Below are 115343 nucleotides of genomic sequence, written 5' to 3'. Positions count from 1 at the left end.
TCGCCAGTTAGCCGCCGCCGACAGCGGACGGCTAATCTCCCCACCTGTGGGGGAGATGTCCGGCAGGGCAGAGGGGGGCGCCTCGTGATTCCATCAAAACAGAAAATGCTCTAATTCGCATCAATTGGCATCGCAGACCGAAAGCTCTATCGCCTCCCCCGCCTCGCCTCCAAACTCCATGCAATCGCCATCAGCGCATAGTCGCCAGCCGGAGCCTGTCGCTCCCGAAGCCGCCAGGGAGACGCTTTGTCGTGGCGGAATGGCGGGCGTGTAGACCCACCAGCCATCTTTCAGAACCGCCCCCTCCGGCGGATCGATGCCGGCGCCTGAGCCTTTGACGCGCGCCTCCACGACCTCGAGCCCGGATGCAGCGACGCGCCAGTCTTCCTCCCAGCGCGTCTTTTCGATCGAATGCGTCCAGCTCAGCGTGAACGCCGTTGCCGCCAGAACGGTCATCTTTCCGGCGGCAAGAATGCACAGGCTCATGTCGTGACCGGTTCGCCACCCTTCTTACCGCCGCGCACCCGCCACCAATGGAAGGCCACCACTGCGATGCCGAGCGCAAAACCGATTTCGTCGGTTAGCGGCAGATACAGGATCAGGCAGACACCGGCGACGAAGGCCAGGAGGCGTTCGATTATGGTTGCTCGCCCGAACAGGAAGCCGACCACGGCAACACCCCACAAGGCAATGCCGGAACAGGCCTTGATGAAGACATAGGCGACTTCGACCGGGTAGCCCCATGCTTCGGCCATCGGGCCGGCATCCTGCAGCATCAGCGCCGGCGTGTAGACCGCCATGAAGGGCACGATGAAGCCCGCCGTGGCCAGCTTGGTCGCCTGTATCGAAATCTTGAGGCCCGACGTTTTCGCCATCGGTGCCGCCGCGAAGCAGGCGAGCGCCACCGGCGGCGTCAGATCCGCCATGATGCCGAAGTAGAAAACGAACATGTGGCTGACGATCAGCGGCACGCCGAGTTCCAGAAGTGCAGGCCCGGCAAGCGACGAGGTGATGATGTAGTTCGGGATCGTCGGGATGCCCATGCCCAGGATGAGGCAGGTTATCATCGTCAGCACCAGCGACAGGAAGAGATTGTTCTCGCCGATTGCGATGATGAAGCCGATGAAGGTCGACGCGATGCCGGTCAGCGTCAGAGTGCCGATGACGAGGCCGACGATCGCGCAGGCTATGCCGACGGGCAGCGCGTTCTTTGCGCCTTCCGCCAGCGAGTCGCGGCAGATCAGCAGCGTTTCGCGCCCGCCCTTGAAGAGAAAACACGCAACGACCAGCGAGCCAATAACCAGAGCCAGAATGTTGACGCCGAAGCGCATGAAGGCCGCAGCAGCAAGCCCAAGCGCCACCCAGAACACCATCCGGAATGCAAACGGGCCGATGAGTGCTGCAAGCGGCGTGCCGAGGATGAGCACGACCACCAGGGCCAGACCCATCGTGCCCGCGAAAATCGGCGTATAACCAGCAAACAGCAGATAAACCAGCGCACCAAGCGGCAGCATCAGCGGCCAATGCAGTTTCACCGCCAGCCACGGATTCGGCAGCGAGGCCTTGTCCATACCCTTCAAACCGGCTTTTCCGGCTTCCAGATGAACCATCCAGAAGCAGACGCCGAAATAAAGAACTGCGGGAATGAGCGCGGCCTTCACGACCGACGAATAGGGAACGTTGAGTGTTTCGGCCATGATGAAAGCCACGGCCCCCATGACCGGCGGCATGATCTGCCCGCCCATTGAGGACGTCGCCTCCACCCCGCCCGCGAATGCGGATCGGAAGCCGAAACGCTTCATCAACGGGATGGTGAACTGCCCGCTCGCCACGACATTGGCGACGCCTGAGCCGGAGATCGTTCCCATCAAGGCCGACGACAATACGCAGACCTGCGCCGGGCCGCCACGCCATGAGCCGACGAGGCCCAGCGCAAAATCGTTGAACAGCGCCAGCATACCGGCGCGTTCGAGGAAGGCTGCAAACACCACGAAAATGAAAATGTAAGCCGCCGAAACATAGATCGGCGTGCCGTAGATGCCTTCGGTGCCGAAGGCGAAATGCTCGATGATCTGCGCGAAATCATAACCGCGATGGATGAAGGGCGCGGGCAGGTAATTGCCGAAAAAACAATAGGCCAAAAACAGGCCCGCAATGATGGTGAGCGGCAGGCCCATAAGCCGGCGCGCGCCTTCGAACACCAGCACGATGAGAGCCGTGCCGACAACCAAATCTAGCGTCGTCAGGAAGCCGCTGCGATGGATGAGCGGTACATACTCGACCCAATTGTAGATGCCGGTCAGGAAACCAAGAATGCCGAGCGCCCAGAACCATGCTTTTCCGGCAGGGGTTTTCGCCACGAGATTGCCGAGCAGCGCAAAACCGAGAAGCAGCAGGAAGCCGACATGCATGGCGCGCACGACCTGGCTCGGCAAGGTGCCATAAGCGGCGGTCCAGAGCTGAAACAGCGAGAAGGTGAAGGCGATGCCGAAGGCAATGCGCCCGGTCAGCCCTTCTCCGAATCCTGCCGGAAGCCCTTCGATGGGTTCTTCCGCGGACTGCGTGATGATCGTCTGTGTCGGCTGAATGTCGCTCATGCGTCTTTCCCGAAAAGAAATGCGAAAACCTCAGCCGTTCGGCCTTTTAGATGCACATAAATCCGCTTGAAGACTGCTTGAGAATTCGCCCTGCCGAGTCATATGGCGTGGTTTTTGAGAACCGGAGCGGAGCGTACATTTAGGTACGTGAGCACCGGAAGCGCAGAAAACCACGTCAGATGGCCGGCAGGGTAGAATTTGCAAGTAGTCTTACTTCAGCAGGCCTTTTTCCTTGTAATAGCGCTCGGCGCCCGGATGGAGCGGCACCGGCATGCCATCAAGCGCCTTGGCCGGATCGATGGCCTTGGCGGCAGCATGCGAGGCAACCATCTGCGGAAGGTTCTCGAACAGCAGCTTGGTCATCTGGTAGGCCGTCTCTTCCGACACGCCTTCATGCGTGATCAGGAAATTCCCGACCGCTGCGGTTTCCACGTCCTCGTCCTGACCGTCATAGGTTCCGGCGGGAATGACGACCGGCAGATACGGCGTGCCGATCTTCTCGACGTCCGCTGAAGGCACAGCCACGACATTGATCGGCAGCGAGGTAGCAAGGTCGCGGATCGAGGCGACACCGAGGCCAGCCGATTGAAGCGTCGCATCAAGCTGGCGGTTCTTGATAAGCTCGACCGATTCCGCGAAAGGCAGATATTCGGTCTTGCCCATATCGCTGTAGCTCATGCCGGCCGCTTCGAGAATTGCGCGCGCATTGAGTTCAGTGCCGGATGCAGGCGCGCCGACCGACAGGCTCTTGCCCTTCAGATCGGCCAGCGTCTTGATGCCGGATTCGCGCGAAGCGACGATCTGGATGTAATTCGGATAGATCGCGGCAATGCCGCGCAATTTGTCGAGTTTTCCTGGAAAGCCCGCTTCCTTGTCGCCTTCCCAGGCGAGTTTTACGGAATCGCCAAGCGAAAACCCGATTTCGCCCTTGCCTTGCTGCAGCAAATTGAGGTTTTCGACCGAAGCCTTGGTCGCCTGCACCTGCGTACGTGCGCCCTCGATACCCTTGGCGTAGATTTCCGACATGGCAACGCCGAGCGGGTAGTAGACGCCGCTGGTACCGCCGGTCAGAACATTGATGAATTCCTGCGCCTTGGCAGGAACGGAACCAAGACCGAGCGAAATGACAACCGCTCCGGCGGCAAGCAACCGGGTTTTCAGATTGAGCATGCAGTTTTCCTCCCTGCAATCCGTGCGTCGCACCACTCCCGATGGCGCGCTCACGGCATTGTTAGACAGGGAAAACCAAATGCCAACCTGAAAAGCGACGGGCTGCTACTTTGGAACTATAGGTAACAGGGCGCGGAATTCTCAGAAACCGCGCCCGGTTTGTCCTTATGCTCCAAGACCATCGAAAAGAATCGTCGAGAGATAGCGCTCGGCGAAGGAAGGAATGATGATGACGATGTTCTTTCCGGCATTCTCCGGGCGAGAACCGACGACGATCGCGGCCTGCAAAGCGGCGCCTGAAGAAATGCCGACCGGCACGCCTTCGAGGCGGGCAACGAGGCGCGCATTGGCGATTGCATCGTCGTTCGAAACGGTGACGATCTCGTCGTAAATCGTGGTGTCGAGGATTGCCGGTGCGAAGCCAGCGCCAATGCCCTGAATCTTGTGCGGGCCGGGCTGGCCGCCGGAAAGAACGGGCGACGCTTCCGGCTCGACGGCAACCACCTGAACGCCCGGCTTGCGCTTCTTCAGCACCTGCCCAACGCCGGTGATCGTGCCGCCCGTGCCAATGCCGGAAATCAGAATATCGATGCTGCCCTGCGTGTCGTTCCAGATTTCTTCCGCCGTCGTCTGGCGATGGATTTCGGGGTTGGCCGGGTTTTCGAATTGCTGCGGAATGACCGCATCGGGGATCGTTTCAGCCAATTCGGTCGCCTTGGCAATTGCGCCCTTCATGCCCTTCGCGCCCTCGGTCAGCACGAGTTCGGCGCCCAGAAGCGCCAGCATCTTGCGGCGCTCGATCGACATGGTTTCCGGCATAGTCAGGATAAGCTTGTAACCCTTGGCGGCGGCGGCGAATGCCAGCGCGATACCGGTATTGCCCGATGTCGGCTCGATCAGCGTCGTCTTTCCGGCTGTGATCTTGCCAGACACTTCCAGCGCCTCGATCATCGCAACGCCGATGCGGTCCTTGACGCTGGCAATCGGATTGAAGAATTCGAGCTTGGCCAGAAGATTGGCGACGACGCCCTTTTCCTTGGCGAATTTGTCCAGCCGAACCAGCGGCGTATCGCCGATCGTATCGGTGATGGAATCGAAGATGCGTCCGCGACCGGGCGTGTGGGCCGGTAAAGAGTTGCTCATTGTTTTCTCCAATCTCTCGCCCGAATGCGGCGGCGTTTCCAAAACCCGAAAGGGATCGCCGGACGACCCGGCGCAAAGTTTGCCTAAAGTAGGATTCTTTTTCGGGAAAACCGAGTGGATGAACTTCCGCGTTTCTGCGATTTGAGAAATCAGATTCTCATTTTTGGATATTTTGGAGAATTATTCCGCTTCGAGCCCTATTGGCGGGCAGCAATTGCCGCCGCAGCACCCGCCATGAAAACGGCTGCCGTCTTGTTGAGCGCGCCAAGCGCACGCGGCGAATGAAGAAACCAGCGCGCTTTTGCAGCCAGCGCCAGATAAGGCACAAGCACGATCAACAGAACAATCGCCGTCAGCGCGGCAAGAATTCCATAGTCGCCAATCGTGATCGTGCGCAGATCGACCAGCGTCGGCGTCAGCGCCAGATAAAAGATCATCGTTTTCGGATTGCCGAGCGTCAGCAGATAGCCGGAGAAGAAGCTTGCGGCGAAACCCTTCCTGCCCTTCTGCGCAGCGATGGATTCGGCAGTTATGCCACTCGTCCAGAGCTTCCAGGCGAGATAGCCCAAATAGGCGACGCCCAGCCATTTGATGACGAGGAAGACCATGCCGAAAGTCTGTGCAACCAAGGCCAGTCCAAGCACGACCGCCGTCAGATAGGTCAGGTCGCCGAAGATCAGCCCGAGCGACATTGCCAGTGAAGAGCGAAATCCCGAACCCAGTGCGCGCGCGACAAGGGCGGTGACGCCCGGTCCGGGTATGGCGGCGGCCACCGCGAGAGCAGCGCAATAGGCAAGGAAACCGGCGAACGTCATGATCGTACTTTCAAGGCTGGAATTGCGCGACGTCTCGCATAAATCCTGTGCCTTGGAAATAGATCAATGAGGGGCGACGATTATGGCACCGCCGCCCGATGAAATTGCTACCGGCGCGCGGATGCAGGCGGCTCCACGACCTTTCTGTAGAGATGCCATGTGGCATGGCCGAGGATCGGCATGACGACCGCCAGCCCGGCGAACAACGGTATAGAGCCTATAGCCAGTGCCACTGCCACGATCAGCCCCCAGGCAAGCATCGGCACCGGATTGGCCAGAACAGCGCGCGCGGATGTCCGCATTGCGCTGAGCGCGCCGACATCGCGGTCGACCAGAAGCGGAAAGGCGATGACGGTTGTCGTCAGCACGATGAAGGCGAACAGCAAGCCGATGGCGTTGCCGAATATGACCAGCATCCAGCCATGGCTCGTCGTCAGAACCTCCCTTATGAAATCAGCCAAGGATGCGTGCATGACAGAAGGAAACAACCGGTCGTAAAGCGACTGGGCAACGAGGAGCCAGGTTATGAACACCGCAAACAGGAAAACGCCGACGGCAATTATCGATGGAAGCGCTGGCGAATGGCGCACTTCCAGCGCGCGCTTCCAGGAGGTGTCCAGTCCGGCCTCGCGTCTGCGGCTTATTTCATAAAGGCCGAGGGCCGCCACCGGGCCGAGCAATGCAAAGCCCGACATCAAGGGAAAGAGCAGCGGAAACGCATTCGCGCCGGACGTCCATGAAGCGAGGAACACGCCGACGATTGGATAGATGATGCCCAGAAACAGGATGTGGGACGGCTTTGCTTTGAAATCGTCTATGCCTCGCCGCAACGCATCGAACACGTCCGAAACGCCGATCTTTCGCACTTCGGGGTCTATCAACACGCCTTCGGCGTTTGCCACAACATGAAAACCGGCCATCGTCATTCCTCCTCTGAAAGATGAGGTCGTCGCATTCGCGAAGACGGGGCCACCGCGAATGCAATTCGCGACCTGCTGTAAGAGATAATGATAGCGGAGCGGAGCTGCTTTGTCAGGTCAACTGCGCGCGAGGAGACGATTCAGGCAGGAGATTTTCCAGCCAGCATCGCTTTTTCGAACAGCGCCACGCGGTTGCGACCACGGTGCTTCGCTGCCTGGAGAGCGACTTCCACCTGATCCTCAATCGTCATTGAGGGGTTCTCGTCGTTGGGAACGATTGCCAGGCCAATACTGGCGGAGGTCGAAATCCTTTGACCCTCGACCTTGAAGGGTTCTTGGAAGGCATCGATCATGCGGTTCGCGACGGCTTCAAGCACCCCCGTATCGGCTGGTGTCGAGAAGAAAACCGCGAACTCGTCGCCGCCGATACGCACGGCGTAGTCGCTGCTGCGGATGGCCGCCTTGATGCGCCCGGCGGCCTGTTTCAAAACCGTGTCACCGACCGCATGGCCATATTTGTCGTTGATGTCCTTGAAGCGATCCATATCCAGATAGAGCGCGCCGACCGCTTCGCCGCGTGCAAGCGAACTCTCAACCGCCAAATCGATGATTTCAGCAAGGGCCGCACGATTGTAGAGGCCGGTGAGCGGGTCGGTCATGGCAGCCAGCCGCAGCATGGATTCTTCCTGCCGCAGCAAAACATTGGCGCGCTGGAGCTTCAAAAGACCCGATGCGATGATGGCGAATTTATCGAGTTGCGCGAAATGTTCTTCCTCGAGACGGCGCGGCTCGACATCGAGAATGCAAAGTGCCCCGACAACCAGACCCTTGTCCAGTTCGATCGGAACACCGGCGTAGAAACGGAACTCCGGACCGTCCACGACATCGGGAAGCGAAGCGAATTCCGTGCGCGCCTTGAGATCCGAGACGGTGAAACGCGCATTGGTGAAAACGATCTGATTGGCCAATGCCTGATCGCGGGAACTTGTGCGCAACGGAATTCCGTCGGTCGCCGCAACGCGCTGCCAATCCTCATCGACGATTGAGACGGCAGCGGTTGCGCATGAAAAGAGGCTCCGCACAAGCTGGCAGAGTGCCGCCAGTTCGGAAGTGCTCGAAATTTCGGAAGGCAGCAGATTCCGGATCGCCTGAAGGCGCTCGGTTTCATTGTGCGGTACAAGCCAGTTGCGCATCAATTATCGCATTTCGTTGCCTGATGACCTATGTATCAAAGTGCGCGGCAGCGTGGGCTAAAAAATGAATATAGTGTTAATTTTCGCCCTTAATAACCGCCAGCCACTTTAGCGCAACATGCGCGAAACAATCTGCGCCGTATAGTCCACCATCGGCACAATCCGCGCGTAATTTAATCTCGTTGGCCCAATAACGCCCAATGCGCCGATAACGCGGGCGTCCTTATCGCGATAGGGTGCCACGACGAGCGACGAGCCGGAAAGCGAAAAGAGCTTGTTTTCCGAGCCGATGAAGATGCGGACGCCTGACCCTTCCTCGGCAAGGTCAAGAAGCTGGATCAAACCGTCCTGCGTCTCCATATCGTCGAACAGGTGCCGCAAGAGGTCGATTTCCTCCTGCGCGGTCACGTTTTCCAGAAGATTTGCACGGCCTCTGACGATAAGGCGCGCGGGCGCGCCGCTTTCCGCCCCGGCCCAAACGGCCAGACCCTTTTCGACAAGCTCCTGCGAAATCGTATCGAGCGCGGCCTTCGTCTCTTCCTTCAGCCGTTCGATTTCGCTTTTCGCTTCGGTAAGCGTGCGCCCGCGTACATGCGCGTTCAGAAAATTCGAGGCTTCGTGAAGCTGCGAGGCGGTAATGCCGAGGGGCAGGTCGAGAACACGGTTTTCGACATCGCCATTTTGCGAAACGAGCACTGCAAGCGCGCGAGACGGCTCAAGCTGGATGAACTCTATATGCTTCAGCGAAACTTCGCTCTTCGCAGCCAGCACCAGCCCCGCGCCGCGCGACATGCCGGACAGGATTTGACTGGCCTCGGTCAGCATATGTTCAAGGCTTGCCGCACTGCCCGAAGCGCGCACCTGCGCCTCGATGCTGCGGCGCTCGTCGTCCGAAAGATCGCCCAGCTCCATGAAGGCATCGACGAAAAAGCGCAGGCCCTTTTGCGTCGGCAGCCGCCCGGCGGAAATATGCGGCGCATAGATGAGGCCCAGATGCTCCAGATCGCTCATCACATTGCGCACGGTCGCCGGCGAAAGAGACGACGGCATAAGTCTGGACAGGCTGCGCGAACCGACCGGCTCACCGTCCCTGAGATAGGAATCGATGATGCGACGGAAAATCTCGCGGGAACGCGTGTCCAGCGATTGCAGTGTGGGGTCCATAAAGGGCTTCGTCATCGGCGTGCACAACCTTTGAATGGAATATAGATGCAGCATTGCGGAACACAACCACACGCGTAAGCGATGGAGGTTTTCAGCTCAATAACAGGTTTTTCTTTGCGCGGGCGGGAGCATAGGTCTAAGAACCGCCGACGAATCCGAAAATTCTTGAGAAAGCGGTGAAAAATGCGGCCATCCAAACGCCAATTCGACGAAATGCGCGCAGTTTCCTTCGAACGCGGTGTTTCCAAACACGCGGAGGGCTCTTGCCTCGTCAAATTCGGCGATACGCATGTGCTGTGCACCGCCAGCCTTGAGGAAAAAGTCCCCGGCTGGATGCGCAACACTGGCAAGGGCTGGGTCACAGCGGAATACGGCATGCTGCCGCGCTCGACCGGCGATCGTATGCGCCGCGAGGCATCCGCCGGAAAGCAGGGCGGACGCACGCTGGAAATCCAGCGCCTGATCGGCCGCAGCCTGCGCGCCGTGGTCGATATGCAGGCGCTCGGCGAAGTGCAGATCACCGTCGATTGCGACGTGCTGCAGGCCGATGGCGGAACGCGCACCGCCGCAATCACCGGCGGCTGGGTGGCGCTGCATGAATGCCTGCGCTGGATGGAAGCGCGCCAGATGGTCAGCGTCTCGAAGGTGTTGAAGGACCATGTAGCGGCCATTTCCTGCGGCATTCACGACGGCAAGCCGGTGCTCGATCTCGATTATCTCGAAGATTCGTCCGCTGGCACAGACGCCAATTTCGTCATGACCGGCAAGGGCGGCATCGTCGAAATCCAGGGTACGGCAGAAGGCGTTCCCTTCTCCGAGGAGGAGTTCGCATCTTTGATGGCGCTGGCCAAGCAGGGCATTTCGCGCCTTGTCGGCCTGCAGCAGATGGCGGTGGCCTAACCACGAGACGTGCATCGGGTTGCAGATCGGCGATGCGGTCGCCATCTGCCCGATGTAGCCAATGGAGCCTTGCAGACCATGCAACCGACCGCAATTCTTGAGTCCGCGCTGTATGTCAGCGATCTCGACGCCGCAGAAGGCTTCTATGCGGATGTGCTCGGGCTCAAGCTGCTCGGCAAGGTCGATGGCAGGCATGTTTTCTTCAAGTGCGGCTCCAGCGTGCTTTTGCTCTTCAATGCCGAGGCGACGAAAGTGCCGCCAGCGGCAGACGCAAAACTTCCAGTGCCTCCGCACGGAACTGTCGGCGAGGGGCATCTCTGTTTTGCGGCTTCCGGCGACGAAATCGACCGCTGGAAGGCGCATCTTTCGGCAAAGGGCATAGAAATCGAATCGTCGTTCGAATGGCCGCAAGGTGGCCGTTCGATCTATTTTCGTGATCCTTCGGGCAATTCCATCGAATTTGCCGAACCACGCATTTGGGGTCTGTGATGCACGCACTTGATGAAAAGAAAATCGTCGTCGCCAGCCACAATGACGGCAAGCTGCGCGAGTTCGCGGATTTGCTGGGGCCTTTCGGCTTCGACGCGAAATCTGCGAAGGAGTTCGGTCTTCCCGAACCTGACGAAACCGGCACGACTTTCGAGGAAAATGCCTACATAAAAGCCTTGGCCGCAGCAAAAGCGACGGGATTGCCAGCGCTTTCCGACGATTCCGGTCTTTGCGTGGACTCGCTGCAAGGCGCGCCCGGCGTCTACACCGCCAATTGGGCTGAAACGGAGGAAGGCACGCGCGATTTCGGCATGGCCATGCAGCGCACCGAAGTCGCCTTGCATGAAGTCGGCGCGGTAACGCCGGAGCAGCGCAAGGGCCGCTTCGTGGCGGTCATCTGTCTCGCCTGGCCGGACGGTCACGCCGAATATTTCCGCGGCGAGGTTGAAGGCACGCTTGTCTGGCCGCCGCGCGGCGAAAAGGGCTTCGGCTACGATCCGGTGTTCCAGCCGGACGGTTACGAGAAGACCTTCGGCGAAATGCCTGCCGAAGAAAAGCATGGCTGGAAACCCGGCCAGGCCGAGGCGCTTTCGCACCGCGCCCGCGCCTTCCAGAAATTCGCCGTATCGCGTCTCGGAAACCCATGATCGACCGCGAACCGGGCTTCGGCGTCTACATCCACTGGCCGTTCTGTGCCGCCAAATGCCCTTACTGCGACTTCAATTCCCATGTCCGTCACCAGCCGGTCGATCAGGAGCGCTTTACACTCGCCTTCGTGGCCGAGTTGGAAACGATGCGCGCACGCACCGGGCCGCGACAGGTAACGAGCATATTTCTCGGCGGCGGCACACCATCGCTGATGAAGCCCGAAACAGTCGGCGCCGTACTCGATGCTGTCGCGAAAAACTGGACGATTGCTGATGGTGCCGAAATCACGCTGGAGGCGAACCCTTCATCTGTCGAGGCAGATCGTTTCCGCGGTTATCGCCATGCTGGCGTCAACCGCGTGTCGCTCGGCGTTCAGGCGCTGAACGAGAAGGATTTGCGTTTTCTCGGCCGCCTGCACAATGTGCCAGAAGCGCTGCACGCCATCGGACTTGCGCGCGAAATCTTCCCCCGCCTTTCCTTCGACCTGATCTATGCACGGCCCGGACAGACGGTTGAGGCATGGGAAGCCGAGCTTGAAGAGGCAATCGGCTACGCCGCCGATCACCTCTCGCTCTATCAATTGACCATCGAGGAAGGCACGCGCTTCCACACGCTTTATTCGGCAGGCAAATTCGAAATTCCCGATGGCGACGAGGCCGCCGAGCTTTATCGCGTGACCCAGGAAGTGACCGCCCGGCGCGGTCTGCCAGCCTATGAGATTTCAAACCACGCCCGCCCCGGCGCGGAGAGCCGGCACAATCTGGTCTATTGGCGCTACGGCGAATATGTCGGTGTCGGACCGGGAGCGCATGGCCGCTTTGTCGAGAATGGCAAACGCGTGGTGACGATTGCCGAAAAAATCCCTGAAAAATGGCTCGAACTGGTCGAGCAAAAAGGCCACGGCATCACCGGCGGAGAACTGCTCACACGTTCGGAAGAAGCCGACGAACTTTTGCTGATGGGGCTGCGGCTGGTCGAGGGCATCGACCTTGCACGCTATGAAGCGCTTGCCGGAAAGGGCCTGTCGTCCGCGCGCATGTCCATACTGCAAGGCGAAGGGTTAATCGAGCCGATCGGCAATTCAAGGCTGCGCGCAACACCGACGGGCATGATCGTTCTCGATGCCGTGGTTGCCGATCTCGCCCGATAGATTTAATTCAGCACAAAGATCGAGAGATTGAGCACCGCCGCGAAGGCCGCCCAGAGCAGATAGGGTGCAAAAAGCCATGCGGCGACCGGGTCGCGCTTGCGGCGGAGCATGATGAAAACCACGATTGCGATCAGCAATGCGCCAATAATCACCAGCGCCGGGCCGATCTGCTGCGCACCGAAAAACACCGGCGACCATAGAAAATTCAGCACGAGCTGCGTGATCCAGACCTTCATGGAAATGCCTTCGCTATTGGCATTCCATGTGCGCCATCCCGCTATTGCGATCAGCACATAGATGATCGACCAGACAGGCCCGAAAATCCAGTTCGGAGGATTGAAGGACGGTTTTTGAAGGCTGGCGTACCATTCTCCCGGAAGGGTCGCGAAGCCAACGATCAGCCCTCCGCCAAGCGTAATGGCGATGAAAACAAGCAGGGAAACATATTTCCGCATTACGCTTATGCTTCCATCATCGCTCCCGTAGCTTCAAATACCCTCCCGACCGTGACCATTAGCTGACACTTTCACAGCGAAGGTCAATGCCCGACTTCACATTAGGCTGAACGGCGTAGGGCGCAGAAGTAAAAGCCGTCCGTGCCGGTTCGCGCCGGCGACAGGGAAATTCCGAACTTATCGCCGAAATGCGCTGCATTTTCGTGGTTTGGGAACTGCCGGTTCCAAAGCGCCCGATGATCGACGCCTGAGAAACTCTCGTCGCGGGCTAGAAATGCCTCGACCTGCGCGCCATTCTCCGCTGCAAACACTGAACAGGTGACATAAGCCAGCACGCCGCCCGGCTTTACGAAACACGCGGCCGCATCGAGAATCGAAGACTGTTCACCTTTGCGGCTTTCGAGCTGGCGGTCGCTGAGGCGCCATTTCGCATCGGGACGCCTGCGCCACGTGCCACTGCCCGTACAGGGCGCGTCGACCAGCACGATGTCCATCTGGCCGCTAAGGCTCTCCAGTTCGGATGGCTTCGCGGCCACCTGAACGTTGCGGCTTTCGGAACGGCGAAGCCGGTCGAAAATCGGTGCCAGCCGCTGCTTTTCGGAATCATGGGCGAAAACCTGTCCGCGATTTTCCATCGCGGCGGACAGCGCCAGCGTCTTGCCGCCTGCGCCTGCGCAAAAATCCAGCACCTGCATTCCGGGGCCAGCCTCGGTGAGCGCTGCCGCGATTTGCGAGCCCTCGTCCTGCACCTCGAACCAGCCCTTCTGAAATGCCGGTTCAGCCTGCACATTGGGGTGGCGTCCGCTGCCGGAAATCGGAGGAATACGTATGCCATGACGCGCAATAAGGGTCGGCGCTGCTTCGGTGCCTTCGAGTTCGCCCAGAACGCGCAGGCGCTCGGCGCGCAGCGTATTGACGCGAAGATCGAGTGGCGGGCGGGCGGCAAGCGCCTGCCCTTCTTTCACCCAATCGTCGCCATAGCTTTCCTGAAGCAGAGGGGCGCACCAATCCGGGCAATCCGCACGCACCGCATCGGGCGCGTCTTCAAGCTTGTTGTTTTGCAATGCATCCAATTCTTGCGCCGACAAAGGTTCCGGCCCAAAGCGGTCGCCATCAAGTGCTGCGTTCAGCGCTTCCGCCGTCTCGCCCCATTCGATGAGCAGAGCACCAAAGCCCAGCGCGCGGGACGTCTCAGCGCCGAACAACCAGCTTGCCGAGCGTTTGCGGCGCAATGCGTCATAGACGATGTTGCCGATTGCGGCGCGGTCGCCTGCGCCTGCAAAGCGGTGCGAGAGGCCCCAATCCTTGAGTGCATCGGCAGCAGGGCGATGCCTGCGCTCGATATCGTCGAGTACTTCGATGGCTGCTGCCAGTCGTCCGCCTAGTCTCATGTCTGGAATTCCCGCTTCGGTTTGCCCGTTTGACCCGTAGCTAAAGCGATGCCGCGAAATGCACAAGCCGCGACGCTGCGATTTGCGAAAAACCGTTCTCATTTCACGGCTTAAACGAAAACGGGCGCGGATTTCTCCGCGCCCGTCCCATTAGCCGTGTAATCGGAAGCTTATTCGGCAGCTTCCTGCGGCGTGTTCGGCGTTACCGAAATGGCCGGACGCTCCGTACCATCCGCCTTTGCAAGTGCGCGGCGAACGCCATTGCCGTAATCCGGTCGGACCTGATCGAAATGCGCGAGCTGACGATCCTCGATGTTCTTCGGAATACCGCCCATCGCTGCTGCGATGTTCGAGAAAAGCCGTTCCTTCTGGCCCTCGTCGAACAGGTTGAACAGCGCGCGCGGCTGCGAATAATCGTCATTTCCGATGCGGTGATTGTAGCGATCCGCATCACCGTGAATGCGCAGCGGCGGTTCCTTCGCGGAAGGCTGCTCGACCGGACCGCCGAACGAATTCGGCTCGTAATAAGCATCCGGGTTGCCGGTCTTGATGCCGCCGAACGTGTTCATCTGGCCATCGCGATGATAGTGATGCACGTCGTTTTTCGGGCGGTTGACCGGGATCGTCTCATAATGCGTGCCGAGACGGTGACGATGCGCATCCGCATAGGAGAAGATGCGCGCCTGCAGCATCTTGTCCGGCGAAAAGCCGATGCCCGGAACGATGTTCGACGGCGAGAACGCTGCGTTTTCGATTTCCGCAAAATAGTTTTCGGGATTGCGGTTCAGTTCCATCACACCGATATCGATCGGCGGATATTCGCCATGCGGCCAGACCTTCGTCAGGTCGAACGGGTTGTAGGACGTCTTTTCCGCGTCGGTTTCAGGCATGATCTGCACCTGAACCTTCCACTTCGGGAATTCGCCGCGCTCAAGCGCGTTGTAGAGGTCTTCCTGCGTGGATTCGCGGGTCTTGCCGATGACCTTCTCGGCTTCGTCGTTCGTCCAATGCTTGTGGCCCTGAAGCGTCTTGAAGTGGAACTTCACCCAGTAGCGCTCACCGGCATCGTTCCAGAATGAATAGGTGTGCGAGCCGTAGCCATTGATGTGGCGAACGTCGGTCGGCAGGCCGCGATCCGACATCAGGATCGTCACCTGATGCAGGCTTTCAGGCGACAGCGACCAGAAATCCCACATTGCGGTGGGCGAGCGCATATTGGTCTTCGGGTGGCGCTTCTGCGTGTGGATGAAATCGGGAAACTTCACCGGATCGCGCACGAAAAAGACCGGCGTGTTGTTGCCGACCAGATCCCAATTGCCTTCCTCGGTGTAGAACTTGATCGCGAAGCCGCGCACGTCGCGCTCGGCGTCGGCTGCGCCCTGCTCGCCGGCAACGGTCGAGAAACGCAGGATAAGCGGCGTTTCCGCGCCTGGCTGCAACGCCTTCGCCTTGGTGTATTTCGAAATGTCGCCGGTGATCTTCAGCGTGCCATGCGCGCCCCAGCCCTTGGCGTGAACCGGGCGTTCAGGAATGCGCTCACGGTTCTGGTGAGCCAGCTTTTCGATCAACTGGTAATCCTGAAGCAGGATCGGGCCGCGTTCGCCAGCCGTAATCGAGTTCTGGTTGTCCGAAACCGGCGCACCTGCGCTTGTCGTCAATGGGGGTTTGTTCGTCATGGCTTTCGCCTCCCTGATGCTTTGGGTTTTGCCGACTGAAATCCGTCAAACCGCGCTTGGCATAACCCTCACAGTTTGGGCCGCACAGTTTGGAATTATTCCAGACTAGGCCACTGTACCCATAAACTCAAATTGCCTTTTCTATTTTTATCGATAAGATTTACTTATGATAAAAATGACCATTCGCCAGATGCAATATTTCGATGCGCTGGCCCAGACTTTGCATTTCGGGCGCGCGGCGCAACTCGTCGGCGTGACTCAACCTGCGCTCTCATCGCAGATACTGGAACTGGAAGAACGGCTCAGCTGCCGCCTGTTCGACCGTTCGGGCAAGATGGTGCGCCTGACCGATGAGGCCATCGCGCTTCAACCACGCATCGAGCGCATATTGTCCGAAATTCGCGAGGTGGAATCGATCGCAAGGCAGGGCCGCCCGACAATGGAGGGCCGGTTCCGACTTGGCATCATCCCGACCATCGCGCCTTATCTTCTGCCGCATATATTGCCGGAAATCAGGCAGCGCTTTCCCGGTCTGCAACTGGAACTGCGCGAGGCAGTCACCGAAACCCTTGCTGCCGAAACGGCGGCGGGCCGCATCGACGGGTTCGTCGCCGCACTGCCGCTCGACTATCCGGGCCTTGCGAAAGAAGAGCTTTTCATCGACCGCTTCTTCCTCGCCGTTCCGGCCAACGACCCAAGCTTCGTCGCGCCGCCGGTGCCGCCCGAAAGCCCGGCGCTCGAACGCCTGATGCTTCTGGAAGAAGGCCACTGCATGCGCGATCAGGCACTGGCGATCTGCGGCAGCGTCAAGCCCGTCGCCATGGCCAGCTATGGCGCGACCAGCCTGACGACGCTCTTGCAGATGGTCGCGCACGGCCTGGGCGTAACGCTCATCCCCGAAATGGCCGCCGGGCCGGAAGGCGACATGCGTGATTTGAAAATCGTGCCGTTCACCGAGCCGGTTCCCGCCCGCACCGTCTGTTTCGCCTGGCGCAGGAATGGTTCACGGCATGAGGAATGCGTGGAACTGGCGGAGATTGTTCGCGGGATGAGAGAGGCGTTTTTGATGCGGAAGGTGGCTTGAAGGTGCATGCTTCGACAAGCTCAGCATGAGGGAGTGGGGCTTGGCGCGTCCTTCGAGGCGCGTTTTGCCTCTCACCTAGAGGCCTTCATTTTAGATGGAAGCGCTGGCGGGACAGCGCCCCCCTCTGTCCTGCCGGACATCTCCCCCACAGGTGGGGAGATTACCGCATCATGAAAGTGCGGTACCAATTGCCGACGTTGCAGAACGAAGGCGGAGCGTTGTGTCAGCCAATCTCCCCACCCGTGGGGGAGATGTCCGGCAGGACAGAGGGGGGCGCCTCACGATTCCATCAAAGCAGGAACCGCTCTAAACCGACAAACTCGTAGACACCGCTTCCGTAATCGCACGCAATGTCTGCTCATCATCCACACTGCGCTGCTTCTTCGACGCGGCAAGGCACGCTTGCGAACACAAAATCACACCATCCGATAAAATCTTCAGATGATTTGCGCGCAGCGTCGAGCCAGTCGAGGTTATGTCCACGACGACATCGGCTGAACCGGCGGCGGGCGCACCCTCGGTGGCGCCGAGACTCTCGACGATCCGGTACACCTGAATGCCGTGCTTTTGCGAAAAGAACTGCTGCGTCAACCGCCAGTATTTGGTGGCGATGCGCAGGCGACGGCCGTGACGCTGGCGAAAATCCGCGGCGACATCGTCGAGATCGGCCATGGTTTCCACATCAAGCCAGACATCGGGAACGGCAACCACGACATCCGCATGCCCAAAGCCGAGCCGCGCCGCGATTTCGACCTTCGCGCTCCAATCGGCGAGGTTTTCGCGAAGCAGATCCTCTCCGGTGATACCAAGGTCGATCTTGCCCTGCCCCAGCTCGCCAGCGATTTCGGAGGCCGACAGAAATGCGATTTCGATATCGCTGCGCCCCTCGACGCTCGCGCGATAACGGCGATCATCGTCCGGCAGCGAGATGACAAAACCGGCCTTCGCCAGAATGTCGAGCGACTGTTCTTTCAGCCTTCCCTTGGAAGGCATTGCGAGCGTGATGGTCATTTGCCGCCTTCCCGCAATTGTTCGATCCGGTCGAGCCATACCGAAAAGCCGACGCCGGGGATCGGGTCTTTCGCACCGAGCAGCGTCAGAAGCCGGTCGTAGCGCCCGCCGCCCGCCAGCGGCCTTTCGCCATCCGGCTCCGCAATTTCGAAAACCAGACCGGTGTAATAATCCAACGGTCGCCCGAAGCCTGCATCGTAGCGCACCGTGTCCACGGGAAGCCCGTGGCGCGCAATCGCTGCCGCGCGGGCTGCGAAATTCTCCAACGCCGCGCCCAGCGAAAGCCCTGCATTTTTTGCAAATTCGGTCAGCGCTTGTGCTGCATTTTCCAGCGGAACGTTTATCGCGAGGAAGTTTTCCAGCGAGTCGAAAGCGGTTTTCGACAAATGCACGCTGCGCAATTCGGCTTTTTCGATCAGACGCCGTGCAATGTCGATCGGCGTGCGCCCGGCGGAAGGCGAAATGCCCGCGCGCTCCATGCCCGCCGCGATATGGGCCGCCAGCCTGTCATGGTCGCCATCTGCCACCAGCGATGCAGCAGGTTCGCCAAGCGCATCCGTGCGCGACGGGTTGGCCAGATCGGAAAGGGCGGAGGCCAGAAGATCCGATGAACCAAACGCGCGGGCAAGGCGCATGCGCCATCCACGCGGCAGGCCGAGCGCGGCGAGAACCGCTTCGAACAGCGCCTGATCGCCGAGCGTTACACGCAATTCGCGCTCAGGCAGCGTCAGTTGCAGCAATGCGTGTGCATCGGCCACCGAGCGCGCATCGGCCTCGGCCTTGTTCGTGTCGCCAAGGTCTTCGACGCCAGCCTGAAAAAACTCATTGCCGCCCTCGCGGCGCTGGCGAAACACCTCACCCAGATAGGAATAGCGGCGCGGCGTTCCGGACTGGCTGGCGATGTGATCGAGGCAGACCGGAATGGTGAATTCCGGGCGCAGGCACAGCGTCTCACCGGTTTCGTTCTCGGTCAGGAAAATGCGACGACGCAAATCTTCGCCTGCCATGTCGAGAAATGGATCGGCAGGCTGGATGACGGCGACATCGACCGGATCCGCCCCGCGCGCGGCGAAGAGGGTGAGGATGTCCGGGGCGATGGAGGGGTAGCGGGCGTTCATGAGCAATACTCAATACGCTTTGAGGTGAGCGCTCTACGTTGCCCCCCTCTGTCCTGCCGGACATCTCCCCCACAGGTGGGGAGATTGGATTTCATTTCTGATTTCGCCAATCCTGAACGCTGCAAGTTTTGCGGATTCGTTTGAACTGCCAATCTCCCCACCTGTGGGGGGTGAGGAGTGGTCCGCGCAGCGGACGAAAAGCCAACGATTTGGCTTTTCGAACGACGAACGCCCGGAGCCACAGCGGAGGGCAGGGTCCGGCAAGCCAGAGGGGGGCACGAAGGAACGACACGCTTATTGCGCACGCGCCCTGTCCTTCTGCTGCGCGTCCAGAATCTTGCGCACTTCGGCGACCAGATCGGTCTCCTTCGCCGTCACCTGCGCGGGGCGGCCTTCGCGCCATTCGGCGTTGTCGGTGATTTCTTCGGAGAGGCGCTTGCCTTCGATCAGATCCTTGATCTGCACTTCGCCATTGGCACGCTCGTCGCCGCCCTGAATGACCACGCATGGGCTGCCGCGACGGTCGGCATATTTCATCTGCGCTTTCATGCCAGCGCCGCCGAGATACATTTCGGCGCGGATTTTTGCCGCGCGAAGCTCCGCGACCATCTTCTGATAACGGCCGAGGCTTTCCGTGTCACGGTCCATGACAAGCACGACGACAGGCGCAATGACGTCGGACGTATCGAGCTTGCCGAGGTTTTTCAGCGCCGTCATCAAACGTGAAACGCCGATGGAAAAGCCCGTCGCCGGAACCGGCTCGCCGCGAAAGCGCGAAACCAGACCGTCATAACGCCCGCCACCGCCGACTGAACCGAAGCGCACGATCTGGCCATCGTCGTTGGGAATTTCGGCTAGAAGTTCTGCTTCGTAGACCGGGCCAGTGTAGTATTCGAGGCCGCGCACAACGGAGGGGTCTATGCGGATGCGGTCGGGGCCATATCCGGCAGAGCTAACAAGCTGCGCTATCGCCTTGAGTTCCTGCGCTCCCTCCAACGCGGTTGGACTGTGGGAAAGACGCTCAGCAATTCTGGTAGCAATAGCGATATTGTCGTCAACACCTTCGATTGTCGCTTGGCCAAAGTGAATGACTGTTCCGTCCGGCCCAACGTGCGGCTCGGCGTCTGTGTCGTATTCGACAATCCTAAAAGTGTCGGTTTTCAATTCCAAGAAACTCTCGAAGATGAAATCGATGTTTTCCTCATCCAGCCCAGCGCCCTTCGTGAAGTCGCCTTCGCCTTCCTTGCCGCCATCCCAGCGGCCCTTGCCGAGCAAAAGCCGCACACCTTCCGGACCAAACTTGTCCAGCTTGTCGATAGCGCGCAAAACAGTCAGGCGGCGTCCGGCATTCTCGTCGCCGCCGAGGCCAATTGCTTCCAGCACGCCGTCCAGCACCTTGCGGTTGTTGACGCGGATGACGTAGTCGCCGCGCTTGATGCCGAGCTTTTCCATGACATCGGCCATCATCATCGCCATTTCGGCGTCGGCGGTGACGCCCGGCGTGCCGACCGTATCGGCATCGAACTGCATGAACTGGCGGAAGCGGCCCGGACCGGGCTTTTCGTTGCGGAACACCCAGCCGGAGCGGTAGCTGCGATAGGGCTTCGGCAGACGCTCATAATTTTCGGCGACGAAACGCGCCATCGGCGCGGTCAGATCGTAGCGCAGTGAAAGCCACTGCTCGTCATCGTCCTGAAAGGAAAAAACGCCTTCGTTCGGACGGTCCTGATCGGGCAGGAATTTGCCGAGCGCATCCGTATATTCGATCATCGGCTGATCGACGGGCTCGAAACCGTAAAGCTCATAGACCTCGCGGATTGCAGCCGTCATTTTCTCGACGGCGCGAATGTCTTCCGCGCTGCGGTCGACAAAGCCACGCGGGAGCCTTGCCTTGGTCTTTTCTGATTTGTCGGCCATGTCGTAGTCCAATTCAATGATTGTCGTTGCCGACAGATGGTCGGCGGACGCGCGTGTCCTAACTTATGCGGCACAGGGCGGCAAGGGTTTGGGCGCCTTTGGAATCATGCAGGCCGCCTGAAAGCCGCCCGCTCCTTCTCGATCTCCGTCCGGCAGACGCAGCCCTCGATATGATCATTGACCAGACCCATCGCCTGCATGAAGGCATAGACGGTCGTCGGCCCGACAAAACTCCAGCCACGCTTTTTCAATTCCTTCGAAATGCGCGTCGAAACCGGCGTGGTCGGATTGGCAACCAGCGTCTTGTGATCGACGATTGCCGGGCGCTCGTCCTTGTCGGGTTCGAACTGCCAGAACCACGCGGCAAGCGAGCCTGCCTCCTCGACCATTTCGATGGCGCGGTTTGCATTGTTGATGGTCGAGACGATCTTGCCGCGATGGCGCACGATGCCTGTATTGCCGAGCAGACGTTCGATGTCCTTGTCATCATAAAGCGCCACGCGGCGGAACTCGAAATTGTCGAAAGCGGCGCGGAAATTCTCGCGTTTGCGCAAAATGGTCAGCCAGGAAAGACCTGACTGGAAACCTTCGAGGCAGATTTTCTCGAAAAGCCGCCGGTCATCGGCAACCGGGCGACCCCATTCGTGGTCGTGATACTGCCTATAGTCCGGCAGACTACCGTGCCACGCGCAGCGCACCACGCCATCGTCACCCTCGACCAGACCAGCCTTCAGATCGCTCATTTTCATCCCGTTTCGTCAATTTTACCGAGCGTTTACCAGATTTCTGAACCAGCCGGTAACCACGCCGGAAACTTTCCTGACAATCTCGCATTTTAATGAAGGGCGTTCACATTTCAGTGGCAGGCAGGCGCACAAGATCTGTGTGGAATTCAGGCAATCATGACGAAGCAGAGAGTGCGTCCATGAAGTTTTCGCTATTTCTGACAGTGGCAGCAGGGGTGCTGGCGGCTGTTCCCGCGCAGGCACGCGACCGATATGCAGAGCGTCCGCCCGTTGTGGTGAGCCCCGATCTGGCGGCCCCATGGGTGATGCAGCTTGGCAATACGCCGGGACGCCAATTGCCAAGGCAACAGGCAATTCCGGTTGGCGTTCAGGTTCAGCCCTATGCGGCCGCGCCGCGCTTCGAGGAGCGCTATGCACCGTCGAGCGATCCGCAGATGACGGCGGCAGTCGCTGCGCCTTCCAAGCGCGACATCGCCCCGCAAATGAACCCGATGTATCTGCCGCAGCAGGTTGCCTATGACGGCCCACATGCGCCCGGCACGATCATCATCGATACGCGCGAAAATTTCCTCTACCTCGTAGAGGGTAACGGGCAGGCGCGCCGCTATGGCGTCGGCACCGGTAAGCCCGGCTTCGAATGGGCAGGCGAACACAAGGTAACGCAGAAGCGCGAATGGCCGGATTGGCGTCCGCCTGCCGAAATGATTGCGCGCGAACGCGCCAAGGGCCGGAACCTTCCGGTGCATATGGCCGGCGGACCGGAAAACCCGCTCGGCGCGCGTGCGCTCTATCTCGGCTCGACGCTCTACCGCATCCACGGCACGAACCAGCCACAGACGATCGGCGGTGCCGTGTCTTCCGGTTGCATCCGCATGCGCAACGAAGACGTCATCGAACTTTACGAGCGCATTCCTGTCGGCACGAAGGTCGTGGTGATGTAGACTACGCGAATCAGGGGACGGGCCGGTTCTGAGGGGATCCGGACCGACTGAGAAAGGGCGGCACAGGCGACTGTGCTGCCCTTTTCTTTTCCACCGATATTCACAACCCCTGTTTGCAATCCGATTTCCGCGCGGCAATATGGATATGCAAGACCTTGGGAGGGGTTATGGACAGCATCGTCACCGTTTTTCTGCCGCTGGCGCTCGCCATCATCATGTTTTCGCTGGGTCTTGGCCTGACGGTCGATGATTTCCGGCGCATCGTCAAAGAGCCGAAAGCATTCGGCATAGGGGCGGTGGCGCAACTGGTGCTTATTCCGGTGATTGCCTACATCCTCGCAATCCTGTTCCGGCTGCCGCCCGAACTGGCGGTCGGGTTGATGATCCTTTCCTTCTGCCCAGGCGGGGTCACGGCGAATATTCTGACCAAGCTTGCAAAGGGCGAAGTAGCACTTTCGATCTCACTGACCGGCGTGATCAGCCTCGTCGCCGTCTTCACCGTGCCGATACTGGTGAAGCTTTCCACAGATCATTTTCTTGGGCTGAATGCGCCATCGGTCAATGTGACGGCGCTCGGCCTGTCGATGTTTTTGATAACGACCGTGCCTGCCGCACTCGGCATCGGCTTGCGGCATTTTTCGGAAAGTCTTGCCGTAAGGCTCGAGAGTATCGTCTCGAAACTGTCCGTCATTCTGTTCATTGTCGTGGTTGCGGGCGCACTGGCTTCGAACTGGTCGCTGTTCATGGCCAATATGAGCGTGCTTGGCCCTAGCCTTGTGGTGCTGAACCTGTTGCTGCTGGCAATCGGACTTGGCCTGTCGCGCATGTTCGGGCTTCGCGAAACGCAGGCGACCGCTATCTCCATCGAAACCGGCATCCAGAATGCAACGCTCGGTATCACGGTCGGCACGCTGATTGCCGAACAGGCAAGCGGCCTGCCGCCATTCAGCCTGCCATCGGGCGTCTACGGCATAACCATGTATCTGGTCAGCATACCGTTTATGTTGTGGCGCAGGCGAACGGCGCAGAATAATCGCTGGTAGTATAGGCTGGTTAAAGCGGTTCCTCTTTTGATGGATTTACGAGGCGCCCCCCTCTGTCCTGCCAGCGTTTTTATCTAAGAATGAACCGCTCTAATCAGCGCTTCCGGCTTCGACCCGCCATAGGCCCAGTCCAGCAACTTCACGGTGTGGACGATGGGCATGCCCGCTGCCTCGCCGATCTGCGTGATGCAGCCAATATTGCCCGTCGCGACGACATCGGCGCCGGTTGCCGCGATGTTCTTGACCTTGCGGTCGCGCAGCCGCGCCGAAATTTCAGGCTGCATGATGTTGTAGGTTCCCGCCGAACCGCAGCACAGATGCCCCTCGCGCGGCTCCTTGACGACAAAACCTGCGCGGGCCAGCAAATCCTTGGGCTGACGGATGATCTTCTGGCCATGCTGCATGGAACAGGCCGAGTGATAGGCAACCGTCAAACCGGTCTGCACGGAAGGCTCGGGTAGTTCGATGGATGCCAGATATTCGGTGATGTCCTTGGCGAGCGCCGAGACACGCGCCGCCTTCTCGGCATAGGCCGGATCGAGCCGCAGCATGAAGCCGTAATCCTTGATCGTCGTTCCGCAGCCGGACGCGGTGATGATGATTGCATCCAGACCGCCCTTTTCGATCTGCCTGGTCCACGCATCGACATTTTGCCGGGCAGACGCCAGCGCCTGCTCTTCGCGGCCCATATGGTGAACCAGCGCGCCGCAGCAGCCCTCGCCTTCCGGCACGACGACTTCGATGCCGAGGCGATTGAGCAGGGAGGTGGTAGTGCCATTGGTCTGCGGATCGAGAACCGATTGCGCGCAGCCGGTGAGGATCGCGACACGGCCGCGGGTGGTGCCTTCGGCTTTGTTCGGCGTTGCCGGGACCGCTGGCACCGCTTGAGGCGCGAGCCTCAGCATTGCCGCCAGCGGGCGCAGCGGCGCGACGGAATCGAACAGGCCAGCAAACGGCTTGCCGAGCTTCGCCAGCTTCAGTGCCATCCGAAACCGCGACGGATAGGGCAGCACGGCGGCAAGCAGCGCGCGGATCGCCCTATTCGGCAAAGGCCGCTTGTAGGTCTTCTCGATATGCACGCGCGCATGATCGACCAGATGCATGTAGTTCACCCCGGAAGGGCATGTCGTCATGCAGGCAAGGCAGGACAGGCAGCGATCGATATGGGTGACGATCTGCTTGTCGGCAGGCCTGTCATTTTCCAGCATGTCCTTGATCAGATAGATGCGCCCGCGCGGGCTATCCAGCTCATTGCCGAGCGTCACATAGGTCGGGCATGTGGCCGTGCAGAAACCGCAATGCACGCACTTGCGCAGTATCTTTTCCGATTCCTCGACATGCGGGTCGGCCAGTTGTTCGGGCGTGAAGGAGGTTTGCATCTGATTACACCGACGCCTTTTCCGGCAGTTGCGACGCATGCAGCCGGCCGGGATTGAATAGATGTTTCGGGTCGAACTCAGTCTTCAGCCTTGCCGACAGGGCTGCAAGGGCCGCCGGTTGCGGCTCGAAAACCGGGATCGATGCGCGCAGCGACGGGTTGGCGCGGATCAGCATTGCGTGCCCTCCACCGAGTTGGCGGATGAGCCCGCGAACCATGTCGGCTTCCGGGTCTTCCTGCATGCGCAGCCAGACGAGCCCGCCCTGCCAATCATAAAAAGCCTCGGCGGCAGCCTGCATGCGCAAAGCCATGACGAGGTGATGCCCCGCATCCGGCGCCATGGAGATGCGCCAGACCGGGCGCTCGCTTTCGTCGGCAAACGGGATGCAGTCGCGGATGTCGGCCCAAAGCGTTTGTGAGGCGGTCTGATCGAGCGTGTCGATCTCGCCTGCGTTTTTCAGCAAGTCTTTCAGATGGGCGATCCGGTAGGTGACGGACGGGCCGAAACCCTCGACGCGCAGCAATGTGGCTGGCTCAGAACCCAGCATGCCGTTCGCCACCTTGTCGGCAATCGTTTCCGGCAGATGAGCGGCACTCGACACTTCAGCATTGGAGCCAAGTGCCAGCGCCATGGCCGCAACTGCCGCATCGTCGAGCAGGCCGCGTATGACCAGCGTCGTTTCGGTTTCGGCGGCGGGCAGAACCTTGAAGGTTACATCCGTCAGAACGGCGAGTGTGCCCCATGATCCCGCAAGCACTTTTGATAGATCGTAACCAGTAACATTCTTGACGACGCGCCCGCCGGATTTGAACGCCTCGGCGCGCCCGGACACGGCATTGATGCCAAGAATGTGGTCGCGCGCAGCACCAGCCTTCAAACGGCGCGGGCCTGAAACATTGCCTGCCAGAACGCCGCCGATCGTGCCTTTTCCGCGTTTTTCGCCGAAAAGAGGGCCGTGATGCATGGGTTCAAATGCGAATTGCTGACCGTTTTCAGCCAGCAAGGCTTCGATTTCGGCAATCGGCGTGCCTGCACGAGCCGAGAGAACAAGCTCTTCCGGCTCATAAAGCGTGACGCCGGAAAGCTTCGACAGATCGAGCGTATGCTCCGCCTGCGCCGGACGGCCTATCCCGCGCCGCGAGCCATGGCCGAGGATTTCCAGAGGCGATTCGTTGGCAAGCGCCCATTCGACGGCGGAAAGGGTCTCGGCGGGGGTTGTGGGGGTGAAGGTGGTCATGGGCGGACAACGCTGGTCGCGGATATGCCGCGTTCCTTCGCGCCCCCCTCTGTCCTGCCGGACATCTCCCCCACAGGTGGGGAGATCGGATGGTTGCCCAACTTTCGCCAATCGGGAACGTTGCCAGATATACGAGATAATGAAACAGCCAATCTCCCCACCTGTGGGGGAGATGTCCGGCAGGACAGAGGGGGGCAACGTAGAGCATCAGCTTGCATCATTTGCCCACTTTCAAAACTTCAAAGACCGCCATCAAAACCTCGGAATATCCGGGAACGGCAGTTTGCCGCCCGAGATGTGCATGCGGCCGAGTTCGGCGCAGCGGCGGAGTTGGGGGAAGACTTTGCCGGGATTGAGCAGATGGTTCGGGTCGAACGCACATTTTACGCGCATTTGCTGATCGAGATCGATCTGGTTGAACATTTCGGGCATCAAATCGCGTTTTTCGACGCCGACACCATGCTCGCCGGTCAAAACGCCGCCGACTTTCACGCAAAGACGCAGAATATCCGCGCCGAAATTCTCGGCTTTGTCCAATTCGCCGGGAACATTCGCATCGTAGAGAATGAGCGGATGCAGATTGCCGTCGCCGGCATGAAAGACGTTGGCGACAGCCAGCCCATATTGTTCGGAAAGCTCACGCATCCCAGCCAGCACGCGCGGCAATTCCTTGCGCGGAATCGTGCCGTCCATGCAGTAATAATCCGGCGAAATGCGCCCGACTGCCGGAAACGCAGCCTTTCGGCCCGCCCAGAAAGTCAGCCGTTCCTGTTCGGATTGGGAAATCCTGCAGGTCGTCGCGCCGTTCTGGTTCGCGATGGCCTCGACACGCTCGATCAGGTGATCGACTTCGACCCCCGGTCCATCCAGTTCGACGATCAGCAACGCCTCGCATTCGAGCGGATAGCCTGCATGGACGAAGTCTTCAGCCGCATGGATTGCGGGACGGTCCATCATTTCCATGCCGCCCGGAATGATGCCCGCGCCAATAATGTCGGCCACGCATTGGCCGCCCTGTTCGCTGGACGGAAAACCGATGAGCAGCGCGCGAAGCGTTTCCGGCTTGCGCAAGATGCGCACGGTCACTTCGGTCACGACGCCAAGCAGCCCTTCGGAGCCGGTCATGACGCCGAGAAGATCGTAGCCTTCGCTGTCGAGATGCTTGCCGCCGAGACGGATGATTTCGCCATTCATCAGCACCATTTCGATGCCGAGAACATTGTTCGCCGTCAGCCCGTATTTTAGGCAGTGCACGCCGCCGGAATTTTCGGCGACATTGCCGCCGATCGAACAGGCGATCTGCGAGGATGGATCGGGGGCGTAGTAGAAGCCATCGAGTTCGACTGCCGTTGTGATGCCGAGATTGGTGACACCGGGCTGCGCGGTTACGGTTCGGTTCGGGAAGTCGATTTCCAAAATTCGGTTGAAGCGGCTCATGACCAGCAGGACCGCATCTTCGAGCGGCAGCGCGCCACCGGAAAGCGAGGTGCCCGCGCCGCGCGGCACGACGCGGATGCCGCGCTCATCGCAATATTTGAGAATGCGCGAAACCTGCGCAACGGTTTCGGGCAGCACGACGACAAGCGGCAATTTCTTGTAGGCCGTCAGCCCGTCGCTCTCGAATGCGCGCATGGAATTGGCTGCATCGACCACGCCTTCGCCGGGCACGATGATGCGCATATCGGCGACGATTTCCGCGCGCTTCGATAAAGTCACCTTATCGGGTGCCGGCATGACCAAACCAGACATTGCGTTCCTCCCGGTAACAACTGGTAAATATGTTTTACCAGCTCTGCCTATAATTGCCAAGCGCGACACTGACAGTATGACATGCGACTGGACAAGTGAATTGACCAGTGGTCGCACGGCGCTTTATTATTGCGCATAGAACCATAAGGCATTTACGCCATCGTGACCGAAATATTCTCCAAGATCGACCATTCCCGGACTGCCGACGAGGTCGTGCGGCAGATCGAAAGCCTGATTCTGGAAGGCGTGCTGCGGGTGTCGGATCGGCTGCCCGGAGAGCGCGAGCTTGCGCGGCAGTTCGACGTTTCCCGACCAATCCTGCGCGAGGCACTGAAAGCGCTGGAGTTACGCGGGCTTCTGGTTACGCGCCATGGCGGCGGCACCTATGTTGCGGACGTTATCGGGCAGATATTTTCCAAGCCTGTCATCGAACTGATTGCCAGCCACAACAAGGCCTCCGCCGACTATCTCGAATATCGCCGCGAGATCGAAGGCGTGGCTGCCGAATATGCTGCGAAACGCGCGACGAGCGAAGATCGCGAAATGCTCAGCCGGATCATGGCGCGGATGGAGGAAACGCATCGTCTGGAAGATGTCGATCAGGATGCCGCGATCGATCTCGAATTCCACAATGCGGTTGGTGAATGTGCCCACAACATCATCCTGCTGCACACGCTGCGCGCCTGTTATCGCCTGCTTTCCGAAGACGTTTTTCACAACAGGCAATTGGCGTTCGCCCTGCCCGGCGCGCGCGATAAATTGCTAGTGCAGCATCAGGCGATCCATGCGGCCATTATCGAAGGCGATGCGCCGCGCGCCCGGCAGGCGGCGATGGATCATATCAGCTTCGTCGAGCGAGCCATGGCAGAAGCAGAACGCACCGGCGACTGGCAGCGCGTTTCACGCCTCAGGCTTCGCCAGCGCGTCGACGAATTGCCCAAGAAAAACCGGCAATGACCGGCGTTCATTTTCTGGATGCAAAAGGCCCGGAAGGCATTCGGATATTCGCCATAGGCGACGTGCACGGCAGGTTGGACCTGCTGCAGAAAATGCACAAAACCATTCACGCCGATCTGGCTGCAAATCCGCCATCCGACTGGCGGATCATCCATCTCGGAGACTATGTGGACCGGGGGTCGGACTCGGCCGGTGTTCTGGAACTTCTCGTTACCCGGACAGAGCGCGATGAGCGCATCATCTGCCTTGCCGGCAATCACGATCAAGGCTTTGCAGAGTTCCTCGACCATCCTGAAGCAGAGGGCCTGTTCGCTCGTTATGGCGGTGCGGATACGGCTCGATCCTACGGCGTCGAGATCAATTTCAATGAGCCGGGGGCGTTCAGGCAAGGCCATGTGGCGCTTGTGCGGGCGGTGCCTGAAAGCCATCGCACATTCCTGAAAACATTGCGGCGCTCGTTTTCGATGGGCGATTTCTTCTTTTGCCACGCAGGCGTTCGCCCCGGCGTGCCGCTGGACGGCCAGGACGGCGAAGACCTCATCTGGATACGCAATGAATTCCTGAATTATCCGGGTCTATTCGAAAAAATCGTCGTACACGGGCATACGCCCGGCCCCGAAGCCGAAATCATGGCAAACCGGGTCAATCTCGATACGAAAGCGTTTCAATCGGGTGTGCTGACTGCGCTGCGAATAGACGGGCAGGATAAGCGGATCGTCTCGGTTAGCGCATAACGCCATAGCCATCGACGACCGCATGGTCGCTCGAGGCATCAGCCGAATAGATCCCGAAGCCGCCGAGAGCGATGGCGGACAGCATTGCGAAGGAGAGGAGCAGGGCTTTCAACGGGTTCATCTCTGTTACGGCTTCCTGCATTCCATCATCTGGATGTTACGAATTGGTTTCGCTTGAAGTGAAGAATGGAACGACAATGCCAGTTTCATTCAACGAGCGGCGTTGTAGGCAGGACTCAGAGGAAACGCCAGCGGGTCGGAAGACAGGCATTGTGGAAAATTCCAACAGTGCCAAATTTGCCACGCGGCAAACGCTCTATCGGCGCTTGATCGTAGAGACCCAGGCGCGGGCCAGCGCGATGCCGTTGCGGTCAGCTTCTTCCGCGTGGATGTCCGCTTCCTGCTCGAATTTTGCAATCCAGCCCGGCTCGGTCTGCTCGATGAAATCGGTGAACCGCTCGTTCCATTCGGCAAGCAGCGTCCGGTCGGCCTCAAAGTGGAACTGGACGCCGTAGGTGGCGCGCCCGACCCGGAATGCCTGATTGGCGGCAACGCCGCTAGATGCGAGATGCACCGCCCCTTCGGGCAGCGTGAAAGTATCATTGTGAAACTGGAAGGTTTTCAAATCCGAAGGCATGGCGGCGAAAACCGTGTCGCTTTTTGCCCTGCCGGTCAAAACGACCTGTTTCCAGCCGAATTCAGGTGCTGCGCCGATCAGATTATCCGCGCCGAAGGCCCTTGCCACGAGCTGGCCGCCGAGGCAGATGCCCAGCACCGAACGGTCAGCCTGCTCGAAGCTGCGAATGAGTTCGACCACTTCTGGAAGATAGGGATGGTTTTCGTCGTCACGCGCGTTCTGACCACCGCCAAGCACGATCAACGCGTCATGATTGCTGGAATCCGTGGGCAGCGCGGCACCCTGATAGGGTTTGCGCATGTCGATCGTGGCGCCAGCTTCTTCCAATGCGGTTGCCACCTGCCCCAAGCTCGTATGCTCGAAGTTTTGAACGACCAGAACCTGCATCAAACCACCCTTGCCGCCTGAATATTGCCGAGCGATAGCATGCCGAAACATGTGCCGGAAGAGCTTGACCTTGAACGGTGGCTCCAGCATTCATCAGCCATGCGAGCGAACTACAAGATGCAGCGGCTTTTCGTGCCGCAGGATTTGCAAACCGGTGCGGGCTTCAATGCCAGCCCCGAACACAGCCACTATCTCGGCAATGTGCTTCGGCTGACTGAGGGCGCTGAAATCCTGCTTTTTAACGGGCGCGACGGCGAATTCTCCGCAAGTATCGAAGCACGTACCAGGAAAGCGGTCGTGCTGCGTGTCGGCGAACAGACGCGTCCGCAGCCGCCCCACCCGGATCTCATCTATTGCTTTGCCCCGTTGAAACAGGGCCGTCTCGACTATCTCGTACAGAAAGCCGTCGAGATGGGCGCTGGCGTGCTGCAACCCGTCGCCACGCAGCATACGCAAAATGCGAAGACCAGCATCGACCGTTTGACGGCAAACGCTGTCGAAGCCGCCGAGCAATGTGGCATCCTTGCCATTCCGCAAGTGCGCGAAACGGTGAAGTTCGAGAGCCTTATCGGCGGCTGGGAGCAGGATCGCCGGTTGATCTTTTGCGACGAGAGTGCGGAAACGAACAATCCGATGGCGTCACTATCAGCGATAACCGAGCGCAAGCTGGGTGTATTGATTGGGCCAGAGGGCGGCTTTTCCGACGATGAGCGCAAGCAATTGCGCGCTCTGCCTTTCGTCACCGCAATTCCGCTCGGCCCCCGAATCCTGCGCGCCGACACGGCGGCGGTTGCCGCACTCGCGGTCATTCAGGCAACAATCGGGGACTGGTAGTGGCCGGGCCAACAATTTAGCTTGAAGATGCATCAGGATTTTTCGCTTGATCAGCGGGCGGCATTTCGTCCATCAAGCGCCGGCGGCAAATGCGGCGTAGCAGCCGTGCGGAAAGGCTTCACGAATGGCGCGCGATACAAATGACTTTCGGCCGGTAGAGGGCATCGACGAACTGGTGCTTCACCTCGCCGAAGGCAACAAGCCGCGCGACGCGTGGCGCATCGGCACCGAGCACGAAAAATTCCCTTTCTATGTGGATGGCAACGCGCCTGTTCCTTATGAGGGCGAGCGCGGCATCCGCGCGCTTCTGGACGGGATGAAGGATAAGCTCGGCTGGGAGCCGATCATCGATGCCGGTAAGATCATCGGCCTGGTGGAGCCGACCGGACAGGGCGCGATCTCGCTGGAGCCGGGCGGCCAGTTCGAGCTTTCCGGCGCGCCGCTGGAAACCATTCACCAGACCTGTCGTGAGGGCAACGCGCATCTGGCGCAGCTCAGCGAGATTGCGGAGCCGTTGGGCATCCGTTTTCTGGGTCTTGGCGGCAGCCCGAAATGGAGCCTCGAAGCGACGCCGCGCATGCCGAAATCGCGCTACGACATCATGACGAACTACATGCCGAAGGTCGGCACAAAGGGCCTCGACATGATGTACCGCACCTGCACCATTCAGGTGAATCTCGACTTTTCCTCCGAAGAGGATATGCGTCGCAAGATGCAGGTGTCGTTGAAGCTGCAGCCGCTTTCGACCGCGCTTTTCGCCAATTCGCCATTCACCGACGGACATCCGAACGGCCTGCAGAGCTGGCGCGGCGAGATCTGGACCGACACGGACAATCAGCGCTCCGGCCTCCTGCCTTTCTGCTTCTCGCCGGAATTCGGCTTTGCCGATTATGTCGAATGGGCGCTCGACGTTCCCATGTATTTCGTGATCCGCGACGGACGCTATCACGACATGACGCGCTGGACGTTCCGCCAGTTCATGGCCGGTGACGCGCGCAAGGAAATCCCGGACGGCATTCCGAATATCGGCGACTGGGCAAACCATCTCTCGACGCTTTTCCCGGATGTGCGCCTCAAGCGCTTTCTGGAAATGCGTGGCGCCGATGGCGGCCCATGGCGGCGCATCTGTGCGCTTCCGGCATTCTGGGTCGGCTTGCTCTATGACGAGCAGGCGCTGGACGCTGCAGAAGCGTTGACGCGCGACTGGACGTTCGAGGAAGTGCTGGCAATGCGCAATGAAGTGCCCGCGGGCGGCATCGCCACGTCCTTCCGCAACACCACATTGCGCGATGTGGCGCGCGACGTGCTTGCCATTTCGTCGCAAGGCCTGAAGAACCGCGCCCGCCTGAACCGCGAAGGCTATGACGAGAGCACCTTCCTCTCCACGCTGGATGAGGTCGTCGCACGCGGCACGACCAGCGCACAGGAAATGCTCAGCGCCTATCACATGCGCTGGGGCGGCTCCATCGAGCCGGTATTCCTCGAATACGCCTACTGAGCGCTTCCAACACAAAGTAAAACCGCCGGAGCTTTCACCCCGGCGGTTTTTTCTAACCTGCCTGCCTATCAATAAGGGCAGGAATTGTCCGACATATAGTCGTGAACGGTGACCGTGCCTGCGATGATATCGGCCTTGGCCTTTTCGGCAGCGGCTTTCATCTCGTCGGTGATCAGATCCTTGTTGTTGTCGTCGAGCGCGTAGGAAACGCCGTCTTCCGCAAGGCCGAGATTGTTGATGCCGAAGGTGAACTTGCCGTCCTGCGATTCCTTGAAGGCATTGTAGACTGCAAGGTCGACGCGCTTGACCATTGAGGTCAGCACTTTGCCGGGATGCAGTGCATTCTGGTTCGAATCGACGCCGATGCCCAGCTTGCCAGCGTCGGCCGCAGCCTGAAGAACGCCGACACCCGTGCCGCCAGCCGCCGCATAAACGACGTCAGCGCCCTGATCCATCTGTGCCTTGGTGATCTCGCCGCCCTTTGTCGGGTCGTTCCACGCAGCAGGCGTATCGCCCGTCATGTTCTGGATCACGTCGGTTGCGCCAGCAGCCTTTGCGCCGCCGACATAGCCGCAGCCGAATTTACGGATGAGCGGAACGTCCATGCCGCCGACGAAGCCGACCTTCTTGCTCTGAGATGCCATCGCGGCCAGAACGCCGACGATGTAGGAGCCTTCATGCTCCTTGTAGACGACCGAGCGCACATTCGGCTTTTCGACGACCATGTCGATGATGACGAACTGCGTTTCCGGGAAATCTTCCGAAATCTTTTCCAGAGGCGTCGCCCAGTTGAAGCCGGGCATCACGATCGGGTTGTTGCCGTCTTCGGCAAACTTGCGAAGTGCCTGCTCACGCTGCGCGTCGTTCTGAATTTCGAACTCGCGATAAGCGACACCGCTTTCCGTCTTGAATTTTTCAGCGCCTTCGAAAGCTGATTCATTGAAGGATTTGTCGAATTTTCCGCCTAGATCATAAAGGATGGCAGGCTTGAACTCTGCGGCGAACGCCGGAAAAGCCAAAGCTGTTGCCGCGAGAAGGCCAAGAACGATACGCTTCATGTGATCCACACCCTGTCGGTTGTTATCCGTGTTTTTGTCTTTAGTGGCCTGCCCGATTAAAGGCAGGCCGTGCCAAGAGGAGCGTCAGCTCCTTTGCATTCAGTCTTGCATGACGAAAAACAAAATTCACGCGGAATCTTAAAGCGTGACACATGCCGTTACGCGAGGTGCGCGCGCAACGGCATGATTTTCTCAGGCAGCGGTCGGCGCTGGAATGGCGCAGGCAACGCCCGTGCCTCTGAGATTGCAGTAGCCATAGGGATTCTTCGCCAGATATTGCTGATGCTCTTCTTCGGCGAAGTAGAATTCCGGGACCGGGGCGATCTCAGTGGTGATCTTCTCCTGGCCCGCTTTCTTCAATTGCGCTCCGTAGGCATCCGCAGAAGCAATCGCCTGCGCATATTGCGCATCGCCATAGGTGTAGATCGTCGAGCGGTAGGTCGTGCCTACATCGTTGCCCTGCCGCATGCCTTGCGTCGGATCATGGCTTTCCCAGAAGATTTTCAGCAGATCGCCATAGGACACGATCTTAGGATCGTAGACGACCAGAACGACCTCGGCATGGCCCGTCAGGCCGGTGCAGGTTTCCTGATAGGTCGGGTTGGGCGTCAATCCGCCTGCGTAGCCGACCGCCGTCACCCAGACACCATCGGTCTGCCAGAAAAGCCGCTCCGCTCCCCAGAAACAGCCAAGCCCGAACATCGCAGTCTCGAGACCTTCAGGATACGGCCCTTTCAGCGGTCGTTTCGAAACAAAATGTTTCGTTGCGGTTTGAAGCGGCTTTTCGCGTCCCGGCAAGGCCTCGCCAGCCTTCGGCAGATGCAGCTTCTTGTTCATCATGTCACTCAGGAAAAACATGCGCATTCCCTTTCTGTTTCAAAAACGGTAGAGGCCCGCCATCAGAGATCCGCCGCAAAACGGCCTGAGCGTCGCTCAGGCCTGTGGCCGACCGCATAGAGCAGAAACGCCAATATCGCGAAAAAGACGAAGCCCGGCAGTTTAAGGACGGTGACGATCGCCGGATCCCAAAGCAACGGGTGGACCTTCTCGCTTACAAAGGCGCGTGCCGTTTCCAGTGTCTCGGGCGATACGGTCACCCAACTGGTCGCCAAAGGCGTCAGAACCAATTGCGACGCCGCGACCGTGCGCGTGGCATCCAGCACCGCCATGATGACGGCTACGGCCAGCGCGATCGACGCGGCGAGACGAAACAGGAAACGAAACATTGGAACCCCTAACCACTGGTTTCCGTATCATTATGTATGGTGCGTGCCGCTCATCTGCAATTGTCGCGCGGCGTTTTGAGGGCCTTGCTACAAGTCGTGTACGAAAATCACACGAAAAAAGTTCTGGACGCTTGGCATTCGGCCGCGGATCGACTAGATCAGCCCGGCGTCAGTTGGTTTTTGTCGGCTACGCATGCGGAGAGGTGGCCGAGTGGTTGAAGGCGCACGCCTGGAAAGTGTGTTTACGGGAGACCGTAACGCGGGTTCGAATCCCGCTCTCTCCGCCAGAATTTTCCTGCAAATTTTTTGATAATGGGGCTTTTCTCTTAGCCAAGAGCCATTCCCAAACTAATCCCCAGCCAATATTCGTAGATTCTCGCATGTAGCGTGGAAAAAGGTGACGGCCAGCGGTGCTGACGCGGCTTACCGAAGATCGGGCATACTGAGGCGTACAAACAGACGCGTCAGCGATTACGCCAGCGCTGAGTGCGCGACAGGAGCAGTGTTGAGACTGCGGCGTGAAGTAGGCGCGCCGCGACATTGGTATAGAATATCATCATACCCATTGCGGCCGCCGGTGCGATATCGCCAGCATCGTCCATATTGAGAACCGCAACCGAGGCCAATTGTGTATGCGTCGAATAAAGGAACACGACGGCCGACACAGTCGTCATGGCATTGACGAAGAGATAGATCGAGATATCGAGAATTGCCGGCAAGGAGACCGGTACGGTCACCCGGAAGAACAATCTGTAAAACGGCTGCTTGAGCGATGCAGCGACCGGCTCGAACTCGCGATCCATCTGCTTTAGCGCAGTCACTGCCGTCAGATGCGACACTGTGTAGAAGTGCGTGACGGTGCAGAGCACGAGGATCGTCATGGTGCCGTAGATCGGGTTGAACGGATTTGCCGGGTTGTTGAAGAAGAAAATGTAGGCCAGGCCCAGCACCATTCCGGGCACTGCCATCGGCAGCATGGCGAGAAACTGAAACAGCGTGCGGCCGACGCGAAATCCTTCGCTTTTCTCGACCATATAGGCACCGACAAATACAATCACCGTGCCGAACACGGCGGTCAGTAGAGCCATCTTTATCGAATTGTAGTAGGCACCCCACCCACCGCCATCCATCAGGTCGAAGCGGAAATTATTGAGGCTTGGGGTGAGGTCGTAAGGCCAAAACTTGACCGTCGCTGCCAATTGGCAGACGCCGATCATCGTGAGGATGAACAGGGCGATTACCGCGCAATAGGCAAGACAGAGCCGGTCGAAGCGCCTGTTTGGCTTCGGCTGATAAGGAACTGAACGCGCGGAAAGCAGCGCCACCTGTTTTTTCTGGATCAGACGGTCGACAAAAAAGGCTGCGATTGCAGGCACTAGAAGGATCACGGAAACAACCGCGCCCATTTCGAAATTCTGCTGGCCGATAACCTGCTTGTAAATGTCGACGGCAAGCATGTTGTATTGCCCGCCAATAACCTTCGGCAGGCCGAAATCCGTTATCACCATGGTGAAGACCACGAAGGCGGCGGAAATGATGCCGTATCGTGCGCCCGGGATCGTGACTGTCCAGAAGGTCCGCCATTTGCTGGCGCGCAGGGATTCTGCGGCTTCATAATGGCGTGCATCGGCAATCGCCAATGCGGTCGAGATAATTAGCAGTGCGTGAGGCAAAGTGAAAAATACAGAGCCAACAACGATACCGATCGGACCATAGATGGAGTACCCCATCATCATGTCCTTCAGCAGGCCTTGATTGCCGAACAAATAGATGAGCGCGATACCCGGCAACAGCGACGGTACAAGAATAGGGATCGTCGCCACCATCCTAAAAAAGCTTTTGAAGCGCATCCGGCTGCGGTTGAGCGCATAGGCGAGGCCGAAGGCAATCGAGATCACCAGTACAGTGCTGATCAATCCCATAAGCACGGAATTGAAGATCGATTGAGCGAGCGCCGGGGTGGAGAAATAGGCGACGAAATTGTCCAGGCCAGTCTGCTTTTCAGGCCGGAGCACAACACGCCGGAAGTTGTTCGAATCGAGTTCAGTCCACTCCGTTCCGCGATGCATGTCGGAGCCGACCAGATAGGTTGCCGTCTCTGTCGTGCCGCGGATGCGGTAATTCACGGGGCTGCGAAAACTGAAATCCGGAAACAGGCCTGTGACTGACAAACGACCGTCCGAACCTGTAGCGAGTTGGCCGGGAGCGATCGCGTTTGTCGCTTCATTAAGGGCTGCAACTGATTTCGCGTCACCGAAATTGCCGCCTGTGTCGTCCGACCTCGCGATTTCAAAGTTGCTGAGATTGAAATGGTACGTCGATACCGATTTCGAAAGCAGGACGTAAAGCGGGGCGGCGAGCGCGACCAACAGATAGAGCGAGATGACAATCATCAGCCCGCGTTTGGCGATCTCATCGGAAGAAACCTGCTGGCGCAGCGCCCGACCAGCCGGCATGGTCAGCGACGTGGCAGTCATATCAGGCTGCCTTTTCAAACACGAGCACACGCTCGCGCGGCAGTTCGATCTTCATCGCCACACCGGCTTCCAGACCCAGCCGGCGCACAGCATTGATCGAGAAATCAGCGATCAGGATGCGCTCGCCGAAGCGTGGCGACGCGAGGCGGGTACGCCAGAAGGCGCCTAGAAACTCCATCTCGTTCACAGTGACGTCGACCAGATTTTCCGGCGTGCCGACAATGTCCTGAGCACCGGGCGAACGCGCGCTGACGCTATGCGGAATAATATCGACCGGACGGATAACCGCAACGGCGTCCGCACCATCGGCCAATTCGTGCCCCGCGCAAAGCAGTTCGGTGCCAGCAAGCGCAACTTTGTTGCCGCCCAGAACCTTAGCCGAAATCTGGTTGGTTTCGCCAATAAAGTCGGCAACGAATAGCGTTGCCGGATGTCGATAAATCTCTGTAGGCGTGCCTATCTGCTCGATCACGCCGTGGTTCATAACCACGATGCGGTCCGCCATCGACAATGCTTCTTCCTGGTCGTGTGTCACCATGACTGTCGTCACACCAAGCTTGCGCTGTAATTCCTTGATCTCATGACGAAGATGCACCCGCACCTTTGCGTCGAGCGCGGACAATGGCTCGTCGAGTAAAAGCAGGCCCGGCGCCACCGCTATCGCGCGGGCGAGCGCGATGCGCTGCTGCTGGCCGCCGGATAGCTGTGCTGGGTATTTTTTCGCCTGACTGGACAGTCCGACGAGCGACAGCAATTCCGCTACACGCGCATTGATTTCAGCTTTTGGACGCTTGGCGTTTTCAAGACCGAAAGCGATGTTCTTCTCAATTGTCAGATTTGGAAACAGCGCATAAGACTGGAACACGATGCCATAGTCGCGTTTCGAAGGCGGCAAAGTGGAGATGTCCTTGCCACCCTGCCTTATCGTGCCATGCGTTTGAAGGTCGAGCCCTGCAATCGCGCGCAGCAGCGTGGTCTTGCCACAGCCGGAGGGCCCGAGAAAACAGACGAACTCGCCGTCCTTGATGCTGAGAGAAACATCTTTCAGCGCCGTGAAATCCCCAAAGGCTTTCCAGAGATTTTCGATCTCAAGATAGGCCGGCTTGTGAGCGATAGACATCGGACGCACCCCGGTCGGCGTCGCCGGAATGCCGGCCACGATTTCATGACGCATGTTATCCATCCGGTTCAAATTGTGAAGCAGGCCGCCAGTTTGCTGGCGGCCTTGCGATGTTGGATCAAGTCTTGGGTTCGGATTTCGCGTCGTAACGCTTGGCCCATTCGGTCAGGATCGCCTTGCGATTATTGGCGGCCCATTCGAGATCGTTCTTGATCATCTTGGAGGCAACGTCTTCCGGCAAATGCTCGACCGGCTTGGCTATGCCAGGATATGCGACGACCGCATAACCGACATTGTACATCTCGTTGGCTTCCTTCGAGACAGTAAAGTCCACCAGCTTCTTGGCCGCTTCGAGGTTCGCTGTGCCTGCTATGATTGCTGTTGCTTCTGCTTCCCAGCCGGAACCCTCTTCGGGGAAGATGATGTCGATCGGCGCGCCAGCAGACTTTGCCTTGGAACCAGGGAACTCGAAAGATATGCCCACAACCGTTTCGCCTGCACCTGCCATCTTGCAGGGCTTGGAGCCCGAATGCGTGTAGGCGGAGATGTTTTCGTGAAGGCCGTCCATAAACGCCCACGCACCCTTCTCGCCGAACATCTGCAGCCATGCCGAGACATCGAGGAAACCTGTACCGGAGGAGTTGGGGTTCGGCATGACGACGTGGCCCTTATATTCGGGCTTGGTCAAATCCTTCCAGGTTTTCGGCGCGGCAAGGCCAATTTTCTCTGCTTCGACGGTGTTGAAGCAGATCGCCGCAACATAGGCGTCCATTCCAGTCCAGCTTGGCGGCGTCGAGGTATCAACGAATTTCGGATCGAGTTTTTCGACACCCGCTGGCGCATATGGCTCAAGCATGCCTTCGCCCTTGAGCAGAAGCAGCGAGGTTGCGGCCAGACCCCAGACAACGTCTGCCTGCGGGTTGTCTTTTTCGGCCAGCAGCTTGGCGGTCATGACGCCGGTTGAATCACGAACCCAGTTGATCTTGATGTCAGGATTTTCCGCTTCGAATGCAGCTTTGTATCGATCGAGGTCGACGGCTTCCACCGCTGTGTAAACGGTCAAATTCGTTTGAGAGTAAGCTGCCGAAGTCGACAAAGCGGTCGCTAGGGCGACCATGCAAATGGATGTGAAACGTTTCATTATTTGGTTCCCCGGTTGATACAGTTCTCGATGCATCAAGACGCTCGCGCTCTTTGGCAATCACCGGTCTTAACACCGGTCGATATCGTCCATGGGTCAATGTGGAGGTGTACGGATGATAAGTAAAATCTATTTATCCTATAGAGCTATCGCTTCAGTTTATAATAGTCATGAGGTTGTCATACTGACCTCAAAGCCAGTCATTTGAGACAAAACTGCCGCGGAGACTTATTCCGAAACGGCAAGTATCAGAACGCCGAACGCGACGATGACTGCCGCAAGAATTCGTCCCATCCACGGTCTCTCACGAAAGACGACAACACCGATCAGGGCCGCGATAATCACGCTGGATTCTCTGACGGCCGATACCGCCCCGATATGCGCAATAGTCTTCGCGTAAAGTACAAGCCCGTAAGCAGTCACGGCGAAAACACCACCTGCCAAACCGACCCCGACAATTTTCCAATCGATTGGAGTGCCTGACCTTCGGCGGCTTGCCAGAATGGCCAACGCAACTGGGGATTCGAACAGGAAGAGCCAACCCATATAGCCGGTAGCGCTACCCGCCAATCGAACGCCCACACCATCGGCCACGGAATAAGCCGCGATGCTAAGCCCAAGCATTGCCGCGACAAGCACTGCCTTGCCATCAGCCTGACCAGCGCCGCGTTGCAACGCCAACAACCCGATCCCAGCAGTCACCAGCGCGAGGCCCGACCAGCCCAGCGGTGATAACGTTTCGCCAATTATCAGCAATGTGCCAAGGGCAACGAGCGCTGGCGCCATGCCTCGCGAAATCGGATAGACCTGACTAAGGTCACCAAGCCGATAAGCCTGAAAGAGCAGCACGTAATAGCCGTAGTGGACGATCGTGGAGATCGCGATTGAAGGCCAGCTCGCCATTGCGGGTACGGGTGAGATTGCGATCAGAACGACGCCTGCCAGCGCATGCATTGCAGAAACGGCTGCAAGCGTCAGCGCGCGGTCGGATGCCGATTTTACGAGCGCGTTCCAGCTTGCGTGCAAGAAGGCTGCAAAAAGCACGATGGAAAGCGCGGTTGCTGACACTGCGAAACCCGCTAAGCCGAGATAGACTTAGGCTGAAACATCCATTTTCCAAGGACGAAGCGGCGATACGTAAATGTCTGAGCCCAATGCAAATTCACCGCCGCATCCTTCGAAAAACTGAATTATTCAATCCAACCTCTTCCTGGTTCAACCGTATAGTTCCGTGATGGTTTCTTCGCCAATTGCAAAGCCTGTACTCGCGCCTGTGCCGCTTGTGACCATGACAAGACGCACATTCTCTTGCGGAGCATCACGAAAATATTCCTGCCCTGAAGCCGAAGAGTACGTGCCGGTCCAGCGCGCCAGAATTTTCGGTGCCGCCTGCTTAAAAATCGCAGCAAACTCGTCAAGCATCATAACGTCGACATCATCTCCAGCGAACGGGTCGGGAGTTGCCGCATAGTGATGAGAATCGCCTACCACCAGCGATCCGTCAGCACTCTGCACGACGATGAGATGGACACCATTGGCAAGCGGTATCGGCTGTTCCGCTTCCAGCCGTATTTCCAAATTAGCAGCTTCAGGCAACGCCGCGTAACCGCCATAACGCAGAAGGCTGAGATCGGAAATCAAGGCTCCGTGCAGTTTGAAGCCCGGATCTTCCAGCCGCAGCATCTGCAGTTTGCAGCGTTTGACGCCGTAAGCGGCAACCCGTTCCGGATAGAGACTGACAAGATCGTCGCCGGGACAGACGATTACGTTCTCAGCGTCCACCCGACCACGACTTGTGTTCACAGATGGGGGTGACACAGAGTTGACGGCTGCGCCTCGGATGAATGCCACACCATAATTTTCTTCCAGAAAGGCTGCCAGCTTCGGTATCGCTTCGCGGGATTCGACCCTCAGTTCAAAGGGACTGAACAACCCACCGACGATGCGTGACGGATCGAGTTCGGGCTGAAACTGCCCCACGTCTTCGGGCGACAATATCCGGCATTCGCGCCCCTGTTCCGTGCTCTTGAAAGCTTCAAGCACGGCTAGGGCTTCAGGCCGCTGTGCCGCAACAAGCATTCCACTATGCACGACTTCGATGCCTGCCTGCTGGGCAATATCCAGCCAAACCTCGCGCGAGCGCTCGGCAAGACGACGCGCCGCTCCCGAATTCTGTCCGCTGACGACAACGAGGCCGAAATTGCGGATCGATGCGCCATTGGCCTGCGCGTCCCGGTCGATCACGACGATGCGCAGACCACGCTTTGCCGCAGCAAGCGCATGCGCGAGACCAATTATGCCAGCGCCGACAATCGCTAGATCGTACTGCACTCAAATCACCACGGCAGCGAGAAAGTCTTGACGTTCGTGAAGCTCTTCATGGCTTCGATAACGCCCTCCTTGTAGCCGTTTCCGCTGTCTTTGATGCCGCCGAATGGACTCATCTCGATGCGGTAACCGGGCACCTCCCAGATGTTGACAGTGCCAACTTGCAAGCCCGCAATGTATTTCTGCATACGGCGGAAATCATTGGTGCAAACACCGGAAGAGAGGCCGAAAGCGGTCGAATTCGACAGGGCGATAAGCGCGTCATCGTCATCGGGAGCACGGATAATCGGGATGATCGGTCCGAAAGTTTCCTCCATGACAAGCTCGGAACCATGCGGCACACGATCCACCACGATTGGCGGCAGAAGCGCGCCTTGACGGCCGGGATTGTAAAGGATGTCGGCGCCCTGCTCGGCAGCCATGTGAACACGGTCTTCGAACAGTTTTGCCGCGCGCTCATGTACCACCGTGCCGAGGTCGGTAGTGCGGTCCATCGGGTCGCCAAAGCGCAGCTTCTTCGCTCGCTCCAGCACCAGCGGCACGAAACGATCAGCAACACTTTCCTGAACCAGAATTCGCTTTACCGCCGTGCAGCGCTGCCCCGAATTCTTGGTCGCACCTGCGACTGCAAGGTCGGCCGCTTTTGCCAGATCGTCATCGGAAAGATCGTTCAGGATGATGAGCGGGTCGTTACCGCCGAGCTCCAATACCTGGCGTTTGTACCCGGCTTTGGAGGCGATCAGTTTGCCAACCGGTACGCCGCCTGTGAACGTTATCAGGTCGATGTTGGGATTGGTGATCATCTCGTCGCCGATGTCCTTCGGCCAACCCGTCACCACCGACAGCATTTCCGGCGGCAGGCCAGCCTCGTAGAGGATGTCGGCCAGCACCAGCGCGGTCATTGGTGTCAGCTCGGTCGGCTTAACGACGACGCAATTATTGGTGGCAATCGCCGGAGCGATTTTATGCGACACCATATTGAGAGGATGATTGAACGGCGTGATTGCGGAAATCGCTTTCAGCGGCTCGCGCATTGTGAAGATTTTGCGCTGCTTGCCATGCGGGGTCAGATCGCAAGAAAAAATCTGGCCATCGTCCTGAATGCACATCTGGCCCGACAGGGTGAAAACGTCGAAGGCGCGGCCGACTTCGTAGAGTGAATCCTGCTTGGAAATGCCGAGTTCCAGCGTCACCAGATCGGAGATTTCCTCCTTGCGGGCGTTCAGGAGTTCGGCTGTCTTTAGCAGGATTTTCTGACGATCGTAGCGGGTCAGCTTCGATTTATAGTTCGCAGCGATTTCGAACGCTTTTTTGGCGTGCTCTGCATTACCCGCCGGCACGGTGCCAACCACCGTGTCGTTCCAAGGGTAACGAACTTCAAGCACAGCGTCGGCATCGACCTTCTTACCTGCTATGCGCATCGGTTCATGGCGAACTGCAATTGACGGATCAAGTTTGGTCATCGCCTTTGCCTCAATTCGACGGCAGCGCGGCAGCCATCACCGCATAGTAGAACGCGTCGAAATTGCGCAAAGTCGGTTCATTCGGCAAATCCGGCAGAACCCTGTTGGCAATGAACGGCACTACCTGTTCCGTCAGCCCGCCATGTGAGCGCAGTGGCTCATTGAGCGCAGCCAGATCGTGACGGTGTTCCGAGGTGCCGATGGTCTTGTTCTCGCCAGATACCATGACGATGTCGCCGATTCGATCCTCCGGAAGTTCGAACCGCGCGCAGGCGTCCTCGCGACCCAAAACCAACGTGATACCGTCGATCTTCTTCAGCCGCTCCATGATGTCGGCTCGATCCGCGTCTTTCGGCAGATAGGCCGTGGCAAACGAGCCAAGCGCGCCATGATGGACGACGTATGGGTCGGTGATCGGCAGGATCACCCGTCCCTTGTCCTTGCCCAGCCATTCGTCCAGCAGGTCCTGCGCATAGACAACGTCCGGCGTGCCGTCGGCCTTGTGCTTGGGCTTCATGCCGTGGTCGGCGGTTACGACAATTGCGGCGCCTAATTCATCGAGTTCGGCAAGATATTTGTCGAACATCTCGTAGAAGTCGTTCGCCTTTTTTACGCCCGGCGCATATTTGTGCTGAACGTAGTCGGTCGTGGTCAGATACATCACATCCGGCCGCCATTCGCGCAGCAGCTTGACGCCAGCAGCGAAAACGAACTCCGACAGCTCCGCCGAATAGACTTCCGGCACGGGCTTGCCCAACCATTTCGCGGCATTGGCGATACCATGCTCAGCAACAGTGGTCGTGTCCGACTTCTCCGATGAGAAGCAGATGGCGCGGTCCTCGTCGAACTTCAGCCCGTGTCCCAGAAGCGAGCGCAGCTTGTCCTTGGCAGTGACCACCGCAACGCGAGCGCCAGCATCGTAGAATGCCTGAAATACTGTCGGCGCACGGAGGAATTTGGGATCGTTCATCATCACCTCTTCCCCCGTTTCCGGGTTGTAGAGATAGTTCCCGCAAATGCCGTGCACTGCTGGCGGGCGGCCCGTCGCAATCGACAGATTGTTAGGATTGGTGAAGCTGGGAATAACAGAATGCGCCATGCGCACTGTGCCCTTGGCTTTGATCCGCTCCAGCGCAGGCATCAGTCCGGCCTTGATCGCTTCATCCAGATAGGCCGGCTCGCAGCCGTCGAGACAGATTGCAATCGCTGGCACCCGCGGCCATGCGTAGGTGCGGCCATTTGCGGTCACGTTGATAGGGGACATCTGGTTCATCGGATTTCCTGCCTTGAGCGTTCCGGGTCCGCGGACCACACTTCGGTTTTCTTTGGCCGCATTTTTGAATCACGATGATCCATTTGCCAAATCGTTATTCTGAATTCTCGAATAGGTTTTCTCTATGCTTCACGCAGCCAGCTTGGCCCGCTCCGCAATAGCAATTGCCGGCGGTGCGGCATCAGGAACTTTGAGTTCTTTCAACGACTGACGAGCGGCTTCCACCACGCGGCGCATCACATGTTCGTCCATACGACCGATGCAGCCGACGCGGAATGAATCCACCACCGTCAACTTGCCTGGATAGATGATGAACCCCTTGTCCTTCATCAGTTCGTAGAAGCGATCGAAGTTGAAGTTCGCATGCGCAGGGCAAAAGAATGTGACGATTATGGGCGACAACCATCGGTCCGACAAAAGCGTCTCGAAGCCGAGTTCGCGCATACCGGCCACCATCACGTCACGGTTCTTCATGTAGCGCGCACCGCGCGCCGCAACGCCACCCTCGGCCTCATGCATTTTCAACGCTTCAAGGAAGGCGGCAACGACATGCGTCGGCGGCGTGAAACGCCACTGGCCGGTCTTTTCCATTGTCGCCCATTGCGCATGTATGTCGAGCGACAGCGAATGACTGCGCCCCTTCGCAGCCTCAAGCTCCGTCTTTTTGGCGATGACGAAGCCGAAACCCGGCACACCCTCGATGCACTTGTTGGCCGAGGAAACCATCGCCTCGTAGCGAATATCGTTGACGTTGAGATCAACCGCGCCAAAGGCGCTCATTGAATCGACCAGAAGCTTGCGCCCGCGCGAATAGACCGCTTCGGAAATCTCGGCGACCGGGTTGAGAATGCCGGAGCTGGTCTCGCAGTGAATAGCGATGACATGGGTGATCGCAGGGTCGGCGTCGAGCGCCGCCGCGACTTCGTCGCCTCGCGGCGGCAGATAGTCGCCCTTGTCGATCAGCGTATAGGCGCGGTTGAGATACTGCATTGTCGATGCCGCACGCAGGCCGTAGGCGCCATTTGCCAGCACCAGCACCTTGCCGTCCTTCGGCACGAAGGAGCCGAGCATGGCTTCAACACAGTAAGAGCCTGATCCCTGCAAAGGCACGCAATCATATTCGCCCTTGGCATCGCCGGTCAGGGCAAGCAACCGGTGACGCATATCTGCCGTCATCGCACGGAAATCGCCATCCCACGAACCCCAATCGCGCAGCATCGCCTGTTTGACAGAGTAGGCCGTGGTGAGTGGGCCTGGCGTCAGTAGATAAGGTTCACCCAATGCGGGATCCTCGAAACCTTCGCTTGGCGCGGTATTTTTTGTATCGACCCGCATTAGCGATCCTCCCCGTAAACGTGTTGTTGAGACCGACTCTGCACTCATTCAACCTATTTGAAAAATCGTTATTTTGTATTCACTCATAAGCTGAGGCGATCATCCGACAACGGCCAATCTGCTCTGAAGCAGATGCCCGCTTTCGGTTAGCAGCGGATAGGCGACAGTCGCCAGCAGCGAATTGATCTCCTTGAAAGCGCGCGCGACTTCGAGATGCATGTCGCTGGTCTCGATGCTTTCCAGAGTGCCTGAGCGCAGCCGCATCAAATGGCCGTCATGGCTGCGTCGTTCGAGCACCCGCATGCGCTCTTTTTCGACGACAAGCTGGCGTGCAGACGGCAGATCGTTCGAAACCAGCACGTTCAGCGCAAGATGTATGTTTTCCACCAATCGCTGATGCAACTCCATCAGCTCTGCCCAACCCTCCTTGGAAAAGCGCAGATTGCGCTCCGCGCGCTCATTGGCCAGCACCAGAAGGTTCTTCGCCACGATGTCGCCAGCATGCTCGAGATTGATTGCGAAATCGGTGAGTTCGATGCATTTGCGTGCAGCCACCACAGTCATCTCGCCGCGATTTACCTCTGCAAGGTAAAGCTTGATCTCCGTGTGCGCTCGATTGACCTCCTCATCAACCAAACGGGTGCGGGCAATCCGGTCGCGCGTCCCATTGTCGAGCAAATCCATTACCGGCCGAACCATGACCTCTACGAGTTCGCCCATGCGCAGCAATTCTCGCGTGGCACTGGCAAGCGCCAGATTTGGATTCCCGATTACCGTGCGGTCGAGTGCAGACTTGCGATTTGCCATCAGGCCGCCATCGCTGTTCTTCACGGTGGGTTCGGGCAGCAAGCTTGTTGTCAGCCGCGCCATCGCGCCAGCAAAGGGCAGCGCGCAGATGAGCAGGCATATGTTGAAGGCTACATGCAGATTGACCAGCGCCACGCCCTGATTGCTGCCGAGAAAATCCAACCGCGGACCGACAGTCTCGATTGCCGCCAAGGCAATCACGGAGCCGACCGCGCGAAAAAGCAGATTGCCGACGGGAATGCGCTGCGCTTGCGGCGGCATACCGCGTGACAGCCAGAACGCGATCAACCCACCGCCGAGATTGGCCCCAAGGACGAGCGGCACGCCAGCCTCAAGCGGCAGTAAGCCCTGCCCAGCAAAGGCGGCAACCATCAATATCGCGGCTACGCTGGAATGGATAAGCCATGTGAAAGCAGCGCCGATCAGGAAGGCAGTAAAATAGTCATCGGCGAGATAGCCAGCAAATGTGGGCAGAATGGCGCTGTCGCGTAGCGGATGCGTCGCCTCTCCGATCAGTTTGAGCGACAGAAGCACAAACCCAATGCCGAGCACCATGCGACCGGTCTCCGTCACCTTCCGACTCGACAGCTTGAGATGCATGACGCCGCCAACCAGCAGGCAAACCGGCACCAGCCAGCCTAGCTCGAAGGAAAGTATCCGAACCACCAGTGCCGAACCCAAATCCGCGCCGAGAAGCAATGACAGCCCGACCGGCAACGACAGGACACCGCTTGCGGCAAAGCCGCAGGCGAGCATCGCCACTGCCGTCGAACTTTGCAGCATGATTGCAATTGCGGCACCACCACCGGCGGCCTTCAATTGCCCGCTCTTGGCTTCACCGAGCAGCCGGCGCAGTGCATCGCCATGGCCGCGCTCCATTCCATTGCGGACCATATGGACGGCATAAAGGAGCAGCAGGGTCGCTCCGGCCAGATGCAGCAGGATGAGCGAAAAGTGCATGGCCGTGGCGCCTTCATTTCAGGGAATTATGAAGACCTAAGATTCCGATCGGGCTTTACATAAGTCAATTCGTTAGTTTCTATGGTTCTATCGACTGAACCTATGGAAGGATGCCATCGTTGCGCTACGTTCAGCTTCGCGCATTCCACTATGTCGCGACCACCGGCGGGTTTTCTCGCGCCGCCGAAGCGCTGTTCCTTACGCAGCCCGCAATCTCCGATCAGGTGCGCAAGCTTGAGGAAGAGTATGATGTTCTGCTCTTCAATCGGCACAAAAAGCAGGTGACGTTGACGCCTTTCGGCCAACAGCTACTCGAGATCACCCGTCGCATGTTCGACACCGAACAGCAGGCGCATGATATTCTGTCAGAATCCCGGGCGTTACGCTCGGGTACGCTGCGTATCGTTGCCGATGCTGCGCATCACCTTCTGCAAATTCTCGGGCCGTTCCGCGAAAAATATCCAGGCATTCAGGTCACCGTGCGCAGCGGAAATACAGAAACGGTGATTGCCAGCCTCTTCTCCTACGAAAGTGACATCGGCGTGCTTGGCGAAATTCCAGAAGGCCGCGAATTCGATGTGCTGAAGTTGAATTCGACACCGATCATCGCCTTCGTCGCCCGCACCCATCCTTTGGCAAAGATGAAGTCGATGAACTTCACAGAGCTGGCCAAGCATCCTTTGGTGCTGCGCGAACGTGGGTCGAAGACCCGACACAAGCTGGAGACGATGAGCGCCGAGCAGGGCGTCGTGCTGCGGGCGGCGATCGAGGCGGAAGGCCGCGAAGCGGTGCGGGAGATCGTCGCCTCCGGCAGCGGCGTTGGCTTTGTTTCGGAAGCGGAATTCGGTCAGGATGGCCGGCTCGTTCCGATTACTATAGACGCCCCAGAAATGCTCATGGATGAAGCGCTCATCAGTTTGAAAGAACGCTCAGGCGGCAAGCTGGTACGTGCTTTCTGGAACCTCGCCCGCGAGCTGTCGTCGCCCGACTGAGCCGTTACAAAACGCTGTCGATGAACGCCTTGATTTTAGGCGATTGCCGGCGCTCCTGCAGGCAGGCCAATCGGTATTCGGTACGTACCTCTGCATCTGCGATGCGAATTGTTTCAAGCCTCGGGTGCGCGACGAATTCGAAGTCGGCCACGACTCCGATGCCGAGCCCCTGCTCCACGGCTTTCCACACACCTTCGCGACTGCCTATTTCCAGGAATGGCTTGATCGTCACACCAGCCTTTTCGGCAGCAACCTCAAGGCCGCGTCGCGTCGTTGAACCGGTTTCGCGCAGGATCAGCGGCTGATCGACCAAGTCGCCGATATTGACGCTTTTACGTCCATGCCAAGGATGGTCGACGTTGACGAAAACAACCACCTCATGCGTGTTGAATGGAATTGAGTTGATGCGCGGATCGTCAACCGCGTGGGCTACAATGGCCACGTCGGCCTCCAGATCCATTATCCGCTGCAATGTCTGCTCTGAATTTCCAAGCAGCATGCTGATTTTGATAGACGGGTAAATAGCTAGGAACCGTGCGACCATTTCGGTGGCATGGAATGGGCCTACAGCCGCAAGCCGCAATTGGCCGGTAGTGAGCTTTCCACTGCTAAGCAGCAATTCCTCGGCCTCTTCATGAAGACTCATTATGCGGCGACTAATATCGAAAAGTGCAGCACCGGTTTCGGTCAGTTCGACGCGCCGCCCACGGCGCACCAGCAGTTCTACGCCGTAGCGTTCCTCCAACTCCTTGACCTGAGTGGTGACCGTTGGCTGACTTATATGAAGAGCATCGGCCGCAGCAGTGAAGCCGCGATTTTCAGCGACTGCATGAAAGGACCGGAGGTGGGTAAATACTATAGCCACAGCCTATGAATGATGCCGTAAATTTGTATTTGTCAATGGTAAGCTGCTCCGCCACTCTCATCCTGTCTAATAGCCATCAAGTCAGGAAATCGCCGTGTGGTCCTATCGCAACCCCGTTGACGTCCGCTTCGGTCGAGGTAGCTTTTCCAAGCTGTCAGAAGCCATCGGTGGGCGCCGCTACGCCCTTGTGACTTATGGCGAGGCCTATTTCCAGACACTGGCATCTCAGCTCGAAACCAGCGCAGGCTCGCCGATATTGGTGATCGACGATATTGCGCCAAATCCCGATATCGCAGCACTCGAGCCTCAAACTGCCCGCTTCGCCAAACTTGAAATTCAACCCGAAGTCATTGTCGCGCTCGGCGGTGGGTCTGTCATAGATTCAGCCAAGGTATTCGCGGCTGCGCGTGGCGATTTCGCTGCGATGGAGGCCTATCTTAAGAAACGCGCCGGCGCAGAAACCATCGCGCCTTGGCCGTTGATTGCCGTGCCGACCACTGCGGGCACGGGCAGCGAGGTCACTTGCTGGGGCACCGTGTGGGACGGTGCCGACGGCGTGAAACACTCGCTTGCACATCCTGGCCTCTACCCGCAATATTCCATCGTCGATCCAGACTTGATGATCGGAAAGCCTCGCGATTTGACCATTCAGACCGGCCTCGATGCGTTGTCGCATTCGCTAGAATGCCTATGGAACCGCAGCGCCAATCCGGTTTCGATGGCGCATGCAATCACTGCCGCGCGTGGCGTGATCTCGACTTTGCCCTTGCTGGCCGCGGATCTTCGAAATGTCGATCTGCGGGAAAGGATGGCGCGAGCCTCCACTCTGGCTGGCTTCGCCTTTTCCAACACGAAGACCGCTATCGCACATTCTCTGTCTTACCCGATCACCCTTCGACACGGTGTACCGCACGGCATTGCATGTTCGTTTTCGTTGCCAATGATCATCCGCAGCGTGGCGGACAAGGGAGGCATCTGTGCGGAGGGCCTGCACGCGATTTTTGGTGGAGATGCGCGCAGTGCAGCCGAACAGCTCATGGCTTTTCTGACCGAGCTCGGCGTTGCTTCGAACTACCGGCATTACGGAATCGGCGACGACGAGTTCCGTGAACTTGTCGACGTCGCATTCGATGGTGAACGCGGCCAGAACTTCATCGGAAGCAAGCAAAACCTGCTGGCGGCCGGAGGTATTCGCGAGGAGGCGAAAAAGGCCGTCGCATGACTGAACCATAATAGCCGCGGGGCGCTGGTTTTCTCCGGCGAACCCGCTGCAAAACAAGGGAGGATGACATGAATTTTCTGAAACATACCGTCACGAGACTGACGGCGGCCTGTGCCGTGATCGCATATGCAAGCTCGGCTGCATTCGCGCAGGAATGCAAAGATCCTAGCCAACTCGTTTTCTCGATCATCCCGACCGAAGAAACGACGCAGGAACTCGATATCTACCAACCCCTGATCGACAAGCTGAAGGAAAAGACAGGCAAGCCGGTCGAGTTCTTCATGCCGACCTCCTATGCCTCGGTCATCGAAGGCATGGTCAATGGCTGGGTGCATATTGGCGTTCATGGCCCCAATTCCTACGTGCTGGCCAAGGAAAAAGATCCCGCGCTGGAGGTCTTTGCGACCTACACCAAGACCAAGGGCCATTTCCAGGAAGAAGGTCCCGGCTACAAGGCTGTGTTGATTTCGAGATCGGATTCGAAATTTGACACGGTGGAAAGCGTGAAAGGGTCCGTCACAGGCTTGGCCGATCCAGCCTCGACATCGGGCAATCTTCTGCCGCGCATGGTGTTCGGAGACTTGATCGGAGTCGGCCCCGAACTCGAGAAATACTTCTCAAAAGTCGTCTACACCGGCGGTCATGACCAATCGGCGCTTGCCGTGAAGGAGGGGCGTGTCGACGATGCCTTCGTCGCGACCCACCGTCTCGACAATGTGATCGACCGCGGTCTCGCCAAGCCGGAGGACTTCAAGGTTGTCTGGTCGTCGGAAGTTATTCCGCAAGACCCGATGGTTTATCGCGGCGACCTTTGTGAGCCGCTCAAGGCTGCGATCCGCGAGGCCTTCCTGACGCTGCACGAGGACCCCAGCTCGAAGCCATTGTTCGACGGTATCAAGTCGACGAAATTCGTCGCCATGAAGGACAGCGATTACGATATCATCCGCAAGCTCGTCGCGGCTGAAAAGGCGGCGGGAAATTGAGACACGAAATGATCATGACCGAGAGCCGCGTATCGCGCGGCTCTTCGGCCAAAGCGGTGGCGGTGATGTCTACCCTGGAAGTTAGCAATCTCAAGGTCAGCTACACAAACAGCGGCCCGCAAATCCTGAAAGGTATCGATTTCAACGTCGATGGAGATGACTTCTGTGCCGTTATCGGGCCTAGCGGCGCGGGAAAATCAACGCTGATCCGCTGCATTAATCGACTGGTCGAACCCACAGAGGGCGACATTATCCTGTTCGGCCAATCCGTGCGGCCGCTGAATAGCGGCGACCTTCGCCGGCTGCGCCGCCGCATCGGCATGATATTCCAGGAATTCAACCTCGTGAACCGCATGTCGGTGATGGACAATGTGCTGTCCGGCCGGCTTGGCTACACCGGTGCATTCCGCAGCTTTTTCAAGGCATTTCCCAAGGAAGACATCGACCGGGCACTGCATCTGCTCGAGCGCGTCGGCCTGCAGGATCATATAGACAAGCGTGCCGATGCCCTTTCCGGCGGCCAGCGCCAGCGCGTCGGCATAGCACGCGCATTGATGCAGAAACCGGAAATCCTTCTCCTCGATGAGCCGACCTCGGCGCTCGACCCAAAGATCTCGCGCGACGTGATGGGGCTGATCCGCGAACTTGCCTGCGAGTTCAAGGTGCCCGTGCTGTGCAACATCCATGACGTCCAACTCGCGCTGGAGACATGCAATCGCATCATCGGAATGCAGGACGGCTACAAAAAATTCGACGGGCCGTCGAAAGGCATGCGCAAGCAGGACCTCGACGAAATCTACGCGATGGAAGTGCTGTGATGAGTATCGCCGCGCCTCCGCTTTCTGAACATGGGTTTGACGCATGGCTCGCCCACAAACGCACAAGGCGTTTCAAAAATTGGCTCCTATTGGGGGCAACCTTGGCGCTGCTTGCCTGGTGTTTCTGGGACACCATCATGTTCGACACCGATTGGCAGCGCATGGGCGGCGCGCTCGGTATTCTCGGCACGCTCGAGCGCTTCTTCCTGATCGATTGGTCGCTCCTTCCCAAGCTCGTGGTCCCGGCGTTGGAAACGTTGATGATGGCGACGCTCGGCACGATTCTGGGGTGCTTCTTCTCCTTGCCGGTCGCCTGGTTCGGCGCAGCCAACGTTACGCCCAACAGATACATCTTCTATCCACTTGGCCGTTTCCTGATGGTGCTTTCGCGCTCGATCCACGAGATTATCTGGGCGTTGCTGTTCGTCGGCGCTGTAGGTCTCGGCGCGCTCCCTGGCATTCTGGCCGTCGCGATGCGCTCGGTCGGCTTCATCTCGAAGATCACCGCAGAGGCGATCGAAAACATCGACCCGAAACCCGTCGAGGCAATCCGCGCGGTTGGCGGCAACCAGTTTCAGGTCATGTATTACGGCATCGTCCCGCAGATCCTGCCTGTGATCATCGGCACTATCATCTTCGAATGGGACATCAATATTCGCCGCTCGGCTATCATGGGACTGGTTGGAGCCGGAGGCCTCGGTCTCGTATTCTTTCGCCAGATGGCAATGTTCAACTATGGCGGCGTTACCCTCGTAGTCCTCGCGGTGCTCGTTCTGATTGCCATTGGCGAGGTGATATCCCACTACGCCCGCAAAGCCGTGATCTGAGGAAATGGCGATGTCGATAGAGTCAACAACCGTCATTTCCGATCCGGCTCCGAAGCGCGAATGGTCTCGTTACCGCCATCCGGAATCGACCATTCGTTTCGCGGTCATGTTGGCGATTCTGGCCTTCCTCGGTTACTCGATCGCATTCCTCAACATCGATCTTTACCGCATTCTCGGCGCGTTCCCCCGTCTCGCGGAGATTCTGGCGACACGCTACTTTCCGCCAGACATCAACTACATCACCGATGCCGACTTCATTCGGTCGGTAATTCGAACGTTGGAGATGTCTTTGTTGGGCGGTTTCTTTGGTGTGGTCTGTTCGATCCCCCTTGCCTGGCTGGCCGCCCGCAACATCACCATAAGCAAGCGCATCGCCTACCCGCTTGGACGCTTCGCGATAATGGGCAGCCGCTCGATCCATGAGACGATCTGGACCATTCTGTTCGTAACTGTACTTGGTTTCGGCATGCTGGCCGGAACGCTGGCGCTGACCGTCTTCTGCATCGGGTTTGCCGGCAAGCTGTTTTCGGACGAGCTTGAAGCCATCGATATGGGCCCGGTCGAAGCGCTGCGCTCAGTCGGCGCAAACCCCTTACAGGTATTCCAATATGGCGTATTTCCGCAGGTGCGCGTCGCCTTTACCGGAATCGCCATCTACACATGGGACGTCGCCTTCCGCGCCGCCACCGTGGTCGGTTTTTTCGGCGGCGGCGGCATGGGCTGGTATTTGAAGCGCACGACGCAACAACTGGAGAGTACACGGGTCGCGGCCATTTTGCTGGTCATCATAGGTCTGGTCTTGCTGGCCGAAATCGGTTCCGGTTGGCTACGCAAGAAAATTGGAAAGATGCGATAATACTTGCACTCTTGGTTGGGGCATCACCAGCAGAGCACTACAGCACTTCCCTTCAAGTGAGCCATTGGCTGTAGACCCCATCCCGCTCGGGTTCGTCCTGAGTGCTGGCGAATATGTGAAACATTCGGGGAGAATTTGAGCACTGATCAGACTGCGTCCCCACACTGCATCTTATGCAACTTTTCGAGCTCAGATCACCCCATTTTCGGGATTGGCATGGCCGAAAGACGACATTCAGGTCGCCGACACCTTAACCTTCACTGGATTGAACTGTCGCCAAAAGGATTTTCTCGGGATAGTTTTATATTCAGGTGCAGTCAGATGGTGAATGCGGTTGTTATTTTCGCAAAAACTCTCCAGGACCCGCGAAGTTTTGAAGGCAAAATGCCGAAAACTTGCCGCACCGCACCCTGCTTATTGTCTTTTCATTTCCGTTTCTGATGGCAAATCGCGGGCGCATGTCGTCCACGGTACAGGTGAAACCTTCGATGCCGTCTGGGACGAAAGCGTTTCAAAACTTCATGCCGGGATGCAGAAGCACAATCTCGAAGGGCGCTGGCTTCGCTTCGACTGGGTGGAAAAAGCCGAGCCGTTGAGTTGGAGGCAATTTCGCACCGGGCTTCAAAGAATCAAACGAAACTATTTTCGAAAAGGGCTGGCGCTGGATGGCGACCTGAAGGCCGCTTTTCTGGAACAGGAACTCAATGCCAACGCCATGCTCTATGGCGGCAATCGCATCGAACATGCGGTCGTCAATGAGCAGAATTTCGCGATCTATGCAGCGCAGCGCTTCGGCAAGGATCTGAAACTCGATTTCTCCGAAGACGCCACAGTCTATGTCCTGACGACCGCAGGTATCTTCGTAAATGAGGACGGTGCGGCCTTCGAACTGGATGAAGACCTGAATGCGGGCCGCAGACGCATAGAGCAATTGTCGGCCGACGGAGTGTTGTCTCTTGTGAAGGCGGGGTCCGAGTTTCTCTCCCGGCAGGTTCAGGACAATGGCTCGTTCATCTATGGTTATCATCCATGTTTCGACCGGCAGATTGCGGCTTACAACACGCTGCGGCATGCAAGCACGACCTACGCGATGCTGGAGGCATTCGAAGTCACCCGCGATGAAGGTTTGAAAAATGCGATCGACCGCTCGATTTCACATCTGACCGGAACGTTAATCAAGGATGCCACGCTGCCGGACGGCACAGGCGCGGCATTCCTTGTCGAGGTGAACAAAGAGATCAAGCTTGGCGCGAATGCGGTGGCGCTTCTGGCCCTGGTCAAGCATTGCGAAATCACCGGAAACGACACTCACAAATCGCTTATGGAGAGGCTGGCTCTGGGCATCCGCCATATGCAGGACCAGCAAACTGGTTCGTTCGTGCATGTGCTTCATTTCCCATCATTGAAGCTCAGGCAGGATTTTCGAACGATCTATTATGAGGGCGAAGCGGCCTTCGGGTTGATGCGTCTCTACAATCTTACGCGGGATGAAAGATGGCTCGAAACGGTCGAAAAGGCCTTCGGGCATTTCATCGAGAAGGAGCATTGGCGCCACCACGACCACTGGCTCAGCTACTGCGTCAACGAGTTGACGCGATACCGGCCGGAGGAGCGCTACTTCGTTTTCGGTATAAGAAACGTGGCCGATTATCTCGATTTCGTCGGGCAGCGCATCACCACTTTTCCGACCTTGCTCGAACTCATGATGGCCGCGCGGGAAATGCTGTCCCGGCTCGGCGAAATGCCGGAGCTTCGGCATCTTCTTGACGAAATCGATCTGGAAAAATTCGAAAAATCGCTGGAGTTTCGCGCGCATTATCTGCTGAACGGCTTCTTTTGGCCGGAAATGGCGATGTATTTTCGCAATCCCGACAGGATTCTGGGCAGTTTTTTCATCCGTCATCACGCATTCCGCGTGCGCATCGACGATGTCGAACACTATCTCTCCGGCTTCATCGCCTATCGCAATTATCTGGAGAAACGAGAAGACTTCCGGAAGCTCGTTGCCGCACAGCGCGCGCCATCCGGGTGGAATGCCGAAAGCCTTGTGGCAGCGACGGACGGGATCTGGCAGCGCCCTCCCCCTTCAGGCTGGACTGCAACCGGGCTTTGCATTCATGCGTCGACGATGCAGCCGGGCCAGTTCGTCGTTGTTCGCGCGGAGGCCAAAGGAAAAGGCGTGCCTGCCTCCGTGATCGAGGCAATGCGCGCCCCTCCGGCTGCCATCATAACCGAATATCCCGATGAAAACGGTTTTGACGGCATTCCATTGCTGCTCGTTGCCGATACCGACAAGGCGATCCTTTCGATTGGACATTATGCCCGTCAGAAAATGACCGGGAAGATACTGGCGGTCACGGGCAGCGCCGGAAAGACGACGACGGTCGCCATGCTTTCCCACGCGCTTTGCCCCTGGGGGTCGGCAAGCAAGACCGCGCATAACGCAAATCTCCCCCATGGCGTCGCCTGGAACCTTGCAGCCATGCCATGGGACAGCCCGCATCTCGTTCTGGAACTGGCTGTCGGCAAAATGGCGCAGAGCGCACGCATGGCGCAGCCGCATATCGCCATATTCACAAATGTTGCCCCTGCCCATCTTGGCGACCACAGCACGGTGAAGGATATCGCCGTGACCAAGAGCGGGATTTTCCTGGGCATGTCGCCCGGAAGCATCGCGGTAATCAATCGCGACATGCAGGAATGGGAGATCGTCCACGACGCGGCGACGGCGCGCGGCCTTGTCATTACGCACTACGGGGAAACCGAAGACAGCTCGTTCCGGCTGCTGGATTATGATGCTGCCGGACAAATCGTGCATGCCAGCATTCTGGGCCAGCCGATAAAATATAAGCTCGGTGCGGCGGGCAAGCATATGGCGCTCAACAGTCTCGCCGTTCTGGCGGCGATTGCCGCACTTGGCCATTCTCTCGAGCCCGCACTGGCGCAGCTTGCGACTTTCTCAGCCATGTCGGGCAGAGGCGAAGAAAAACAACTGGCCCTGAATGGCAAGGAATTCCTGCTCATCGACGATGCGTACAACGCCAATCCCAGCTCGATGAAGGCAGCACTTGCCAATCTTGGTGCTCGCAAAAACGAGGGCCGCAAAATTGTAGTGCTTGGGGAAATGGCCGAGCTCGGACCGGACGCCAGGCGCTACCACACCGAACTGGCACCTCTCATCGCTTCGAATGATATCGACCGCGTCAATGTGATCGGCGATCTGTATGACGAGTTCTGGAACGAGATCCCGCAATCGCGCCGGGGCGTGAAGGCAGAATCCCTGCGGGCTTTGAAACCTATTTTGCAGAAGGAAATCGCGCGTGGCGATGTCCTTCTGGCCAAGGGGTCCAACAGCACACGCATTCATGAACTGGTATCTTGGATGAAGAAACTGGCCGCCAACCAGGCAGAGAGAACGGTGAGAAACCTGAACGCGCTGCAAACCAAAATGAAAACGCCGCCGAAACTTCCCGATGGGGTGACGGCACTGCTCTATGATGACGGCCTGAAGCAGACCATATTTTCCGCCGGTCTCGCGGAAAACCATCTGCCGGCGTCGATCACCAAATTGCTGACCCTATGCCTCGTCGAAGAAAAGCTGGCGGCCGAAGGCCTTTCCACGAGCGACAAGGCTCTGGTTTCCGAAGCGGCCGCCAAGGTCAACAGCCATTGGGGTTTTGTTCCCGGCACGGAGGCGAGCATCGAAACCCTTATGCGCGCAACCGCCATCGTAAGTTCGAACGAAGCGGCCAATGCGCTTGCCGAATGGCACAGCGGCACCATACGCCGCTTCACCGCTCGCCTGAATGCCCGCGCAGCCAAGCTCGGATTGAACAGCACGCATTTCTCATCGCCCAGCGGGCTTGGACTGGATCAGCGGATCGATGCACAGGATGCCCTGGCACTTGCGCAACACGTCTTCAAGCATCATCCGAATGTCGCGAAACTCTGCGCCGAGCCTGAATTCCAATGGAACGGAAAGGCGCAACGCAACATCAACCGCCTGCTGTTCGAGCTTGAGGGTGCGGATGGCCTGAAAACCGGGACAATCGTCGGTCGCGGAAACCATGTGATTTTCTCGGTCAGGCGAGCGGGACATAGATGGATTGCGGTCGTTCTGGGTGCGGCAAGCAAGGATGAGCGCGACGCTGCCGTAAAATCCCTGATTGAAGCCTATGAGGCGGAAAAAGCAGCGGCCCTTGTCACTCCAGCGGCTCGATCTGCTTGACCATACTCCTTATTTTATCGGGTTTGCTTCCCTGAGCGACAAGTGCCGCCGCGAGGCGCAGATGACGGGAGAGAACATGATTGTTTGCCCCGTCTCCCTTCGCCAGAATATGCACCGGCTGAAAACCGGCACGCCGCAACTCTTTCACATAGTGCGCCTGCGTCTCGAAAGGCACCACACGATCATCGCGATCGGATATGAGAATGATCTGCGGCTGCGGTTCGCGCGTGATTTTTGCGACATCATCGACGGGATCGTAAAACGCATCGGCATCGTAGAGCGTAGAACCCGGAATATCCCGCCTGTTTTCCCAGTAAGCCATCACCTGCCTGACCGAAACGAGGCCGGACGAGATGACTGCCGCCGTCACGTCCTTTCGCCTGTTTAGGAGAGAGGCCACGATATGGCCGCCGCCGGATTGTCCGGCGAGGATAAAGTGCGAAATTCCGTAGCGCATTCTGATCTGTGCAATCGCACCATCGATCAATTCGATTTCGCGAGAGTAGCGGCGCAGCGTGTGATCGCCGGAAGAACCATAGGTTCCCGGCCGGGCGATGAAGATTGCGGGCAGGCCGGAACGTTCGGAAAGCAGCTTCATGTCGGCGTTGAAACTGCCGGGCGTATGCTCTGCGTAGGCCGGTGCAATAAAGCGCTCGCCCTTTGAATTGCGCAAAAGAACATCGCCGCCGAAATAGACAATGGCGAGCGGATTTTCTCCATATGCGATCCCTTGCGCATAATGCCTGATGCATTCGCCCTTGCCGTCCGTTTCCACCCAAAGTCCGCCTGGAATTTTTGCGCAGTGAACAGGCGTGCTGAATGAGCCGTGAAGGGCTTCCAGAGGGTCGAAACTGTCGTCGTCGCGCGGAATGAGCAGTTCGCGAGGGTTCTGTTTTTCGTCCGGTCCCAAGCGGCCCTCCCGTGCATGCGCGACCGACACAAGGCCTGTCATCGCCAAAAGCAGAATCACGGAACAGTTGAGCAAAATGGGAATACGCATGACAAGCCGCGATCTAACGCTCCCGCAGCGCTTCGCGCGCGCGGTTCAGCGGCTTGATCAGATATTCCACCACCGTCTTGCTGCCGGTATGGATATCGACGGTGGCGATCATGCCAGGAACGATCGGGAATAGCGTACCCGTCTTGTTTTCCAGCGCATCCGATTCCGTCTGCACGAATACGCGGTAGTAATAAATCTGCGGGTCTATTTCGTCCTGTATCGTATCCGGCGAGATGGTCGCGACCTCGCCTTCCAGCCCGCCATAAATGGCATAGTCATAAGCCGTGATCTTCACGCTTGCGCGTTGTCCGGGATGGATGAAAGCGATGTCGCGGGGAGAGATGCGGGCTTCCACCAGAAGCTTGTCGTCCAGCGGAATGATCTCCATGAGTTTTCCATTTGGCGGCACGACACCGCCGATCGTGCTGACCTCGATGTTCTTGACGATGCCGCGCACAGGCGACCTGTGGGTCAATCGAGACAGCGAATCCGAACGCCCCTTGACGACCGAGGACAGCGATTCAACCTCGGCATTCGCAGTCGCAAGCTCTTCGCGGGCGCGCACCAGATATTCGGAATTCAGCTCGACCTGTTTCAGTTCGAGTTCGACCAGTTGCCGCTTGAGACGCAGCACCTCGACATTGCTGGCCGCACCGCTCTTGATCAGGGATTCGCTGATCGCCAGCTCGCTGCGCACCAGATTCAGCGACTCGTCGATCCAGGCTGTCGCCTGCGACAGACTGCGGCGGCGCGCTTCAAACAGTGCTTCTTCCGCCGTCCTGAGCTCTTCGAAATCATCCAGTTCATCCGGAAACTTCAAAGGCATCTGGTTGACCTCGGCGCGCAATCTTGCTGAGCTTGCAAGGGCTGCGCGGTATTTTGCGGCGCTCTCGCCGACATCGGATTCACTGATGGTTGGGTCCAGTTGCGCAAGTATTTCGCCCGGCTCGACAACATCGTCCTGCCGGACATGAAGCGAAGCGAGAATACCGCCTTCCAATGACTGGATGATCTGTTCGCGCATGATGGGAACGACACGGCCCGAGCCGGTCGCGACTTCATCCAGCCTGGAAAAATAGGCCCATATTCCCAAAGCAATAAGCAGGGCGGCAATGACCCAGACGACCCGCGACGAGCGGGACAGACGTACATCATCTGCATCACCGTAAATCCAGGAATCGGCTTCCTTTCGCGTCGTGTGGAAAAAAGCCATATCTGTCGGCCCTCCGAAGCTGGTTAATTATTGCCGGGCGGCTTCTTCTTTGCCGTCGCAACATTCCCCAAGCCCTTCAGGATTTTTAGCGCATTGTCTTTTGTATCATCCAAAACGACGACGCCGTTTTCGATGACGATTACCCTATCCACCAATTCGAGAACCCGCATCCGGTGCGTTGCCACGACCACGGTGCGCTCGCCGCTCCAGTCCAGGAATTGCTCGATAAAGTGCCGTTCGGTTGCCTCGTCCATAGCGGCTGTCGGTTCATCGAGCAGCACGACGTTCGGCTGGCGTATCAAAAGCCTTGCCAACAGAACTGCCTGTTTTTGTCCGCCGGAAAGGCCGTTGCCTCCTTCCAGCACGGGATGATCCAGACCTTTCGGCAATTTCCTAATGAATTCATCCGCGCCGACCATCGCCAGGGCTTTCAGGATTTCGTCCTGCGAGGCATCCGGCGAGCCGAGCATGATGTTGTCGCGAAGCGTTCCATGGAAGAGGCGCGCATTCTGGGTCATGAGGCTCACATCACGACGCAAATCCGCCGGGTCGATATGTTGAATGGCGGTATTTTCGAGCAGCAATTCGCCGGAAGCCGGCTCCAGAAGTCCTGAAAGGGCCTGCAGCAGCGTCGATTTTCCAGCACCATTCTTTCCAAGCACGGCGATTTTCTCGCCCGCCTGAATACGCATGTTTCTGATCGACAGCACAGGCGGCGAAGTCTCGTCGCCATAGCGAAACACCGCGGATTTCAGAGCGTAGTCACCCGCAATGCTGGAATGATGGATGCGGCTTTCATGTTCAGGGTGATCGACCGGCATCTGCATGATCCGGTCGAGACTTTGCATGCCGACCTTCGCCTGCTGAAACCGGCTGAGAACCTGTGTGATCTGCGCCATCGGAGCCATCATGCGGGAGCCGAGCACCGATGCTGCCACCAAAGCGCCGGTCGTCATATCGCCAGCGATGACCATTGGAGCACCCAGAAAAACCACGGTTGCGAACACACCTGTCTGGACATTATGCGTCCAGACCACGAGCGAATTGCTCAGGGACCGAAGTTTAAGCTGCGCCTCGGCCGTCACGGCGTTGAAATGGTTCCATTGCTGCTGAAAGCGCTCCTCGGCCTGCAGCGTTTTTATGTCCTCGATGCCCTGCACGGCCTCGACCAGCATCGCATTGCGCAAAGATGCCTCGCGCATGGATTCGTTGGCATAAACCCGCAAACGCCGTTGCGCCAAAAGCCCCGGCGCAATGAGCAACACCAGGGCGCCGAGCGGGACAATGACCAGCGGCCCCGCCAATATCCAGAATATGCCGAGGAAAAGCAGGAAAAACGGGATATCCGCGAGTGCTGCCACGGTGGTCGAGGTCAGCAATTCGCGAACCTGTTCCAGATCGCGCAATTGCGCAATGAACGTGCCAGTGGAGGCAGGTCTGGCACTGTTGCGAACACGCAGCGCATGGCCGAACACTTGATCCGACATGCGGATATCGGCGCGCTTGCCGAGTACGTCGATGATGTTCATGCGCAGCCGGCGCATGATGAAGTCAAAGAAGATGGCGAGGAGCACACCGCCAAAAAGTACGTAAAGCGTGGGAAATGATTCCGCCGGCACGACGCGGTCGTAGACCTGCATCGAAAACAGGATGCCGGCCAGGCCGAGCGCATTGGCGATGAGGGACGCCAGCATGACATGGCCGTAAGGCCGCAGATCGCGCAGCACGATCCGTCTGAACCAGTTTTCCTTGTAGGGCGCAATGTAGGCATCGACCCTCGCGTCAGGCACCGCGCGCGACGGGCGTGGTATCACAAGCATCTCGCAACGGTCGATCAACTCGGAAACCTGCATCGGGCTTTGAAGACCCCTGTCACCACTGAAGATGACACTGGCTTCACCTGAGGAACCGATTGCGGAGATGACTACGATCGACTCATCATCAAGGCGCGCAATAATCGGGAGGTGCCAGTCGGACGGCGCAGGCAACGGAGGATGTGTGAATTTCAGCCGCAGTCCCATGACGCGCGCCATGTTGCGAAGCTTGGCCTGCCCGGTATCCCCGCGGTCCCAGAGCGCGACCTGCCGGACCGCCTGCGTGGATGTCGGCAAGCGAAAATGCCGGGCTACATAACGGAGGGCTTCGAGCCATGCTTCGCTTTCGAACGCATCCGCATGCTCGCTGTTTGAGAGGTTTGCCGCTTCAGCTTCCCTGTGCATGGCTGATGCGTCCTCTTGCTTCACTTTCTCAACGACACACCGCGCACCGACATGCCTTCAAGACCAAACAGGGTGCGTGACTTCCCTGTGTTGAAGACGCAGTCGATCCGCAATCGCCGAAGATCATGGACTGTGTTCACGGCTTCGAAATTTGCCTGATGCAACTCCTGCTCCGCGTTCAAAAGGTCGAGCAGCGTGCGCGTGCCGAGCTGGATATATTGCTCGCGGTAAAGGTCCCTCGTCTCCTTCATCATCTTGCCGCGATTGGAAAGCGACGACAAAAGGCGCGTGAGGCCGCTGGTCTGCAGGCTCGCCTCCGACAATCTTCGCTGAACTTCTATGCGGGCGTTGTTCTTTGCGGCATCGGCGGCGCGCAATGCATGACCTGCCGCATTGCGGCGCGCGCTTGCGGCGCCGCCCTGATAGATGCTGGACGACAGATTGAACCCTAAACGCATATCGTGGTCGCGCGACGAATCGCCATTCAGATAAAGACCCGTCCGCGCTTCCAGAGACAGGGTCGGCAATGCTTCGGCGCGGCTTCTGTCCAGTTCGGCAAGGGCAACGCGGCGCGATGCGTCGGCCTCCTGCACTTCAGGCAATTCCTCCCATTCCGGCTTGGCGGAATCGCAGGCTTTAAGAAGCCATTTCGGGGCCTTCGACGACATATTGATCGCGCCGCTCTGCCCGGTCAGATTGGCAAGACTGCCAGCCCATCGGTCAAGCTGGGAGCTTATCTGCAGTTCGGCAGAAACCGCTTCCTCGAGCCGTGCCTCCGCCTGCACCTGATCGGAACGCGTGCTCGCTCCTTTTTCGGTTCGCTCCCGGACCAGATCGGTAATGGCGGTGATGCCTGAAATCTGCTCCCGCGCCACGGCGCGCAAAGCGCGGTTGCGTTGCAGTTCGATGGCCGAATAGGAGGTTTCACGAACGAGCTGATCGACGGCGAGCAATACGCGCGCACGGGTTCCCTGCGTTCCGGCCGTGGCGGAATCGACCGCACTGGAAACTTTCCCGAAATCGTAGATCATCTGCGATGCCGAAAGGTTCAGAACCGGTTGAAAGCCTTCATCCCTATTGCCATAGGAGGTGCTCAAGCCCCCTTCCACGCGCGGCATGTAGCCGGATTTGGCCTCGTTGATCCGTTCCGCCTGCTGATTGAGCCTGCCGATCGCTTCGTCGATGGACGGATGCCAGGAAACCGCCTTGCGAACCGCGTCTTCCAGACTGAGCTCCTGAGACGAAACGGGCGGCACAGTCGCAATGAGTGACAGACCGCCCAAAAACAATTTTGATCGCAAGCCACGTCGCCATTTCGATCCAGCGGCGTTTCGAGCATTCCCCAGCGGGAAAGTATCGCTCCCTCGGGAGCGATACTTTTGCCGGGTCCGGCACGTCAGCAATGTATGCTTCTTCAATGCATCACCATCAAATAGCGGAGGCGGAGTTCTGATTTATCCTTTCTTCGTCATCGATCGGATTGGACGAGAAATGCGCAAACGGGTCATCCACCTCGATACTTGAAAGCTCCACATTTTCTTGCGTCGGACCAGACAAATCAGAAGTATCAGGCGAGACGCTGCCCGCCGTTTCATCCCCGCTGGCCAGTCCTGCAAAGTTTTCAAGATCGATACTGAGATCTTCACCCTCGTCCATGACGGGGGCCTCGGTCAGAAGTCCGTCCCATGTCGTATCGGCATCGGCATCGCCTTCTGCCTGAGCAGCGAACGAACCGAGCGGCACGACATCGTCCATGTCGAAGCTATCCGCATTCTGATCGTCGGAAGCCGCAAGCAGAACCGTATCGCTTTCATGCGCGGTGTTTTCATCCGCCATTGCCGGTGCAGCGTCATCGACGGGCTGAAGATCGTCGGCCATCGATGCCGACAATATTTCAGCCGTTGCGGTGCCTTCCTGAATGTCGATGGTCAGGGTTGCGGTCGACGTATCGCCATTGGGATGCAGCAGCCGGTAGGTGAATGTGTCCGTTTGGCCGATGCCCCCTGTCGCACTATTGGGTGTGTAGGTGTAGTCGCCATTGGCGTGGATGAGCAACGTGCCATGCGTACCGACAAGCGTCGTGCCATTGACGCCCGGAACCTGGAACGTACCGCCCGCGCCCGCAACCTGCAGCACGGTGAAGTCGGAACCCAGCGTATCGTCGGCCAAAACATTTCCAGCCGCCGACGTAATCGTTCCCGGAACGACCTGCGAGAAATCCGTCGTCTCGAAATTGAAATCGACGGTAACTGTACCCGGCAGGCTGACAACGCTGTTGTTTTGCACCGCGACGCGATAGTTGCCCGGTCCAAGATCTTCCAGATTCAAGCGCACGCTCTGGCCAAAGATGCCGACCAGATCGAGAAGCGCAGCCTGCGCCCGATCGATCACCAATGTATCCGGTCCAGTCGCATTTACCTTGAAGACCTGGAAATTGATCGAATTCAGAAGCGAAAGGAGGCTACCGACATTTATATCGATTTCGACGTCGCGACTGGTATCGGCTTCAACGGAGAAGGTCGCCTGACCTGAAGTGCTACCTAAAACGACTCCAAGAGCACCAATCAGCCAACTGTAAGCAATGGCATCATTAACACTTTCATTCGTCACCGGATTCTGGAGTTCGATGAACGCCGTGCCGGTGTCATCCAGCGCCGTCACGATCTCGGCTGGTTGTGACGGATCATTCGGGTTCCAGATGGTTTCGACCTGCGGGCTTCCAATCTGCACATGGATATTGGCGGAAGCCGTTTCTCCATTGGGGTGGCTGAGCCGGTAGGTGAAGCTGTCGACCTTGCCCACGGCAGCCGGATCGTCATTCGGCGTATAGGAGAAGGAACCATCGGCATTGATCGTCAGCGTGCCATATTGGCCGACGATCTCCATGCCATCGGTTACCTCTACGAAGGTGCCTGTGCCAGTGTCGATTTCCAGAACGGCCAGCCCGTCGGGACCAAGAGAATCCGCCGCGCCGCCACTTTCCGAACCATCGAGAATATTGCCATCGACCGTGCTTCCGACCCCGACGAACTCCGTCAGGCTCGCTTCGACAATGGTGGCATCGACAGTGACGGTCGTGACCACTCCGACAAGTCCGCCACCGCTATAGGTCAGGCGATAATTGCCAGCCTGGAGATCGTTGACGCTGATCTGGATGCCCTGACCGGCAAGCCCGAGCAGATCGAGCAATCCACCGGTTCCGGATTGCCCCACCCTGACCCATTCACCATTAATCTCAACATCAAGGAACGCCTGGGCATTGGTAAGCAGGCCAAGCAGGCTGGACACGGTGATGTCGAAAACCGCATCGCCTTCGGTTCCGTCGGCAATACTGAACTCGTAGCTATCGGAGAAATTCCCCAAATTAAGCAGCGCCGAATTCGACTGCTGACCCGTTTTCGTTTCCTCGACCGGGCTCAGCACCACTTCGGCGGAAACAACATCCGTGTAGGCCGCAAGAGCAGTATCATCGAGCAGTGGCGCCGTTACCGACGCGTCATCGGAAACATTGCCCGCTGCATCGGTGAGCGTCACATCGAGCGTTCCGCCATCGACCTGCGGCGGGCTGAGAACGATGGTGAATGTACCATCCTCACCAACTGTGCCTGTGCCGACCTCCGTTCCGGCAGCATTGGTGACTGTAACAGTGGTGCCCGGCTCGCCTTCACCGGTCAGTTCCGCACCATTGTCCGACACGAGTAGATTTTCCGGCGGCTCCGGGGCGATTAGATCAGGAGTAATCGCTTCTCCCGGCAATGATGGGTTGCCAGCCGCATCTTCCAGCGTCACCTCCAGAGATCCGCCGTCAATCTGCGGCGGATCGAGCGGTATCGTGAAGGTGCCATCCTCCCCGACAGTGCCCGTACCGACAACAGTGCCCGCAGCATTGACGATGGTTACGGAAGTGTTGGGCTCTCCGATGCCTGTAAGTTCGGTGCCATCCGCATTGACGACCAATCCGGTAGGTGCCTCCGGCGGAATAAGGTCGGGAGCCGTCGCTTCGCCGGGCAGTGAAGGATTATTGGCCGCGTCGGTCAGCGTGACTTCCAATATGCCCCCGTCAATCTGCGGCGGATCGAGCGGTATCGTGAAGGTGCCGTCTTCGCCGACAGTGCCTGTACCAACGACCAAACCGTCAGCGTTGACAACGCTTACTGTTGTCCCAGCCTCGCCTTCGCCTGTCAGTTCGGTGCCGTCAGCATTGACCTGAAGATTCGTCGGTGCGTCCGGCGCCTCTGTATCGGCGTCTGCGTCTGCGTCTGCATCCGCGTCTGCATCTGCATCAGCGTCGGCGTCGGCATCAGCATCCGCGTCCGCGTCCGCGTCAGCATCTGCGTCAGCGTCAGCATCTGCATCTGCATCCGCGTCGGCGTCCGCATCTGCATCTGCATCTGCATCCGCGTCAGCATCGGCGTCGGCGTCTGCGTCAGCATCTGCATCCGCGTCGGCGTCAGCATCGGCGTCAGCGTCTGCATCAGCATCGGCATCGGCATCGGCATCGGCATCGGCATCGGCGTCAGCATCTGCATCTGCATCTGCATCCGCGTCGGCATCTGCATCAGCGTCCGCGTCAGCATCGGCGTCAGCATCGGCGTCTGCGTCGGCATCGGCATCGGCGTCAGCGTCCGCATCTGCATCGGCGTCAGCGTCAGCATCGGCGTCTGCATCAGCATCCGCGTCGGCGTCCGCATCTGCATCTGCATCCGCGTCAGCATCGGCGTCAGCATCGGCGTCTGCGTCGGCATCGGCGTCAGCGTCCGCATCTGCATCGGCGTCAGCGTCAGCATCGGCGTCTGCATCAGCATCCGCGTCGGCGTCCGCATCTGCATCTGCATCCGCGTCAGCATCGGCGTCTGCGTCAGCATCTGCATCCGCGTCGGCGTCAGCATCGGCGTCAGCGTCTGCATCAGCATCGGCATCGGCATCGGCATCGGCATCGGCGTCAGCATCTGCATCTGCATCTGCATCTGCATCTGCATCCGCGTCGGCATCTGCATCAGCGTCTGCGTCTGCATCGGCGTCAGCGTCCGCGTCGGCATCTGCATCTGCGTCAGCGTCAGCGTCGGCATCTGCATCAGCGTCCGCGTCAGCATCAGCGTCCGCGTCAGCATCGGCGTCTGCGTCCGCGTCGGCATCTGCGTCAGCGTCCGCGTCGGCGTCGGCGTCTGCGTCCGCATCTGCGTCAGAATCCGAATCATCTTGCGAGGCGCCAATGGCGATGGCACCGGCTCCGAGAGCGCCCAGTCCGGCCAGCACGGCCAAGGGATTTAGCCCATCACCGCTGGAAGCTCCGACCAACTGATCGACGGAGTCTATTTCCGAAAACTGAAAATCAGCCAGACCATCGGTATTTTCACCGTACCAAAGTTTACCGTCCCGATCTTCGAGAACGAGATCGCTTTCCGTCCCGTCCTGGGGAGAACTGAAGAAATTCTGTATGCGGATCGTCTCGCCGGAATTCAGGCGGATGACAAGATCGACGCCTGTTCTGGTAAAGGATGCAACATCCGACGGAGCCAGGGGGAGCTTCACGACGCTCGCTGAACTTACGGAAATGTTGCCAAGTTGCGCGGTGGTTACTGCACCGTCGGCCTTATTGGTAATCGTGGCTGGCATCTACGTATTCCTCTAACTAAGCCGACATAATTCAGTCAGCCGCCAAATCTCCAATTTGAGCGGTCGCCGTCATAAAATGACTGATTGCCGGGGGTTGCCTGAGTGATGAATGCTTCGAGAAGATGCTGTGTCGCTGGTCGCGACATGTCGTCCTTATGCAACGCGCAGCCAATAGACTGCGCGGCAGGAATAGATGATTGACGAATTGAATTTCATCTGGGGACGAGAATGCAAATCCGCGCAGAACGCGCGATTCCCGATGCATTATGGTGCTTGAACTTGCAGTCAAATCGCCACACATGCTTCCCGCTCCAGCAACGCTAGATGGTAAACGCATATGGCGGATTACCATCTGGTAACCCCAACTACCCTGCGCACAACATACCCTGAATTACAGGCCTGGCAATATCATAAGTTGAATTTCTATGAATTCTTTACTTACGGATCAATATTCCGTGATTTATTGACTTTCCATTGTCGAATTTTAACAACTTAATATTTCTACGGATAACAAGAAATCAGCCCTTCACTGGCACAAAATCATCAGAAGATGGCTAGGCTTTCGCTTGCATCAACTCCGCAGTCCCGGTGCTTCCTGGCCCGTACGTTCGACATATTCGGTGTAGCCGCCGCCATAGGTGTGAATGCCGTCCGGCGTCAGTTCCAGAACGCGGTTCGAAAGGGCTGCCAGGAAGTGACGGTCGTGGCTGACGAAGAGCATGGCACCTTCATAGCGCGATAGCGCGGCAACCAGCATTTCCTTGGTGGCGATGTCGAGATGGTTCGTCGGCTCATCAAGCACGAGGAAGTTCGGCGGATCGAACAGCATCTTCGCCATGACCAGCCGGGCCTTTTCGCCACCCGAAAGCACGCGGCACTTCTTCTCGATCTCGTCACCGGAGAAGCCGAAGCAACCAGCCAGCGCACGCAGCGGTGCCTGACCTGCCTGCGGGAACTGGTCTTCCAATGATTGGAGAACGGTGCGGTCCCCGTCGAGCACTTCCATCGCATGCTGGGCGAAATAGCCCATCTTGACGCTTGGGCCGCGCGCGACAGTTCCGTTATCAGGTTCGGATGCGCCCGCGATCAACTTTAAAAGCGTCGATTTGCCTGCGCCGTTGACGCCCATGACACACCAGCGCTCGCGACGGCGGATCTGGAAGTCGAGGCCCTCATAGATGATGCGCGAGCCATAGCTCTTGTGAACATTCTTGACCGTTGCGACATCTTCGCCAGAGCGCGGAGCGGGCTGGAAGTCGAAGCGGACGGTCTGGCGGCGCTTGGGCGGCTCGACCTTGTCGATCTTTTCGAGCTTCTTAACGCGGCTTTGCACCTGTGCAGCGTGAGAAGCGCGTGCCTTGAAACGCTCGATGAAGGCAACTTCTTTGGCGAGCATCGCCTGCTGGCGCTCGAACTGCGCCTGCTGCTGGACTTCGGCCAGCGCGCGCTGCTCCTGATAGAAGCCGTAGTCGCCCGAATAGGAAGTGAGCGACCCGCCATCGATCTCGATGATCTTGCCGACAATGCGGTTCATGAATTCGCGATCATGCGACGTCATCAGGATCGTGCCGTCATAGCCTTGCAGGAAGGATTCGAGCCAGATCAGGCTTTCGAGGTCGAGATGGTTGCTCGGCTCATCGAGCAGCATGGCATCGGGGCGCATGAGCAGGATTTTGGCGAGCGCAACGCGCATCTTCCAGCCGCCGGAAAGAGCGCCGACATCGCCGTCCATCATTTCCTGGCTGAAGCCCAGACCGTCGAGCACTTCGCGGGCGCGGCCGTCCAGCGCATAGCCGTCGAGCTCGTCGAAACGGCCCTGCACCTCGCCATAACGCGTGATGATCTCGTCCATCTCATCGGCACGGTCCGGGTCGCCCATTGCAGCTTCAAGCTCGGCCATCTCGGCGGCAAGTGCGCTGACCGGCCCGACGCCATCCATGACTTCGGCAACCGCGCTGCAGCCCGCCATGTCACCGACATCCTGGCTGAAATAGCCGATCGTGACGCCACGATCGGCTGCGACCTGCCCCTCGTCGGGCTGCTCCTGACCCGTGATCATGCGGAAAAGCGTGGTCTTGCCTGCACCATTGGGGCCGACCAGGCCGATCTTCTCGCCCTTCTGAAGCGCGGCAGATGCCTCGATGAAGACGATCTGCTGACCGTTCTGTTTGCTGATGTTTTCGAGACGAATCATACTACGCAGGCCCTACTGAATTTTTTCAGGCCATTACGCGATGGGCCGCCCGCGCGAAAGGGTGCGGTCGCGAATCATTGTTGGAGCGGGCCGCGTGTTGCGTTTCCGTAACGTCCTACCCGGCAAAACGGGCTTCCGGCACGCCCTTGATGCCCAGACCCGTAATCGCGAACAGACTGCCGCGCAGCACGCCGTCTCCCGGAAAACGCGGCAGAGGCGGTTTTGCCATCGAGGTAACGTAGATGATGTCGAGGTTCGGCCCGCCGAACATCACGCTGGTTATCTTCTTCACCGGCATATCGATGACACGCTCGATCTTGCCTTCCGGCGTATAGCGGATCAGCTTCCCGTCATAGACCTGCGCATTCCAAAGGCAGCCTTCCGCATCTACCGTCGAGCCATCGGCGGCACCGCCAGTCGAGGTGTCGATCTTGGTGAATGTGCGCCTGTTGGAAACGGTGCCTTTTTCCTGATCGTAATCATACGCCCAGATTTCGCCCGACCATGAATCCGCGAAGTAGAAGATGTTTCCGTCCGGGCTCCAGCACGGGCCGTTCGATACGATGATGCCATCGTCCAGCTTGTGCACCGAGAGGTCTGGATCGACGCGGTAAAGCGCACCGTTCGGGCCGCTTTCCATCGTGTCCATCGAGCCCGCAATGAAGCGGCCCTTCTTGTCGACCTTGCCGTCATTCAAGCGGTTCTGGTCCTTGCCGGGTTCGGGGTCATGAATGAGTTCGACATCGCCGGTCTTGAAATCGAGCAGGTGAAATCCGCGCGCCAGCGAGACCAGAGCGCCCTCGCCGTCCTTGCGAAGTGCCATGGAGCCGATTTTCATCGGCACGTCCCATGAGCGGATTTCACTGCCCTCATGTGTCGCGCGGAAAATGCGGCCGTCGAAGCTGTCGATCCAATAGAGCCGCTGCTGCTCGACATCCCAGAGCGGGCCTTCGCCGAGCGTCGTTTTCACATCCACCAGAACTTCGATCTTCATTCCAATACCTCCCTGAAATTTCTAACCCTTGAAGCGCGGCTCTTCGATGCCGCGCACGCCCAGCCCGTGAATTGCAAACACGAAACCAGCCTCCCGCTCGCGATGGTATTCATAGTTGAAGGGGCGCGCCATCGACGTGACATAGGCGATGTCGAGGCTCGGGCCGCCGAAGATCAGGCTGGTGGTCGAGTTGACCGGCAAGCCGACAATTCGATCGACAACGCCGCTCGGGTCGAACCTTATCAGCCTTCCCGAATAGACTTCAGCACTCCAGACATAGCCTTCCGCATCCACCGTCGCGCCATCGGGCAGGCCGCGCATATTCTCGAAGCTGGTAAAGACGCGGCGAGAGCGAACATTGCCTGTGTCGATGTCGTAATCATACGCCCAGATCAGGCGTTTGCCCGTATCGGCGAAATAGAAAATCCTGCCGTCAGGGCTCCAGCAGGGACCGTTCGAACAGACGATGCCTGTATCGAGCGTATGTATCGACAGATCCGGATCGAGACGAAACAATTTGCCGACAGGCTCCGATTCCTCGAAGTCCATCGAACCGGCAATGAAGCGCCCCTGCCGGTCCACCTTTCCGTCATTCATGCGCGGGCGCAGTTCGCCCGGCTGTGTTTCGGCAATGCGCGTCGTCTCTCCGGTCCCGAAGTCGAAGCTGTAAAAGCCGTCGCGCAAGGAAAGGATGGCCCCGCCCTTTTCGCGCAGCGCCATCGAGCCGATCGGCTCCGGCAGCTTCCAGCTTTTCCGGTCGCGTCCTTCGAAATCGCTCGAATGGATCGACGGCCCGTAGGAATCGATCCAGTAAAGCCTCTGCTCGCGAACGTCCCAAAGCGGGCCTTCGCCAAGCTGGTCCGGCTGGTCGCTTAACACTTCAATACGCAGCATGGTCTCCTCCCGACTGCCATCTGACGACCGCTAGAAAGCGACCTGATCGCCGCCCTTGAGTTCGAGAATTGCGCGTGCCTCATCGGGCGTTGCGACCTCAAGGCCGAGGCCTTCGATGATCTTGCGCGCCAGAACAACCTGTTCCGCATTCGACTTTGCCAGACGCCCCTTGCCAGCCCAAAGGCTGTCTTCCAAGCCGACACGGATATTGCCGCCAAGCGAAGCGGCCTGCGCCGCAATACGAAGCTGGCTCGCGCCCGCACCCAGAACCGACCAACGGAATTTGTCGCCGAACAGACGGTCTGCCGTGCGCTTCATATGCGCCACATCTTCGGGATGCGTACCGATACCGCCGAGCAGGCCAAACACCGACTGGACGAAGAATGGCGGCTTTACGAGGCCGCGATCTGCGAAATGCGCCAGATTGTAGAGATGCGCGATGTCGTAGCATTCGAACTCAAAACGCGTGCCATTGTCGTAGCAAGTGGCCAGAATATATTCGATATCCTTGAAGGAATTTCGGAAAACCAGATCTTTCGTCGCTTCGAGATGGGGCTTTTCCCAATCGAATTTGAAGGTCTCGTATTTATCAGCGAGGTGATAGAGGCCGAAATTGATCGAGCCCATATTCAGCGACGCGACTTCCGGCTTGAACTGCGCAGCCGGTTTCACGCGCTCCTCGACCTTCATGTAAGGGCTGCCGCCGGTGGTGATGTTTATGGCCGCATTCGTCCCCTGCTTCACACGCGGCAGGAAGCGGGCAAAGGCTTCCGGCGTCTGGTCCGGCTTCCCATTTTCCGGGTCGCGCGCATGAAGATGCAGTATTGCGGCACCGGCTTCCGCCGCAGCAATCGCCTCCGATGCAATCTCGTCGGGCGTGATCGGCAGATAGGGCGACATGGTCGGCGTGTGGATCGCCCCCGTTATCGCACAGGTGATTATGACCTTGCCCTTTGCGGTCGCGCCGCTCGATTTGCGGGTGGTCTCGTTCATTTTCCAAACTCCTCGTCAGATTTCCGTTTATGCGCGGCAAGCGCCATCAGTCTGCGGTCGCGCCATACTTGCCGGTCCGTCAGATTTTCCTTCGACAGACGCTTGCGCCTGTCGGTCTCGATCGTGTCCATAACCTCGCCTGCCCAATCGACCCGGCGCAGCATCTGCGGGAAGATGTTGGAATAAATGGACTGGTAGCGCTCGACATAATCGCGCACGCCGCCCGGCGCGTTCAGATCGATCGTCTCGAACGGCCCCATGAACGACCAGCGCAGCGCCAGCCCATCACGAATGCCGATATCGACATCCTCGATGCTCGCATAACCATCGGCTACGAGGCGAAACGCCTCCTCAAGCAGCGCGCCCTGCATGCGGTTCATGATGAACCCGTCCAGCTCGCGCTTCATGACGAGTGGCGCATGCCCCGCCGAGATCAGAAAATCTCGCGCCCGTTCGACCGTCTCCTGCGATGTCCACGGTGCCGGAACGACTTCTGCAGCGGGGATCAGGTAAGGCGGATTGATAGGGTGCACGACAAGACAGCGCTGCCGGTTCGCGACATGATCGGTGAAGGCCGAGGGGAGCAGCGCGGAGGTCGAGCTGGCAATGACAGTTTCGGGCGCTGCAAGGGCATCGAGTTTCGAAAAGATTGCGCGCTTTATCTCAAGCTTTTCCGGCGTGTTTTCCTGAATATAGGTCACGCCGTCGAGCGCTTGTTCCAGATCGTCCGAAACTGAAATGCGTTCCAGAACATCATCCGGCGTTTGCCCATCAAGCAGATCGTTTGCGGCAAGATCGCCCAGAATTCCCGAAATATAATCGCGGGCCGCATTGGCCGCCGCCTGCTCCTGATCCCACAAACGGACCTCATGCCGGGCGCGCGCAAAACTGATCGCCCACGCCCTGCCGATAAACCCGCAACCGACTATCGCTACCTTCGCCATATCCGCCTCACAATGTCTCGACGTTGCCGTCGACGCCGAGCGACTGGCCCGAAATGTTGTATCCGGCGTCCGAAAGCAGGAAGGCGACCATGGCTGCCACGTCGTAAGGACTGGTCATGCGGCGCAGCGATATGTTCTGGAGATAGCGGCCCGTCATCTCTTCATGGCTGATGCCGACCTGCTTCGCACGGGCGGAAATCACACCCTCGATGCGCGGCCCCTCGATGATGCCGGGCAGGATCGCGTTGACGCGAATGCCATGCGGTCCGAGTTCCTTGGCAAGGCTCTGCGTGAAGCCGATCACGCCGAATTTCGCTGCCGAGTAAGGCGTGCGGAAGGCGTAGCCGTGCTTGCCCGCAGCCGAAGACATGGAGACGATGGAGCCGCCGCCGGCTGCTTTCAGAAGCGGAACGGCACGGCGGGCGCAGAGAAACTGCCCGGTCAGTCCTATGTCGAGACAGCGACGCCAATCGTCCAGCGAAATTTCATCGACGCCGCCAGTCGGCCCTGCAATGCCTGCATTGTTGATCAGCGCGTCGAGGCCGCCCAGCGTCTTCGAAACCGTCTCGAAAAGACGGTCGACATCGGCCTCGCTGGAGACGTCGGCATTGATCGCGGCCTCCGTTTTGAGCTTGCCGCTGAGACCTGCAAGCGCCTCGTCCGAAACATCGCAGATGACCAGCCGTGCGCCGAGTTTCGCAAGCGTATCGGCAATCGCAAAGCCGATGCCGCCAGCACCAGCGGTCACGACGACACGCTGGCCCTGCAAGCCGCCGAGGAATTCCTGTGCCGAGTTCGGCGCGTTGTTCATGGGTTCAACTCCTTCATTGCGCGCGTCTTTCGCGAAGCGCCATCACAGCGCCCAAGACCACGAGGCCGTAGAGAATTGCGCGCGTCGCATAGGGAAGTGTCGTTCCGGCCAGCAGCATCTGCAGCGCGGTCAGCAAAAGCACGCCGCCGAGCATGCCGAGATAATGGCCGCGTCCGCCGGTGATCAGCGCGCCGCCAACGACGACGACTGCGATGGACGGAAGCAGATAATCGTCACCCATTCCAAGGCTCGCCTGACCGGAAAAGCCCGTCAGCATGATACCGACGATGGCCGAGCAGACGGCAGAAAGCATGTAGACGAGGATCAACGTCTTCTCGACGGCGATGCCCGACAGGCGCGCGGCGCGCAGTCCGTTGCCTATTCCGTAGACGCGGCGACCGAATGCCGTGCGCCCCAAAAGCAGCACGGCGACGATGACGAAGCCGATCATGAAGAGCACGATCGGCGTCACGCCGGCGATCCGACCCGTCATGAACCAGCGCAGCATGGGCGAGGAAAACCCTGCCGGAGTGCCTTGCGAATAGAGCAGCGCGACACCTTGCAAAATGCCGTTCATGGCGAGCGTCATGACGATGGGCGATATGCCGAGATAGACGATGCCGACCCCATTGGCGAAACCGATGATGCAGGCCATAAAAAGCACGGTCGGCAATGCGCAGATCAGTGCCGCATCCGATCCATTGACCATTCCGGCGAGCAGGATGCCTGAAATTCCAATCGTCCACGGCACCGAAAGGTCGAGGCCGCCGGTCAGAATAACAGTGCCCTGTCCAAGCGCCAGCACGGCCAGAAAGGACGACAGAACCAGCAGCGAGTTCCAGTAGCTGAAGCTGACCAGCGCACGGCCAAGCCAGATTTGCGTAACGACCACGACCAGTATCAGGCAGATGTAAGCGGGCAGCGCATAGCGCAGCGTTTCGGCGTTTCGAATGTGAAATGCTGGCCGCAGAGACTGCGGTTTCTCGACTTTTGTCGAAGGAGCCATTTGCAACCGGCGATCCGTGCGGTCGAGTTGCGATGGCAACAGACCGGCCCGCCAGGCAGAAAACCTCGATCGCGCAGCGCGAATCTGAACGGCCAGGACCGAACTGTGCGAGATCGATCCGGCAAGAACCGCGAGGATCAGGATCGCGCCTTCCGCAATCGTCGAATAATAAGCTGAGACGTTCAGAACCAGCAGGATATTGACGACGATCATCAATATGTAGGCACCGAAAACCGTTCCGACCGGCCCGCCCTGTCCGCCGCCGAGACGCGTACCGCCGATCACGACTGCGGCAAACATGGAGAGCAAAAGCGGGTTGCCGACCAGCGGGTCGCCGCTGCCGGTTTGCGCGCTGATGAACACGCCAGCCAACCCATAGCATCCGCCCGCAATCACATAAGCGAGGAAGCGCGTGAGCGTGACATTCACGCCAACCGCTGCGGCCGAGTCCGCATCGCTGCCAACTGCATAAAGTGCGGTGCCGAACCGCGTGCCTTTCAGCCAGAGCCACAGGAGCAGCACCACACCGACGACGACCAGCGGCATTGGGAGCCAGCCCTCAATGGCATCGCCCAGATAGAACGTGCCGAGGTCCGGTGAAACACCGCCGCCCGGCTTGTCCATGACCAGCAACGTAACGCCTTGCAGGATGAACATGGTCGACAGCGTCACGACGATGGGCTGCATCCGCAACACGGCGATGAAGAAGCCGTTGAACGCGCCGACGCCCATGCCGATGCCAATCCCGACAAGAGTCCAAAGCGCGATGTTCGTTTCCATGGACATCGGGTCCATGCTCGATGCCAGAACGACATTGACCAGCGAGATGACCGCGCCCGCCGACAGGTCGAAGCCGCCGGAAAGGATGACAATTGTCTGGCCGATCGCGGCAATTGCAGAAGTCGCGCCGCCGCTCGACAGAAACGAAACGTCGAAATAGGTCAGCGGTCCGGCGCTGATCCAGTCGACCATCAGCAACAGCACGGCAAGAACCAAAGCGGCGATCAATGCACCGCGGTTCTTCGCGAGTGCCCTCAGGAAAAGCGTGCCTGCCGAGGGGGAATGCGACTGCGCCAAGCTCATGCCGCGACCCCTTCCCTGATATGGCGCTGGCCGAGCGCAGGCCCCATTACCGCTGCTTCCGTAATGGCGTCGCCTTCAAGTTCGGCGGCTATGCGCCCATCGTAAAGCACCAGAACCCGGTCGCATTGGTGGACGAGTTCGGGAATTTCCGTCGAGTGAAACAGGATCGAGCCGCCAGCTTCCGCATAATTGCGCATCATGACGTAAAGCTCATGCTTGGTGCCGACGTCGATGCCTCTGGTCGGATCGAAAAGCAGCAGTATGCGGCTTTGCGCGACAAGCCATTTGGCAATCGCGATTTTCTGCTGGTTGCCGCCTGAAAAAGCCCCGGCGCGGGTCCACAGCGCGCGCTTGTCTACTTCCACGGTCGAGAACGCTGCCGCGACCGCTTCCGTCTCCGCCACGCTGTCGATCATCCCGAACCGCGTGAAGCGCGAGACGACAGGCAGTGTCGCATTCTGCCGCCCTGAAAGTTTTAGAAACAGCCCTTCGGATTTGCGGTCCTCCGGGACCAGTCCGATGCCCATATTGGGGCGGATCGCATCGGCAGGCGACCCCAGCCGCACACGCCTCCCATCGACCAGAACCTCACCTTCAGCGATTTCGGCCATGCCGAAACAGGCCAGAAACAGATCCTGCTGGCCCATGCCCTGCAAACCGGCGATGCCCAGAATTTCGCCCTTGCGAAGATCGAACCCGACCTGATTGAGCTTATGCCCGACCTTCAGATTGCGCACGCCGAGCACCGGTTCGCCGAAGGCTTGCGCATTGTCAGGCTTGGGCGGAAATGTCTGCTCGATGGACCGCCCGATGATCTTCTCGACCACCTCGTCGTCGGTAATCGAGCTAACGGACGCGGTCGCAATATGCTTGCCGTTGCGCAGGATCGTCAGCATGTCGCAGAAATCGCGCACTTCGCGCATGCGGTGGGTGATGAAAACGACAGTCGTGCCTGAGGCCTTCAACCGCGCGATGATGCCGCCCAGCCATTCAACATCGCGCCCGGCAAGCGTCGACGTCGGCTCATCAAGCAGAAGAATGCGCGGTTTGCGATAAATGGCGCGGGCAATTTCGATTTTCTGGCGCAGCGAAAGCTCTAAAGTTGAAATTTCCGCGTCCAGATCGACCGATATTCCGAGTTCGTCGAAATGGCGCTCAACATCCTTGCGCGCAGCCTTTCGCCTTATCAGCCCGGTAATTCCGACCGGCGCATAGGGCATCAGCATATTGTCGAGCACCGACAGATCGCCGACCAGCGTCATTTCCTGAAATGCAGTCTGAACGCCCAGTGCATGTGCGGCGCGCGGCGAATTGAGCGACACCGTCTCATCGAAGATGCGTACGCTGCCATCGCTCGGCCGCGTCAATCCCGAAAGCAGTTTCACCAGGGTCGATTTGCCTGCGCCGTTTTCACCGAGCAGCGCATGCACGCTGCCTGCGGCAATCGCGAAGGAAACATTGTCGAGCGCGACTGTCGGGCCGAATGCCTTCCTAATGCCGTCGGTCTCAATGGCCGTCGCCTGCTGCATATCAATCATGTGAACCTGCCGGGTATCGTGTCGGAAAACCGGTGCGCAGAAGTTAATCCGCGCACCGGCGACGCGCGCCTTGGGAGCGTTCAGTCTTCCGGCTGAGAGACGAGCGCCGCGTTCAATCCGACTTCGGGCGTTTCAGCCGAGAAGATGGAGGCGAACCAGCCCGGATTGCTGACCAGCGCCGGCTTAAAGGCGTTGCAGCCATCCTTCATTTCGGCCCAGGTGCCTTCCTCGCAAAGCTTGATCGTGTCGTTCGTCACCAAAGGAAGCGGCAGAATGGTCAGCTTCGGAACGTCTTTGCCTTCCAATGCTTCGACCGCAAGCTTGAGCGCCAGCGCACCGGAATAGGGTGGCGACGCATATGAAATGCGCTGTGCGCCGAGCGGTGCATAGGGCGGGCTTGCGCCTTCGACTTCCGTGCCTTCCGGCAGCATCTGGATGCGCCCGCCATTCGAGCCTTCACCGGCGCAAGGCAGCAATTCCTTGTTGGTCTTGCCTGCTTCCAGTTGCATTGCATTGGCGGTGAAGCAGCCGACCTGCATCCACAGACCGTCAATATCGTCCCAGCTTCTCGTGCCGAGGATTTTCGACAGTTCGGTGCGCGCAACCGCCTGGCTCCACATGCCGACAGCTTCGCTGACGATCTTGACGTCGGGATGCTTGGCGAACACTTCTTTCGCAGCCTTGGTGCGCTGGTCGTCGACAGAGGTACCGGGCACGCCGGTAATCGCAATGATGTTGCCCTTGCCGCCGAGCTTGTCGACCAGCCATTCGGCGGTCACGCGGCCTGCCTCTTCCTGATCGATATGGACATTGTAGGCGCAAGGTTCGGTGATTTCGCCATCATAAGCGAAGACCTTCACGCCCTTGTCGCAGGCGTTTTTCACCACCTGATTGAGCGCGGTCGGCGAGATCGGGAAAACCACGATCGCTTCGGCACCGGCCTGAACCATTGCGTTGATCTGCTGAATCTGACGCTGCGCATTTGGCCCGGCGACCTGAACCTGCAAATCCACCTTGTCGGCCATGCTCTTATGCGCGGCCATGGCCTTGACCATATTGGCGGCCTCGGCCTGCCAGTCATTGCCGATAAAGCTCATGCTGAGAAAGATTTTGTGCTTCTCGGCAGCCTGCGCCGAGACGCTTAGACAGATCGCGCTCGCGACCATTCCCGTCAGAAGCGCAAGCTTCCTGACCTTCGATCCAATTCCCATCGACAGTTCCTCCCAGATTGTCTCTTCGGACGCCTCCCGGCGTGCACAGGGCCTCGCCGCCATCCGATTTCGAGACACTAACACCATTTGATCAAAGATCAATGATGAAATAGAAGTGTCGATACGCTTGACGTGAAGGCGCACAGACTGCATTGCGGACAGGCGACGCGGAAAGGCTTGGTCATGGCTAATGCATTCAGGAAAGAGGGCGTCGAGATCGCCCCGCTCTCCAAGGAGACGCTGCAGGATCGCGTGTTCCGGCATGTCTCCGAGCTCATACTCGACGGCAGCATCGTGCCGGGCGAAATGGTAACGGTGCAGAGCCTTGCAGATGCCTTCGGCGTGAGCCCCATGCCCGTGCGCGAAGCACTAAGACGCCTGACTGCCGCCAACGCACTGACCGTTATATCCGGCCGCTCTATCGGCATACCTGCGCTCAGCAAGGCAAGGCTGACCGATCTGCGAAATGTGCGTTTCGAGATAGAGGCAATCGCCGCAGGCTGGGCAGCCGAGCGTCGAAGCGACGAAGACCTCGCAATCTGCGCGCGTCATCTGCAGGCACTGGAAACGGCAAATGCGGAAAGCGACGTCAAATCCTATGTACGCGCGAATTACGCCTTCCACTTTGCGATTTATCGCGCGGCGGGCTCAGACAATCTCTTGAAGATCATCGAGGATTTGTGGCTGCAGATAAGCCCTTACTTCAATCTGCTGCACGGGTCCGGCAATTACTCGACCGCAAACACGCATCACAATGAGATGTTCGCGGCCCTGACAAAAGGCGACAGCAAGACGATCCGCAACGCCGTGCGCGCCGACATAGACGGCGCCTTCCACGTGCTCAACAAAATCCTCTGATCGAAGATCACCAATGCGGCGGCTTGGTGGATTCATGGCCGGGCGCTGCCTGCTCTTCAAGCGTTAGAAACCGCTCGGTCAACGCATTCAGCTTGGCGTTCAGACGGTCGATCACCTTCCATTGCTCGGTAATCTGCGTCGAAAGCTCCTCGATCGTCTTTTCCTGTTCGGCATTGAGGATTTCGAGAGCGGTCAATCTGTCGGAAGTCATGGAATCTTGCCTTTCCGCGCTGAAAAATGATCGCTTCTCCACAGCATATCCACATGACGCTACGTCGCGTTTCGGGTGCGGTTGCGGGCTTCGCGCGCGATTGGCATGTCTGATATGACATGCTAGGTCTTTGGGCAAACGATAAGAACCAGAGTGGAACTGCGGATGGCGGAAGCCGCTATAGAACTTGTCGGCATCAATAAGAGTTTTGGCGCGGTACGCGCAAACCGTGACATCAACCTCAAAATAGAACGTGGCACGATCCACGGCATCGTTGGCGAAAACGGCGCCGGTAAATCCACGCTGATGTCCATCCTCTACGGCTTTTACCAAGCTGATAATGGGGAAATCCGCATCGGCGGCAAGAAGGCCGACATCAAGACCCCGAACGATGCGATTTCAGCAGGCATCGGCATGGTTCACCAGCATTTCATGCTGGTCCAGAATTTCACCGTCATCGAAAACGTCATTCTCGGCGCCGAAGGCGAAGCGCTTCTCAAAAGAAGCATCTCCAAGGCCCGCTCCGAACTTGCCCGGCTCGAGCGCGAATACGGGCTGGATGTCGATCCCAACGCGCTGATCGAGGATCTGCCCGTCGGCCTGCAGCAGCGCGTGGAAATCCTGAAAGCGCTCTATCGCGGCGCCGATATTCTGATCCTGGACGAGCCGACCGGCGTTTTGACGCCGCCCGAGGCAGACCACCTTTTCCGGATTCTCGAACAGTTGAAGGAACAGGGCAAAACCATCGTTCTGATTACGCATAAGCTGCGCGAGATCATGGCGATCACCGACAATGTCTCCGTCATGCGCCAAGGCACGATGGTCGCCACCCGCAAGACGTCCGAGACGAATGTCGGCGAACTGGCCGAGCTGATGGTCGGACGCCGCGTTCTCCTGCGCGTCGAAAAGGGCGAAGCGAAACCAGGCGACATCAAGCTTTCGGTCAAGAATTTGACGGTCAAGGATTCGCGCGGCGTGACGATGGTCGATAATGTGTCGTTCGACGTACGTGCCGGCGAAATTGTCGGCATTGCAGGCGTCGCGGGCAACGGTCAGTCGGAGCTTCTCGAAGCCATTTCCGGCATTCGCCGCGCCGCATCCGGCACTGTCCTGCTCGATGAAAAACCGATCGACGTGACCGGCGTCGCCGACCCCGGCGAATTGCGCGACAGGGGCCTCGCCCATGTCCCGGAAGACCGCCATCATGTCGGGCTGGTTCTCGCTTTCGAGGAAAGCGAAAACGCCATTCTCGGCTATCACGACAAGCCGCAATATCTGAACGGGCCGTTCCTGAACGTCGAAGCGATCCGCAAGGATGCCAACGAAAAAATCGAAAAATTCGACATCAGGCCTGCGGATTCACGGCTCAGAACCGCGAATTTCTCCGGTGGAAATCAGCAAAAAATCGTGCTTTCGCGGGAAATCGAGCAGGATCCGGGCGTGCTGATCATCGGCCAGCCGACACGCGGCGTCGATGTCGGCGCAATCGAGTTCATCCATCGGCGGCTGGTCGAAATGCGCGACCAGAGCAAGGCCGTTCTGCTGGTTTCCGTCGAACTCGACGAAATCCGCTCCCTGTCGGACCGGATAATCGTCATGTTCGAAGGTCGTATCGTCGGCGAGCGCGATGGCGATGCAACCGAGGCCGAACTCGGCCTGCTCATGGCTGGCGTCGAGCAGAAGGAAGCCGCCGAATGAGCGCGCCTTACACCAAACTGCCCAGATGGGCAGATTATGGGCTGATCCCGCTGATCAATCTTCTGGTCGCGTTTCTGGTGGCCGGTCTGGTCGTCCTGCTGGTCGGCGGCAACCCGCTGCACGCTGCCGCCGTGCTTTTCGAAGGCGCATTCGGAAGCGGTCAGAACATTGCCTACACGCTGTTTTACGCGACCAATTTCATCTTCACCGGCCTTGCCGTGGCGATTGCCTTTCATTGCGGCCTGTTCAATATCGGCGGCGAAGGTCAGGCCTATATTGGCGGGCTCGGCGTGGCGCTGGTCTGCTTGTCGCTCGACAGCGTATTGCCGTGGTGGCTGACATTTCCGTTGGCCATATTGGGTGCTGCCTTCTTTGGCGGCTTGTGGGCGCTGATCCCGGCCTATCTTCAGGCGAAACGCGGCTCGCACATCGTCATCACGACGATCATGTTCAACTTCATCGCGGCCAGCATCATGGTCTACATGCTGGTGGACGTGCTGAAACCGGCAGGCTCCATGTCGCCGCAGACGCGCACTTTTGCCGATGGCGGCCAGCTTCCAAAGCTCGGCTGGATGCTGGAAGCATTCGGCCTTTCGGTGCGCTCCGCGCCGCTGAACGTGTCGTTCCTGCTGGCGCTCGTCATGGCCTTCGTCGTGTGGGTGATCGTGTGGCGCACCAAGCTCGGCTATGAAATCCGCACCATGGGCTTCAGCCCAAGTGCCGCGCGCTACGCAGGCATTTCCGAAACGCGCATCATTATCATCACCATGATGATGTCCGGCGCGCTCGCCGGTATGATGGCGCTGAACCCGATCATGGGTGACCAGAACCGCATGGTGCTTGATTTCGTCGGAGGCGCAGGCTTCGTCGGCATCGCCGTCGCGCTCATGGGCCGGTCGCATCCGGCAGGCATCGTGCCAGCGGCAATCCTGTTCGGCATGCTCTATCAGGGCGGCGCGGAACTCGCCTTCGAAATGCCGAATATCAGCCGCGACATGATCGTCATCATTCAGGGTCTGGTCATTCTCTTTGCCGGGGCGCTGGAGCATATGTTCAGGCCAACCATCCAGTCGATCTTCGCAAGCTTCAGCCCGAAATCCGTAGGCGTCTCGGCGGCAAACGGGGGGCGCGTCTGATGGATTTCATCAACATAATCGTGCAGCTTCTCGACGCGACGATCCGCGTTTCCGTTCCGCTTTTGCTCGCCTGCCTTGCCGGACTTTATTCCGAGCGCGCGGGCGTGTTCGACATCGGCCTTGAAGGCAAAATGCTTGCAGGCGCGTTCGCCGGCGGAGCAGCAGCCGCCGTTTCAGGATCGGCGTGGATCGGGCTTTCGGCGGCGATCCTCGTGGCTGTCGCATTGGCGCTGGTTCACGGCTTCGCATCAATCACGCATCGCGGAAACCAGATCGTATCCGGTGTCGCCATCAATTTCATTGCGGCCGGATCGACCATCATTCTCGGTCAGGCATGGTTCGCGCAGGGCGGGCGCACGCCCTCCCTCAATGGTGCTGCCCGCTTTCAGACGATCACGCTTCCCGGTGCCGAAGCCGTTCGCGACGTTCCGATCCTCGGCACGATCTATTCCGAGCTGATTTCCGGCCATTCGATACTCGTCTACGCCGCGTTCCTCACCGTACCGCTCACCTGGTGGGTGCTGTTCCGCACTCGTTTCGGGCTGCGGCTGCGCGCGGTTGGCGAAAATCCGGGCGCGGTCGATACTGCAGGTATTTCGGTCGCGTGGCTGCGCTATCGCGCGGTGATCTGCACCGGCATTCTTACCGGCATTGCAGGCGCCTATCTTTCCGTCGCTCAGAATGCCGGCTTCGTGAAGGACATGACCGCAGGCAAGGGTTTCATAGCACTCGCCGCGCTGATTTTCGCCAAATGGAAGCCGGTTCCGGCAATGTTTGCCTGCCTGCTGTTCGGTTTTCTCGAAGCGGCCTCGATCCGCTTTCAGGGTGCGCCTTGGCCGCTTATCGGGCGGGTTCCGGTGCAGTTCATGCAGGCCCTGCCATACGTGCTGACGGTCATCCTGCTGGCAGGCTTCATCGGCAAGGCCATCCCGCCGCGCGCCGGTGGCGTGCCCTATGTGAAGGAGCGCTAGGCGATGTCGCAGCAATCAGCACATGAGCTTTTCGAAGCTGCCAAAGCAGCGATGGCCAACTCCTATGCGCCCTATTCCAAGTTTCCGGTCGGTGCCGCGATCCGTACCAAGGATGGGCGGATATTTTCGGGCTGCAACATCGAGGTGGCTTCCTATCCCGAAGGATGGTGCGCGGAAACGACGGCGCTTGGCCATTACATCATGGGCGGCGGCGGCGAGATTTCCGAGATCGCGGTGACTGCCGAACGCATGGCCAGAATCACCCCTTGCGGCGGCTGCCGCCAAAGGCTGGCCGAATTTTCACGACCCGATACCAAGCTCTATCTTTGCGACGAGAGCGGCGTGGTCGAAACAGTCACCATGGGCGAAATGCTTCCTTACGGATTTCAGGGCGACATATTGAAATGATGGATGCAATCGACCGGCTCGTCGAAAAACTGGGCGGTCTTGCGCCGGAAGTTGCCTTCGTGCTCGGCTCCGGCCTTGGCAATCTGGTCGATGAAATCAGCGATCCCATCGAAATACCCTATGAGGAGTTGCCGGGGTTTCCGATAAGCGCCGTGACCGGACATGCGGGCCGCATCGTTGCCGGTTATTTCTCCGGCAAGCCGGTTCTGATGCTGTCGGGTAGAACCCATTATTACGAGCGCGGCGATGCGGCGGCCATGCGCCCCATCATCGAAGTGCTGGCAGGCATCGGCATAACCAAGCTCATCCTGACCAATGCGGCAGGCTCGCTGGATGCCGCGATGCTGCCCGGATCGGTGATGCTGATAGAGGATCACATCAATTTTTCCGGTTCGAACCCGCTGTTTGGAGAGCCAACAGACCGGCGCTTCGTCGGCCTGACCGAGGCTTACGATGCAGGCATTCGCGATGCGCTGAAGCAAGCAGCGGCAAGTGCTGAAATCGACCTGCACAAGGGCGTCTATATGTGGTTCTCAGGACCGTCCTTCGAGACGCCCGCCGAAATCCGCATGGCGCGTATGATGGGCGCGGATGCGGTCGGCATGTCGACCGTACCGGAGGTCATCCTGGCGCGCTTCTTCGGCATGCGTGTCGCCGCCTGCTCGGTCATCACCAATCTCGCGGCGGGCATGACGGGGGCGGAGCTTTCGCACAAGGAAACCAAGGATATGGCCCCCATCGGCGGCGCGCGTCTGGCAACGGTTTTGCGGACTGCGCTGCAAGAGGGGTTGCTGGATGGGTAGGGGCTTGGCAACTGAGGTGTTAGCGCTCCACGTTGCCCCCCTCTGGGCCGCCGCCCATCTCCCCCACATGTGGGGAGATCAGACTGCATTTATATTTTCGCCAATTACGAATGCCTATAAGCAGGCGCAACGGCACCCACTGCTAATCTCCCCACCTGTGGGGGAGATGGGCGGCAGCCCAGAGGAGGGCAACGTCGAGCGCCCAACTCCGCGATTAGCCTGTTAATCCCGTGCTCCCCCAGGAAATCATACGCCTCAAGCGCGACGGCAAAAAACTTCCCCCCGAAGAAATCACAGCCTTCATAGAAGCCCTCACCAAAGGCGAAATCTCCGAGGGACAAGCCGCAGCCTTTGCCATGGCAGTGTTCTTCAACGGGATGGCGCGCGACGAGACTATTGCCCTGACACTCGCCATGCGTGATTCCGGTGATGTGCTGGACTGGTCCGATCTGCCGGGGCCTGTTACCGACAAACATTCGACCGGCGGCGTCGGCGATAATGTCTCGCTGGTTCTGGCGCCCATCGTTGCGGCATGCGGCGCATTCGTGCCGATGATTTCCGGGCGCGGGCTTGGACATACGGGCGGCACGCTCGACAAGATGGACGCTATTGAAGGCTATCGAAGCCAGCCCGACATAGGCCTGTTCCGCAAGGTCGTTCGCGAAACCGGTTGCGCAATCATTGGCCAGACCGCCGATCTGGCACCCGCCGACCGGCTGCTTTACGCAATCCGCGACGTGACTGCGACCGTCGAATCCGAACCGCTGATAATCGCCTCGATCCTGTCAAAAAAGCTGGCAGCAGGGCTCGGCTCACTGGTGCTGGATGTGAAACTTGGCAATGGCGCGTTCATGGAAAAGAGCCGCGATGCCGCCGCACTGGCAAAGGGTCTGGTCGAGGTCGCGAACGGTGCCGGGCTGAAAACCACGGCCCTTATCACCGACATGCACCAGCCGCTGGCGACAAGTGCCGGTAACGCGGTCGAGGTCATGAATGCTGTCGATTTCCTCACCGGACGATCCCGCGACCGTCGTCTTTGCGAGGTGACGCTGTCGCTTGCGGCAGAAATGCTGCTCGCCGCTGGCATCGTGGAATCCAACAAGAAAGGCCGCGAGATCGCGCTCGAAGCGCTTTCCAGCGGCAAGGCGGCAGAAGTTTTCGCCCGCATGGTTTCCGGTCTCGGCGGGCCCTCGGATTTCATCGAGAAGGCCGAAATCTATCTGCCGAAAGCACATATCGAACTGCCCGTCATCGCTGAGAAGAACGGCTTCGTCACCGGCATTGCCACCCGCGCGATAGGTCTGGCGGTGATCGATCTCGGTGGAGGGCGGCGCAAGCAGGATGACCGGATCGATCTGTCGGTCGGCATGACGCGGCTTTTGCCTATCGGTGCGGAAGTTCGAAAAGGCGATGCGCTGGCGCTCATTCATGCGCGTTCGGACGACGATGCGAAGGTGGCGGCATACACGATTTCCGAGGCTTATTCGATCGGCGCGACGAGGCCCATCGCGCCAAAGGCAATTATTCGCAGGATCAGCGAATAAGCCTACTGCACCATGACCAGCGCGCCATTCTCGACCTGATATTTCGAGAGCCGCCCAAGGAAACTCATTCCGATCAGCGTACCGCTCAGCGCGCTGTCTTCAAGCACCACCGCCTGGACATTTTCGACGATTATGCGCCCGATTTCGAGCCGGTCGATATTGACCGCAGCGGCCTTTGTCCGGCCGTTCGCCGTATCGACGGAATGCTGAAAATCATCACGCGCGACGGAAAGCCCGATGCGCCGCGCGGTGGATCTGTTGATCGCGACGACCGTGGCGCCGGTGTCGATCATCGCCGGAACCTTGCTTCCATTGATCCTGAAATCGCCGGAGAAATGCCCGCGTGCATCCGCCTCAAGCCGCATCCGGCGGCCTGAAAGACTGGTGCCCACGCTCTGCACCTGCGGCTTCTCGACCTTCGCCGCAACGACATCGCCAGCCGAAGAACCGGCGAACCAACGAAGCATCTGCGGATTGGAATCAAGCATAGCCGGGATGCTTGCCGATCCGGCGGCGAACAGGCCAAAGATTATGAATTTGCGAAGCATGGTCAAAAGTCCGTCTATCAAGGACGAACTTTATCAGGCGTGAGACAAGCCGCGCTTAATGCAGCCCGAAAATGACATTTGAGGTTAGCAAAACCTTATCGGGTGGGCCTATTTGGTGCCGTACATGCGGTCGCCGGCGTCGCCGAGACCGGGCAGGATATAGCCCTTTTCGTTGAGTTCACGGTCGATCGACGCCGTGAAAACCGGGACATCCGGGTGCTCCTTCGTAAAGCGCTCGATGCCTTCGGGAGAGGCCAGAAGGCAGAGAAAGCGGATGTTGGTCGCACCGCGTTCCTTGAGCTTGTCGACGGCAGCAATCGCCGAATTCGCGGTCGCCAGCATCGGATCGACGACGATCACCAGACGGTCACCGAGGTCGCTTGGCGCCTTGAAGAAGTACTCGATCGCCTCGAGCGTTTCGTGGTCGCGATAGAGGCCGACATGGGCGACGCGGGCGGCAGGCACGAGATCGAGCAGGCCTTCGACCAGACCGTTGCCCGCACGCAGAACCGATGCAAACACCAGTTTCTTGCCTTCGAGCGTCGGCGCTTCCATCGTCTCGATGGGCGTTTCGATGGTGCGCGTGGTCAATTCGAGATCGCGCGTGACCTCATAACCGAGCAGCAGCGAGATTTCCCGAAGCAGCCTGCGGAACCCGGCGGTCGATGTATCCTTGTCGCGCATGATGGTGAGCTTGTGCTGGACAAGCGGATGATCGACGACGGTCACGCCCATTGTGTACTCCTGAAAAACGGTTGCGGCACTGTAGCGGCTGACATCGCTGCCCGAAACGCCCGCAGGCGCGCCAGTCACAGTTTTTATGCCCTTAAAGCGCTTATTTGGAAGCCTTTGCCAGACGCGCCAGCAATTCCGCCTTCGTCCTGCGATCCACGAACGCCGCCTCGAGTGCTGTTTTCGTGACCGAAAGCAGCGCTTTCTCGTTCATGCCGAAGTGCTGAGCGGCGATCTTGTACTCCCGGTCAAGCGAGGTGTGGAAATGCGGAGGATCGTCCGAATTGAGCGTTACCTTGCAGCCTGCCGCCTTCAGCGCAGGAAATGGATGGCTTGCGAAATCCGGGTAGACGCCGAGCGCGATGTTCGAACCGGGACAGCATTCCAGCACGACGCCCTCATCCTTTATCCGCCGTACGATGTCAGGGTTTTCGATCGCCCGAACGCCGTGGCCGATCCGCGCCGGCCTTATGTGATCGAGCGCGGCCTCCACGCTTTCCCAGCCGCAGAATTCGCCTGCGTGAACGGTGATGCCCAGCCCTGCCTCACGCGCGATTTCGAAGGCTCGGACATAGTCTTCCATGTCGCCCTGCCGCTCGTCGCCAGCCACGCCGAAACCCGATACGAGCTTGTGTCCGCATTTCGCGGCAAAGCGTGCTGCCGCCTCGATTGAAGCAACGCCCTTGTGCCGAACGCCGGTGACGATCATGCGCGATTCGATGCCGGTCTTGGCCTTGGCGCGCTCCATGCCTTCGCCTAGAGCATCCGTATAGGCCTGTGGCGAGAGGCCGGCGCTTTCGGCATGATCGGGCGAAGTGAAAAACTCGGAATAGATCGCACCGTCTTTTGCGATGCTGCTGAGATAATGCTCGGCCAGCCGCGCATAATCGTCCTCGGTGCGGAAAAGATTGGCGGCAAAATCATAAGCCGCCAGAAAACTGGTGAAATCGTGCCAGACGAATGCGTTGTCCTGAATGACGGCGCTGGCATCGACGCCATATTTTTCTGCCTGCCGAATGACCAGTTCGGGTGCGGCGGCACCCTCTATGTGGCAGTGCAATTCGGCTTTCATCGGCATTCGCAATCCTCGTCTGTGATAGCGCATCCAGCCAGGCGCGGCTTTTCACCGCGTTCATGGGTCAGGATAGCGCGCCGTGTTCTGATCGGCTATGGTCCCCGCCGAACCGGATTGGATCAGAAAAATGTCAGAACAGAGAACCACCGCCGCCGGAGGCATGGAAAATTCCTACGGCTTCCGAAATGTCGCGGAAGGTGAAAAGCAGCCTCTGGTCAACGAGGTCTTCCACAAGGTCGCAAACCGCTACGACGTGATGAACGATCTGATGTCGGGCGGCCTGCATCGCGCGTGGAAAGACGGCATGGTCACGGCTCTCAATCCGCCGAAGCGCGCCGGTTTTTCCGTTCTCGACGTTGCAGGCGGCACCGGAGACATCGCATTCCGCATCGTCGATGCATCACACGGCCATGCGCATGCAACCGTGCTCGACATCAACGGCTCGATGCTGCAGGTCGGGCGCGAGCGCGCCGCCAAGCGCAAGCTGGAAGCCAACACCGATTTTGTCGAAGCCAATGCCGAAGAATTGCCCTTCGCAGACGAGACTTTCGACGCCTATACGATCGCTTTCGGCATTCGCAACGTTCCCCGCATCGACGTCGCGTTGAAAGAGGCGTTTCGCGTTTTGAAGCCCGGCGGGCGCTTTCTGTGCCTCGAATTTTCCGAAGTCGATATGCCCATACTCGACAAGGTCTATGAGGCGTGGTCATTCAATGCTATTCCGCAGATCGGCAAGGTCGTGACCGGCGAGGCTGAGCCTTACGCCTATCTTGTCGAATCCATTCGCAAATTTCCCAACCAGCCGAATTTCGCGGCGATGATCGAGCGCGCCGGTTTCGAGCGGGTCACGTTCCGGAATTATTCCGGCGGCATCGCGGCACTGCATTCGGGCTGGAAACTTTGACGGAATTCGCCGCATGAGCAATATCGGTGCGGGTTTCCGATTGATCCGGGCGGGCTGGATCATGACGCGAGAAGGCGTTGTCGCCGCCCTGCCCGGCGAAGAATTATACGGCCTGCCGCGCTTCGGCTGGCGCGTGGCGAAGCTGTTCACGCGTCGCAGTGCAAGGAAACTGCAGCGTAGCGAACGCCTTGCCGATGCCGTCGCGAAACTCGGCCCCTCCTATGTGAAGCTCGGGCAGTTTCTGGCGACCCGCCCCGATGTCGTCGGCAACGATATTGCAGTCGACCTCGCACTGCTTCAGGACCGCATGAGCACGTTTCCGAAAAAGGAAGCGGTGGCCCTTATCGAAGGTTCGCTCGGACGGCCGGTTGACGATCTCTACCATTCGCTTGGCGAGCCGATTGCGGCTGCTTCCATCGCGCAGGTGCATGAAGCCGAAGTCGAGAAGGACGGCGTCATTTCCAAGGTCGCGGTGAAGGTCATCCGCCCCGGCGTGCGCCGTGCCTTCGCGCTCGATCTCGAAAGCTATTTCCTTGCGGCCAGACTGCAGGAAAAGCACATTCCTTCCAGCAGGCGTCTGCGTCCGGTCGAAGTGACGGAAACGCTGGCGCAGACGACCAAGATCGAAATGGATCTTCGGCTGGAGGCTGCAGCACTCTCCGAAATCGGCGAGAATACGCGCGATGATCCGGGTTTCCGTGTTCCTTACGTGGACTGGGAACGCACCGGCCGCGACGTGCTGACCATGGAGTGGATCGACGGCATCAAGATGAACAATGTCGAGGCTTTGCGTGAAGCAGGTCACGATCTTCAGACGATTGCCGCCAACCTCGTCCAGTCATTCCTGCGTCACACGCTGCGCGACGGCTTTTTCCACGCCGACATGCATCCGGGCAATCTGTTCGTGGATTCCTCGGGCATGATCGTCGCGGTCGATCTCGGCATTTCCGGGCGGCTCGGCAAGAAGGAACGCCGTTTTCTGGCCGAAATCCTCTACGGTTTCATCACGCGTGATTATCTGCGCGTCGCCGAAGTGCATTTCGAAGCGGGCTATGTGCCGCGCACGCAAAATGTCGCCTCCTTCGCGCAGGCCATCCGCGCCATCGGCGAGCCGATCCATGGCCAGCCAGCCGAGACGATCTCCATGGCGCGGCTGCTGACCCTGCTTTTCGAAGTCACCGAATTGTTCGACATGGCGGCGCGCCCCGAACTGGTGCTTTTGCAAAAGACGATGGTCGTTGTCGAAGGCGTCGCACGCACGCTCGATCCCACGTTCAACATGTGGAAGACGGCAGAACCCGTCGTTGGAGACTGGATCAGAGGCAATCTCGGCCCGCGCGGCATTCTGGACGACGCGCGCGAGGCAGCAGGCGCACTGATCTCGATCGCACGGCAGGCCCCGGAACTGGCGTTGCGTACAGAGCGCCTGACCCGCGAGATCGACGCCATGGCCGAAAACGGTTTGCGCTTCGATCCTGAAACAGCAAAGGCAATCGGCAAGGCAGAAGCCCGCTACACCCGCTCCGGACGCATAGCGCTCTGGATCATCGCGGCGACATTGCTCTGGATCGCGTGGAGACTGATCTGACAGCATTGCTGTCATTGAAAGCGGCTCTTTTCATGCCTATAATCAACAATATGTTGAAACAAACAACATGGAGTTGAAATGGGCACCCTGACAATTCGAAATCTTGACGACAGTGTTAAGCTGGAACTGCGCAAGCGCGCCGCCGCGCGCGGCGTTTCGATGGAGCAGGAGGTACGGGACGTCCTTTCCAAGGATGTTATCGAAACCTCAGCGCATAGGAAAAAAGCGACGCTTGAAGAGATAATGAAACTCTCCAAAAAGCCAGACGCTCCCGTGGATGGCAAGCAAGCGCAGGACGAGCTATGGGACTATCTCTACGATGACCATAGCAATTGATACCTCAGCCATATTCGCGTTTCTGGCTTCGGAAGCGGAAGCTCCGAGAATAGGACGTTTACTGCTTGAGGACTCCATCGTTATCTCTGCGGCAACATTGACCGAAACAAACATCGTAGTTTTCCGAAGGCTCGGACTCGATGGAAAGAGACGACTGGACGCCCTGATCGCCGGTGCCGAATTTGAAGTAGCGGTTTTCGATCAAGCCCATTCCGAAGAGGCTTTCATCGCACATGTCCGCTACGGGCGCGGGTCTGGCCATAAGGCCAATCTCAACATGGGCGACTGTTTTTCCTACGCGCTTGCCAAGTCGCGAAATCTGCCGCTGCTTTATAAGGGCAACGACTTCGTGCATACAGACATCGAACCGGCACTAAAGCCCGCATGACGGAAGCAGACATTATGAGCCTTTCGCAAAAGCGCATCCTGCTCATCATCGGAGGTGGTATTGCTGCCTATAAATGCCTCGACCTCATCCGCAGGCTACGCGAGCGCGGTGCCTCGGTGCGCGCGGTGATGACGGAAGCGGCGCAGCATTTCGTGACGCCGCTATCGGTTGGTGCATTGACCGCCGATCATGTGTTTACAAACTTGTTCGACCGGCATGACGAGCATGATGTTGGGCATATCAGGCTGTCACGCGAGGCGGATTTGATTGTCGTTGCGCCCGCGACTGCCGACCTCATGGCAAAACTTGCGAACGGCCACGCAAACGATCTTGCATCGACGACCTTGCTGGCGACTGACAAGAAGGTGCTGATGGCGCCCGCAATGAACCCGGCAATGTGGAACCACCCCGCGACACGCCGCAATCGCGACACGCTCAGGCAAGACGGCGTAAATTTCGTCGGACCCAACAAGGGTGAAATGGCCGAAAGCAACGAGGCCGGCGAAGGACGGATGGCCGAGCCGCTCGAAATCGTTGCGGCAATCGAGGCCTTGCTCAACAAGACGCCTGCGTTGCTTGCAGGCCGTAAGATCATCCTCACATCGGGACCGACCCATGAGCCGATCGATCCGGTGCGCTACATCGCCAATCGCTCTTCGGGCAAGCAGGGCCACGCGATTGCGGCAGCGCTGGCAAAGCTCGGCGCGGATGTTCACCTCGTATCGGGGCCGGTTTCCATTCCAGATCCTGCGGGCGTCAAAACGCACCATGTCGAAACGGCGCGTGAAATGAAAAAAGCTGTGGAGCAGCTTTTGCCTGCGGACGCGGCGATCATGGTCGCGGCGGTCGCCGACTGGCGCACCGAAAGCGCCTCCGGCCAGAAGATAAAGAAGGCCGCGGCAGACGGCCCGCCGAGCCTTTCGATGGTCGAAAATCCCGACATTCTTGCCGGGATTGGACATCATGAGAAACGACCGTTTCTGGTCGTTGGCTTCGCCGCCGAAACCCAGAACGTCATCGAAAACGCGCAGGCAAAGCTCAACAAGAAGGGTGCCGATTTCATTGTCGCCAATGATGTGAGCGCGGAAAGCGGCGTCATGGGCGGCGACCGCAACCGCGTTCGGATCGTGTCGCGCTCCAGCGTCGAGGAATGGCCGGACATGACCAAGGAAGAAGTCGCCGAGAAATTGGCGTATCTGGTGGCAAAACGCCTCGAAACCGTCGAAACCTAGGCAACATTTCATGTCCGCGCCCGTAGACAGAGATGAAATTCGGGCCAAAACCGACCACAAACTCGGTTTTTTCGGTTTGCGCTGGCATGGTTTCGTGCCGCTGAAGACGCTTTTCTGGCGCGATATGGTTCTGATCGGAAGCGCGCTCAACATCGCGACGACCGTCGCGTCATTGCTGGCGCTCGGTTTCAAAGCGCCGCTTTGGGTCGCGCTGGTGATGTTCTTCTCGCCGACGCCCTACAATATCTTCCTGTGCTTTTCAGTATGGCGCACCGCCGGCATGAGCGGCGGTGCTTTTGCGTCTACGGCAAAGATGGGTGCAGCAGCCTGGCTGGTTCTGGTTTTGCTGCTATGAATCGCAACCCCATCAAACGTCGAGATTGGCCACCGAGAGCGCGTTTTCCTGAATGAAGTCGCGGCGCGGTTCCACGTCGTCGCCCATCAGCCTCGAGAACAGTGAATCGGCATCAGTCGCATCGTTGACCCTAACCTGCAGCAGCGAGCGCACATTCGGGTCCAGCGTGGTTTCCCAAAGCTGCTCGGCGTTCATTTCGCCAAGACCCTTGTATCGCTGCATGGTCAGACCCTTGCGGCCTGAGGCGAAGATCGCGTCGAGCAGCGCCATTGGGCCTGCAATCGTCTCATTGACCTCGCGGCGGCGCAGAACCGGCGGAAGCGCATAGACTTCGCCAAGACGCGTCGAATAACGGTCCAGCGCGCGCGCATCGGCCGAATTCAGCAGCGCCATGTCGAGATGGGCGACTTCTTTGACGCCGCGAATGGTGCGTTCGAAAATGAACCCGCCGGGGCCTTCATTGGAGGTCGAGGTGCGGCCGGTCCAGCCACGCTCGATATCTTCGGCAACCGCATCGAGACGTCCGGCGATGGTCTGCGCCATGGCGTCGGCTCGGCCGAGGTCTTCCACGATTGCCGGGTTGAGCGCGCCCGCAATCGCGGCCTGCTCGACAACCGCACGATTGTAGCGCGTGTGCAATCCGTTGATCAGCGTGCGAACCGCCAGCGCGTCTTCGACGGCGGCACGCAGATCGCGCCCCATACGGACCTCGCCGGAGGACATGGAAAGCGACGCATCGTCCAGACCGGAATCGATGAGGAACGTCTCGAAAGCGCTCTCGTCCTTGATGTATTGCGAGCTTTTGCCCCGGCTGACCTTATAGAGCGGCGGCTGGGCGATATAGAGATGCCCGCGCTCGATCAGTTCCGGCATCTGACGGAAGAAGAACGTCAACAGCAGCGTGCGAATATGCGCCCCGTCGACGTCAGCGTCGGTCATGATGATGATCTTGTGGTAGCGCAGCTTGTCGGCGTTGAACTCGTCTTTGCCGATCGACGTGCCGAGAGCCATGATCAGCGTGCCGATCATGTCCGAGCCGAGCATACGGTCGAAACGGGCTCGCTCGACGTTCAGGATCTTACCGCGCAGCGGCAGGATCGCCTGGTTCTGGCGCGAGCGGCCGCCCTTTGCGGAGCCGCCTGCGGAGTCACCCTCGACGATGAAGATTTCGGACTTGGCCGGATCGCGCTCCTGGCAGTCGGCTAGCTTGCCGGGCAAGGAGGAGATGTCCAGAACACCTTTGCGGCGGGTCAGTTCGCGCGCCTTGCGGGCGGCTTCACGGGCAGCAGCGGCCTCGACCACCTTGGCGATAAGTATCTTCGCCTCAGCCGGGTGTTCCTCGAACCATGTGCCGAGCGCATCGTTGACGAGGCTTTCGACCACCGGGCGCACTTCGGAGGAAACCAGCTTGTCCTTGGTCTGCGAGGAGAATTTCGGATCCGGCACTTTCACTGAAAGAACCGCCGTCAGCCCTTCGCGGCTGTCGTCGCCGGTGATCGATACCTTTTCTTTCTTGGAGATGCCGGAAGATTCGGCATAGCCCGTCACCTGACGCGTCAGCGCGCCACGGAAACCGGCAAGGTGCGTGCCGCCGTCGCGCTGCGGGATGTTGTTGGTGAAGGCCAGCACGTTTTCGTGGTAGCTGTCATTCCACCACATTGCGACTTCAACGGTGATGCCGTCACGCTCGGATTTGATGGCGATAGGCTTTTCGATCAGCGGCTTCTTGGCGCGATCGAGATATTTGACGAACTCTTCAAGCCCGCCCTCATAGAGCAGTTCCTGAACCTTGATGTCGGCATGGCGCTTGTCGGTGAGAACGATGCGCACGCCCGAATTCAGGAAGGCCAGTTCGCGCAGACGATGCTCCAGCGTGCCATAATCGAAGTCGATCATGGTGAACGTCTCGGCAGACGGGAAGAAGGTGATCTCCGTGCCGCTGCGGCCTTCATTGGTGCCGGGCTGCTTGTTTTCCACATAGCTGCCGGTGATGGCGAGCGGAGCATCGGCATTGCCGTGGGTAAAGCTCATCTCGTGGACATTGCCGTTGCGGCGGACTTTCAGCTTCAGCCAGCCGGACAGAGCGTTCACCACCGAGACACCGACGCCGTGCAGACCGCCGGAAACCTTGTAGGAATTCTGGTCGAACTTACCGCCAGCGTGAAGCTGCGTCATGATGACTTCGGCAGCCGAAATGCCTTCGCCGGTGTGGATATCGGTCGGAATTCCGCGGCCATTGTCGATCACGGTGACAGAGCCATCGGGATTAAGCGTCACGGAAACGAGATCGGCATGGCCTGCCAGCGATTCGTCGATCGCATTATCGACGACTTCGTAGACCATGTGATGCAGGCCCGAACCATCGTCCGTGTCGCCGATATACATGCCGGGGCGTTTGCGGACAGCATCCAACCCCTTGAGTACCTTGATGGAATCGGCGCCATATTCGGCGTTTCCGCCGGGGATGTTTTCGGACTGATCGCTCATGAATTGCTTTCGTCTGATTGTCTTTGAAGAGGCGCGCAGGAAAACTTCGAATCGCACGCCTCCATAGACCTCAGATATAGGCGTTCCGGCCTGATTTTCCAAGCTTTCCGGCCATTTCAGCGGGGAAAAGCAGCCGCTCTGCCCCGCTGCCTGCGCATCAGCCTTCGCGGATCGTGCGAAGCGCGCTGCTCCAGCGATAAAGCTCGTCGAGCATCGGCTTCGTTCCGGCGTTGATAAGCTCGTTCGGCGTGAACACGCCATCCTCGTTTATGAAGGCCGCGAAGTTCGGAATGGCGACGCCTTCCGGTATTCCGACGACCTTCAAACCGCTCAAAAGCTGCTTCTCGGTCTGCACCGCGCGCGTTCCGCCCGAAATGCCTGCATAGCTGACGAAGCCTGCCGGTTTGTAGTTCCATTCCGTTGAAAGATAGGTGATCGCGTTTACCAGCGCGGGTGGTGCGAAGTAATTGTATTCGGGCGTGACGAATACGAATGCGTCGCCTGCCTTGATCGTTTCCGACCACTTTTTCGTGTGGTCGTGCTGATAATCCGCGAAACGCGGATGCCTGGGCTCATTGAACAATGGCAGATCGTAATCCGCCAGATCGACCAGAACCGGCTCGAACTTGCCATGCTCGCGCGCCACGCCTTCGAACCATTTTGCGAAGACCGGGCCTACCCGGCCGGGGCGCGTGCTGGCGATGATGATGTTGAGCCTGTGCTTCAAAATTGTCTCCTTGATATGCTTGAGAATACGGGGGGTAACTTTTGGTGACCGTCCACATAATCGCTGCGCATCTGCGCGCAAGAAGGCACTTTCGGGTAACTGTGTGGACGCAGCCGCTCCCCTTGCCTAGATAGAGGTGGACAATGGAGCCCGTATGGACACCAAGCCCCGCCCTTTCGTGCCGCCTGCACCGACCCCGAGGACTTCTCCGCCGTCCACGCTGGAGATGATAAGGATCGTTTATCGAAATCCGCTCGAATTATGGGGCGAGCCTTCCTACAACGAGCCTTATATTTCCGTTTCCGGCATTGGCGGGCCGCTGGTTATCGCCAATGATCCCAAGCTCATCCGGCACATTCTGGTCGACAATGCGAAGAACTACCGCATGGCGACCGTGCGCCAGAAAATCCTGCGGCCGATCCTGCGCGATGGCCTGCTGACTGCCGAAGGCACCGTCTGGAAACGCTCGCGCAAGGCCATGGCGCCCGTCTTCACCCCGCGCCACATTTTCGGTTTCGCGGAACCTATGCTGCGCCGGACGCAGGAATTCGTGAACCGGTATGAGGATTTGAGCGGAAGCGTCGATGTCGCGCACGACATGACGATGCTGACCTACGATATTCTGGCCGAAACGCTCTTTTCCGGCGAAATTGCAGGTGAACCGGGCAGTTTTGCAAAGGAAATCGATCATTTGTTCGAAACGATGGGTCGCGTTGATCCGCTCGATCTTCTGCGCGCGCCAGATTGGATGCCGCGCATCACGCGCCTGCGCGGGCGCAAGACCATGGCCTATTTTCGCAAGATCGTGTCCGACACGATGGAGATGCGCAGTGAAAGGCTTAAAAAAGACCCCGACAACGTGCCGGAAGATTTCCTGACCCTGCTTCTGCGCGCCGAAGGCCCGGATGGGCTGACGCGCGGCGAAATCGAAGACAACATCATTACCTTCATCGGTGCCGGACACGAAACGACCGCGCGCGCACTCGGCTGGACGATCTACTGTCTTGCCGAAGCGCCTTGGGAGCGCGAAGCCATCGAGCAGGAAATCGACGCGGTGCTTGCCACTGAGCCCGATCCGACGAAATGGCTCGACGCGATGCCGCTGACGCGCGCCGCCTTCGAGGAAGCTTTGCGGCTGTTTCCGCCAGCGCCTTCGATCAACCGAGAACCCATCGAAACCGAGCAATGGGGTGACCTGAAAATCGTCAAGGGCGCGCAGGTCCTGGTCATGCCGTGGACCGTGCATCGCCATCGTAAGCTGTGGGACAGGCCGGATGCATTCATGCCGTCGCGCTTTCATCCCGAAAACCGCGACAGCATCGACCGTTATCAATATCTGCCATTCGGCGCCGGTCCGCGCGTATGCATAGGCGCGAGCTTTGCCATGCAGGAGGCGATCATCTCGCTTGCCGTGCTAATGTCGCGCTTCCGCTTCGACACGACCGATGAAACAAAGCCCTGGCCGGTTCAGAAGCTGACAACGCAGCCGCAAGGCGGTCTGCCGATGCGCGTGAGCAAGCGGTAGACCGCTTCCGAAGCTGCGGCCTTGCCCCTCATCCCGCTGCCGCGACCTTCTCCCCGTAAAGGACGGGGAGAAGGAGGCTGACCGCAACGTTCACGTCCCCCTCTCCCCGTTCTTCACGGGGAGAGGGTAAGGGTGAGGGGCTGTTTTCACCAATGCGTAGTCTAATTTCGACCGTAAAACGCGTTTTCGACATGGACCGGCCAGCGGCGTGGCAACACGGCCACCATGTCGAACCGCATCGAAAGCCGGGCATGATCCGGCTGGCGGGCGAGCCATAGATCGGCGGCATTTTCGATGCGCCGTTCGGATTGATGGGCGAGTGCGTCCATCGCCTCGATGAGCGTCTTGCGAACCTTCACCTCGACGATCAGAACGAGATTGCCGCGCCGCGCTATCAGGTCGATTTCGCCGAGCCGCGTGCGGTATCGGCGCGCGACGATGCGGTAGCCTTTCACCATCAAGGCAAGGGATGCCAGCCATTCGCCACGATGGCCGCGGCGGTGTGCTTGTCGACGCGAAAGCGCGTCAGCCATCGGCGCTTTCTTTCAGTTCCAGCAGTCGGCGATAAAGCGCCTGCTTATGCCCGCCGGTCATCTTGGCGGCCTCGCCTGCCGCCTTTGACGCAGACATTTCCGAGGAAAGCGAAAGCAGCAGGCGGTCAATGTCTTCCGGCGTTTCGGCCTTTTCGGTCGAAGGGCCGACACAGATCACGATTTCGCCCTTGGGCGTGTCAGCTTTCGAATAATGCTCCGAAAGCTCCTGCAGAGAGCCGGTCCGCATTTCCTCGAAAGTCTTGGTCAATTCACGCCCTATTGCGGCTGCGCGTTCGCCGAACACATCGGCCATTGCGACAAGCGTATCGTCGAGGCGACGCGGCGATTCGAAGAAAATCAGCGTTGCCGGAACCGCCTTCAAGGCTTCAAGGCGCGAGCGGCGCTGCCCATCCTTGACCGGCAGGAACCCGGCGAACATGAAGGCATCAGAAGGCAGGCCGGACGCAGTCAATGCTGCCAGAACGGCAGAAGGTCCGGGTATCGGAATGACGCGGATGCCTGCTTCCTGTGCCTGCCCAACCAGCCGGAAGCCGGGGTCCGACACAAGCGGCGTGCCTGCATCCGAGACGAGCGCCACGCTGCGCCCCGATTGAAGCGCCTCGATCAGTCTCGGACCCGCCTCGCCCGCATTGTGCTCATGATAGGCGATCGGGCGCTGGCGAATGCCGTAACGGTCGAGCAGCACGCGGGTAACGCGCGTGTCCTCACAGGCCAGCACGTCGCATCCAGCCAGCGTTTCAAGCGCCCGCAAGGTGATGTCGCCGAGATTTCCGATGGGGGTTGCGACCAGATAAAGTGCTGCATCCAGCGGACGCGCGACGATCTCGCCCTGGCCGACCATGAATGTGCGTCTGTCGTTGTTTTGCTCGTGCATCATAAGCGTTCTTCGCACGGCAGACCGAGCGTTGCAAAGCGCCGATGAAGCCAAATCTGCGGAACGGAAATGGCTGCCTGCCGTTTATCGTCCATCTACGGGAGAAAGCCATGACGCTCGCACATCAGGACGTTTTCGAGCCGTATTACGACGGAAAATCCGGCTACAAATCGAATACCTCGAAGAAACCGGATGATTTCTGGCAGAAAAAGAGTGCCGAACGAGAAACGGCGGATGAAAAATCGCCCGTTTCCGACGATAAATCACGCCATCCAGATCAAGCGCAATAATCTCTGTCCGTTCACTGCAGCGGCGTTATAGGCGTGATCGGCGATATGAACGGTGCGTTCCATGACCCGCCGACAAAGAACGATGCTTCAGATCTCGGCAGAGGCTGCGGCTCGCTGTCTGCGGTCACAGCCGGGCTAGGCTGCTGCGGCTGCGCTGGCGGCTGGGGCGTTGCCTCTTGCGCTGTCTGTCCCTCGCCGTCACCTGTAGGCTGCTCCTGAAGCGGCGGAGTTTCGACCGGCGCAGGTGCCGGGGGCGGCGCTGGCGGCACTATGGGGCCTATACCGCCCGAAAGCGCCAAACCGCGACCGACATAAGGAACGATGCCGGACAGCCACAAAAGCCGCTTGCCGGATTTGGCCTGCGCCTTCTCGATCCGCGCGACGCCATTGGAAATTATCGCCTTGAGTTCGAACCCGTCGATCTTGAGGTCGCCATTCGACACTTCGTCGAGCGAGAAGAACCCGCCTGCCGCACTGCGCTTCAAAAATCCATCGAGATCCAGACCGGGAATCAAGCCCGCGCCAAAATTGGCCGAAATCGAACCATCCGCACGCTCGAGGATCGAGTCCCAGGTACGGCCCGGCCCCTTGAGCATCACGGACACCGTGCCCTTGGCGACGGGGAAAATCCTGCTCATGCCTGCCATCTTGCCGAAATCGCCGCCGTCGATATCCGATGCCAGGAGACGGATTTCAGATTGCGTGCCTTCCGGCTTGCGGTCGAAGCGTACGCTTGCCTGAATTGTCCCGCCGAATGCGGTCGCGTCACTAATATCGAAAACGGCAAGTCCGCCCTTAACCTGTGCTGCGGCAGCAACATCCGAAAGCGTGATGCTTCCGGCATTTGCGCGGGCAGCCGACAGTCTCAGATCGAGATTGGCGCTGTCGGCAAGGCTCGGTATCGGATCATTTGCCCCGCTTTCCGAAATCGTGCCTTGCGGGGTGAATGTCGAGAGAAACGAGCGCATGTCGAGGTTTTGGAAAGCGAGCGTCCCCGAAATCGACGGAATGACGTCAGCCAGCGAAAGCTCAAGGACACCGACGCCCGCATTGCCGTCCAGCGCGATTTCGGTGTTGTCGAGTTTGATGCGCTTGCCAGAGCCGCTGATCGTGCTGGAAACGCTGACTGAACCGATCGCGACACCCGGCGAAATGCCGACTTCCGACCATTCGAGCATGCGCCGCAGCGATTGCGCGGCAAATTTTGCCTGACCTTCGATATAGGGCTTTTCGGAGATGGCGGCGGTGCCATCGAAACTCGCCGTGGCTGGCGCAGAGTTGAAGGCAAATTTCAGCGGAGCGGCACCCCCGGCAAACAAAACAAGCGGCCTGTCGGACGAGACATCGACCGAGACGCTTTCGCCGTGCCAGATACCTTTGACCGATGAGGTAATGCCGCGATTGAGTGCGGGCCAATCCAGCGTGCCGGCGATGCCGGTAACGAGCTGCTGGTCTTTTCCATCATCGCCAGTGGTTATGACGCGGCCGTCATTGACCTCGACCGCGCCGAATTCGTCCGACGGCAGATTGGACGAATCCGGGTTGGGGTTGTCCTTGAGCGTATTGCGCGTTGCATCGACCGCGCGGGCCAGGCGCCCATAACCGGGAAGCTGCGGGAGATAATAGCCGCCCTCGGTCTTTTCGACGCGTAAGGTCGGGCGTGTCATTCGCGAGCGCGAGAACACGACATCGCCGCGCAAAGCGGCCAATGCCGACAATTCGATTTCCACACGATCGGCCGCAACCACAGGTGGCGCGTCCGGCTCACCCCAGCGGCCAAGCTTCACATCGGTCAGCGTCGCACGGAATGTCGGCCAGACTTCTATTTCAGGCGTTTTGTCGATGGTGACGCGCAGGCCAAGCAGCGCGCCCATCTCCAGCGCGATGCGATCTCGAACGATTTGCGTCGAAGCTATGATCGGCAACGCGCCCACGACAAAGCCCGCCACGACGAATACGCCGATCACCGTCCAGATAATACGCCTTAACAGCCTTGATGGCATCGTGTCCTATCCATCCGGGCCGACCACGTCGTTTATGCGACCGCCGATTGCCCAATATCGGGTTTATCCCACAACCACCGCATTTCAAGACTTTGTGGCCCGGGCAAGGCATTTGCGCACAGCAGATGCACGCCGTGAAGTGTATCTTGCTCCGCTGCACCGCAATATGCATAAACAATCGCGAAAAGCAGGAGGAAAAATCGTGGTTGCCAGCACTCCCTTATGGACCCCGTCGAAACAGCAGATCGCGGCAGCGCCTATCAGCGCGTTTACCGCGGAGGCCGAGGGCAGGACCGGCATACGATTTGCCGACTATGCGGCGCTGCATCGCTGGTCCATCGAAGATCGCGAAGCGTTCTGGGATCTGGTCTGGGATTTCTGCGGCATCGTCGGTGAAAAGGGAAAAACCGTGCTGGCCAACGGCGACAAGATGCCCGGCGCCGCATTTTTCCCGGGTTCGAAGCTGAATTACGCGGAAAACCTTCTGAAAAAGACCGGATCGGACGACGCGCTGGTGTTTCGCGGCGAAGACAAGGTCGAGCGCCGCATGTCCTGGGATGCATTGCGTGAGCAGGTTTCCAAGCTGCAGCAATTATTCGTCCTGGCTGGCGTCAAAAAAGGCGACCGCATTGCGGCGATGATGCCGAACATGCCCGAAACCATTGCGGCGATGCTGGCGACGGCTTCAATCGGTGCAATCTGGTCTTCCTGCTCGCCCGATTTCGGCGAACAGGGCGTATTGGACCGTTTCGGCCAGATCGAACCCGTCATTTTCATCGCGCCGGACGGCTATTGGTACAATGGCAAGCCGATCGATGTGGCGGGCAAGATCAAAACGGTCCTGGAAAAGCTGCCGACCGTGAAAAAGGCGTTGATCGTCGACTATCTCGGCAAGGCGGAAGAGGTCGCGGCGGGCATCGACCGCGCCGAGCCTTTCAGCCAGGCGATTGCCGCCATTGCGGAAGAGCCGCTGACTTTCGAACACCTGCCCTTCTCGCACCCGCTTTACATCCTGTTTTCATCAGGCACGACCGGCATTCCGAAATGCATCGTACATTCGGCCGGCGGCACGCTGCTTCAGCACGTCAAGGAACACCGTCTGCATGCGGGAATCGGTGAAGGCGACCGGGTCTTCTACTTCTCGACCTGCGGCTGGATGATGTGGAACTGGCTGGTTTCCGGGCTGGCGGCGAATGCCACGCTTCTGCTTTACGACGGCTCGCCCTTCTACCCGGACGGAAACGTGCTGTTCGACTATGCGCAGGCTGAAAAGATGACCTATTTCGGCACTTCGGCGAAATTCATCGATTCCGTACGCAAGGCAGAGTTGCGCCCCATCGATACGCATGATCTGTCCAGCGTGCGCACCGTGTCCTCGACCGGCTCGCCGCTATCGCCCGAAGGTTTTCAGTTTGTCTATGACGGCATCAAGAAGGATGTGCATCTGGCCTCGATTTCGGGCGGCACCGACATCGTTTCCTGTTTCGTGCTGGGCGTGCCGACACTTCCTGTCTGGTCGGGCGAGATACAGGCGGCGGGCCTCGGCATGGCAGTCGATGTGTGGGACGACGACGCTCGGCCGGTGCGGCAGGAAAAGGGCGAACTGGTCTGCGCCAAAGCGTTTCCGGCAATGCCCGTCGGCTTCTGGAACGACCCGGACGGCGCAAAGTACCATTCGGCCTATTTCGAACGTTTCGACAATATCTGGTGCCATGGCGATTTCGCCGAATGGACCGAGCATGGCGGCATTGTCATTCATGGCCGCTCGGATGCGACGCTGAACCCCGGCGGTGTGCGCATCGGCACTGCCGAAATCTACAATCAGGTCGAGCAACTTCCCGAAATCGTCGAGGCGCTTTGCATCGGGCAGAATTGGGACGACGATGTTCGCGTCGTGCTGTTCGTGCGGCTGGCCGAAGGCGTGGCTCTGGACGAGGCACTTGAAAAGACCATTCGCACCAAAATCCGCACCGGAGCAAGCCCGCGTCACGTGCCGGCAAGGATTGTCGCGGTGACGGATATTCCGCGCACCAAATCCGGTAAGATCACCGAGCTTGCGGTGCGCGATATCGTTCACGGTCGCGGCGTGAAGAACAAGGAAGCGCTCGCCAACCCCGAAGCGCTCGACCTGTTCCGGGATATTCCGGCACTGGCGAACTGAGATTTATGGCTAACAAATCCTTACCGGTAAATTTACCTCGTTTTCAGGGATGGTACCATTTCGTAAACTTGTCGGTATCCGGGTAAGGATTTGTTAAGGCAATCGGGGCGATAGTGTTCCCAACTTGAGGGAGAAATCCCGTCCTCACCGTCCCCCGAGGAAGCTTTGCTCAAGCCCGTTGTCACAGAACTCTCAATTCCAAGGCGCCTCTGGCGCCTTTTTCTTTGCGGGGAATGACGCTGGGTTAAATCGTCCTCATGCGCCCTACATCGACGCATCCCGGTCGCGCATGAGCGCACCCGACAGCAGCACCACCGGCACCAGCGCCGTCAAGATGATGAGCAGGGCCGCAACTGCGCCATCCTCCGGCACGCCGCGCGAAGCATTCTCATAGACGAATGTCGCCAGCGTGTTGAAGCCGAAGGGCCTGAGCAGGATCGTCGCGGATAATTCCTTGATCGTATCGACAAAGACCAGCACGGAAGCCGTAAGAATTGCAGGTCTCAGGAGCGGCAGGAGTACGCTTCGCGCGCTTGCCATAGGCGTTCGCCCAAGGCTTCTCGCTGCCTCGTCGAGATTGGGCGGAAGCTTTTCGATGCCGGAGCGCACCGCACTTTCGGCAAGCGCCAGAAAGCGGATCGTGCAGGCAATGACCACCGCGGATGCCGAGCCCGTCAGCAGAAGGCCGGTCGAATAGCCGAGATGCTCGCGCGCCAGCGCATCGAGCCCATTGTCGAAACGCGCCAGCACGAAGAGCAGGCCGAGCCCCAGAATGCCGCCGGGGAGCGCATAGCCAACGGATGCCAAACGCACTGTCGCCATGACAAGGTGCGACCGCGCGATACGGACTGCATTCAAGAGGAAAAGCGCCAGAAGCACGGTGAGCAGCGATGTGAAAAGCGCCGTCATCACACTGTTTACGAAGGCGCTTGCCAGAGCGGGTGATGCGAACTGATCGAGGCGGCGCAGCGCATAACGGCCGAACACGAAAAGCGGAATGCCGAAACCGGCAAGGATCGGCAGAACCAGCACGACGAGTGCCGCCGCATATTGCCTGCCGCGAAGCGTTGTCTGACGCGGCAGCGTCTTCATATGGGTTGCGCGCGATGCGTGAAACCGCTGCCTGCGCCGCGCCCATTGTTCGGCCACCAGCAGCACGAAAACGATGATCAGCATGAGCAGCGCTATCTGTGCGCCCCCTTCAAGACTGCCCCGGTTCAGCCATGTCGAATAGACCGCGAAGGTCATGGTGCGGACGCCCAGATATTCAGCCGCGCCGATGTCGTTGATGGTTTCCATCAGCACCAGTGCCACGCCAGCGACGATTGCCGGGCGGGCGATGGGCAAAAGCACACGCCAGAAAATCCGCGACGGGCGCGCACCCAGCGTGCGCGCGACATCGGCGATGTTGCGCCCCTGCATGAGGAACACGATGCGCGTCGTCAGATAGACGTAAGGATAAAGTACCGAGGAAAGGACGAGTGCTGCTCCACCCGTCGAGCGAATATCGGGAAACCAGTAATCGCGGATCGTCTGAAAGCCGAAAATCTCGCGGATCGTGCTCTGGATCGGGCCGGTATAGTGAAAGAATTCGCCGAAAGCGTAAGCCGCCAGATAGGGCGGGACGGCTAGCGGCAGCACCAAAGCCCACGACAGGAAACGGCGGAACGGAAATTCGAAACTGACAACCAGCCATGCGGTGGTGACACCCACTACTGACGTCATGATCGCGACCATCGCCAGCAGCGCGAGCGTCGTCTGGGTTGCGCCGGGAATGACATGGGCGATCAGATGCGGCCAGTCATCACTCGTGCCGGAGAGCGCGACATAGGCCAGTGACAGAATAGGCAGAAGCACGACCGCGCAGATGGCCATCGCAAGCGCCAGCATGCCGCCGTTTCTATCACGCTTTACGCGCGCGAAAGAGGCTTGGCGGGCCTGACCGGGACCATCTGCTGGGTAAGTTTGGGACATCCAAACCTTTGTTTCGTTTCCCGCAATTCCCGACAAAAGCTGCGGGACACTTTTCCTGGAATTGCTTTGCTCGAATATGCAGAGAGCCGGGCATGCCCGGCTCTCGCTTCAGATTTGCAGGCTGTTAGCTGCCCGCGCCGTCGTCGAAACGAACCTTGTCGACCAGCTCGGAAGCTGCCTTACGCTCCTTGGCGATTTCCACCAGCGGCAGCGTGTCGGACTTCAGCTCGCCGAAAGCCTTGACGGTTTCGGAAGGCTCAAGGCCCGGCTCGACCGGATATTCGTAGTTCTTTTCGGCGTAGATCTGCTGCGCCTCATGGTTCGACAGGAACTGCAGGAGCTTGACCGCATTGTCGTGGTTCGGTGCGTTCTTGGCGATTGCCGCGCCCGAAATGTTGACGTGGGTCAGGCCGTTTTCAAAGGTCGGGAAGATAACGTTGATCGCGTTGCCCCATTCCTTTTCTTCCGGGTCCTTCTCGTTGGTGCGCATCAGGCCGACATAATAGGTGTTGCCGATCGCAATGTCGCATTCGCCAGCGAAGATCGCCTTGGCCTGCGGACGGTCGCCGCCATCGGGCTTGCGAGCGAGATTATCCTTCACGCCATTCAGCCAGGTTTCAGCCTTTTCCGCACCCCAATGCGAGATTGCGGCGCCGATGAGCGCGAGATTGTAATCATGCTGGCCGGAACGAATGCAGATTTTGCCCTTCCATTTCGGGTCGGCCAGATCGGCGTAGGTGATCGCGGTGTCCTTGACGCGATCCTTCGAGGCATAAACAACGCGGGCGCGCTTGGTGAGGCCGAACCAATGGCCTTCCGGGTCGCGGTATTCTGCCGGGATATTGGCGTTGACGACGCTGTCGTCGAGGGCCTGCGTGATGCCCTTTTCCTTGGCAGTCGTCAGGCGGGAGATATCGACCGTCATGATGACGTCTGCCGGCGAGTTCTGGCCTTCTGCCAGAATGCGTTCTTCAAGGCCCTTGTCGAGGAACAGAACCTCGGTCTTGATGCCGGTTTCCTGCGTGAAAGCATCCAGAACCGGCTTGATGAGATCGGGCTGGCGATAGGTGTAGACATTGACCGTGCCGTCTGCGAGGGCGGAGCCTGCAAACAGAGTGGCAAGGGCAAATGCAGCGTATCCGGCCAGTTTCGACCGGGCGTTTCCAATTGTCATGTCTCTCTCCTAGACAGAGTTCAAGGCTCTCTTACGGACTGGCTGACGGGCTTTGCTCGTGAGGCCACTCGTCTATTGCTGGAATGGAGTGAAAAGGTCAAGATAAACAGGTAATGATTTCAATAGTTTAGAATACTTCTAAACTAGCTCATATTGCGGAATTTGCTGGATTAATTGCCGCTATTCGGCAAGTACGCGCGTAGAGGGGAAGGTCACTTCTACGAGAGTGCCCTCGCCCGGCGTCGATGCGATCATAAACCGCGCCCTGTTTGCCTCGACCATTGCCTTGGTGAGCGGCAGGCCGAGCCCGGTGCCATCTCCGCGCGCGCGCTTCAGCGAGTTGATCTGCTTGAAGGGTTTCAGCGCCTGTTCGATCTCAGGCTGCGTCATGCCGATGCCCGTATCGCGCACGCGCATGACGATGTCGCCGGACAGTTCATAGGAGGTCGAAATGATGACCTGCCCGCCTGCCTGCGTATAGCGAATGGCGTTCGACAGGATATTCAGCGCGATCTGGCGCACGCTTCGAAGGTCTGCGACCACATCGGGCAGGCGCGACGAGAAGCTCGACCTTATGATGACGCGTTCGCGGTTTGCCTGCGGCTGCATCATCGCGACGATTTCAAGAAGCGTCTCATTCAGCGAAACCGCCTCATAATCCATTTCCTGCTGACCGGCCTCGATCTTCGATATGTCGAGCAGATCATTGACCAGATCGAGGACATGATTGCCGGAGCGGTTTATGTCGCGCAGATAATCGCGATAGCGATCATTGGCGATTGGCCCGAATTTCTCGTCCATCATCAGCTCCGAAAAGCCGATGATCGCGTTGAGCGGCGTGCGGATTTCATGGCTTACGCGGGCCAGGAAATCCGTCTTCTGCGAGGAGGCACGTTCGGCCTGCGCACGCGACTGCGTCAGCTCTTCCTCGGCACGTTTCCAATGGGTGATGTCGCGCACTACGGCACAATAACCGCGCTGATCCGGCAGCTTGCCAATGGAAAGGAACAGCGGAATGAAGCGTCCTTGCGCTTCACGGCCGATGACTTCGCGACCATCGTTCAGCACGCTGGCCACGCCATGATCGGAAAGTCCGCCAATGTAATCGGTAACGGCGCGCTGGCTTTCGATGGCAAACATCGACACGAAGGGCTTGCCCGCCACATCGTCATTGTCGAAGCCGAACAGCGCTTCCGCCGGCCTGCTGATCGAGCGGATCATGCCATCCGGCGTGATCAGCACCACGCCATCGGTTGCAGTGTCGAGGATCGTGCGCATCTCCGCCAGACGAAGGCGCAATTGCATGGCTTCGGCAGACGGCAGCGAACTGCGCTCTTCCACCTCTTCGGCCTCACCGCTGCGGCGAACGACCAGCATCAAAGCCTTGCCGCCATTCCACGGAACGGAGCGCAGCAGCGCCTCGATGGGAAATTCCTGTCCATCGCGCGTGCGTAGTCCGAGGCTATGGTCGGCAGAAACGTCATCATTGTACGGGTCGGTAAACAGTGCGCCAAGGCCGCCCGCCTCGCTCAGGGCCTCGACCGACGAATAGCCGCTCAGCTCAAGAAATTCGGCATTGGCATAATGAAGCGTGTCACCAGAATGAATGAGAATCGGAACCGGCAATGTGGCCAGTACGGCAAGCTCGGAGGGATTTGTCGAGACGGGCGCTTCTAGTTCGCCCGGCTGCGTCTCTTCGGCTATCTCACGCGGGCTTTCAGCGGCTTCGACATCAGGTTTTGGCGTTTCGGGCGCAGGCGTTTCGGCAACGATCTTCCGTTCGTTTTCAAATGCTGCCTCACTCTCGTCCTGCTGCGGCTCTTCTGCCGGACGGCTCCATGATTTCGACGCGCTGCCTTCGCGTTTCAGCCGCTCGCCTATCTCGCGAAACGCATTGCGTTCGACAGGCGAAAGCCCGCCCTTTTCGCTGACATTCGGGCGATGCTCCGCAAGACGCAGAACACGGTCCGCATCGCGCCGCTCGGCCTGCGGTTCAATGGAAAGAGCAGGCACTTCGCCCTGAAACGGGTCCGCGATCTCCGGCTCCTCGACGGAAGGTTCGTCGAACTCAGCCTGCGGCGCGCTTCCATTGGGAACAAGTGCTGTGCCGATCGCTTCGGGATCGACCACGGCATCCGCAACCCGCGCAACACCGAAGCCGCGAAAGCCCTCGAAATTGCGGTCGCGCCCATAGACCGGAAGTGCAGCCAGATCGACCGGGATGCGCATATTCGTGCCGGCGACCGGCCATTTGATGGTACGGCCCGACCATGTGTCGCGCCCCTCGAGCAGAATTGCGACATCTTCCTTGAGGTCTAGACCGAGGATAGTCGCGACATCGCGGAACCGCCTGCCGATCACATCTGCGGCATGCTCGCCGACAGCATCTGCAAATTCAGGCGAAATGTCGCTGAACCGGCCTTCCGCATCCGTGCGCCATGTGAAGCGCACCGGGCGGTCGGACTTCGGCTTTTCCGCCGGTACCTTGGAAACGGTTTCAGGCTGGGCAGGTTCTTCGCCGGAAAAATCCCCGCCATCATGTTTCGGTTTTTCGCTCAATGTCGGGACGGCAGGCTCAGCCGGAGCCGCCTCGATGGGCTCAGCCATCACGAGCGGAGCAGCCGCGATCTCTTCTTGCGGATCATCCACGACGACGAGGAAATAGAGCGCCGGGTCATCGGTCAGCCTTGCGAGACCGGCCGGAACATTGCCCTTCTTTGCCTTGATGATGCGCTTTGCGAGACGATCGCGTTCATCGCCAGCCTCAGACACCAATTCCTTGATCGTATCGCTTTCTATGCCCAGCGCCGAAAACCCGGCGGACGCGGCCACTGCCTCGCCGTTCGAATCGACAAAGGCAGCGAAATGGCCTTCCTGACTGAAACCGCCAATCGCGCGCACGAATTTCGGATCGGTGGAAGGCACTGCAAGCACGATTGCCTTTTCGCCGTCCGGCAGTTCGACAGCACTTGCGCGGAAGGCGATTGCCTGGCTGTTCATGCCGCGCGCGAGGCGCACCGACAGAGAACGGTCGCGCCCGATTTCGGGAAATCCTGCCGTTGCCCGTATTTGCCGCAATGCAGGCTGCGAAAGCCGCGAGGCCGCGCCGATCGTCGATTCGATGTCGGGATAGCCGAACAGGGTCGCGCCCGGACCATTCGCCCAGAGAATGCGATCCAGATCGATGGACAAGACGACCACGGCCTCACCGGCAGCGAAACGCTCCCGCACGCCGTCGAGTATGGCTACATCGATGAAAGAATAGGCGGATGGCATTCTAAGGCTACGATCCCAGCTTTGGTGCGTTTAGAACTTAACCGTTTATTAATAACAAGCCTGCGGGTGCCCCGTCCAGAAACGAGCGGCAGAAACGCATTAAATCGAAGGGCTTGGTTAATCCGGGAAGCTAAACTTGTGCACTGCAACAAAAATATTGCAATGCACAACAAAATGGTCTATATGTGTTCCATACAGTCAAGAGGCGGCTCAATGAAGACCGCCCTAAGAGAGGATGGAAAATGTCCAAGACCGCAACGAAGAATGCCGAATTCGCAGAAAACGTAGAGTTCCCGACCTTCGACGCTTCGAAGGCCACCGACCAGTTCCGTGCTTTCGCCGAAAAGGGCGTAGAGCAGTCCAAGGAAGCTTATTCGAAGATCAAGACCGGTGCCGAAAGCACCCAGAAGGCCTTCGAGACTTCCTTTGAATCTGCCAAGAGCGCCGGTTCGGAGCTTTCGCTGAAGACCATCGCTGCACTGCGCGTCAACGCCGAAGCCGGCTTCTCGCATCTTGAAGCTCTGGTCGGCGCGAAGTCGCTTTCGGAAGTTTTCGAACTTCAGACCGCCTTCATCCGCAAGGGTTTCGAACAGACGGTCGAGCAGGCCAAGGAATTCCAGACCGTTTCCAGCAAGGCTGCTGAAGACGTCTCGAAGCCGATCAAGGACGTTTTCGAAAAGACGTTCAAGGAATACAAGGCCGCTTAATCAGCGACCTCACAAATACCCTGAAGACAGTATCCTCCTCCCACTGCCTTCAGGGCGAGCGGCCAGCACCTCCTCCCGCTGGCTACAAAAAGGAAAAAGCCGGCACCTCCTCCCGCCGGCTTTTTTCTTGTCCATTTGGCGGCATATCCACACCCCGATAAATGTCTTGACCAAATGGCTTGAAATCTCCGGCAATAGCCCGTATTGACGCTTCGCCAGACTAAGGCTTGCGGTTGTAGCTCAGTTGGTTAGAGCGCCGGATTGTGGATCCGGAGGTCGGTGGTTCAAGCCCACCCAACCGTACCATCTGATTTCAGTAGCAAAATCAGCAGCACAGCAATCGAGGCGAAGCCTCCTCTGCGCAATCCACTTCATGGATACGTCCATCAGACATCGTAATCGCCGGGCTCGCCTCGCGGGTGGTCGCGCGACGGCATCTGCTTGATGTGAGGCAGCAAATCTTTTGCGAACACTTTCTGCAAGCGTCTGAGTTCCGCTATCGGATTGTCATGGTCATCGACCCGGATATCCCAAAGCGGATATTCCTCTTCGGCAACGATGTAGATCGTCGCCGAACGCTCTCCAAGCCTGTCCCCGCCGTCAGTAATCCCGACTGCGAGGGCCTCAATGAGCCCTTCGATCAACGGCATATCCTGCAAATCTTCGAAACGTTTTGCGGATTTATCGACCACGTCGCGGCCGGTCAGACGATTGCCTTGAACACTAAATCCATTTCCTGAAATCGAACCTGCCCAGTCTTTGCATCCATCGCCTGTCCACACGGCGGTTTGCCCCTGTGCGTCGATCACCGCAAACTGCCGGCGCTCCGCCAGCTCGTCGGCTTCACTCAATTCCTTCACGACTTCTTCGGCACTTCGACCATCTTCCAGAAGGCGAATGCCATCGATCCCAAGGTAGGGATTCAACAATCCCTGCGTAGCAACCGCACCAATCCGTGGCGCGGCATGTGTCAGCAATTTTCCCACAGCCGGAACGGCAGTTGCTGCCGCAATCCCGAAATGTCCCGTTTTCTCACACAATGCGATGATTGAAAGTGTCATGAGGCCTCTTGAGTTTGCGCGCGCGATACGCCTGAGACGAAACGGCACTACTCTCTCACAGTTCCCTGCGCTGGACCGAGCTGCGGGTAAACTCCAATCCACCCATTGTGAACCGACGTGCCAGTTGACTGATTTCTTACCCTCTGCAAGATAGCTTCGAGGTTTGGGGGAACATCATGGCACTTTCTACAGAACAGCAGATTCTGATCGAGCAGCGCGTCGCAAACGAAGCGAAATCTACCGGCGCGGCATATCTTCTCTGGGTTTTTCTGGGTGGCCTGGGCGGCCACCGTTTCTATCTCGGACGCACCGGCAGCGGCATCGTCATGGCAGTTCTGTTCATTCTCGGATGGCTGACGCTTGTTCTCGGCGTCGGCATGCTCTTGCTGATAATTGTCGGAATCTGGGCGCTGATCGACGCGTTTCTCATCCCCGGAATGATCCAGCAGCAGAAAGAAAAAGTCCGGCAGGCCCTTGGATTTCGCGCTCTAGCGGGCACCAACTAGTATCAAGACGGCTGTAGCGGTAGGCGTTAGAAAAGCTGGCCCTGCCCGCCCGGATTGCGCGGCTTCGCTGGACGTGGCTGCGGTTTCGGCCGCTCAGAGACAGCATCGCTCGCGCCGCCGATGGCTTGCGCGTCCCCATCTGCAAACTGGATGGTTAGCTCGGCGCCCGGCTTCACTTCCGCCGCGCGCTTGATCAGACTGCCTTCGGCATCTGTTACGAGTGCGAAGCCGCGCTCCAGAATCGAGCGGTGCGAGAGTGTTGCCAGAAGCCGCTCGGCCTGCGTCGAGCGTCCGCGGAACCGCTCCAGCCGAACCGCGATCGAGCGGTCGCCGCGCTGCTGCAGGGCAGCCAGCGAATCCCTTAAAACAATCTGCCTGCGCATAAGTGGTTCAGCCCCAACGCGGCTGGCAGAGCGGGAGAAATGTGCGCGGCGCTCGCGCAGAATGGCGCGCAGACCGGCTTGCGCGCGGGTCATGTCCCGATCGAGCGAGCGGCGCGTCTCGGCGATGCGGCGCGATAGCATTGCCGTCGTCAAGCGTACGCCGTTCAGCCGCGCGC

General features: G+C 58.7%; 97 protein-coding genes, 2 tRNA genes and 2 pseudogenes (1 of these 101 only partly in view). 38 read left to right on the top strand and 63 right to left on the bottom strand.

All coding sequences use genetic code 11. From position 1 onward, the window contains the following. Positions 1-120: 120 nt before the first annotated feature. The 8 genes from ABFT80_RS19190 to hrcA form a co-directional block, all read right to left on the bottom strand. Positions 121-486 carry a DUF1850 domain-containing protein gene (locus ABFT80_RS19190; protein ID WP_347973540.1) on the bottom strand — a complete coding sequence of 122 codons (366 nt, stop codon included), beginning with the start codon at positions 484-486 and terminating at the stop codon, positions 121-123. Next, positions 483-2597: a TRAP transporter permease gene (locus ABFT80_RS19185; RefSeq protein ID WP_347973539.1), complete on the bottom strand. Its 2115-nt coding sequence runs from the start codon at positions 2595-2597 to the stop codon at positions 483-485. Before ABFT80_RS19185 ends, ABFT80_RS19190 begins: the two co-directional genes overlap by 4 nt. A 210-nt stretch (positions 2598-2807) precedes the next feature. After that, positions 2808-3767 (bottom strand): TAXI family TRAP transporter solute-binding subunit, encoded by a 960-nt coding sequence (locus tag ABFT80_RS19180; protein WP_347973538.1) that lies wholly within the window; start codon positions 3765-3767, stop codon positions 2808-2810. Positions 3768-3932: 165 nt separating this feature from the next. Next, positions 3933-4910 carry a cysteine synthase A gene (gene cysK, locus ABFT80_RS19175; RefSeq protein WP_347973537.1) on the bottom strand — a complete coding sequence of 326 codons (978 nt, stop codon included), beginning with the start codon at positions 4908-4910 and terminating at the stop codon, positions 3933-3935. A gap of 197 nt (positions 4911-5107) precedes the next feature. Continuing rightward, positions 5108-5725 carry a LysE family translocator gene (locus tag ABFT80_RS19170; RefSeq protein ID WP_347973536.1) on the bottom strand — a complete coding sequence of 206 codons (618 nt, stop codon included), beginning with the start codon at positions 5723-5725 and terminating at the stop codon, positions 5108-5110. A gap of 107 nt (positions 5726-5832) precedes the next feature. Then, positions 5833-6645 (bottom strand): DUF2189 domain-containing protein, encoded by an 813-nt coding sequence (locus ABFT80_RS19165; protein ID WP_347973535.1) that lies wholly within the window; start codon positions 6643-6645, stop codon positions 5833-5835. Positions 6646-6785: 140 nt separating this feature from the next. After that, the gene (locus ABFT80_RS19160) at positions 6786-7838 is read right to left on the bottom strand and encodes a sensor domain-containing diguanylate cyclase (RefSeq protein ID WP_347973534.1); all 1053 of its coding nucleotides are present in this window, start codon (positions 7836-7838) and stop codon (positions 6786-6788) included. Between the two features lie 108 nt (positions 7839-7946). After that, on the bottom strand, positions 7947-9017 hold the full coding sequence (hrcA, locus tag ABFT80_RS19155; protein WP_347973533.1) for a heat-inducible transcriptional repressor HrcA: 1071 nt from the start codon (positions 9015-9017) through the stop codon (positions 7947-7949). Between the two features lie 168 nt (positions 9018-9185). Here hrcA and rph point away from each other — a divergent pair, with 168 nt between their 5' ends. The 4 genes from rph (at position 9186) to hemW (ending at position 12189) form a co-directional block, all read left to right on the top strand. Then, positions 9186-9902, top strand: coding sequence for a ribonuclease PH (rph, locus tag ABFT80_RS19150; protein WP_347973532.1), 717 nt, complete (start codon positions 9186-9188; stop codon positions 9900-9902). A 78-nt stretch (positions 9903-9980) separates the two neighbouring features. Then, complete coding sequence (locus ABFT80_RS19145; protein WP_347973531.1) at positions 9981-10391, top strand: VOC family protein; 411 nt, start codon at positions 9981-9983, stop codon at positions 10389-10391. After that, complete coding sequence (rdgB, locus tag ABFT80_RS19140; protein ID WP_347973530.1) at positions 10391-11038, top strand: RdgB/HAM1 family non-canonical purine NTP pyrophosphatase; 648 nt, start codon at positions 10391-10393, stop codon at positions 11036-11038. Before ABFT80_RS19145 ends, rdgB begins: the two co-directional genes overlap by 1 nt. Next, the gene (gene hemW, locus ABFT80_RS19135) at positions 11035-12189 is read left to right on the top strand and encodes a radical SAM family heme chaperone HemW (protein ID WP_347973529.1); all 1155 of its coding nucleotides are present in this window, start codon (positions 11035-11037) and stop codon (positions 12187-12189) included. Before rdgB ends, hemW begins: the two co-directional genes overlap by 4 nt. A 2-nt stretch (positions 12190-12191) precedes the next feature. On the opposite strand, the gene ABFT80_RS19130 is transcribed toward hemW, so the two are convergent. From ABFT80_RS19130 to katA, 3 genes are all read right to left on the bottom strand, one after another. Beyond that, positions 12192-12644, bottom strand: a complete 453-nt coding sequence (locus ABFT80_RS19130) for a TspO/MBR family protein (protein WP_347973528.1) — start codon at positions 12642-12644, stop codon at positions 12192-12194. Positions 12645-12745: 101 nt separating this feature from the next. Then, positions 12746-14035: an RsmB/NOP family class I SAM-dependent RNA methyltransferase gene (locus tag ABFT80_RS19125; protein ID WP_347973527.1), complete on the bottom strand. Its 1290-nt coding sequence runs from the start codon at positions 14033-14035 to the stop codon at positions 12746-12748. A gap of 170 nt (positions 14036-14205) precedes the next feature. After that, a complete protein-coding gene (gene katA / locus ABFT80_RS19120) occupies positions 14206-15711 on the bottom strand; it encodes a catalase KatA (RefSeq protein WP_347973526.1) in 1506 nt (501 codons plus the stop codon). A 166-nt stretch (positions 15712-15877) separates the two neighbouring features. Here katA and ABFT80_RS19115 point away from each other — a divergent pair, with 166 nt between their 5' ends. After that, on the top strand, positions 15878-16795 hold the full coding sequence (locus ABFT80_RS19115; protein WP_347973525.1) for a hydrogen peroxide-inducible genes activator: 918 nt from the start codon (positions 15878-15880) through the stop codon (positions 16793-16795). Between the two features lie 306 nt (positions 16796-17101). Here the strand turns inward: ABFT80_RS19115 and hisG are convergent, their stop codons facing one another. From hisG to ABFT80_RS19095, 4 genes are all read right to left on the bottom strand, one after another. Beyond that, the gene (gene hisG / locus ABFT80_RS19110; protein ID WP_347973524.1) at positions 17102-17806 is read right to left on the bottom strand and encodes an ATP phosphoribosyltransferase; all 705 of its coding nucleotides are present in this window, start codon (positions 17804-17806) and stop codon (positions 17102-17104) included. Then, a complete protein-coding gene (locus tag ABFT80_RS19105; RefSeq protein WP_347973523.1) occupies positions 17803-18924 on the bottom strand; it encodes an ATP phosphoribosyltransferase regulatory subunit in 1122 nt (373 codons plus the stop codon). Before ABFT80_RS19105 ends, hisG begins: the two co-directional genes overlap by 4 nt. Before the next feature lie 294 nt (positions 18925-19218). Beyond that, on the bottom strand, positions 19219-20841 hold the full coding sequence (gene hisS, locus ABFT80_RS19100) for a histidine--tRNA ligase (protein ID WP_347973522.1): 1623 nt from the start codon (positions 20839-20841) through the stop codon (positions 19219-19221). 104 nt (positions 20842-20945) lie between these two features. Next, complete coding sequence (locus tag ABFT80_RS19095) at positions 20946-21584, bottom strand: DNA-3-methyladenine glycosylase I (RefSeq protein WP_347973521.1); 639 nt, start codon at positions 21582-21584, stop codon at positions 20946-20948. Positions 21585-21766: 182 nt separating this feature from the next. Between ABFT80_RS19095 and ABFT80_RS19090 the strand changes: the two genes are divergently transcribed. Next, positions 21767-22528, top strand: coding sequence for a L,D-transpeptidase (locus ABFT80_RS19090; RefSeq protein WP_347973520.1), 762 nt, complete (start codon positions 21767-21769; stop codon positions 22526-22528). Between the two features lie 167 nt (positions 22529-22695). After that, a complete protein-coding gene (locus ABFT80_RS19085; RefSeq protein WP_347973519.1) occupies positions 22696-23571 on the top strand; it encodes a bile acid:sodium symporter family protein in 876 nt (291 codons plus the stop codon). A 74-nt stretch (positions 23572-23645) separates the two neighbouring features. On the opposite strand, the gene glcF is transcribed toward ABFT80_RS19085, so the two are convergent. The 3 genes from glcF to ABFT80_RS19070 all read right to left on the bottom strand — a co-directional run bounded on the left by glcF (position 23646) and on the right by ABFT80_RS19070 (position 27936). Then, entirely contained in the window at positions 23646-24950 is a 1305-nt protein-coding gene (glcF, locus tag ABFT80_RS19080) for a glycolate oxidase subunit GlcF (protein WP_347973518.1), read from the bottom strand. 4 nt (positions 24951-24954) lie between these two features. After that, positions 24955-26187: an FAD-binding protein gene (locus ABFT80_RS19075; protein ID WP_347973517.1), complete on the bottom strand. Its 1233-nt coding sequence runs from the start codon at positions 26185-26187 to the stop codon at positions 24955-24957. 252 nt (positions 26188-26439) lie between these two features. Then, on the bottom strand, positions 26440-27936 hold the full coding sequence (locus ABFT80_RS19070) for an FAD-linked oxidase C-terminal domain-containing protein (protein ID WP_347973516.1): 1497 nt from the start codon (positions 27934-27936) through the stop codon (positions 26440-26442). A gap of 162 nt (positions 27937-28098) precedes the next feature. Here ABFT80_RS19070 and ABFT80_RS19065 point away from each other — a divergent pair, with 162 nt between their 5' ends. Next, positions 28099-28893 carry an FCD domain-containing protein gene (locus ABFT80_RS19065; RefSeq protein ID WP_347973515.1) on the top strand — a complete coding sequence of 265 codons (795 nt, stop codon included), beginning with the start codon at positions 28099-28101 and terminating at the stop codon, positions 28891-28893. Then, positions 28890-29627 (top strand): metallophosphoesterase, encoded by a 738-nt coding sequence (locus ABFT80_RS19060; RefSeq protein WP_347973514.1) that lies wholly within the window; start codon positions 28890-28892, stop codon positions 29625-29627. The genes ABFT80_RS19065 and ABFT80_RS19060 overlap by 4 nt, the downstream gene beginning before the upstream one ends. On the opposite strand, the gene ABFT80_RS19055 is transcribed toward ABFT80_RS19060, so the two are convergent. Together ABFT80_RS19055 and ABFT80_RS19050 are read right to left on the bottom strand one after the other, a co-directional pair. Then, the gene (locus ABFT80_RS19055; RefSeq protein WP_347973513.1) at positions 29617-29769 is read right to left on the bottom strand and encodes a hypothetical protein; all 153 of its coding nucleotides are present in this window, start codon (positions 29767-29769) and stop codon (positions 29617-29619) included. The two genes, ABFT80_RS19060 and ABFT80_RS19055, sit on opposite strands and share 11 nt — an antisense overlap. Before the next feature lie 174 nt (positions 29770-29943). Next, a complete protein-coding gene (locus ABFT80_RS19050; protein ID WP_347973623.1) occupies positions 29944-30651 on the bottom strand; it encodes a type 1 glutamine amidotransferase in 708 nt (235 codons plus the stop codon). 99 nt (positions 30652-30750) lie between these two features. Between ABFT80_RS19050 and ABFT80_RS19045 the strand changes: the two genes are divergently transcribed. Continuing rightward, positions 30751-31485, top strand: a complete 735-nt coding sequence (locus tag ABFT80_RS19045; RefSeq protein ID WP_347973512.1) for a 16S rRNA (uracil(1498)-N(3))-methyltransferase — start codon at positions 30751-30753, stop codon at positions 31483-31485. Positions 31486-31609: 124 nt separating this feature from the next. Then, entirely contained in the window at positions 31610-32983 is a 1374-nt protein-coding gene (locus ABFT80_RS19040; RefSeq protein WP_347973511.1) for a glutamate--cysteine ligase, read from the top strand. Between the two features lie 68 nt (positions 32984-33051). Here ABFT80_RS19040 and ABFT80_RS19035 read toward each other — a convergent pair whose 3' ends face one another. The 3 genes from ABFT80_RS19035 to ABFT80_RS19025 all read right to left on the bottom strand — a co-directional run bounded on the left by ABFT80_RS19035 (position 33052) and on the right by ABFT80_RS19025 (position 35267). After that, entirely contained in the window at positions 33052-34041 is a 990-nt protein-coding gene (locus ABFT80_RS19035; RefSeq protein ID WP_347973510.1) for a BMP family lipoprotein, read from the bottom strand. A 192-nt stretch (positions 34042-34233) separates the two neighbouring features. Beyond that, positions 34234-34899, bottom strand: a complete 666-nt coding sequence (gene msrA, locus ABFT80_RS19030; RefSeq protein ID WP_347973509.1) for a peptide-methionine (S)-S-oxide reductase MsrA — start codon at positions 34897-34899, stop codon at positions 34234-34236. A 41-nt stretch (positions 34900-34940) separates the two neighbouring features. Further along, positions 34941-35267 carry a hypothetical protein gene (locus ABFT80_RS19025; protein WP_347973508.1) on the bottom strand — a complete coding sequence of 109 codons (327 nt, stop codon included), beginning with the start codon at positions 35265-35267 and terminating at the stop codon, positions 34941-34943. A gap of 197 nt (positions 35268-35464) precedes the next feature. On the opposite strand from ABFT80_RS19025, the gene ABFT80_RS19020 reads away from it, so the two are divergent. Then, positions 35465-35554, top strand: a tRNA-Ser gene (locus tag ABFT80_RS19020). A gap of 177 nt (positions 35555-35731) precedes the next feature. Here the strand turns inward: ABFT80_RS19020 and ABFT80_RS19015 are convergent. The 9 genes from ABFT80_RS19015 to ABFT80_RS18975 all read right to left on the bottom strand — a co-directional run bounded on the left by ABFT80_RS19015 (position 35732) and on the right by ABFT80_RS18975 (position 48171). Continuing rightward, positions 35732-37744, bottom strand: a complete 2013-nt coding sequence (locus ABFT80_RS19015) for a putative 2-aminoethylphosphonate ABC transporter permease subunit (RefSeq protein WP_347973507.1) — start codon at positions 37742-37744, stop codon at positions 35732-35734. Between the two features lies 1 nt (position 37745). Next, a complete protein-coding gene (locus ABFT80_RS19010; protein WP_455189966.1) occupies positions 37746-38918 on the bottom strand; it encodes a putative 2-aminoethylphosphonate ABC transporter ATP-binding protein in 1173 nt (390 codons plus the stop codon). Positions 38919-38982: 64 nt separating this feature from the next. Continuing rightward, complete coding sequence (locus ABFT80_RS19005; RefSeq protein ID WP_347973506.1) at positions 38983-40005, bottom strand: putative 2-aminoethylphosphonate ABC transporter substrate-binding protein; 1023 nt, start codon at positions 40003-40005, stop codon at positions 38983-38985. 228 nt (positions 40006-40233) lie between these two features. Then, positions 40234-41073, bottom strand: a complete 840-nt coding sequence (locus ABFT80_RS19000; RefSeq protein ID WP_347973505.1) for an EamA family transporter — start codon at positions 41071-41073, stop codon at positions 40234-40236. A 147-nt stretch (positions 41074-41220) separates the two neighbouring features. Next, on the bottom strand, positions 41221-42336 hold the full coding sequence (locus ABFT80_RS18995) for a TIGR03364 family FAD-dependent oxidoreductase (protein WP_347973504.1): 1116 nt from the start codon (positions 42334-42336) through the stop codon (positions 41221-41223). Between the two features lie 5 nt (positions 42337-42341). Continuing rightward, positions 42342-43796, bottom strand: coding sequence for a phosphonoacetaldehyde dehydrogenase (gene phnY, locus ABFT80_RS18990; protein WP_347973503.1), 1455 nt, complete (start codon positions 43794-43796; stop codon positions 42342-42344). A 10-nt stretch (positions 43797-43806) separates the two neighbouring features. Further along, the gene (phnA, locus tag ABFT80_RS18985) at positions 43807-45069 is read right to left on the bottom strand and encodes a phosphonoacetate hydrolase (RefSeq protein ID WP_347973502.1); all 1263 of its coding nucleotides are present in this window, start codon (positions 45067-45069) and stop codon (positions 43807-43809) included. A gap of 129 nt (positions 45070-45198) precedes the next feature. After that, positions 45199-46404 carry a 2-aminoethylphosphonate--pyruvate transaminase gene (locus ABFT80_RS18980; protein WP_347973501.1) on the bottom strand — a complete coding sequence of 402 codons (1206 nt, stop codon included), beginning with the start codon at positions 46402-46404 and terminating at the stop codon, positions 45199-45201. Positions 46405-46503: 99 nt separating this feature from the next. Continuing rightward, positions 46504-48171, bottom strand: coding sequence for a Na/Pi cotransporter family protein (locus tag ABFT80_RS18975; protein WP_347973500.1), 1668 nt, complete (start codon positions 48169-48171; stop codon positions 46504-46506). A 119-nt stretch (positions 48172-48290) separates the two neighbouring features. On the opposite strand from ABFT80_RS18975, the gene ABFT80_RS18970 reads away from it, so the two are divergent. Further along, positions 48291-49163, top strand: coding sequence for a LysR substrate-binding domain-containing protein (locus ABFT80_RS18970; protein ID WP_347973499.1), 873 nt, complete (start codon positions 48291-48293; stop codon positions 49161-49163). A gap of 4 nt (positions 49164-49167) precedes the next feature. Here ABFT80_RS18970 and ABFT80_RS18965 read toward each other — a convergent pair whose 3' ends face one another. Then, complete coding sequence (locus tag ABFT80_RS18965; protein WP_347973498.1) at positions 49168-50028, bottom strand: LysR substrate-binding domain-containing protein; 861 nt, start codon at positions 50026-50028, stop codon at positions 49168-49170. A gap of 94 nt (positions 50029-50122) precedes the next feature. On the opposite strand from ABFT80_RS18965, the gene psrA reads away from it, so the two are divergent. From psrA to ABFT80_RS18935, 6 genes are all read left to right on the top strand, one after another. Beyond that, positions 50123-51250, top strand: coding sequence for an iron-containing alcohol dehydrogenase PsrA (psrA, locus tag ABFT80_RS18960; protein ID WP_347973497.1), 1128 nt, complete (start codon positions 50123-50125; stop codon positions 51248-51250). Positions 51251-51318: 68 nt separating this feature from the next. Further along, the gene (locus ABFT80_RS18955; protein ID WP_347973496.1) at positions 51319-52233 is read left to right on the top strand and encodes a phosphate/phosphite/phosphonate ABC transporter substrate-binding protein; all 915 of its coding nucleotides are present in this window, start codon (positions 51319-51321) and stop codon (positions 52231-52233) included. A 14-nt stretch (positions 52234-52247) separates the two neighbouring features. Next, the gene (phnC, locus tag ABFT80_RS18950; RefSeq protein WP_347973495.1) at positions 52248-53051 is read left to right on the top strand and encodes a phosphonate ABC transporter ATP-binding protein; all 804 of its coding nucleotides are present in this window, start codon (positions 52248-52250) and stop codon (positions 53049-53051) included. Beyond that, a complete protein-coding gene (gene phnE, locus ABFT80_RS18945; protein WP_347973494.1) occupies positions 52943-53878 on the top strand; it encodes a phosphonate ABC transporter, permease protein PhnE in 936 nt (311 codons plus the stop codon). Before phnC ends, phnE (ABFT80_RS18945) begins: the two co-directional genes overlap by 109 nt. Before the next feature lie 10 nt (positions 53879-53888). Next, positions 53889-54734, top strand: a complete 846-nt coding sequence (gene phnE / locus ABFT80_RS18940) for a phosphonate ABC transporter, permease protein PhnE (protein WP_347973493.1) — start codon at positions 53889-53891, stop codon at positions 54732-54734. Positions 54735-55062: 328 nt separating this feature from the next. After that, entirely contained in the window at positions 55063-58962 is a 3900-nt protein-coding gene (locus ABFT80_RS18935) for a Mur ligase family protein (protein WP_347973492.1), read from the top strand. On the opposite strand, the gene ABFT80_RS18930 is transcribed toward ABFT80_RS18935, so the two are convergent. From ABFT80_RS18930 to ABFT80_RS18860, 16 genes and pseudogenes are all read right to left on the bottom strand, one after another. Continuing rightward, complete coding sequence (locus ABFT80_RS18930; RefSeq protein ID WP_347973491.1) at positions 58937-59962, bottom strand: alpha/beta hydrolase family protein; 1026 nt, start codon at positions 59960-59962, stop codon at positions 58937-58939. The two genes, ABFT80_RS18935 and ABFT80_RS18930, sit on opposite strands and share 26 nt — an antisense overlap. 13 nt (positions 59963-59975) lie before the next feature. Continuing rightward, positions 59976-61175 (bottom strand): HlyD family efflux transporter periplasmic adaptor subunit, encoded by a 1200-nt coding sequence (locus ABFT80_RS18925; protein ID WP_347973490.1) that lies wholly within the window; start codon positions 61173-61175, stop codon positions 59976-59978. 23 nt (positions 61176-61198) lie between these two features. Beyond that, the gene (locus ABFT80_RS18920) at positions 61199-63394 is read right to left on the bottom strand and encodes a type I secretion system permease/ATPase (protein ID WP_347973489.1); all 2196 of its coding nucleotides are present in this window, start codon (positions 63392-63394) and stop codon (positions 61199-61201) included. 20 nt (positions 63395-63414) lie between these two features. Then, on the bottom strand, positions 63415-64695 hold the full coding sequence (locus ABFT80_RS18915; RefSeq protein ID WP_347973488.1) for a TolC family protein: 1281 nt from the start codon (positions 64693-64695) through the stop codon (positions 63415-63417). Between the two features lie 127 nt (positions 64696-64822). Then, positions 64823-67567 (bottom strand): annotated as a pseudogene (locus ABFT80_RS18910) (BapA/Bap/LapF family large adhesin); the annotation flags it as partial. Between the two features lie 8 nt (positions 67568-67575). Continuing rightward, entirely contained in the window at positions 67576-68463 is an 888-nt protein-coding gene (locus ABFT80_RS18905; protein ID WP_347973629.1) for a hypothetical protein, read from the bottom strand. A 223-nt stretch (positions 68464-68686) separates the two neighbouring features. Beyond that, positions 68687-69010: pseudogene (locus tag ABFT80_RS28120) on the bottom strand (BapA/Bap/LapF family prefix-like domain-containing protein); the annotation flags it as partial. Between the two features lie 571 nt (positions 69011-69581). After that, positions 69582-71204 (bottom strand): ABC-F family ATP-binding cassette domain-containing protein, encoded by a 1623-nt coding sequence (locus ABFT80_RS18900; protein WP_347973487.1) that lies wholly within the window; start codon positions 71202-71204, stop codon positions 69582-69584. A 115-nt stretch (positions 71205-71319) separates the two neighbouring features. Beyond that, entirely contained in the window at positions 71320-72198 is an 879-nt protein-coding gene (locus tag ABFT80_RS18895) for an SMP-30/gluconolactonase/LRE family protein (protein ID WP_347973486.1), read from the bottom strand. Between the two features lie 21 nt (positions 72199-72219). After that, positions 72220-73092: an SMP-30/gluconolactonase/LRE family protein gene (locus ABFT80_RS18890; RefSeq protein ID WP_347973485.1), complete on the bottom strand. Its 873-nt coding sequence runs from the start codon at positions 73090-73092 to the stop codon at positions 72220-72222. 30 nt (positions 73093-73122) lie between these two features. After that, complete coding sequence (locus ABFT80_RS18885) at positions 73123-74085, bottom strand: BKACE family enzyme (protein WP_347973484.1); 963 nt, start codon at positions 74083-74085, stop codon at positions 73123-73125. After that, positions 74082-75029, bottom strand: a complete 948-nt coding sequence (locus ABFT80_RS18880) for a 3-hydroxyacyl-CoA dehydrogenase (protein ID WP_347973483.1) — start codon at positions 75027-75029, stop codon at positions 74082-74084. The genes ABFT80_RS18885 and ABFT80_RS18880 overlap by 4 nt, the downstream gene beginning before the upstream one ends. Positions 75030-75036: 7 nt before the next feature. After that, the gene (locus ABFT80_RS18875; protein WP_347973482.1) at positions 75037-75840 is read right to left on the bottom strand and encodes an SDR family oxidoreductase; all 804 of its coding nucleotides are present in this window, start codon (positions 75838-75840) and stop codon (positions 75037-75039) included. 13 nt (positions 75841-75853) lie between these two features. Continuing rightward, a complete protein-coding gene (locus ABFT80_RS18870) occupies positions 75854-77929 on the bottom strand; it encodes an ABC transporter permease (RefSeq protein ID WP_347973481.1) in 2076 nt (691 codons plus the stop codon). After that, positions 77926-79467, bottom strand: coding sequence for a sugar ABC transporter ATP-binding protein (locus ABFT80_RS18865; protein WP_347973480.1), 1542 nt, complete (start codon positions 79465-79467; stop codon positions 77926-77928). The genes ABFT80_RS18870 and ABFT80_RS18865 overlap by 4 nt, the downstream gene beginning before the upstream one ends. Before the next feature lie 80 nt (positions 79468-79547). Next, positions 79548-80678 carry a sugar ABC transporter substrate-binding protein gene (locus tag ABFT80_RS18860; protein WP_347973479.1) on the bottom strand — a complete coding sequence of 377 codons (1131 nt, stop codon included), beginning with the start codon at positions 80676-80678 and terminating at the stop codon, positions 79548-79550. Positions 80679-80861: 183 nt separating this feature from the next. On the opposite strand from ABFT80_RS18860, the gene ABFT80_RS18855 reads away from it, so the two are divergent. Then, positions 80862-81536: a GntR family transcriptional regulator gene (locus tag ABFT80_RS18855; protein WP_347973478.1), complete on the top strand. Its 675-nt coding sequence runs from the start codon at positions 80862-80864 to the stop codon at positions 81534-81536. 7 nt (positions 81537-81543) lie between these two features. On the opposite strand, the gene ABFT80_RS18850 is transcribed toward ABFT80_RS18855, so the two are convergent. Further along, entirely contained in the window at positions 81544-81747 is a 204-nt protein-coding gene (locus tag ABFT80_RS18850; protein WP_347973477.1) for a SlyX family protein, read from the bottom strand. 165 nt (positions 81748-81912) lie between these two features. On the opposite strand from ABFT80_RS18850, the gene ABFT80_RS18845 reads away from it, so the two are divergent. The 6 genes from ABFT80_RS18845 (at position 81913) to deoA (ending at position 88307) form a co-directional block, all read left to right on the top strand. Continuing rightward, on the top strand, positions 81913-83445 hold the full coding sequence (locus ABFT80_RS18845) for an ABC transporter ATP-binding protein (protein ID WP_347973476.1): 1533 nt from the start codon (positions 81913-81915) through the stop codon (positions 83443-83445). Next, positions 83442-84581 (top strand): ABC transporter permease, encoded by a 1140-nt coding sequence (locus ABFT80_RS18840; RefSeq protein WP_347973475.1) that lies wholly within the window; start codon positions 83442-83444, stop codon positions 84579-84581. Before ABFT80_RS18845 ends, ABFT80_RS18840 begins: the two co-directional genes overlap by 4 nt. Then, positions 84581-85552 carry an ABC transporter permease gene (locus tag ABFT80_RS18835; protein WP_347973474.1) on the top strand — a complete coding sequence of 324 codons (972 nt, stop codon included), beginning with the start codon at positions 84581-84583 and terminating at the stop codon, positions 85550-85552. Before ABFT80_RS18840 ends, ABFT80_RS18835 begins: the two co-directional genes overlap by 1 nt. Before the next feature lie 3 nt (positions 85553-85555). Beyond that, positions 85556-85960, top strand: a complete 405-nt coding sequence (cdd, locus tag ABFT80_RS18830; RefSeq protein WP_347973473.1) for a cytidine deaminase — start codon at positions 85556-85558, stop codon at positions 85958-85960. Next, a complete protein-coding gene (locus ABFT80_RS18825) occupies positions 85957-86763 on the top strand; it encodes a purine-nucleoside phosphorylase (protein ID WP_347973472.1) in 807 nt (268 codons plus the stop codon). Before cdd ends, ABFT80_RS18825 begins: the two co-directional genes overlap by 4 nt. 230 nt (positions 86764-86993) lie before the next feature. Continuing rightward, positions 86994-88307 carry a thymidine phosphorylase gene (deoA, locus tag ABFT80_RS18820; protein ID WP_347973471.1) on the top strand — a complete coding sequence of 438 codons (1314 nt, stop codon included), beginning with the start codon at positions 86994-86996 and terminating at the stop codon, positions 88305-88307. A 2-nt stretch (positions 88308-88309) separates the two neighbouring features. Here the strand turns inward: deoA and ABFT80_RS18815 are convergent, their stop codons facing one another. From ABFT80_RS18815 to ABFT80_RS18805, 3 genes are all read right to left on the bottom strand, one after another. Beyond that, positions 88310-88855 carry a TIGR02281 family clan AA aspartic protease gene (locus ABFT80_RS18815; protein ID WP_347973470.1) on the bottom strand — a complete coding sequence of 182 codons (546 nt, stop codon included), beginning with the start codon at positions 88853-88855 and terminating at the stop codon, positions 88310-88312. A gap of 108 nt (positions 88856-88963) precedes the next feature. After that, positions 88964-89590, bottom strand: a complete 627-nt coding sequence (gene upp, locus ABFT80_RS18810; RefSeq protein WP_347973620.1) for a uracil phosphoribosyltransferase — start codon at positions 89588-89590, stop codon at positions 88964-88966. A gap of 100 nt (positions 89591-89690) precedes the next feature. Further along, positions 89691-90665 (bottom strand): adenosine deaminase, encoded by a 975-nt coding sequence (locus ABFT80_RS18805; RefSeq protein ID WP_347973469.1) that lies wholly within the window; start codon positions 90663-90665, stop codon positions 89691-89693. Positions 90666-90789: 124 nt separating this feature from the next. On the opposite strand from ABFT80_RS18805, the gene ubiE reads away from it, so the two are divergent. From ubiE to ABFT80_RS18775, 6 genes are all read left to right on the top strand, one after another. Next, positions 90790-91566: a bifunctional demethylmenaquinone methyltransferase/2-methoxy-6-polyprenyl-1,4-benzoquinol methylase UbiE gene (gene ubiE, locus ABFT80_RS18800; RefSeq protein WP_347973468.1), complete on the top strand. Its 777-nt coding sequence runs from the start codon at positions 90790-90792 to the stop codon at positions 91564-91566. A 13-nt stretch (positions 91567-91579) separates the two neighbouring features. Further along, a complete protein-coding gene (ubiB, locus tag ABFT80_RS18795) occupies positions 91580-93154 on the top strand; it encodes a 2-polyprenylphenol 6-hydroxylase (protein WP_347973467.1) in 1575 nt (524 codons plus the stop codon). A gap of 78 nt (positions 93155-93232) precedes the next feature. Continuing rightward, positions 93233-93490 carry a FitA-like ribbon-helix-helix domain-containing protein gene (locus ABFT80_RS18790; protein WP_347973466.1) on the top strand — a complete coding sequence of 86 codons (258 nt, stop codon included), beginning with the start codon at positions 93233-93235 and terminating at the stop codon, positions 93488-93490. Further along, positions 93474-93878, top strand: a complete 405-nt coding sequence (locus ABFT80_RS18785) for a type II toxin-antitoxin system VapC family toxin (RefSeq protein WP_347973465.1) — start codon at positions 93474-93476, stop codon at positions 93876-93878. The genes ABFT80_RS18790 and ABFT80_RS18785 overlap by 17 nt, the downstream gene beginning before the upstream one ends. A gap of 14 nt (positions 93879-93892) precedes the next feature. Beyond that, positions 93893-95110 (top strand): bifunctional phosphopantothenoylcysteine decarboxylase/phosphopantothenate--cysteine ligase CoaBC, encoded by a 1218-nt coding sequence (coaBC, locus tag ABFT80_RS18780; protein WP_347973464.1) that lies wholly within the window; start codon positions 93893-93895, stop codon positions 95108-95110. A 10-nt stretch (positions 95111-95120) separates the two neighbouring features. Further along, positions 95121-95465, top strand: a complete 345-nt coding sequence (locus ABFT80_RS18775) for a hypothetical protein (RefSeq protein ID WP_347973463.1) — start codon at positions 95121-95123, stop codon at positions 95463-95465. A 12-nt stretch (positions 95466-95477) separates the two neighbouring features. Here the strand turns inward: ABFT80_RS18775 and gyrB are convergent, their stop codons facing one another. Both gyrB and ABFT80_RS18765 read right to left on the bottom strand, forming a co-directional pair. Next, positions 95478-97952, bottom strand: coding sequence for a DNA topoisomerase (ATP-hydrolyzing) subunit B (gyrB, locus tag ABFT80_RS18770; protein ID WP_347973462.1), 2475 nt, complete (start codon positions 97950-97952; stop codon positions 95478-95480). Between the two features lie 157 nt (positions 97953-98109). Next, positions 98110-98679 (bottom strand): NADPH-dependent FMN reductase, encoded by a 570-nt coding sequence (locus tag ABFT80_RS18765; RefSeq protein ID WP_347973461.1) that lies wholly within the window; start codon positions 98677-98679, stop codon positions 98110-98112. A 154-nt stretch (positions 98680-98833) separates the two neighbouring features. On the opposite strand from ABFT80_RS18765, the gene ABFT80_RS18760 reads away from it, so the two are divergent. Then, the gene (locus ABFT80_RS18760; protein ID WP_347973460.1) at positions 98834-100204 is read left to right on the top strand and encodes a cytochrome P450; all 1371 of its coding nucleotides are present in this window, start codon (positions 98834-98836) and stop codon (positions 100202-100204) included. Between the two features lie 161 nt (positions 100205-100365). Here ABFT80_RS18760 and ABFT80_RS18755 read toward each other — a convergent pair whose 3' ends face one another. Then, a complete protein-coding gene (locus tag ABFT80_RS18755; RefSeq protein WP_347973459.1) occupies positions 100366-100737 on the bottom strand; it encodes a YraN family protein in 372 nt (123 codons plus the stop codon). Further along, complete coding sequence (gene rsmI / locus ABFT80_RS18750; protein ID WP_347973458.1) at positions 100730-101635, bottom strand: 16S rRNA (cytidine(1402)-2'-O)-methyltransferase; 906 nt, start codon at positions 101633-101635, stop codon at positions 100730-100732. Before rsmI ends, ABFT80_RS18755 begins: the two co-directional genes overlap by 8 nt. A gap of 107 nt (positions 101636-101742) precedes the next feature. Between rsmI and ABFT80_RS18745 the strand changes: the two genes are divergently transcribed. Continuing rightward, complete coding sequence (locus tag ABFT80_RS18745) at positions 101743-101922, top strand: hypothetical protein (RefSeq protein ID WP_347973457.1); 180 nt, start codon at positions 101743-101745, stop codon at positions 101920-101922. Between the two features lie 11 nt (positions 101923-101933). On the opposite strand, the gene ABFT80_RS18740 is transcribed toward ABFT80_RS18745, so the two are convergent. Then, positions 101934-103925 carry an AsmA family protein gene (locus ABFT80_RS18740; protein ID WP_347973456.1) on the bottom strand — a complete coding sequence of 664 codons (1992 nt, stop codon included), beginning with the start codon at positions 103923-103925 and terminating at the stop codon, positions 101934-101936. A gap of 202 nt (positions 103926-104127) precedes the next feature. Here ABFT80_RS18740 and ABFT80_RS18735 point away from each other — a divergent pair, with 202 nt between their 5' ends. Further along, a complete protein-coding gene (locus ABFT80_RS18735; RefSeq protein WP_347973455.1) occupies positions 104128-106086 on the top strand; it encodes an acetoacetate--CoA ligase in 1959 nt (652 codons plus the stop codon). Positions 106087-106350: 264 nt separating this feature from the next. On the opposite strand, the gene ABFT80_RS18730 is transcribed toward ABFT80_RS18735, so the two are convergent. The 3 genes from ABFT80_RS18730 to ABFT80_RS18720 all read right to left on the bottom strand — a co-directional run bounded on the left by ABFT80_RS18730 (position 106351) and on the right by ABFT80_RS18720 (position 112510). After that, positions 106351-108060, bottom strand: a complete 1710-nt coding sequence (locus ABFT80_RS18730; protein WP_347973454.1) for an ABC transporter permease — start codon at positions 108058-108060, stop codon at positions 106351-106353. 124 nt (positions 108061-108184) lie between these two features. Beyond that, the gene (locus ABFT80_RS18725; RefSeq protein WP_347973453.1) at positions 108185-109234 is read right to left on the bottom strand and encodes a Fe(3+) ABC transporter substrate-binding protein; all 1050 of its coding nucleotides are present in this window, start codon (positions 109232-109234) and stop codon (positions 108185-108187) included. A gap of 180 nt (positions 109235-109414) precedes the next feature. Beyond that, positions 109415-112510 (bottom strand): PAS domain S-box protein, encoded by a 3096-nt coding sequence (locus tag ABFT80_RS18720; RefSeq protein ID WP_347973452.1) that lies wholly within the window; start codon positions 112508-112510, stop codon positions 109415-109417. Positions 112511-112752: 242 nt separating this feature from the next. On the opposite strand from ABFT80_RS18720, the gene ABFT80_RS18715 reads away from it, so the two are divergent. Both ABFT80_RS18715 and ABFT80_RS18710 read left to right on the top strand, forming a co-directional pair. Beyond that, complete coding sequence (locus ABFT80_RS18715; protein ID WP_347973451.1) at positions 112753-113217, top strand: phasin; 465 nt, start codon at positions 112753-112755, stop codon at positions 113215-113217. A gap of 229 nt (positions 113218-113446) precedes the next feature. Beyond that, positions 113447-113523, top strand: a tRNA-His gene (locus tag ABFT80_RS18710). An 80-nt stretch (positions 113524-113603) separates the two neighbouring features. Here ABFT80_RS18710 and ABFT80_RS18705 read toward each other — a convergent pair. After that, positions 113604-114278, bottom strand: coding sequence for a DUF1028 domain-containing protein (locus tag ABFT80_RS18705; RefSeq protein WP_347973450.1), 675 nt, complete (start codon positions 114276-114278; stop codon positions 113604-113606). Positions 114279-114454: 176 nt separating this feature from the next. On the opposite strand from ABFT80_RS18705, the gene ABFT80_RS18700 reads away from it, so the two are divergent. Continuing rightward, positions 114455-114784 carry a TM2 domain-containing protein gene (locus tag ABFT80_RS18700; RefSeq protein WP_347973449.1) on the top strand — a complete coding sequence of 110 codons (330 nt, stop codon included), beginning with the start codon at positions 114455-114457 and terminating at the stop codon, positions 114782-114784. Positions 114785-114810: 26 nt separating this feature from the next. On the opposite strand, the gene xseA is transcribed toward ABFT80_RS18700, so the two are convergent. Beyond that, positions 114811-115343, bottom strand: the 3' portion of a protein-coding gene (gene xseA / locus ABFT80_RS18695; RefSeq protein WP_347973448.1) for an exodeoxyribonuclease VII large subunit. The gene runs 1039 nt beyond the window's last position; only the last 533 of its 1572 coding nucleotides appear in the window; the start codon falls outside the window, past its right edge; the stop codon is at positions 114811-114813.

The sequence above is a fragment of the Foliimonas ilicis genome, from assembly GCF_039939195.1.
GTDB classification, from domain to species: domain Bacteria; phylum Pseudomonadota; class Alphaproteobacteria; order Rhizobiales; family Rhizobiaceae; genus Foliimonas; species Foliimonas ilicis.
Note: the sequence above shows the minus strand (reverse complement) of the source record. Positions and strands in the feature narration are given on the sequence as shown.

Bases quoted from the DNA above. Each gene is read 5' to 3' on its own strand.
- ABFT80_RS19190 (WP_347973540.1), bottom strand. From the start codon at position 486: ATGAGCCTGTGCATTCTTGCCGCCGGAAAGATGACCGTTCTGGCGGCA.
- ABFT80_RS19185 (WP_347973539.1), bottom strand. From the start codon at position 2,597: ATGAGCGACATTCAGCCGACACAGACGATCATCACGCAGTCCGCGGAA.
- ABFT80_RS19180 (WP_347973538.1), bottom strand. From the start codon at position 3,767: ATGCTCAATCTGAAAACCCGGTTGCTTGCCGCCGGAGCGGTTGTCATT.
- cysK (WP_347973537.1), bottom strand. From the start codon at position 4,910: ATGAGCAACTCTTTACCGGCCCACACGCCCGGTCGCGGACGCATCTTC.
- ABFT80_RS19170 (WP_347973536.1), bottom strand. From the start codon at position 5,725: ATGACGTTCGCCGGTTTCCTTGCCTATTGCGCTGCTCTCGCGGTGGCC.
- ABFT80_RS19165 (WP_347973535.1), bottom strand. From the start codon at position 6,645: ATGGCCGGTTTTCATGTTGTGGCAAACGCCGAAGGCGTGTTGATAGAC.
- ABFT80_RS19160 (WP_347973534.1), bottom strand. From the start codon at position 7,838: ATGCGCAACTGGCTTGTACCGCACAATGAAACCGAGCGCCTTCAGGCG.
- hrcA (WP_347973533.1), bottom strand. From the start codon at position 9,017: ATGACGAAGCCCTTTATGGACCCCACACTGCAATCGCTGGACACGCGT.
- rph (WP_347973532.1), top strand. From the start codon at position 9,186: ATGCGGCCATCCAAACGCCAATTCGACGAAATGCGCGCAGTTTCCTTC.
- ABFT80_RS19145 (WP_347973531.1), top strand. From the start codon at position 9,981: ATGCAACCGACCGCAATTCTTGAGTCCGCGCTGTATGTCAGCGATCTC.
- rdgB (WP_347973530.1), top strand. From the start codon at position 10,391: ATGCACGCACTTGATGAAAAGAAAATCGTCGTCGCCAGCCACAATGAC.
- hemW (WP_347973529.1), top strand. From the start codon at position 11,035: ATGATCGACCGCGAACCGGGCTTCGGCGTCTACATCCACTGGCCGTTC.
- ABFT80_RS19130 (WP_347973528.1), bottom strand. From the start codon at position 12,644: ATGCGGAAATATGTTTCCCTGCTTGTTTTCATCGCCATTACGCTTGGC.
- ABFT80_RS19125 (WP_347973527.1), bottom strand. From the start codon at position 14,035: ATGAGACTAGGCGGACGACTGGCAGCAGCCATCGAAGTACTCGACGAT.
- katA (WP_347973526.1), bottom strand. From the start codon at position 15,711: ATGACGAACAAACCCCCATTGACGACAAGCGCAGGTGCGCCGGTTTCG.
- ABFT80_RS19115 (WP_347973525.1), top strand. From the start codon at position 15,878: ATGATAAAAATGACCATTCGCCAGATGCAATATTTCGATGCGCTGGCC.
- hisG (WP_347973524.1), bottom strand. From the start codon at position 17,806: ATGACCATCACGCTCGCAATGCCTTCCAAGGGAAGGCTGAAAGAACAG.
- ABFT80_RS19105 (WP_347973523.1), bottom strand. From the start codon at position 18,924: ATGAACGCCCGCTACCCCTCCATCGCCCCGGACATCCTCACCCTCTTC.
- hisS (WP_347973522.1), bottom strand. From the start codon at position 20,841: ATGGCCGACAAATCAGAAAAGACCAAGGCAAGGCTCCCGCGTGGCTTT.
- ABFT80_RS19095 (WP_347973521.1), bottom strand. From the start codon at position 21,584: ATGAGCGATCTGAAGGCTGGTCTGGTCGAGGGTGACGATGGCGTGGTG.
- ABFT80_RS19090 (WP_347973520.1), top strand. From the start codon at position 21,767: ATGAAGTTTTCGCTATTTCTGACAGTGGCAGCAGGGGTGCTGGCGGCT.
- ABFT80_RS19085 (WP_347973519.1), top strand. From the start codon at position 22,696: ATGGACAGCATCGTCACCGTTTTTCTGCCGCTGGCGCTCGCCATCATC.
- glcF (WP_347973518.1), bottom strand. From the start codon at position 24,950: ATGCAAACCTCCTTCACGCCCGAACAACTGGCCGACCCGCATGTCGAG.
- ABFT80_RS19075 (WP_347973517.1), bottom strand. From the start codon at position 26,187: ATGACCACCTTCACCCCCACAACCCCCGCCGAGACCCTTTCCGCCGTC.
- ABFT80_RS19070 (WP_347973516.1), bottom strand. From the start codon at position 27,936: ATGTCTGGTTTGGTCATGCCGGCACCCGATAAGGTGACTTTATCGAAG.
- ABFT80_RS19060 (WP_347973514.1), top strand. From the start codon at position 28,890: ATGACCGGCGTTCATTTTCTGGATGCAAAAGGCCCGGAAGGCATTCGG.
- ABFT80_RS19055 (WP_347973513.1), bottom strand. From the start codon at position 29,769: ATGCAGGAAGCCGTAACAGAGATGAACCCGTTGAAAGCCCTGCTCCTC.
- ABFT80_RS19050 (WP_347973623.1), bottom strand. From the start codon at position 30,651: ATGCAGGTTCTGGTCGTTCAAAACTTCGAGCATACGAGCTTGGGGCAG.
- ABFT80_RS19045 (WP_347973512.1), top strand. From the start codon at position 30,751: ATGCGAGCGAACTACAAGATGCAGCGGCTTTTCGTGCCGCAGGATTTG.
- ABFT80_RS19040 (WP_347973511.1), top strand. From the start codon at position 31,610: ATGGCGCGCGATACAAATGACTTTCGGCCGGTAGAGGGCATCGACGAA.
- ABFT80_RS19035 (WP_347973510.1), bottom strand. From the start codon at position 34,041: ATGAAGCGTATCGTTCTTGGCCTTCTCGCGGCAACAGCTTTGGCTTTT.
- msrA (WP_347973509.1), bottom strand. From the start codon at position 34,899: ATGTTTTTCCTGAGTGACATGATGAACAAGAAGCTGCATCTGCCGAAG.
- ABFT80_RS19025 (WP_347973508.1), bottom strand. From the start codon at position 35,267: ATGTTTCGTTTCCTGTTTCGTCTCGCCGCGTCGATCGCGCTGGCCGTA.
- ABFT80_RS19015 (WP_347973507.1), bottom strand. From the start codon at position 37,744: ATGACTGCCACGTCGCTGACCATGCCGGCTGGTCGGGCGCTGCGCCAG.
- ABFT80_RS19010 (WP_455189966.1), bottom strand. From the start codon at position 38,918: ATGCGTCATGAAATCGTGGCCGGCATTCCGGCGACGCCGACCGGGGTG.
- ABFT80_RS19005 (WP_347973506.1), bottom strand. From the start codon at position 40,005: ATGAAACGTTTCACATCCATTTGCATGGTCGCCCTAGCGACCGCTTTG.
- phnY (WP_347973503.1), bottom strand. From the start codon at position 43,796: ATGACCAAACTTGATCCGTCAATTGCAGTTCGCCATGAACCGATGCGC.
- phnA (WP_347973502.1), bottom strand. From the start codon at position 45,069: ATGAACCAGATGTCCCCTATCAACGTGACCGCAAATGGCCGCACCTAC.
- ABFT80_RS18980 (WP_347973501.1), bottom strand. From the start codon at position 46,404: ATGCGGGTCGATACAAAAAATACCGCGCCAAGCGAAGGTTTCGAGGAT.
- ABFT80_RS18975 (WP_347973500.1), bottom strand. From the start codon at position 48,171: ATGCACTTTTCGCTCATCCTGCTGCATCTGGCCGGAGCGACCCTGCTG.
- ABFT80_RS18955 (WP_347973496.1), top strand. From the start codon at position 51,319: ATGAATTTTCTGAAACATACCGTCACGAGACTGACGGCGGCCTGTGCC.
- phnC (WP_347973495.1), top strand. From the start codon at position 52,248: ATGACCGAGAGCCGCGTATCGCGCGGCTCTTCGGCCAAAGCGGTGGCG.
- phnE (WP_347973494.1), top strand. From the start codon at position 52,943: ATGCAATCGCATCATCGGAATGCAGGACGGCTACAAAAAATTCGACGG.
- phnE (WP_347973493.1), top strand. From the start codon at position 53,889: ATGTCGATAGAGTCAACAACCGTCATTTCCGATCCGGCTCCGAAGCGC.
- ABFT80_RS18935 (WP_347973492.1), top strand. From the start codon at position 55,063: ATGCGGTTGTTATTTTCGCAAAAACTCTCCAGGACCCGCGAAGTTTTG.
- ABFT80_RS18930 (WP_347973491.1), bottom strand. From the start codon at position 59,962: ATGCGTATTCCCATTTTGCTCAACTGTTCCGTGATTCTGCTTTTGGCG.
- ABFT80_RS18925 (WP_347973490.1), bottom strand. From the start codon at position 61,175: ATGGCTTTTTTCCACACGACGCGAAAGGAAGCCGATTCCTGGATTTAC.
- ABFT80_RS18920 (WP_347973489.1), bottom strand. From the start codon at position 63,394: ATGCACAGGGAAGCTGAAGCGGCAAACCTCTCAAACAGCGAGCATGCG.
- ABFT80_RS18905 (WP_347973629.1), bottom strand. From the start codon at position 68,463: ATGCCGACGCTGACGCTGACGCAGATGCAGATGCCGACGCGGACGCTG.
- ABFT80_RS18900 (WP_347973487.1), bottom strand. From the start codon at position 71,204: ATGATTCGTCTCGAAAACATCAGCAAACAGAACGGTCAGCAGATCGTC.
- ABFT80_RS18895 (WP_347973486.1), bottom strand. From the start codon at position 72,198: ATGAAGATCGAAGTTCTGGTGGATGTGAAAACGACGCTCGGCGAAGGC.
- ABFT80_RS18890 (WP_347973485.1), bottom strand. From the start codon at position 73,092: ATGCTGCGTATTGAAGTGTTAAGCGACCAGCCGGACCAGCTTGGCGAA.
- ABFT80_RS18885 (WP_347973484.1), bottom strand. From the start codon at position 74,085: ATGAACGAGACCACCCGCAAATCGAGCGGCGCGACCGCAAAGGGCAAG.
- ABFT80_RS18880 (WP_347973483.1), bottom strand. From the start codon at position 75,029: ATGGCGAAGGTAGCGATAGTCGGTTGCGGGTTTATCGGCAGGGCGTGG.
- ABFT80_RS18875 (WP_347973482.1), bottom strand. From the start codon at position 75,840: ATGAACAACGCGCCGAACTCGGCACAGGAATTCCTCGGCGGCTTGCAG.
- ABFT80_RS18870 (WP_347973481.1), bottom strand. From the start codon at position 77,929: ATGAGCTTGGCGCAGTCGCATTCCCCCTCGGCAGGCACGCTTTTCCTG.
- ABFT80_RS18865 (WP_347973480.1), bottom strand. From the start codon at position 79,467: ATGATTGATATGCAGCAGGCGACGGCCATTGAGACCGACGGCATTAGG.
- ABFT80_RS18860 (WP_347973479.1), bottom strand. From the start codon at position 80,678: ATGGGAATTGGATCGAAGGTCAGGAAGCTTGCGCTTCTGACGGGAATG.
- ABFT80_RS18855 (WP_347973478.1), top strand. From the start codon at position 80,862: ATGGCTAATGCATTCAGGAAAGAGGGCGTCGAGATCGCCCCGCTCTCC.
- ABFT80_RS18850 (WP_347973477.1), bottom strand. From the start codon at position 81,747: ATGACTTCCGACAGATTGACCGCTCTCGAAATCCTCAATGCCGAACAG.
- ABFT80_RS18845 (WP_347973476.1), top strand. From the start codon at position 81,913: ATGGCGGAAGCCGCTATAGAACTTGTCGGCATCAATAAGAGTTTTGGC.
- ABFT80_RS18840 (WP_347973475.1), top strand. From the start codon at position 83,442: ATGAGCGCGCCTTACACCAAACTGCCCAGATGGGCAGATTATGGGCTG.
- ABFT80_RS18835 (WP_347973474.1), top strand. From the start codon at position 84,581: ATGGATTTCATCAACATAATCGTGCAGCTTCTCGACGCGACGATCCGC.
- cdd (WP_347973473.1), top strand. From the start codon at position 85,556: ATGTCGCAGCAATCAGCACATGAGCTTTTCGAAGCTGCCAAAGCAGCG.
- ABFT80_RS18825 (WP_347973472.1), top strand. From the start codon at position 85,957: ATGATGGATGCAATCGACCGGCTCGTCGAAAAACTGGGCGGTCTTGCG.
- ABFT80_RS18815 (WP_347973470.1), bottom strand. From the start codon at position 88,855: ATGCTTCGCAAATTCATAATCTTTGGCCTGTTCGCCGCCGGATCGGCA.
- upp (WP_347973620.1), bottom strand. From the start codon at position 89,590: ATGGGCGTGACCGTCGTCGATCATCCGCTTGTCCAGCACAAGCTCACC.
- ABFT80_RS18805 (WP_347973469.1), bottom strand. From the start codon at position 90,665: ATGCCGATGAAAGCCGAATTGCACTGCCACATAGAGGGTGCCGCCGCA.
- ubiE (WP_347973468.1), top strand. From the start codon at position 90,790: ATGTCAGAACAGAGAACCACCGCCGCCGGAGGCATGGAAAATTCCTAC.
- ubiB (WP_347973467.1), top strand. From the start codon at position 91,580: ATGAGCAATATCGGTGCGGGTTTCCGATTGATCCGGGCGGGCTGGATC.
- ABFT80_RS18790 (WP_347973466.1), top strand. From the start codon at position 93,233: ATGGGCACCCTGACAATTCGAAATCTTGACGACAGTGTTAAGCTGGAA.
- ABFT80_RS18785 (WP_347973465.1), top strand. From the start codon at position 93,474: ATGACCATAGCAATTGATACCTCAGCCATATTCGCGTTTCTGGCTTCG.
- coaBC (WP_347973464.1), top strand. From the start codon at position 93,893: ATGAGCCTTTCGCAAAAGCGCATCCTGCTCATCATCGGAGGTGGTATT.
- ABFT80_RS18775 (WP_347973463.1), top strand. From the start codon at position 95,121: ATGTCCGCGCCCGTAGACAGAGATGAAATTCGGGCCAAAACCGACCAC.
- gyrB (WP_347973462.1), bottom strand. From the start codon at position 97,952: ATGAGCGATCAGTCCGAAAACATCCCCGGCGGAAACGCCGAATATGGC.
- ABFT80_RS18760 (WP_347973460.1), top strand. From the start codon at position 98,834: ATGGACACCAAGCCCCGCCCTTTCGTGCCGCCTGCACCGACCCCGAGG.
- ABFT80_RS18755 (WP_347973459.1), bottom strand. From the start codon at position 100,737: ATGGCTGACGCGCTTTCGCGTCGACAAGCACACCGCCGCGGCCATCGT.
- rsmI (WP_347973458.1), bottom strand. From the start codon at position 101,635: ATGATGCACGAGCAAAACAACGACAGACGCACATTCATGGTCGGCCAG.
- ABFT80_RS18745 (WP_347973457.1), top strand. From the start codon at position 101,743: ATGACGCTCGCACATCAGGACGTTTTCGAGCCGTATTACGACGGAAAA.
- ABFT80_RS18740 (WP_347973456.1), bottom strand. From the start codon at position 103,925: ATGCCATCAAGGCTGTTAAGGCGTATTATCTGGACGGTGATCGGCGTA.
- ABFT80_RS18730 (WP_347973454.1), bottom strand. From the start codon at position 108,060: ATGTCCCAAACTTACCCAGCAGATGGTCCCGGTCAGGCCCGCCAAGCC.
- ABFT80_RS18725 (WP_347973453.1), bottom strand. From the start codon at position 109,234: ATGACAATTGGAAACGCCCGGTCGAAACTGGCCGGATACGCTGCATTT.
- ABFT80_RS18720 (WP_347973452.1), bottom strand. From the start codon at position 112,510: ATGCCATCCGCCTATTCTTTCATCGATGTAGCCATACTCGACGGCGTG.
- ABFT80_RS18715 (WP_347973451.1), top strand. From the start codon at position 112,753: ATGTCCAAGACCGCAACGAAGAATGCCGAATTCGCAGAAAACGTAGAG.
- ABFT80_RS18705 (WP_347973450.1), bottom strand. From the start codon at position 114,278: ATGACACTTTCAATCATCGCATTGTGTGAGAAAACGGGACATTTCGGG.
- ABFT80_RS18700 (WP_347973449.1), top strand. From the start codon at position 114,455: ATGGCACTTTCTACAGAACAGCAGATTCTGATCGAGCAGCGCGTCGCA.